This is a genomic window from Gloeocapsopsis sp. IPPAS B-1203, from assembly GCF_002749975.1.
Taxonomy (GTDB): domain Bacteria; phylum Cyanobacteriota; class Cyanobacteriia; order Cyanobacteriales; family Chroococcidiopsidaceae; genus Gloeocapsopsis.
In genome coordinates this window covers 57672-173014 of sequence record NZ_PEIG01000008.1, presented here as the reverse complement: position 1 = coordinate 173014, position 115343 = coordinate 57672, and the positions used below count along the sequence as shown (strand labels likewise).

At 41.2% G+C, this 115343-nt stretch carries 93 protein-coding genes, 1 tRNA gene and 3 pseudogenes (2 of these 97 cut by a window edge); 49 read left to right on the top strand and 48 right to left on the bottom strand.

The annotated features are described in order from the left end of the window. The 6 genes from CSQ79_RS15795 to CSQ79_RS15770 all read right to left on the bottom strand — a co-directional run. Positions 1–174, bottom strand: the 5' portion of a protein-coding gene (locus CSQ79_RS15795) for an ABC transporter permease (RefSeq protein WP_099702128.1). The gene continues 726 nt to the left of window position 1, outside the view; the window shows 174 of its 900 coding nt (coding positions 1–174); it begins with the start codon at positions 172–174; the stop codon falls past the left edge of the window. A 92-nt stretch (positions 175–266) separates the two neighbouring features. Further along, entirely contained in the window at positions 267–1319 is a 1053-nt protein-coding gene (locus tag CSQ79_RS15790; RefSeq protein ID WP_099702127.1) for an ABC transporter substrate-binding protein, read from the bottom strand. Between the two features lie 68 nt (positions 1320–1387). Beyond that, positions 1388–2932: an amidohydrolase family protein gene (locus tag CSQ79_RS15785; protein WP_099702126.1), complete on the bottom strand. Its 1545-nt coding sequence runs from the start codon at positions 2930–2932 to the stop codon at positions 1388–1390. A 454-nt stretch (positions 2933–3386) separates the two neighbouring features. After that, entirely contained in the window at positions 3387–4796 is a 1410-nt protein-coding gene (locus CSQ79_RS15780; protein ID WP_099702125.1) for an amidase, read from the bottom strand. A 135-nt stretch (positions 4797–4931) separates the two neighbouring features. Next, complete coding sequence (hydA, locus tag CSQ79_RS15775) at positions 4932–6353, bottom strand: dihydropyrimidinase (RefSeq protein WP_099702124.1); 1422 nt, start codon at positions 6351–6353, stop codon at positions 4932–4934. 5 nt (positions 6354–6358) lie between these two features. Then, on the bottom strand, positions 6359–7093 hold the full coding sequence (locus CSQ79_RS15770) for a maleate cis-trans isomerase family protein (protein ID WP_099702123.1): 735 nt from the start codon (positions 7091–7093) through the stop codon (positions 6359–6361). A gap of 350 nt (positions 7094–7443) precedes the next feature. On the opposite strand from CSQ79_RS15770, the gene CSQ79_RS15765 reads away from it, so the two are divergent. Continuing rightward, positions 7444–8418, top strand: a complete 975-nt coding sequence (locus CSQ79_RS15765; protein WP_289501184.1) for an FCD domain-containing protein — start codon at positions 7444–7446, stop codon at positions 8416–8418. Positions 8419–8438: 20 nt separating this feature from the next. Here the strand turns inward: CSQ79_RS15765 and CSQ79_RS15760 are convergent, their stop codons facing one another. The 11 genes from CSQ79_RS15760 to CSQ79_RS15710 form a co-directional block, all read right to left on the bottom strand. After that, the gene (locus tag CSQ79_RS15760) at positions 8439–9731 is read right to left on the bottom strand and encodes an amidase (protein WP_099702121.1); all 1293 of its coding nucleotides are present in this window, start codon (positions 9729–9731) and stop codon (positions 8439–8441) included. Between the two features lie 177 nt (positions 9732–9908). After that, positions 9909–10526, bottom strand: a complete 618-nt coding sequence (locus CSQ79_RS15755) for a flavin reductase family protein (RefSeq protein ID WP_099702120.1) — start codon at positions 10524–10526, stop codon at positions 9909–9911. Next, positions 10526–11629 (bottom strand): ABC transporter substrate-binding protein, encoded by a 1104-nt coding sequence (locus tag CSQ79_RS15750; RefSeq protein WP_099702119.1) that lies wholly within the window; start codon positions 11627–11629, stop codon positions 10526–10528. Before CSQ79_RS15750 ends, CSQ79_RS15755 begins: the two co-directional genes overlap by 1 nt. A gap of 36 nt (positions 11630–11665) precedes the next feature. Next, on the bottom strand, positions 11666–12013 hold the full coding sequence (locus CSQ79_RS15745) for a hydroxyisourate hydrolase (RefSeq protein ID WP_099702118.1): 348 nt from the start codon (positions 12011–12013) through the stop codon (positions 11666–11668). Between the two features lie 112 nt (positions 12014–12125). Beyond that, positions 12126–12971, bottom strand: a complete 846-nt coding sequence (locus CSQ79_RS15740; RefSeq protein ID WP_099702117.1) for an ABC transporter permease — start codon at positions 12969–12971, stop codon at positions 12126–12128. A 10-nt stretch (positions 12972–12981) separates the two neighbouring features. Then, complete coding sequence (locus CSQ79_RS15735; protein ID WP_099702116.1) at positions 12982–13830, bottom strand: ABC transporter permease; 849 nt, start codon at positions 13828–13830, stop codon at positions 12982–12984. A 1-nt stretch (position 13831) separates the two neighbouring features. Beyond that, complete coding sequence (locus tag CSQ79_RS15730) at positions 13832–14911, bottom strand: extracellular solute-binding protein (RefSeq protein WP_099702115.1); 1080 nt, start codon at positions 14909–14911, stop codon at positions 13832–13834. A gap of 193 nt (positions 14912–15104) precedes the next feature. Next, positions 15105–16223: an ABC transporter substrate-binding protein gene (locus CSQ79_RS15725; protein ID WP_099702114.1), complete on the bottom strand. Its 1119-nt coding sequence runs from the start codon at positions 16221–16223 to the stop codon at positions 15105–15107. A 16-nt stretch (positions 16224–16239) separates the two neighbouring features. Then, the gene (locus CSQ79_RS15720) at positions 16240–17331 is read right to left on the bottom strand and encodes an extracellular solute-binding protein (protein ID WP_099702113.1); all 1092 of its coding nucleotides are present in this window, start codon (positions 17329–17331) and stop codon (positions 16240–16242) included. A 6-nt stretch (positions 17332–17337) separates the two neighbouring features. Further along, positions 17338–18423: an extracellular solute-binding protein gene (locus CSQ79_RS15715; RefSeq protein WP_099702112.1), complete on the bottom strand. Its 1086-nt coding sequence runs from the start codon at positions 18421–18423 to the stop codon at positions 17338–17340. 46 nt (positions 18424–18469) lie between these two features. After that, positions 18470–19615 (bottom strand): ABC transporter ATP-binding protein, encoded by a 1146-nt coding sequence (locus CSQ79_RS15710; protein ID WP_099702111.1) that lies wholly within the window; start codon positions 19613–19615, stop codon positions 18470–18472. Between the two features lie 1507 nt (positions 19616–21122). Here CSQ79_RS15710 and CSQ79_RS15705 point away from each other — a divergent pair. The 24 genes from CSQ79_RS15705 (at position 21123) to CSQ79_RS15590 (ending at position 50846) form a co-directional block, all read left to right on the top strand. Further along, positions 21123–21950, top strand: a complete 828-nt coding sequence (locus tag CSQ79_RS15705; protein ID WP_099702110.1) for an ABC transporter permease — start codon at positions 21123–21125, stop codon at positions 21948–21950. Positions 21951–21965: 15 nt separating this feature from the next. Then, positions 21966–23240, top strand: a complete 1275-nt coding sequence (locus CSQ79_RS15700) for an ABC transporter ATP-binding protein (protein WP_099702109.1) — start codon at positions 21966–21968, stop codon at positions 23238–23240. Positions 23241–23286: 46 nt separating this feature from the next. Next, positions 23287–23811: an acyltransferase gene (locus tag CSQ79_RS15695; protein ID WP_099702108.1), complete on the top strand. Its 525-nt coding sequence runs from the start codon at positions 23287–23289 to the stop codon at positions 23809–23811. Between the two features lie 78 nt (positions 23812–23889). Beyond that, on the top strand, positions 23890–26685 hold the full coding sequence (locus tag CSQ79_RS15690; RefSeq protein WP_099702107.1) for a N,N-dimethylformamidase beta subunit family domain-containing protein: 2796 nt from the start codon (positions 23890–23892) through the stop codon (positions 26683–26685). An 11-nt stretch (positions 26686–26696) separates the two neighbouring features. After that, positions 26697–27680, top strand: a complete 984-nt coding sequence (locus CSQ79_RS15685; RefSeq protein ID WP_099702106.1) for an SMP-30/gluconolactonase/LRE family protein — start codon at positions 26697–26699, stop codon at positions 27678–27680. Positions 27681–27754: 74 nt separating this feature from the next. Next, positions 27755–28873: a Gfo/Idh/MocA family protein gene (locus CSQ79_RS15680; protein ID WP_099702105.1), complete on the top strand. Its 1119-nt coding sequence runs from the start codon at positions 27755–27757 to the stop codon at positions 28871–28873. Beyond that, positions 28870–29967, top strand: coding sequence for a DegT/DnrJ/EryC1/StrS family aminotransferase (locus CSQ79_RS15675; RefSeq protein WP_099702104.1), 1098 nt, complete (start codon positions 28870–28872; stop codon positions 29965–29967). Before CSQ79_RS15680 ends, CSQ79_RS15675 begins: the two co-directional genes overlap by 4 nt. After that, positions 29961–30677: an acyltransferase gene (locus CSQ79_RS15670; RefSeq protein WP_099702103.1), complete on the top strand. Its 717-nt coding sequence runs from the start codon at positions 29961–29963 to the stop codon at positions 30675–30677. Before CSQ79_RS15675 ends, CSQ79_RS15670 begins: the two co-directional genes overlap by 7 nt. Further along, positions 30667–31641 (top strand): SDR family NAD(P)-dependent oxidoreductase, encoded by a 975-nt coding sequence (locus tag CSQ79_RS15665; RefSeq protein ID WP_099702102.1) that lies wholly within the window; start codon positions 30667–30669, stop codon positions 31639–31641. Before CSQ79_RS15670 ends, CSQ79_RS15665 begins: the two co-directional genes overlap by 11 nt. Then, positions 31634–32821 carry a DegT/DnrJ/EryC1/StrS family aminotransferase gene (locus tag CSQ79_RS15660; protein ID WP_099702101.1) on the top strand — a complete coding sequence of 396 codons (1188 nt, stop codon included), beginning with the start codon at positions 31634–31636 and terminating at the stop codon, positions 32819–32821. Before CSQ79_RS15665 ends, CSQ79_RS15660 begins: the two co-directional genes overlap by 8 nt. Before the next feature lie 29 nt (positions 32822–32850). Continuing rightward, entirely contained in the window at positions 32851–34494 is a 1644-nt protein-coding gene (locus CSQ79_RS15655; RefSeq protein WP_099702215.1) for a glycosyltransferase family 4 protein, read from the top strand. A 21-nt stretch (positions 34495–34515) separates the two neighbouring features. Further along, positions 34516–35568, top strand: coding sequence for a hypothetical protein (locus tag CSQ79_RS15650; protein WP_099702100.1), 1053 nt, complete (start codon positions 34516–34518; stop codon positions 35566–35568). 91 nt (positions 35569–35659) lie between these two features. Then, a complete protein-coding gene (locus CSQ79_RS15645) occupies positions 35660–36811 on the top strand; it encodes a glycosyltransferase family 4 protein (RefSeq protein WP_099702099.1) in 1152 nt (383 codons plus the stop codon). Between the two features lie 232 nt (positions 36812–37043). Continuing rightward, positions 37044–37937: a glycosyltransferase family 2 protein gene (locus CSQ79_RS15640; RefSeq protein WP_289501181.1), complete on the top strand. Its 894-nt coding sequence runs from the start codon at positions 37044–37046 to the stop codon at positions 37935–37937. A gap of 31 nt (positions 37938–37968) precedes the next feature. Further along, on the top strand, positions 37969–39024 hold the full coding sequence (locus CSQ79_RS15635) for a glycosyltransferase family 2 protein (RefSeq protein WP_099702097.1): 1056 nt from the start codon (positions 37969–37971) through the stop codon (positions 39022–39024). A gap of 33 nt (positions 39025–39057) precedes the next feature. Further along, the gene (locus tag CSQ79_RS15630; RefSeq protein ID WP_289501180.1) at positions 39058–40107 is read left to right on the top strand and encodes an acyltransferase; all 1050 of its coding nucleotides are present in this window, start codon (positions 39058–39060) and stop codon (positions 40105–40107) included. Between the two features lie 184 nt (positions 40108–40291). After that, entirely contained in the window at positions 40292–41398 is a 1107-nt protein-coding gene (locus CSQ79_RS15625; RefSeq protein WP_099702095.1) for a glycosyltransferase family 4 protein, read from the top strand. 92 nt (positions 41399–41490) lie between these two features. Then, complete coding sequence (locus CSQ79_RS15620) at positions 41491–42537, top strand: glycosyltransferase family 4 protein (protein WP_099702094.1); 1047 nt, start codon at positions 41491–41493, stop codon at positions 42535–42537. 120 nt (positions 42538–42657) lie between these two features. Further along, complete coding sequence (locus tag CSQ79_RS15615) at positions 42658–43914, top strand: glycosyltransferase family 4 protein (protein ID WP_099702093.1); 1257 nt, start codon at positions 42658–42660, stop codon at positions 43912–43914. A 15-nt stretch (positions 43915–43929) separates the two neighbouring features. Continuing rightward, positions 43930–45192 (top strand): glycosyltransferase family 4 protein, encoded by a 1263-nt coding sequence (locus CSQ79_RS15610; RefSeq protein ID WP_099702092.1) that lies wholly within the window; start codon positions 43930–43932, stop codon positions 45190–45192. A 161-nt stretch (positions 45193–45353) separates the two neighbouring features. Then, positions 45354–46739 (top strand): hypothetical protein, encoded by a 1386-nt coding sequence (locus CSQ79_RS15605; RefSeq protein WP_099702091.1) that lies wholly within the window; start codon positions 45354–45356, stop codon positions 46737–46739. 98 nt (positions 46740–46837) lie between these two features. Continuing rightward, positions 46838–48007 (top strand): glycosyltransferase family 4 protein, encoded by a 1170-nt coding sequence (locus CSQ79_RS15600; protein ID WP_099702090.1) that lies wholly within the window; start codon positions 46838–46840, stop codon positions 48005–48007. Between the two features lie 235 nt (positions 48008–48242). Continuing rightward, a complete protein-coding gene (locus CSQ79_RS15595; protein WP_099702089.1) occupies positions 48243–49325 on the top strand; it encodes an ABC transporter substrate-binding protein in 1083 nt (360 codons plus the stop codon). A 3-nt stretch (positions 49326–49328) separates the two neighbouring features. After that, a complete protein-coding gene (locus tag CSQ79_RS15590) occupies positions 49329–50846 on the top strand; it encodes an amidohydrolase family protein (RefSeq protein ID WP_099702088.1) in 1518 nt (505 codons plus the stop codon). Here the strand turns inward: CSQ79_RS15590 and CSQ79_RS15585 are convergent. Then, a complete protein-coding gene (locus CSQ79_RS15585; RefSeq protein WP_099702087.1) occupies positions 50843–51199 on the bottom strand; it encodes a hypothetical protein in 357 nt (118 codons plus the stop codon). The genes CSQ79_RS15590 and CSQ79_RS15585 overlap by 4 nt on opposite strands. 84 nt (positions 51200–51283) lie before the next feature. Further along, on the bottom strand, positions 51284–52180 hold the full coding sequence (locus tag CSQ79_RS15580) for a Rieske 2Fe-2S domain-containing protein (RefSeq protein WP_289501178.1): 897 nt from the start codon (positions 52178–52180) through the stop codon (positions 51284–51286). Between the two features lie 92 nt (positions 52181–52272). On the opposite strand from CSQ79_RS15580, the pseudogene CSQ79_RS15575 reads away from it, so the two are divergent. Further along, positions 52273–52512 (top strand): annotated as a pseudogene (locus CSQ79_RS15575) (hypothetical protein); the annotation flags it as partial. Positions 52513–52643: 131 nt separating this feature from the next. Here CSQ79_RS15575 and CSQ79_RS15570 read toward each other — a convergent pair. After that, positions 52644–53600 carry a phosphoribulokinase gene (locus CSQ79_RS15570; RefSeq protein WP_099702084.1) on the bottom strand — a complete coding sequence of 319 codons (957 nt, stop codon included), beginning with the start codon at positions 53598–53600 and terminating at the stop codon, positions 52644–52646. A 218-nt stretch (positions 53601–53818) separates the two neighbouring features. Further along, a complete protein-coding gene (locus CSQ79_RS15565) occupies positions 53819–54694 on the bottom strand; it encodes a WecB/TagA/CpsF family glycosyltransferase (protein ID WP_099702083.1) in 876 nt (291 codons plus the stop codon). Positions 54695–56606: 1912 nt separating this feature from the next. On the opposite strand from CSQ79_RS15565, the gene CSQ79_RS15560 reads away from it, so the two are divergent. Next, a complete protein-coding gene (locus CSQ79_RS15560; protein ID WP_099702082.1) occupies positions 56607–58778 on the top strand; it encodes a GumC family protein in 2172 nt (723 codons plus the stop codon). Between the two features lie 26 nt (positions 58779–58804). Here the strand turns inward: CSQ79_RS15560 and CSQ79_RS15555 are convergent. Beyond that, a tRNA-Val gene (locus tag CSQ79_RS15555) sits at positions 58805–58876 on the bottom strand. 91 nt (positions 58877–58967) lie between these two features. Here CSQ79_RS15555 and CSQ79_RS15550 point away from each other — a divergent pair. Genes CSQ79_RS15550 through CSQ79_RS15540 form a run of 3 tightly spaced genes read left to right on the top strand, consistent with a single transcriptional unit; the run spans position 58968 to position 60864 of the window. After that, complete coding sequence (locus tag CSQ79_RS15550; RefSeq protein ID WP_099702081.1) at positions 58968–59528, top strand: metal-binding protein; 561 nt, start codon at positions 58968–58970, stop codon at positions 59526–59528. A gap of 9 nt (positions 59529–59537) precedes the next feature. Continuing rightward, the gene (mazG, locus tag CSQ79_RS15545) at positions 59538–60398 is read left to right on the top strand and encodes a nucleoside triphosphate pyrophosphohydrolase (RefSeq protein WP_099702080.1); all 861 of its coding nucleotides are present in this window, start codon (positions 59538–59540) and stop codon (positions 60396–60398) included. Between the two features lie 19 nt (positions 60399–60417). Beyond that, positions 60418–60864: a DUF2141 domain-containing protein gene (locus tag CSQ79_RS15540; protein ID WP_099702079.1), complete on the top strand. Its 447-nt coding sequence runs from the start codon at positions 60418–60420 to the stop codon at positions 60862–60864. Between the two features lie 187 nt (positions 60865–61051). Here CSQ79_RS15540 and CSQ79_RS15535 read toward each other — a convergent pair whose 3' ends face one another. Continuing rightward, the gene (locus tag CSQ79_RS15535; protein ID WP_099702078.1) at positions 61052–61756 is read right to left on the bottom strand and encodes a DJ-1/PfpI family protein; all 705 of its coding nucleotides are present in this window, start codon (positions 61754–61756) and stop codon (positions 61052–61054) included. Positions 61757–61845: 89 nt separating this feature from the next. Between CSQ79_RS15535 and CSQ79_RS15530 the strand changes: the two genes are divergently transcribed. Then, a complete protein-coding gene (locus tag CSQ79_RS15530; protein WP_099702077.1) occupies positions 61846–62553 on the top strand; it encodes a helix-turn-helix transcriptional regulator in 708 nt (235 codons plus the stop codon). Positions 62554–62774: 221 nt separating this feature from the next. Here the strand turns inward: CSQ79_RS15530 and CSQ79_RS15525 are convergent, their stop codons facing one another. Beyond that, the gene (locus CSQ79_RS15525) at positions 62775–64775 is read right to left on the bottom strand and encodes a M48 family metalloprotease (RefSeq protein WP_099702076.1); all 2001 of its coding nucleotides are present in this window, start codon (positions 64773–64775) and stop codon (positions 62775–62777) included. A 251-nt stretch (positions 64776–65026) separates the two neighbouring features. On the opposite strand from CSQ79_RS15525, the gene CSQ79_RS15520 reads away from it, so the two are divergent. Then, a complete protein-coding gene (locus CSQ79_RS15520; RefSeq protein ID WP_099702075.1) occupies positions 65027–66325 on the top strand; it encodes a glutamate-5-semialdehyde dehydrogenase in 1299 nt (432 codons plus the stop codon). 4 nt (positions 66326–66329) lie between these two features. Here the strand turns inward: CSQ79_RS15520 and CSQ79_RS15515 are convergent, their stop codons facing one another. Continuing rightward, a complete protein-coding gene (locus CSQ79_RS15515) occupies positions 66330–67742 on the bottom strand; it encodes an isochorismate synthase (RefSeq protein ID WP_099702074.1) in 1413 nt (470 codons plus the stop codon). A 347-nt stretch (positions 67743–68089) separates the two neighbouring features. On the opposite strand from CSQ79_RS15515, the gene menA reads away from it, so the two are divergent. The 3 genes from menA to CSQ79_RS15500 all read left to right on the top strand — a co-directional run bounded on the left by menA (position 68090) and on the right by CSQ79_RS15500 (position 71420). Beyond that, a complete protein-coding gene (gene menA / locus CSQ79_RS15510; protein ID WP_099702073.1) occupies positions 68090–68995 on the top strand; it encodes a 2-carboxy-1,4-naphthoquinone phytyltransferase in 906 nt (301 codons plus the stop codon). A gap of 104 nt (positions 68996–69099) precedes the next feature. Then, a complete protein-coding gene (locus tag CSQ79_RS15505) occupies positions 69100–70068 on the top strand; it encodes an o-succinylbenzoate synthase (RefSeq protein ID WP_099702072.1) in 969 nt (322 codons plus the stop codon). Beyond that, positions 70053–71420 (top strand): 2-succinylbenzoate--CoA ligase, encoded by a 1368-nt coding sequence (locus CSQ79_RS15500; protein WP_099702071.1) that lies wholly within the window; start codon positions 70053–70055, stop codon positions 71418–71420. The genes CSQ79_RS15505 and CSQ79_RS15500 overlap by 16 nt, the downstream gene beginning before the upstream one ends. A gap of 17 nt (positions 71421–71437) precedes the next feature. On the opposite strand, the gene CSQ79_RS15495 is transcribed toward CSQ79_RS15500, so the two are convergent. The 4 genes from CSQ79_RS15495 to glpX form a co-directional block, all read right to left on the bottom strand. Then, positions 71438–71842, bottom strand: a complete 405-nt coding sequence (locus tag CSQ79_RS15495; protein WP_099702214.1) for an acyl-CoA thioesterase — start codon at positions 71840–71842, stop codon at positions 71438–71440. A 64-nt stretch (positions 71843–71906) separates the two neighbouring features. Next, positions 71907–74858, bottom strand: coding sequence for a UPF0182 family protein (locus CSQ79_RS15490; RefSeq protein ID WP_099702070.1), 2952 nt, complete (start codon positions 74856–74858; stop codon positions 71907–71909). Positions 74859–74943: 85 nt separating this feature from the next. After that, positions 74944–76230 (bottom strand): glutamyl-tRNA reductase, encoded by a 1287-nt coding sequence (locus tag CSQ79_RS15485; protein WP_099702069.1) that lies wholly within the window; start codon positions 76228–76230, stop codon positions 74944–74946. A gap of 280 nt (positions 76231–76510) precedes the next feature. Next, complete coding sequence (gene glpX, locus CSQ79_RS15480; protein ID WP_099702068.1) at positions 76511–77548, bottom strand: class II fructose-bisphosphatase; 1038 nt, start codon at positions 77546–77548, stop codon at positions 76511–76513. A gap of 399 nt (positions 77549–77947) precedes the next feature. On the opposite strand from glpX, the gene grxC reads away from it, so the two are divergent. The 6 genes from grxC to grxD all read left to right on the top strand — a co-directional run bounded on the left by grxC (position 77948) and on the right by grxD (position 81599). Continuing rightward, complete coding sequence (gene grxC / locus CSQ79_RS15475) at positions 77948–78259, top strand: glutaredoxin 3 (protein ID WP_099702067.1); 312 nt, start codon at positions 77948–77950, stop codon at positions 78257–78259. A gap of 5 nt (positions 78260–78264) precedes the next feature. Beyond that, positions 78265–78765, top strand: coding sequence for a tRNA adenosine(34) deaminase TadA (tadA, locus tag CSQ79_RS15470; RefSeq protein ID WP_289501172.1), 501 nt, complete (start codon positions 78265–78267; stop codon positions 78763–78765). A 398-nt stretch (positions 78766–79163) separates the two neighbouring features. After that, positions 79164–79913 carry a lysophospholipid acyltransferase family protein gene (locus CSQ79_RS15465; RefSeq protein ID WP_289501171.1) on the top strand — a complete coding sequence of 250 codons (750 nt, stop codon included), beginning with the start codon at positions 79164–79166 and terminating at the stop codon, positions 79911–79913. Positions 79914–80257: 344 nt separating this feature from the next. Next, positions 80258–80893 (top strand): hypothetical protein, encoded by a 636-nt coding sequence (locus CSQ79_RS15460; protein ID WP_099702064.1) that lies wholly within the window; start codon positions 80258–80260, stop codon positions 80891–80893. A gap of 63 nt (positions 80894–80956) precedes the next feature. Then, on the top strand, positions 80957–81208 hold the full coding sequence (locus tag CSQ79_RS15455) for a BolA family protein (RefSeq protein WP_099702063.1): 252 nt from the start codon (positions 80957–80959) through the stop codon (positions 81206–81208). A 67-nt stretch (positions 81209–81275) separates the two neighbouring features. After that, positions 81276–81599, top strand: a complete 324-nt coding sequence (gene grxD / locus CSQ79_RS15450; RefSeq protein ID WP_099702062.1) for a Grx4 family monothiol glutaredoxin — start codon at positions 81276–81278, stop codon at positions 81597–81599. Positions 81600–81720: 121 nt separating this feature from the next. Here the strand turns inward: grxD and CSQ79_RS15445 are convergent, their stop codons facing one another. After that, a complete protein-coding gene (locus tag CSQ79_RS15445; protein ID WP_099702061.1) occupies positions 81721–81969 on the bottom strand; it encodes a DUF6761 family protein in 249 nt (82 codons plus the stop codon). Positions 81970–82556: 587 nt separating this feature from the next. On the opposite strand from CSQ79_RS15445, the gene CSQ79_RS15435 reads away from it, so the two are divergent. Beyond that, positions 82557–83339, top strand: coding sequence for a response regulator transcription factor (locus tag CSQ79_RS15435; protein WP_099702059.1), 783 nt, complete (start codon positions 82557–82559; stop codon positions 83337–83339). A gap of 168 nt (positions 83340–83507) precedes the next feature. Next, a complete protein-coding gene (locus CSQ79_RS15430) occupies positions 83508–84611 on the top strand; it encodes a Gfo/Idh/MocA family protein (protein WP_099702058.1) in 1104 nt (367 codons plus the stop codon). 561 nt (positions 84612–85172) lie between these two features. Here the strand turns inward: CSQ79_RS15430 and CSQ79_RS27860 are convergent. Further along, positions 85173–85331: a hypothetical protein gene (locus tag CSQ79_RS27860; RefSeq protein WP_289501170.1), complete on the bottom strand. Its 159-nt coding sequence runs from the start codon at positions 85329–85331 to the stop codon at positions 85173–85175. A 93-nt stretch (positions 85332–85424) separates the two neighbouring features. Next, positions 85425–86390 carry a beta propeller repeat protein gene (locus CSQ79_RS15425; RefSeq protein ID WP_099702057.1) on the bottom strand — a complete coding sequence of 322 codons (966 nt, stop codon included), beginning with the start codon at positions 86388–86390 and terminating at the stop codon, positions 85425–85427. 566 nt (positions 86391–86956) lie between these two features. Here CSQ79_RS15425 and CSQ79_RS15420 point away from each other — a divergent pair. Continuing rightward, positions 86957–87295: a hypothetical protein gene (locus CSQ79_RS15420; RefSeq protein WP_099702056.1), complete on the top strand. Its 339-nt coding sequence runs from the start codon at positions 86957–86959 to the stop codon at positions 87293–87295. A gap of 42 nt (positions 87296–87337) precedes the next feature. After that, a pseudogene (locus CSQ79_RS28645) lies at positions 87338–87781 on the top strand (IS1 family transposase); the annotation flags it as partial. 225 nt (positions 87782–88006) lie between these two features. On the opposite strand, the gene CSQ79_RS15410 reads toward CSQ79_RS28645, so the two are convergent. The 3 genes and pseudogenes from CSQ79_RS15410 to CSQ79_RS15400 all read right to left on the bottom strand — a co-directional run bounded on the left by CSQ79_RS15410 (position 88007) and on the right by CSQ79_RS15400 (position 92415). Then, positions 88007–90487: a phosphoketolase family protein gene (locus CSQ79_RS15410; protein WP_099702054.1), complete on the bottom strand. Its 2481-nt coding sequence runs from the start codon at positions 90485–90487 to the stop codon at positions 88007–88009. A gap of 1274 nt (positions 90488–91761) precedes the next feature. Beyond that, positions 91762–91876 (bottom strand): annotated as a pseudogene (locus CSQ79_RS28915) (cytochrome c oxidase subunit 3); the annotation flags it as partial. A gap of 293 nt (positions 91877–92169) precedes the next feature. Continuing rightward, the gene (locus CSQ79_RS15400; RefSeq protein ID WP_099702053.1) at positions 92170–92415 is read right to left on the bottom strand and encodes a hypothetical protein; all 246 of its coding nucleotides are present in this window, start codon (positions 92413–92415) and stop codon (positions 92170–92172) included. Between the two features lie 213 nt (positions 92416–92628). Between CSQ79_RS15400 and CSQ79_RS15395 the strand changes: the two genes are divergently transcribed. Further along, entirely contained in the window at positions 92629–94098 is a 1470-nt protein-coding gene (locus CSQ79_RS15395; RefSeq protein ID WP_099702052.1) for an aminotransferase-like domain-containing protein, read from the top strand. A 182-nt stretch (positions 94099–94280) separates the two neighbouring features. On the opposite strand, the gene CSQ79_RS15390 is transcribed toward CSQ79_RS15395, so the two are convergent. Further along, positions 94281–95444, bottom strand: a complete 1164-nt coding sequence (locus tag CSQ79_RS15390) for a pyridoxal phosphate-dependent aminotransferase (RefSeq protein WP_289501169.1) — start codon at positions 95442–95444, stop codon at positions 94281–94283. 31 nt (positions 95445–95475) lie between these two features. Continuing rightward, positions 95476–95598 carry a hypothetical protein gene (locus CSQ79_RS27855; protein WP_289501168.1) on the bottom strand — a complete coding sequence of 41 codons (123 nt, stop codon included), beginning with the start codon at positions 95596–95598 and terminating at the stop codon, positions 95476–95478. Between the two features lie 515 nt (positions 95599–96113). Between CSQ79_RS27855 and CSQ79_RS15385 the strand changes: the two genes are divergently transcribed. Beyond that, positions 96114–98846, top strand: a complete 2733-nt coding sequence (locus CSQ79_RS15385; RefSeq protein WP_099702051.1) for an MGH1-like glycoside hydrolase domain-containing protein — start codon at positions 96114–96116, stop codon at positions 98844–98846. A 135-nt stretch (positions 98847–98981) separates the two neighbouring features. Then, positions 98982–102692, top strand: coding sequence for a CAAX protease (locus CSQ79_RS15380; protein ID WP_289501167.1), 3711 nt, complete (start codon positions 98982–98984; stop codon positions 102690–102692). Between the two features lie 14 nt (positions 102693–102706). On the opposite strand, the gene glmS is transcribed toward CSQ79_RS15380, so the two are convergent. From glmS to CSQ79_RS15350, 6 genes are all read right to left on the bottom strand, one after another. Beyond that, positions 102707–104593, bottom strand: coding sequence for a glutamine--fructose-6-phosphate transaminase (isomerizing) (glmS, locus tag CSQ79_RS15375; protein ID WP_099702049.1), 1887 nt, complete (start codon positions 104591–104593; stop codon positions 102707–102709). A 251-nt stretch (positions 104594–104844) separates the two neighbouring features. Beyond that, positions 104845–105093 (bottom strand): photosystem I iron-sulfur center protein PsaC, encoded by a 249-nt coding sequence (gene psaC, locus CSQ79_RS15370; RefSeq protein ID WP_015189585.1) that lies wholly within the window; start codon positions 105091–105093, stop codon positions 104845–104847. 272 nt (positions 105094–105365) lie between these two features. After that, the gene (rodA, locus tag CSQ79_RS15365; protein ID WP_099702048.1) at positions 105366–106619 is read right to left on the bottom strand and encodes a rod shape-determining protein RodA; all 1254 of its coding nucleotides are present in this window, start codon (positions 106617–106619) and stop codon (positions 105366–105368) included. 70 nt (positions 106620–106689) lie between these two features. After that, entirely contained in the window at positions 106690–107760 is a 1071-nt protein-coding gene (locus CSQ79_RS15360; RefSeq protein WP_099702047.1) for an Mrp/NBP35 family ATP-binding protein, read from the bottom strand. Between the two features lie 216 nt (positions 107761–107976). After that, entirely contained in the window at positions 107977–108414 is a 438-nt protein-coding gene (locus CSQ79_RS15355; protein WP_289501166.1) for a DUF29 domain-containing protein, read from the bottom strand. A gap of 113 nt (positions 108415–108527) precedes the next feature. After that, positions 108528–109052 (bottom strand): polyketide cyclase / dehydrase and lipid transport, encoded by a 525-nt coding sequence (locus tag CSQ79_RS15350; protein ID WP_099702046.1) that lies wholly within the window; start codon positions 109050–109052, stop codon positions 108528–108530. Positions 109053–109508: 456 nt separating this feature from the next. Between CSQ79_RS15350 and hemF the strand changes: the two genes are divergently transcribed. Continuing rightward, positions 109509–110543 (top strand): oxygen-dependent coproporphyrinogen oxidase, encoded by a 1035-nt coding sequence (hemF, locus tag CSQ79_RS15345; RefSeq protein ID WP_099702045.1) that lies wholly within the window; start codon positions 109509–109511, stop codon positions 110541–110543. 107 nt (positions 110544–110650) lie between these two features. Here the strand turns inward: hemF and CSQ79_RS15340 are convergent, their stop codons facing one another. The 5 genes from CSQ79_RS15340 to CSQ79_RS15320 form a co-directional block, all read right to left on the bottom strand. Then, a complete protein-coding gene (locus CSQ79_RS15340; protein WP_099702044.1) occupies positions 110651–111241 on the bottom strand; it encodes a chromophore lyase CpcT/CpeT in 591 nt (196 codons plus the stop codon). A 50-nt stretch (positions 111242–111291) separates the two neighbouring features. After that, on the bottom strand, positions 111292–112335 hold the full coding sequence (gene cobW / locus CSQ79_RS15335; RefSeq protein WP_099702043.1) for a cobalamin biosynthesis protein CobW: 1044 nt from the start codon (positions 112333–112335) through the stop codon (positions 111292–111294). Positions 112336–112445: 110 nt separating this feature from the next. Continuing rightward, positions 112446–113162 carry a biliverdin-producing heme oxygenase gene (locus tag CSQ79_RS15330; RefSeq protein ID WP_099702042.1) on the bottom strand — a complete coding sequence of 239 codons (717 nt, stop codon included), beginning with the start codon at positions 113160–113162 and terminating at the stop codon, positions 112446–112448. 313 nt (positions 113163–113475) lie between these two features. Continuing rightward, entirely contained in the window at positions 113476–114747 is a 1272-nt protein-coding gene (locus CSQ79_RS15325) for a lipopolysaccharide biosynthesis protein (protein WP_099702041.1), read from the bottom strand. Between the two features lie 244 nt (positions 114748–114991). Beyond that, on the bottom strand, positions 114992–115343 hold the final stretch of the coding sequence (locus tag CSQ79_RS15320; protein WP_099702040.1) for a glycosyltransferase family 39 protein. 521 nt of this gene lie beyond the right edge of the window; the window shows 352 of its 873 coding nt (coding positions 522–873); its start codon lies off the right edge, out of view — the gene reads right to left on this strand; the stop codon is at positions 114992–114994.

Below are 115343 nucleotides of genomic sequence, written 5' to 3'. Positions count from 1 at the left end.
CCATGTTAACAGTTCCCAAATTCCAATAAATAATCCAATAGAAAGAATCCACCATCCGGCATTAATAGTAAATTCTTTTAAATTATTTCGCAGTTTGGAACGTGGTTTATTTTGGTTAGTTTGTATTGTAAATTGACTATCAGAATCCGCCGCAGTCTGTTTTGATTTCAACATAATTTACTATTGATGAATTTAATCTTTGTAGCAAAAATCTGATAATTAATCGAAAGTCTCTTCCTCAAAAATTACCCATTACTAATTACCAATTACGCTGCTTCTGTTTTCACTCGCACGCGCTGCCACAATTCTGGACTTTCTTGAATAACTTGATCGAGCAAGGAAAAATTTACAAAGTTGTCATCAGGCTTTTGATTGATATAGTTCAATGCCACCATACTTTCTGCCCGCGAATACATAAAGTCGCGTTTGTTACGAATATCGACACCAGGTGGTTGCGCTTGTGCGGCTTGCAGCAAACTTGCCATATCAGTTTTGTAGTATTTATCGATTGTTGTTTTTGCTGCTTCTTCAAAGTTGTTTTCGATTAAATATTGTGCTTCAAAAAAAGTGCGAATAACGTTTTTTACAACTTCCGGTTCGTTTTGAATGAGTTCATTTCGTGCTGCTACTACGCAATCGGGATATCCAGCACCATAAATATCGGTTCCGTCTCCGAGTACGTTACCGTTTGTTGATGTTTTGGCTTTTGTAGCGTAAGGTTCAATGCTACTAATTGCATCAACTTGTCCGGCTAAATAAGCATTGAGAACTTCAGTTGAATCACCAAAATAAACCATTTCTACATCGCTATAGCTCATGCCTTCGCGTTGCAGATAGTCGTATACAATAATGTCTAAAGTATCTGCTTGAAATGTGCCAATTTTTCTACCTTTGAGGTCTTGGAAACTTTTAAACTCAGGCTTAGCAACGACAATTAATCCTTCAATTCCACTTCCCGCAACAACTTGAAAAGATGCGCCTTGAGTGTAAGCAGCGATCGCATTTGTAAACGGAATTACTGCCATTTCGACTTGCCCTGTGGCTAGCTGTGCGGCAATATCTGCATTAAATGGAGTTAAGGCGGTTGTGCCACTAAAACCGTATTGCTCAAATAGTTGCTTTTCAGAAGCGTAGAATAGAGGTAAATTGCAAAGTCCGCTGCCGTGTGAAAACTTGATGGTGCGACTGCCTGAGTTGCTTTGGTTGTTACTACAAGAATTGAGTAATATTGGTGCGATCGCTGCTGCTATTCCCATTCCTAAGAAACGACGGCGATTGTGGCGAATACTCAACGGCAGATTGCTAATGATACCTAGCATAATGTTTTTCTCTGCTCTATCAACTAAATGTTTGATGATTTATCAGTTTTGGATGGCGATCGCTTGTTTTAATGTCGGGCGTTTTGACAGTAGAATGGATCGCAATGGCTGTGGTCTAGCCAACCATCGTAGAATTGTTTGACATAAGGAAAGACTGCTTGCGCTAGTACGCAACGACGTTCTTCGGCTGGAGTTAATGGGACTTTTAGTGAATTTGCTAATTCTTCTAGTGCTTCGGCTTTATCTACTTTGGTGAATTTGCCTTCTTTGTAAATGACTTCACCCGCAACTATGACTGTTTCCACTCCAGAAGTACGACTGCGGTGGAGTACAGCATCTAATATGGGAATTGCTCGATCTAAATATGGGTAGGCAATATGCTGCCAATTCATCATGACAATATCTGCAGCTTTACCGACTTCTAAAGTGCCGATTTCATGGGCGAATCCAGTTGTTTTTGCACCGTGTTCAGTCGCCATTTGGAAGACTTGGGGTGATGTTGGTACTAACTCATCCATTCCAGGGACGCGATGCAACTTTAAGACGAGGCGCATTTCTTGCAACATATCGCGATCGTCGTTGATTCCTGCTTCGTCTAACCCCATCCCTACAGTGACACCGCGTTTGACGTAATGATTTAAAGGTGCGATTCCACTTTGCAAGCGCAGATTAGAACTGGCATTGTGACAAATCATTGTGCCTGATTCTGCTACCAAATCGATGTCGTCTTCTGTGAGCCAAACACCGTGTCCTAGTGTAAGATGCGATCCGAGAATTCCTAAATCGTGAAGGTGACGAACAGCAGTTTTACCAGTACGATTTTGAGCATAAACTTTCTGGTAAGCTGTCTCTAGTAGGTGCATATGCATACCGACGTCATACTTCAAAGAGTAGACTTGCAGTTTTTCTAAAGCTTCGTCTGAACACCAATGCAAATTAGCTGGCGCAAGTTGAATGCGAATGCGTCCATCTGCGTTGCGATCCCATTTCTGCCAAAGATGCTCAAAAAAATCGAGGTAATCTTGTAGTGGCACTTCTTGCGCTTTGAGAATTGCGGCAATTTCTGGGGCAATATCTGCAGGTAGCTTTTTGACAAATTCCTCGTTTGCTTCGTAGACAAAATGATTTTGATCGCGTACTGCAAAGCAATAAGACGATCGCATCCCAATATCGTGATATGCTTGCAACACTTGTTCGGCAATTCCCAACCACGTTGATGCAGGACCAGGACGCCAGCCATGAATATGCTGTACAGTAGTGACTCCTGACTCGATCATCTCAAATGCAGAATAGAGAGTATCAAGGTAGAGATTGACATTTCGCGCTGCAAGGCGACTCGCAAACCACAATTCTAAAGGGTAGTCGGGTGAACCAAGTTGAAACGGCGTAAGCCCTACATGATGATGGCAGTTAACTAATCCAGGTAAAACGACATCTTCAGATGAACCTAGAATCTGATCTGGTTGGTATTTCTCAATGAGATCTGCGTATTTACCAATCTCAACAATTTTGCCATTCTGTTGAAAAATTGCACCATCTTCAATCATTTCAACATCAGTTCTACTCAGTGCTTTGCAAATTACGTACTTGCCACGAATCAATGAGGAATGCATATGACTTTCACTGAAAAGGGAGTAGGAGCGAGAGCAATAGAAAGATTAATCCTTCACAAGGATGAAGATGTAAATAGCCTATTTCATACGAAAATAGAAATAAATTACTGAATTATTTTTATGCAATTAATATTGAGAATTTGCTTTACAAACATTATTACAATAGCTCATAGCAGTGGCATAAAAGAATTTCAGGATTGTTGCGCTAGCGTCATGAAACGCCTTACCTAAAAGCTTTAGCCACGCCAAGCTAAGCTATTTTTAGCTTAAAATTCTTTTAGTTAGAAAACTGTATCAGATTAAACAAGTTATTACTTTGCAACATTATCTATTAATTGGGTAATGGGTAATGGGTAATGGGTAATATATATGCTTACCAATTACCTATGACCATTTACCAGCCTTTAAGTTACGTTTATCACCCAGTTTCCTATTAACTGCATAAGGATCTTTGCTAAAGCCAACGGTGACGAAAATCCAATCTCTCTTGTAATAAATAAGCAAATTGAAGTAACTCAGCTTCACCTCGTGGTTTACCAATTAATTGCATACCAATAGGTAATCCTGATGTTGTCCAACCACAAGGAATTGAAATTGCCGGTAAACCTGTTAAAGAGATGGTGTAGGTAATTGTTAAGTAGTCAATAATATTACGCAACGGAGTACCATTAATTTCTAAAATCTCTGGTTGTGTATGCAGGAATGGAGGAACACTGGCGCTGACGGTTGCAAGAATATCGTAATGTTTGAAGAAGTTTAAGAAGTTAAGATATAGGCGATCGCGATCGGCTTCTGCTTGTAAAAGATTGGCTGCTAAAATTCCCTTACCGCGTTCAATATTCCACCGCACACTTTCTGAAAGGAGATCGGCATACTTCTCGTAATGATGCTTTTGTTTGTGTCGTAATGTCGCCGCCCGTAGTGTCTCAAAGGCATATTGTGCCATCGAACAATCAGGATGTGCAGCATCTACCTGAGGACATAAATCAGCAATTTGCGCAATAGCACCATCAAAAACTGCCTCAACTTCAGCATCAATCTTAGCAATTCCTAAATTTGCACTGAAGCCAACACGTATGCTGTTTGGTAAGCGATCGCACATCTGCAGTGAAAAATCTGGTCTATTCCATTGACTCCCTACCGAAAGTGGATCGCCCCAGTCCTCACCAGCCATTGCCGCCAGCATCAATGCGGCATCTTCTACTGTACGCGCTAAAATTCCATCGGTATCTAAATAATCCCATAACAACATCTTGCGACGACGCGGAATCCGCCCAGCAGAAGGACGTAGCCCGACAATATTACAAAAGCTTGCCGGAGTGCGCACCGATCCACCCATATCAGTGCCTTGGGCTAGGTAACACATTCCCGTTGCGACTGCGACAGCTGCGCCACCACTCGATCCACCACAAGTGTAATTCGGATTGTAAGGATTGGCAGTTGGTCCATAAAGTGAGTTTGTACAGTGTGCACCTAAACCAAATTCAGGTGTATTCGTTTTACCGATTAAAATACCGCCATGAGATCGCGATCGCGCTACGCAAAGTTCATCGTGTTGAGGGACATAATCTTGATAAATGACTGAACCAAAAGTTGTCCGCACCCCTGCAGTTGGTGTTAAATCTTTTGCCGTAAAGGGAACACCATGCAGAATTCCGAGGGATTGCCCTTGTTCAATCGCTGCATCAGCTTGTTTCGCCTCTATCTCAGCGCGATCGCAGCAGGTTGTCATGATTGCTTTAAGGCGATCGTTGTGTTGTTCAATTTGTTCAAAACACGCAGCCACTGCTTCAACAACTCGTATCTGCTTACTTTGAATTGCTTGGGCGAGTTCTGTCGCCGTTAACTGATGAATTGCGTTCATGAATCAATTAAATCTACTTTGTGTTAGCCTACAGACTAAAGTCTGAGGCTAAATAAACTAAAGTGTGCCTGCGTACACTTTATAGGTTTCACTATTGGACTAGACATAGTGGTGTGAGTTTGATTAACTGCAAACTTACGTATAAACTTTAGGACGAGCGAAGCTGGATAAACCACACGCTAAAAACTTACCGCGCCCTTTTGATGCAAAAACCTCGCCTTGCTGATACACTATTTCACCCCGCGATATTGTCACTTCGGGATAACCTTGTAGTGCAATACCTTCATAAGGCGTATAGTCTACATTGTGGTGCAACATCTCGTTTGCGATTGTGACTTGTCGCTGCGTATCCCAAATGACTAAATCTGCATCAGAACCAATTGCGATCGTACCTTTTTGGGGATACAACCCGTAAAGTTTTGCGGGATTAGTTGCAGTTAAGGCAACAAAAGTATTTAAATCAATACGTCCTTGATTCACACCTTCAGAAAATAGCAATGGTAATCGAGTTTCAATGCCAGGAATACCATTAGGAACGTATTGAAACGAACCGTGAGTGCCACAAATTTGTTTACCTTGCGGATCGGCATAACGAAATGGTGCGTGATCTGAAGAAATGACTTGAAACACACCGTTACACAAACCATCCCAAATCACCTGCTGATTTGCTTTGTCGCGTGGTGGTGGGCTACAAATACACTTTGCGCCTTCAAATTCAGGTTGATCTAAATCAGCTGCAGTCAGAAATAAGTATTGCGGGCAAGTTTCTGCATAGATACGTAATCCACGATTTTGCGCCCATTGAATTTGCTCAACGGCTTCTGCGCCAGAAACATGAACAATGAGAATTGGTACATCTACAAGTTCGGCTAAGGCGATCGCCCGATGTGTTGCCTCGCGTTCGACAACCTGGGGACGGGCTGTGGCATGGTAGCGTGGAGAGATTTTACCAAGTTGTGCTAGGCGCTGTACCATCCAGGCGATGCAATCGCTGTTTTCTGCGTGAATCATTACAAACGCACCTTCTTGTCGCGCTACAGCTAAGACATCAAGTAAAGCGCGATCGCTCAATTTCAGATCGTCATAAGTCATGTAGACTTTGAATGAGGTATAACCCTTCCCAATAAGTTCGGGTAGTTCTTCATCTAAAACGTGCGGCGTGGGATCGGTGACAATTAAGTGAAAGGCGTAGTCAATCACTGCTTTGTCGGTTGCTCTTTGATGATAATCCTCGACTGCTGCTTTCAGTGAGTTTCCTTTCATTTGACAAGCGAAGGGAATTACCGTTGTTGTGCCACCACACGCTGCTGAAAGTGTGCCAGTGTAAAAATCATCTGCCATTACCGAACCATCATTCATCGGTTGATCCATGTGGCAATGCGCATCAACACCACCAGGTAAAACTAATTTGTTGGTAGCATCAATTTCTTGCTTTCCCTTGGGAAGTTCCGCTGCAAGTGCGACAATTTGCCCTTGACGGATGCCAATATCGCAATTCATCACATCCGCTGCTGTCGCTACCTTACCATTACGAATGACTAAATCAAATTCTGTCATATGCCCTACTGACTAACTGAGTGCGAGAATAAACTACCCCATCCCTCAACGCGGCTAGCATCAACACCAGCAATGCAAAGTGATTTCCAAACTGCTGCTGCAACGGTGTCGTAGATCGGAATACCAAGTTCTTTTTCTAATTCAGCTACTAATGGTGCAGCCCGCAAATTAGTGCAAAAAGTCAAAATGGCTTGTGGTTGTTCCGCTGCCACAGCACGAATCATCGACGTGAGTTTATCTGCGGTAACTTCCGAAAACTCAAAGTTAACTGATAAATTGAGATGTTCTTCTGCAACACAATGAAACCCTGCTTCAGCAAAGTTGATGATAATGCGTTCTTGGACATCGGTAAGGTAAGGCGTAACTAATCCAAACTTGGTGATTTGGCGATCGCGCAAAATATCTATTAATGCCAGTACCGAAGTTGTTGCTGGAATTCCTGTCACTGCTGTAATTTGCTGACACAGTTGCACGTCAGCCTCAAACCCTAGCCAACCTGCGGATGTGCCATTCCAGGCGATCGCATCCACTTTGGCATCGGCTAAAAGTTGCGCAGCATCGATAAGTGGCTTGTTATCAAATTGCTGTAATGCTTGCTCTTGCAACGATATTTCTGTAACGCGAAACCGTCCAAAATGTGCTGAAACTTCAGGCAAGCTACTCACCATCGCACTCGTTACAGGTTCGAGAACAGTGTTTGAAGAAGGAGTAAGCATTCCTAAAAGAACACGCTTAGCCATGCATGACTCGCAATAAATCTAAAACAGTACAGTAATGCAATGCTCAGTCAGTAAAAAACTAAAGTATCAATTAACTTCGTTATGCTACGAAAATATTTAATCTGAATTTTTGCACAATATTGCATGAAATTATAAAATTAGTGTATACAAGAATAATGATAATAACTGTATCGCAAAGTACATTTAATTAATTCGTAATTATCTACTCTCCCCGCCAAACAGCTTAAAATGTAAAGTCCTCCGCCTGTGGGGGATTTAGGGGGCGAGAAGCTTCAAATAGAAATTACAAATTATATTGACGTTAAATTAGGAAAAGTACTAAAGACCGTCCGCTGCAAAGGAGAATAATATTGACTTCTCAGTTGCCACAACGTAGTAAGCCGCTATACGAACAAACGTATCTAGCCTTACGTTCAGCAATTTTAACGGGAGAAATCGCTGTAAATGAACGACTTATTGAAAGTCAACTTGCACAACGCTTTCAGGTAAGTAGAACTCCAGTTCGCGAAGCGATTCGCCGCTTACAGCAAGAAAACTTACTCGCATCGGATGGTGATGGGGCATTACACATTACTAAGCTTTCGTTACACGATGCCATTAAACTCTACGATTGCCGCATTGCACTAGAACAACTCAGTGTTGTAGGAGCCTGCGAGAACGCAACAGCAGAACAGTTAAAGGCAATTGAGCAAACACTCATTCAAGCCGAAAGCTTAGCCCAGCGAGGACACAAGCAGTTACATGATAAACTATTAGATTTCAATTTTGACTTTCATCGTTTAATTGCCGAAAGTTCAGATAATCCTTGGTTAGTGCCACTGTTGGATCATCTGTCGAGTCATACGCGACTTTTGAGAACCCAAACCTTACAAACCGAACCTGACATTACTAACATTCACAGAGAACATCGGCAAGTGTATGAAGCGATCGCCCATCATGATGCACCAACCGCCGTAAAATATATTACGCATCATCTCGCAGCAAGTCAGCAGCGCATTATTGAAATATTCGAGCGATCGCTGCCAATATCATCAGCAGAAAAACCGCAACAAGAAGCACTGCAATGCCCTCGGTGTTTATCTTTTGAGGTGAGTCGCAACGGAAGGCGTATGGGTAAGCAAGGTTACATTTGTAAACAGTGTGGACGACAGTTTCTCGCTACTTATGAGTCATCACGCTACTCAGCAGAGATTCAACAAAAGTGCATCACTTTACACAATAAGGGCATAGGATTTCGCGAAATTGAGAAACTTACGGGTGTTAACCACAATACAATTATTCGCTGGGTAAAATCTACGTCAGCTAAAGTTTATAAAAGCAATTAGCGAATAACCAAAATAGGTCATTAATCTATTGACGAAACTACCCAGTTCGCTATTTCGAGTAGTCCTCGATCGCGTAACCGTTTTCCGACAAGCTGAATGCCCAAGGGTAAACCGTTACTGACACCTACAGGTATACTAATCGCAGGTAATCCACACAATGTCCATAAAGCACAAAAAACAGGAGAACCAGTATTTTCTAAACCGTAGGGTGCAATACCCGTTGTCACGGGTGTCAAAATAGCATCAAATTCTGATAGGATTTTTGCCAGTGTGATATTGTAATCAACAACCGCGTGACGAGCTTGAGCATATGCGATCGCATCTATAGTTCGTCCTCTAATAATAAGTTGCTGTAATTTTAAAGACATATCCTGGGCATAAAGAGCGTAATCTGCACCATGATTTGCAGCAACATCTACCGCACAGAGGATTTCAATATAATCGAGATACGCATCAAAATCTGACGGTGCGACTTGTGAAACCGTAGCACCTGCTGCAACGAGTGTTGTTACGCTATCGAGAAGTACTTGCTTCGCCTCAGGTTCAACTTGAAACCATTGCGATCCTAGAATAAGTGCTAATTTGGGATGATGTTTCTGTGGTGGTGGTGCAATTAGCGTACCGTAACAATCAGGATCGCGATCGTCAGTTCCAGCTAAAACACTTAATACTAAATCAATGTCTGCAATCGTGCGAGCAAAGATACCGACATGATCGAGTTCTCGACTGCTTGGCATCAAACCATAACGTGAAATTACACCAAAACTAGGTTTAAAGCCAAAAACTCCACAATAAGCCGCAGGGCGTAAAATTGAGCCAACCATTTGCGTACCAATTGCGATTGGTACCATTCCATCAGCTACCGCTGCTGCTGAACCACTTGAACTTGCACCAGGAGTATGCTCAGGGTTATGAGGATTGCGAGTTTTATTTGGGCGAGCGATCGCATACTCAGTCGTTACAGTTTTCCCCACAATCACTGCACCCGCAGCTTTAAGTCGCTCAACAACTGCCGCATCATACCCAAACTGGCGTCCTTGATGAATTGGCGTTCCCCATCCCGTCGGCATATCAACGGTAGCAAATGTATCTTTAATCCCAACCGGAACACCATGAAGCGCCCCTAATACTTTGCCTTGCGATCGAACTATATCACAGTGTCGAGCTTGCACAAAAGCATTTGGATTAAGGTATTCCCAAGCACCAATTACAGGTTCTCGCTCGCGAATACGCGCCAAACACGCCTCAAGAACTTTTACAGCATTACCGTGCTGCAATTTAACAATAGTTTGAGCCGTTGGATAGTCTATCATATTGATTCATGATAAAAATCATTTTGATACCAAAATTAACTCGCTTTTACATGAATTCACTCAGCCTACAGACTAAAGTCTGAGGCTATACAAACAAAGTGTGCGGAGGCACACTTCATAGTTATTTCAATAATTAGACCACGAAGATGGTCTTTGTTTGATTAGCTGCGAATTTATTCACCCATGATTCCCCAAGAAAAACAACTCACCAATCTTGGTATATTCCACCGCACCCCCCAACCGCGTAATTGGCTTCATGCGGACAGTATCAACTAATCCCATTTCGGGACGATACAAGTCTTCGCGGACATGAAAGCGCAAAACACGACCTAACACCATCACATTCGTAGCGCCTTCTACAGGTACAATCTGCGTGACTTGACACTCCATCGCCACAGCCGCATCAGCAATCCGTAACGGCTGCACATCAGTTGCTGGAATAGTAGTGAGTTGGGCGATTTCAAATTCATTTATGCCATAGGGTAAATCAACAGCGGTTTCAATCATGGCGTTTGCCATTGTCTCATCGACAATATGACAGACAAACTCTTTAACCTCGCGCACATTGCGTAACGTGTCTTTTTCCTTGGGTTCTTTTGTTTGCCGATATGATACCGAGAACATGATTGTGGGTGGAAAACCCGCAACAGCATTGAAAAACGAGTAAGGTGCAAGATTTGGTTTACCATCTTGACTGATTGTGGACACCCAAGCGATCGGACGAGGTGCAACAATACTAGTTAGTAAGTGATAAGGAGCGCGAGGCTCCATTTCTTCAGGCACAAAAGAAAGCATTATGCCTGTACCTCTCGGTTAAAGCGCTCAATCCAAGCCGAACGTTGAGTATTAATTGTTTTCCAATCTAAGATACTGACTCTTTGCATAAACTCACTCAACGTATTTGCTTGTAGCTGTTCAGCAATCTCAGGTGCTAACTGTACATTTCTATTTGCCGGAATATAGAAATAGGGACTACTCGAAAGATACGACTGCACTTCGTCAGAGAGTGCTGTATCAATATACGAAACTGCTACATCTAAACCCGATCGCGGATTGCTAACAACGTTCATGCTGTAACGCGCCCCAACAAGTCCTGATTCGGGTACTACCCACTCTACTGGTATTCCTCGCGTTTTCAAGTACGCAGCATCGTTATGCCACATTGGTGCAATGTCAACTTCTCCTTGTTGAAACAACGTCAACAATGCGCCAGGATTTGCAGCAACACCATTCACATTCGGTAAAATTTCTTGCAGCATACTAAATGCAGGTTCAATATTTGATTCACCTCCTCCCCGCGTGCGTGCTAACTCGACCATAAAGCTGGTTCCGAGTACGCTATTCATACTCACCAAGCCAGCACTACCAGAAAGATTGCTGTTTGATAAAGCTTCCCAAGAAGTCGGTGGAGTTTGAATTCTTTCTGTGTTGTAAGCTAAGACAACTCCTTGCGCGTAAAAAATGGGAGCGAAACCTTCAGTACTCAGAAACGCAGACTCAACATTTTTGACATTTTCACTTGAATCTGCGGGAAATTTTTGAATCAAACCTTCGCTGATGGCAATATTTGTCTGTCCATCATCCAGCAGCACCACATCAAATGGTGGATTAGTTGCAGATGCTTTGAGACGTGCAACTTGCTCAAATGCTAATAATGGCACAATACTTGTTTGTGTTCCAGTCGCTTCAGCAAACTCAGGGACTATTTTTTCGCGAGTCAGCGTTTCGGTTGTGCCAGGAAACGCTGCTGTTACAAACTGCCCGCTACCTTGAGGTGATGACGATGTATCTGTAGTTGTATCAGTAGCACAACTTTTGAGCAGCCAACTCGCGCCCGCAAACATAGCAGCACCCAGAACTGTGCGACGCGAAAACTGATGAGCAAACAACTTTGACATAATCTAATTTAAGTAACCTTTAAAAAACGACGTTAACTATCCGCCGCGAAACAGCGAAAAACCCCAAGGTGAAACTTTAAGTGGAAGATGATAATGTTGCTCGACCTCACTAATACCAAATCGAAACGGAACAATATCTAGAAAGGGAAATTCATCAGGTAAAGCGTAACCAAGTTGACGGTAAAACTCACCAATATGAAAGACAACTTCGTAGTTACCAGGCTCAACATTTTCACCCCGAACCACAGAATGATCTAACACGCCTTGGTGCGATAACACACCTGCTGCAATCTGATCGCCGCCTTTGAAAATCTCCACTTCCATTCCAGCGGCGGGTAGTCCCCGCGTGACATCAACAACATGAATTGAAATTCCACCTGCCATAAAAGCGCTTCAAGAAGAATGGTTAAAGAGAAAAAACTGATTTACTGCGAAGTTCTGAGTGAATGATAAATATCTTTTACTACCAATTACCCATTACCTATTCCCTCTTCTTTTAAGACTTAACCAAGAACTTAGATAAACCTGAGACACGCTCCATCAGGATCATCAACAACGCCGTGATCACAATTAGAATTCCTGAAATGGCTGCGGCGCGGACATCTAAATCGTTTTCAATCATTGACCACATCCGAATTGGTAAAACTTCCGTACGAGCATCGGATAAAAACAAGGAAACCGTGATATTGTCAAACGAAGTCAAAAATGCCATGAATGCGCCTGTAATGACACCCTGTTTAACTAGCGGTAGCGTGACGTGAAAGAAGGTATAAACAGGACTTGCACCTAGTACAGTTGAAGCTTCCCGCAGCGATGTTCCCAGTTGAATTAAACTCGCAAGCGTCGTGCGGATCAGGTAAGGAATACAAATAACAACGTGACTAATCACAAGTGTAATTAAGGAAAGTCTAATTCCCAATAAACTGAAATAAGTCAGAATTCCTAAACCTACGGCAATACCTGGTAAAGCCAACGGTGACATCACTAGTGCATCCATCGCAGCTACCCAGCGGGCGCGACTTCCTGCCATTGCCAAAGAAGCACAAACACCGAGTACGATACAAATTAACGTTGTCCACAACGCAGCTTGAAAACTGGTTATCGCTGCTGACCATAATTCGGGATAGTTGAACAGCGCTACATACCACTGCAACGAAAAACCTGTGGGCGGAAATCGCAAAGTTTGTGCTGAACTGAACGAGGCAATTAAGACAATTAAAGTTGGTAATGTTAGGACAAATAGGCTAAAAATAGCAATACCCCACATGACCCAATTAAAAGATAGGCGATCTAATTTATCAAACTGACCTGTTGAAGTGCGAACGGTTGTAGTAGTTGACACAGGTTAACTCCTAGCGAACGTAATCACGACTTTTTTGACCCAAACTACTGAGTCCAAAGACAACGATTAAAACCATTACGAGTAAAATTGCTGAGATCGTCGCGGCAAATGAACGATTTAAAAGCACGACGCCTTGTTGATAAATCAGTGTGGGCATATACATAATTTGACCGCCACCGATAATCGAGGGAGTCACGAAAGAACTGACTGTAATTGCAAAAACAAGCAAGCAACCGGAAATAATTCCAGGTAGTGTTAGCGGAAAAGTAATTTTCCAAAATGTTCGCCAAGCACCACCACCCAAACTTGCAGATGCTGCGGCGAGTCGCGAATCGATCTGTGCTAAAGATGCAACGATGGGCAAAATCATCAAAGGTAGCTGAATTTGCGTCATGGCGATCGCCACCCCTTGATGGGTAAACAGTAATCTAATCGGTTCTTCTGTCAGCCCCACGCCTTGTAAAAGCGAATTGATCAGTCCTTGTCTTCCTAAAATGACAACCCAGCCAAAAGTCCGCACCACCGAACTTGTGAGCAGTGGTAACAAAATCAAAAATGTCAGAAGTCCCTTCCACTTTGCGGGTGCATTCGCATAGATATACGCAACAGGATATCCAAATAATAAACAAGCAAGCGTTACTTGCACTCCTAACCAAAAAGTATCGAGTAAAACCTTACGATTTACGGCATCCTGGAAAAATTGCCAGTATTGCGCCAAAGTAAAGCTAGGGACATCAGGTGCAGTTTGAAAACTTGATGCCAGCAAAACAGCTAAGGGTGCAACATAGAATAAATGCAAGAAAATGGCGAGTGGTAGTGCTAACTGCCATTCTCGTGGGGCAAATAACTTAGCGGTCATGTTAAATTTTTACCTCTCGATCAAAACGCTCAATCCAAGCTGAACGATTAGGGTTAATCGCCTGCCAATCTGGAATAAAGACCACCTCATCTAGGCGATCGCTCGGACTTTTCCCCAGCTTTTGCGCGAGTTCTTCCGGAATCGGCGCATCTTGGTGCGTGGGAACAAAGTTATACGGTGGCTGTGCCATCGCACTTTGCACTTCTAACGAAAGTGCCGTGTCAATGTAAGCTGCTGCAAGTTCAGTCGCTCCTGAGTTTCTGACAATTTGCAATGAGGAACTCGATGAAGCTAGTTCTTCGGTAGGAGCAACCCATTCCACACTGGCTCCTTTGCCGCGAATGCCGCTAATATAGTCAAACCAATGCGGTGCAATATCGATTTCACCCTGCTGTAAAAGTGTTGCTAAACTTCCAGGATTCGGAGCAACCGCAGCAAGATTCGGGCGAAGCTGCGCTAATTTGGCAAATGCACCTTCCACATCATTTTCACTACCTCCTTCTAACCGTGCTAGTTCGACAAAAAACGTCGTTCCCAACCCACTTTCTAATGAAGGAATCCCGATGCGATCGCGATACTCTGAACTCCAAAGATCTAAGAGCGATCGCGGTGGATTTGTAATGCGTTCGGGATTGTAGGCAATTCCCAAAACTTGCGATCCCACCATTGGGGCTAATGATTGATTGTGATACTGCGGCAGAATCTTGGCATGATTTTGACTCGCATCTTGCGGGAATTCTTGAAGAACGCCTTCGGCATTTGCCATAAACATCGGTCCTTCCGGAATCAAAATGACATCATATGGAGGTTGCTGACGCGCTGCTAGCACTTTGGCAACAGCTTCTAAACCTGGTTCAGAAACAACACGCACATTGGCGTTATGCACTTTTATAAATGAACTTGCAAGTTCGCGACGATGCCCTTCTTCCCAAGAACCACCATAAGTTGTCACAATTAATTCTTGGGTACTTGATACCGATGATGCGTTTTGACATCCTTTTAACAACAAACTAGAGCCAATAAAAAGTCCTGCACCAAGTACAGCGCGGCGGGTCATTTTAGTGGTTAGTACGTGAGACATAGTGTTTTCACTAGATAGAAGCAGCTACACAGAGAAAGAAGCAGGGGAGATTAGAGCATTGAATTTCTAATTGTTTTTGTTGATATGCATAGACGAAGTTTACTTGTGTCGTTTTGTACAACCTTGTTTCATGAGTCCACGCAGGTGGACTTTGTTTTTCAGCCGCGACTTTAGTCGCTAGGCTATCTTCACGTCAAACTTGTACTTCGCGATCAAATCGCTCAATCCAAGCCGTACGCTGTTTATTAATAGCGTTCCAATCAAGAAGTACCAATTTATCTAAAACCTCTTCTGAGTTATTACCCAGCTTTTCTGCCAACACACCCGATAAGACAACATTGCGATTAGAAGGTAAAAAGTAATAAGGCTCCGATGCCATTGCACTTTGCACATCAGCACTCAGCGCAGTATCAATAAAAGCAGCTGCCAATTCTGGATTAACAGTTGTATTTCTAACAATCTGTTGCGCCGGACGCAAGGCAATTCCGCCTTCTTGAGGCATTACCCAATCAATATTCACGCCGCGCGATCGCAAAGCAACAACATTATTCAGATCGTGTGGTGCTAAATCAATTTCCTCTTGTTGAAAGAGTGTCGCTAAAGCTCCTGCATTCGATGCAATGCCTGTTAAATTTGGTTTTAAATCTTGAAGTGCGCTAAACGCTGGCTCAATATTAGTCTCATCGCCCCCACGCATTTTTGCAATTTGTACCATCAAAGAAGTGCCTTGAGTCGTCTGCATTCCTTGCATCGATACTCGATTGCGATACTTGGAATCCCACAAATCTTCCCAAGAAGTCGGCGGAGTTGATACTGTTTTGGGATTATAAGCAATACCCATAACTTGAACGCCTGTTGTTGGTCCCCAGCCATCAGGATTTTGCAACTCTGGTAAGACATCGGCGTAATTTTGAATTAGCTCTACATCGGGCTTGACAAATAACTGTTCTTGTGATGCTGCGTTGAATGGTCCTTCATCAAGTAAAACAATATCAAATGGAGGATTATTCGGTGATGCCGTAAGTTGAGCGACTTGCTCTAGTGAAACCATCGGCACTAAGCTCACTTCGCCTCCAGTAGCTTTAGTAAAAGCTGGAATCAGAACGTTGCGATAAAACTGTTCCCAACTACCAGCAAAGCAAGTAGCAATAATTCTTCCACCCGTAGTACTGCCACTTGTTGCAGTTGTTCCACCACAAGCTTTGACGAGACTTGTCGCTGCAAATAAACTTGCTCCCAAAAAAGCACGTCGAGAAAGATCATTTAATCTCCGGTGGTACATAATCATAAGTGGATGAACATAAACATTCATTAAAAGTAGGGTTTGCTCAAGCTTGGACAGTTTGATCAAATTGCTCGATCCATGCTGTACGGTGTTTGTTAATCGTTCCCCAGTCCAAAAACTCTAACTTGCTCAAAATTTCTTCGAGATTGTTACCGAGTTTTTGAGCGATCGCCCCTGGAATCGGAACATTACGATTAGTCGGCAAAACATAATTTGTCTCAGTCATTTGTGTTTGAACATCGGTACTGATCGCAGCATCAATATAAGCAGTTGCTAGTTCCACACTTGCTGTGGGATTTTGCACAATTGTCATAATTGGTGTCAGTGCAAATCCGCCTTCTTGTGGCATCACCCAATCTATATCGACTCCCTTTGATTGCAGCAATTTGACACTATTTAAGTCATGTGGTGCGAGATCTACCTCGCCTTGCTGAAATAGAGTAATGAGTGCACCTGCATTTGCAACAACACCTGTCAAATTCGGTGTGAGTTCTTCTAGCGCATCAAATGCGGGTTCTAGATTTTCTGCACTTCCACCGTGAATTTTGGCAATTTTCTGCATGAAGCCAATCGTATGATTGTTTCGCATTGCCATAAGTGCCACACGACCTTTGTATTGCGAACTCCATAAATCTTGCCAAGAAGATGGTGGTGTTTTGACAGTTCGGGGATTGTAAGCAATACCCACTGCTTGTACTCCAATTAATGCCCCCCAAGCATCTTGAGTTTGAAATTGTGCAGCCAACTCGCTGTAGTTTTGCAGTTGCTGAGTTGGTAGTTTCTGAAAAAGTTTTTCTTTCGGAACACCTTCAAATACGCCAGAGTCTAGCGACAGTACATCAAAGGGTGGATTATTAGGAGATGCTTGTAATTTGGCAACTTGATCTGCTGAAACTAACGGAACTAACGCGGCTTCGGCATTGGTATCCGCAGTAAATTGTGGCACAAGAACCGTACGATTAAATTGCTCCCATGAACCTGGTAAAGTTGTTGCAATTAATTTTCCACCAGTAGTAGGCGTGTTGGATGTTGTTGCACTGTTAGCACATGCTTTAAGAAGTAAACTTGCACCGGCAAATACACTTGTTCCTAGCATGGCTCGACGACTCATGACGAGCATTCGGCGGTTTAACATATGTTTTTATACCGTGACTTCTCGGTTAAAGCGCTCAATCCATTGCGATCGCTGTTGAGAGATCATTTCCCAATCTTGATAAATAAACTTTTCGTACTCGTCAAAGTTAGTAGCAATCTTTTCGGCGAGAACACCCTGAAGAGGTGCATTTCTGTTTACTGGTGCAACATAGTATGGAGCCTCTGCCATTGCAGTTTGCACTTCGGTACTTAAAGCAGTATCAATATAAGCTGTTGCTAATTCCACACTCGATGTGGGATTTTTCACGACATGCATCGACGCACCAAAAGCGTAACTACCTTCGCGAGGAATCACCCATTCCACATCAATGCCCTTATCTTGCAACACGGCAATACTGCTGAGATTGTGCGGAGCAATATCTACTTCCCCTTGTTGAAATAGTGTCGATAAAGCACCTGGATTTGCAGCAACGGCTGCTAAGTTGGGTAGTAACTCTTCTACGGCTTGAAAGGCTGGCTCAATATTTGTCTCACTTCCGCCATTCATCTTGGCAATTTCAACCATCCACCCTGTACCAAGGCTACTATTCATGTTAGGAATACCAACCCGACCGCGATACTGTGACAACCACAAGTCTTTCCATGAAGATGGTGGAGTTGTAATTTTTTTCGGGTTGTAGGCAATACCAACAAACTGTAATCCGACAATGGGTCCCCAATTGCCTGTATCTGCACCTTGATAGCGTGGTAAGATGTCTGCAAAGTGTTGACTTAGATTAGCTGGGAACGTTTGTAGAATGTCTTGTTTTGGGGCAGTAATTAACGGACCTGGATCGAGAATTGCTGTGTCAAACGGTGGATTTGTCGCAGATGCTTGCAAACGTGCAACTTGATCGACAGCTAAAAGAGGAACTAATGTGACATCGGCTCCTCTTGCTTGCTTAAAAGCTGGTACTAAGATACTACGGTGCGCATCTTCCCAATTACCAGGATAAGTTGCAGCGACTAAACGTCCTCCTTGCGATGAATTACCGCTTCCTTGCGATTGGTTACAGGAACCTAACCCTGTCATCGCCATACCTGCCATAAAACTTGCGCCCAGAAATGTGCGGCGCTTCATGCGATAGTTCATATATGCATTTTTAACAGACAGGATGAAATGAATGTGTAAACGATGCTCAACTCACTGCTGGAAATAACGCGCAAGCTTGCGGCGATGCGAGTTCTAGATAAATTTGCTGTCCTTGTTGCAGAGGACGAGTTCCAGGAAGGCGAGGTTGTGTTACCTTAACTTTCGTATTAGGTGCAATTTGCATTTCGTATGCCATTACAGCCCCTAAAGGTAAACACATTTCTACGATAGTTGGTAAAGAGTGCGTACTAGGTTGGGTTTGAATCCGTAAATTTTCAGGTCGGACTGCTAGTAGAACATCATTGTGTGACTTTACTGTATCTTGATTTGCAACGCGCAGTTGACCTCCTCCAGGAACTTCTACAACGCAGTCTGCGGTATCCTGTTCGATCAGCTTGCCAGGTAAGAGGTTACACGTACCAACAAATGTACTGACAAACAGTGTTGCAGGTTGATCATAGATTTGAGTGGGAGTATCAAATTGATGGATTGTTCCCTGCGACATGACTGCGATGCGATCTGACATACTCATTGCTTCTTCTTGGTCATGAGTCACCAGAATTGCTGTAATCCCTTGCTCTTTTAACAGGCGGCGAATTTCAATTTGCATATCAAGGCGCAAATTTTTATCTAGAGCACTAAAAGGCTCATCTAAGAGCATGAGTTTTGGTTCTACTGCTAAAGCACGGGCGATCGCAACTCGCTGCTGTTGTCCACCGGACAATTCACTCGGATAACGCTTGGCTAAATGACCGAGTTGTACAAGTTCGAGCATCTCTCCCACTTTGTTGGCAACTCTACCACGCGGAAATCGGTTGGCACGTAATCCATATGCCACATTGTCCCAAACGTTCATATGTGGAAAGAGTGCATAATTTTGAAAGACAATTCCCACACCCCGCTGCTTTGGAGAAAGTGCGCCGACTGATTGACCATCAATCAAAATTTTGCCAGAGCTTGGTTTGAGAAAGCCAGAAATAATTCGTAGCAGTGTTGTTTTACCACAACCACTCGGACCGAGGAGTGAGACAAATTCACCAGGTTGAATATTTAAGTGAATATCTTGCAGCGCTACCATGTCACCAAAACGATGCACGATATCCTCAAGTGCCAAGCTATGACCAGAGTACTCTTCACTGGCTCGAACTGGAACAGGGCTGCTCACTAACTCAATATGCTTCACCGATTCCATATCTAGATACTAAGTAGGGTTTACATCAGCCTCACAATTTAATTTGCAATAATCTGGCATCTTACTTTGTGCTGATTTTGTACTCGTTCAAAGGAGATATTAAACTAATGATTGACTAGGATACTGTATACAAAAAAGAATGATGTATCACAGACAACAAATTTTCCCGTATTGAGCATGGACAGACAAGATGCCTACACTACATATCGATATTTAATTGATTAATTACTTTGCTGATGTTTGCTATGTGTTATCAATTGACCACGGTACAAGCCATACTTTAAGATAAAATCATCAGCTTGAGGATACTGCTCACAGATGCCAAACAATGCTGACCATTAAAAAAAATTCTGAAACAAACTATGTTGGATGAGTTCTAATGTACTGAATTTTACAGAACTCATTGATGATTTCACAGCTAATAAGTGATCTTGTAGCGCTATGAGATAATGCGGGAGCTTTTTTCTGAAGCAATGTCTTGCTCCATATACATTATTAAATATTTATTTTGTGATAGCTCACAAGCTCAAATTAAACAATTACAGAATGAGCAGCCTTGATATATTATCTACATTCATCATTTAGAGAAACTCATTCCCATGTTACTCTCAAAGCTCTCAGCAAGAAATGCTTAGCCATTCTTGAACAGAATTAGTTATGTAAACAGCAAAATAACGATGCAGCAACCGTGTTTCCACTGACCTTCAAACTTAATACAAATTTTAATAACAAAGCATTAAGAAACAGTTGCTAACCTTAGATGTGGTTAGTACATTATCCATCTATAAACTTGTTCAAGAGACTGAACCTCTCTACTGCACATCGTTTCTTCTAAGTGGCAAAACTAATATTAAGTATTAAAAACAATAACAGTACACGTAGATAAATTGTTGCTAGTTTACAGTGCTGTCATTTGAATGGCGAAGAGGTACTCATTAATGTGCAATGGTTAAACTTCCCTCACTGAGTTGTTTCATTTTACCATGCTTGAAAAACAACCAACTTGAGAGCTTTAGAAATTGTGTTGATGTACATTTAAACATTGACATAATGTGTTTGTGTATAGCTTTATATCAATTTTGTAAGCATTGGTTTAAATACAAATTTTGAGTAAAGCTCTGATTAAGATTCTGACGTTTAATTTACTTGAGCATAAGATGGATGCAGTTCAGAATTTATCAACCTTACAACTAATAAAAAGCACAAGATATGAGCTAAATGAGATATTCAGAACATTCTATATTCTCTATTTTCTTCAGCTATACTACTTGATTATTTTTGGCTACCGTATATCTACTGAAGTTGGGTGTTTCACAACCTAATAAGCTATGTTTTTGTAAATAGCTTAGGTGTAATACTGTTATATTCTCTTTTTTCAAATAAAACATTTTTATTGTTTTTTATATTCATATCGAAGTTTTCAAATTCATTTTTTTTGTAAAATGCTAAGTTTTATAAGCCAACAATACATCAGCAGAAGTACAGGACGTAATTTAGAAGAAACTATATGCATACAAGAAAACTAATTATTAAGGCGGGACATACCGAAAGTCAGTATTGGAAAGATATTTGGAAATATCGAGAGCTATTTTACTTTCTTGCTTGGCGTGATGTTTTGGTGCGTTATAAGCAAACAGTTATTGGGATGACATGGGCATTGCTTCGCCCATTTTTAACAATGGTTGTATTTAGCATTGTATTTGGTCGATTGGCAAATCTACCTACTGAAGGTAATACACCCTACCCAATTCTCGTTTATGCTGCTATGTTACCTTGGCAGTTTTTCTCTGGTGCATTGACAGAATGCAGTAATAGTTTAATTAGCAACGCTAACTTACTTTCTAAAGTTTACTTTCCCCGCTTAATTATTCCCACCAGTGCAGTCATTGTCAGCTTTGTTGATTTCATGATTTCTGGCATAATTTTATTAGGATTAATGGCATGGTACAACTTTGTCCCTGATTGGCGAGTTTTGACTTTACCATTATTTATTCTGGTTGCTTTTGCAGCGTCAATGGGTGCGGGATTGTGGCTAGCAGCATTAACTGTAGAATATCGAGATTTCCGCTATGTTGTACCGTTTATTGTGCAGTTTGGTTTATACATTTCGCCAGTAGGTTTTAGTAGCACAATTGTTCCCGAAAAGTGGCGCTTAATATATTCACTCAATCCAATGGTAGGAGTAATTGACGGTTTTCGTTGGGCAATTTTGGGTAGTGAATCGCAGATATATATGCCTGGATTTGTACTTTCTCTAGCTTTAGTTGCGGTACTGCTATGGACTGGTATTTCATACTTCCGCAAAGTTGAGCGTACTTTTGCTGACGTGATTTAGGTAGGAGTTAGATAAATGTCATCAATAATTCAGGTTGAGAACTTAAGTAAAAAGTACGTTCTTGGACATCAAAAGGAAGGTAATGTCCGTTACAAGACATTTCGTGAGGCAATGAACAGTACTGCACAATCCTTAGTTGGTACTTTAAAACCTCTTTCTAAAAAAGAAACAAAGCAAATTCGAGAAGAGTTTTGGGCTTTGAAAGAGGTTTCTTTTGAGATTAAACAAGGTGAAGCTGTTGGTATTATTGGACGTAATGGCGCAGGAAAGTCAACATTATTAAAACTATTGAGTCGGATTACAGAACCTACTGCAGGTAGCATAGCTGTCAGAGGACGAGTCGCAAGTTTATTAGAAGTAGGAACAGGATTTCACCCAGAATTAACTGGTAGAGAAAACATCTACCTTAATGGTTCTATTTTAGGAATGAGTAGAACCGAAATTAAGCAAAAATTTGATGAAATTGTCGCCTTTGCTGAAGTTGAGAAGTTTTTAGATACCCCAGTCAAGCGTTACTCTTCTGGAATGTATGTCCGCCTTGCATTTTCAGTTGCAGCCCACTTAGAACCAGAAATTTTAATTGTAGATGAAGTACTAGCGGTAGGTGATTCAACATTTCAAAAGAAGTGTTTAGGAAAAATGGGAGATGTGGCAACAAAAGAAGGACGAACAGTCTTATTTGTTAGTCATAGTATGCAAGCGATCGCCCAATTAACTAAACGTTGTGTACTTCTTTTCAAAGGTGGCGTTCAATTTGATGGTTGTACAGATAAAGCTATGCAGTTGTACATGGCTGGGCAAAAATCTGCAGATGAACAACCAGCTTATTATCAAGCACCTACCAACAAAACAGGCAACTATGTAGCTTGGGTACGAGCATATACCTCTGAAGAACAAGGAGTTCATTGCTGGGGGAAACCTATTACTTTTGAGTTTGCACTCAACGTAGATAAACCACACCACAGTTTATGTTTTTCTTTTCAAGTGGTAGATGAACTCCAACAACCAATTTGTATTTTTTGGTTATTTGATTCTCAAGCTCCTTTCCGTAAAGAAGCAGGAACTTTTATTCTGCGTTGCGAAATACCAAAGTCAAGGCTTTATATGGGTTCTTATACCTTAACTACATGGTTTTCTGAGCGTTCTAGCAATACTTTATTGGAAAATTTAACTAATATCTGCCCGTTTGAAGTCACTATGCATGGTACTCAACGAGAAGAATATGAATGGCAAGCTAATGAATGCAAATACATAGAAGATGCTATTTGGACATCTTACAGAAATATCTAGAAATACTTAAATCTTCTATTCGTAATATTAAGAAAGGTAATAAAAAATGCCAATCAACAATGATGTAAAACTAGGTAGCAACGTCAAGATTTTTCATCCTCATTTAGTTAATCTCTATGGTTGCACAATTGGCGACGAAACTAAAATTGGCACATTTGTCGAGATTCAAAAAAATGTTGCGATCGGCTCTCGGTGTAAAGTGTCATCTCATACCTTTATTTGCGAGGGTGTGGTTATAGAAGACGAAGTATTCGTTGGTCATGGAGTTATGTTTACTAATGACCTTTATCCTCACGCTACCAATCAAGATGGTAGTCTGCAAACAGAAGCAGATTGGTCTGTAATTGAAACTCGCGTGAAGCGCCGTGCCTCTATTGGCAGCAATGCAACTATCCTACCAGGAGTCACAATTGGGGAAAATGCCATAGTTGGGGCTGGAGCTGTCGTCACTTGTGATGTTCCTGATAATACAACTGTGGTAGGAGTACCAGCTCGCATTGTAGGCAATATCCGTGACGCCCACGAACCTAGAGTTAGCTTATCAGAGTTGCCAAAACAGTATGTCAGTTAAGTAGGAAAAGAAATTAGACCTAATGTATCTGTATTAAGTTAAACAGGCTTTTTTATAAGAATAAGTATATTCAACAAAATGAGTAGTCAAATTGATACTAACGAAGTTTTTATAGCTCAAGCTCAAACAATTGAGCAAACATTATTTACAACTCAATCACCACAAGCTTCAGGTAAGACTGACGGTATTCCCTACGAACTAGGGATGAAGTTCCAAAGTACCAAGGCAGGTCAAATTACGGCAATTCGTTATTGGAAATCATCGAGTGAGACTGGCACTCATGTTGGTAAAATTTGGTCATCAACAGGTTCTCTTTTAGCTAGTGTAACTTTCTCCAATGAAACGGGTTCTGGTTGGCAACAGCAAGCTCTCAGTACACCACTAGATATTCAAGCCAACACAACCTACGTCGTCAGTGTCAATGTCAATCTTTACTACCCCATAACTCTAAGTGGGTTGGCAAGTTCAGTTGTCAATGGAGATCTCAACTCGGTTGCTGACGGCAGCAATGGAGTTTACAACACTAGTCCAGGATCTTTCCCAACTAGTGCTTGGAACAATAGTAACTACTACCGCGATATAGTCTTCGTTGCTAGCAATAATTCTTCTCCCCCACCTCCCCCTCCAACCTCAAATAACCAATTCATTTTTACAACTCAGACGCCACAAGTTCCAAACGAAACTGACGGTGTTTCTTACGAACTAGGAATGAAATTCCGCAGTGCCAAAGCAGGACAGATTACTGCAATTCGTTATTGGAAAGCACCGAGTGATAGTGGTAGCCATGTTGGTAAAATTTGGTCGTCAAACGGTACTCTTTTAGCCAGTGTAGCTTTCGCAAACGAAACAGCATCTGGTTGGCAGCAGCAGACTCTCAGTACACCCCTGAATATTCAAGCTAATACAACCTACGTAGTCAGTGTCAATATTCATAGCCACTATGTTGCTACTACTAACGGATTAGCAAGCTCAGTTGTCAATGGAGATATCAGCTCTGTTGCTGATGGCAACAATGGAGTATTTGGTAATTCGGGAACTTTTCCTACCAATTCTTGGCGAAACAGTAACTATTTCCGTGACATAGCCTTCAGTGCTGGCAATTTTCCCACGATTACTAAAGTAAGTGGAGACAATCAAAGCGGTACAGTAGGAACTACCTTGTCTAACCCATTAGTTGTTCAAGTCAAAGACAGTGCTGGTAATCCTCTATCAGGAGTCACAGTCAACTTTGCAGTTGTGAGTGGAGGTGGTACAGTTTCACCTACTACTGCCGTAACTAACACCAACGGTCAAACAAGCACGACACTGACTTTGGGAACAACTGCTGGTGCAGTCAATACTGTAAGTGTGACAGCCCCCAACACAGATAGCGTTACTTTCACTGCTAGAGCTAATCCCACAAATCCTAACCCCATTTATTTAGAGAACCTCAATCCTGGTACGACTAACTGGAAGCTAGTCAACCGAGCTAGTGGTGAGATTGCTGGCTACGCCTCAGCCACTAGTGTCAATAAAGGAGGATCGCTAGACATTAAAGTTTCTCTGGGAAAAGCCGGACAGTTTACTATCGACGTGTACCGCTTGGGTTATTATGGCGGCACAGGAGGGAGACTAATGGCGAGCAGCGGTTCGCTAAATGGTAACACCCAACCCGCCTGTACTCTAGAACCCAATACCCGCTTGGTTGAGTGTAACTGGGCAACTTCCTACGTTTTGCAAGTAGGTAACAACTGGACTAGTGGTTTGTATGTAGCTAAGTTAACTGACCTCGCAACAAGCAAAGTAGCCCACGTGTGGTTTGTTGTGCGCGATGATAGCAGCAATGCAGACGTTCTATTCCAAAGTGCGGTTTCTACTGTTTTGGCTTATAGCACGACAGGAGGTTACAGCTTATACAGCTTTAACAGCATTGGTGGTCAAAGAGCTTTCAAAGTTTCCTACGATCGCCCCTTCTCTCAAGCAAGCATTCAAGAGTCTTATGAAGCTGACACGCCCTTGCGATGGGAGTACAACATGATTCGTTGGCTGGAATCTCAAGCTTACAATGTCACCTACACAGACAATATGCAAGTACACACCGATGGACGAAAATTACTCAATCACAAAGTATTTTTGTCAGTAGGTCACGACGAGTACTGGTCTAAAGAAATGCGCGATGCTGTTGAAGCTGCTCGCAATACCAAAATTAATCTCGGATTTTTCTCGGCGAATACTTGTTACTGGCGAGTCAGGTTTGAAAATTCTACTCCTGCCGCTGGTCAAGTGAAGCCCAACCGAATCATGGCGTGCTACAAACAAGATTGGACATTAGATCCAGTTGCTCAGCAACAAGGAGCCTCAGCAGCTACCAATAAGTTCCGCAGTGCCCAGAACCAGAGACCAGAAAACGCCTTGCTAGGAGTCATGTATGGTAGCGACACCCCAAATATTTACGGTGGTTTTAATTATATCGTAACTAACAGTACTGATCCTTACTATGCAAACACAGGACTCAAAAATGGAGATCAACTCGGTCTCTTAGTTGGCTATGAATGGGACTTCATTGTTAACAACGGGTTTAGTCCTTCTGGTCTTGTCACTTTGTCCCAATCAACAGTTCAGCCTGCTCCTTTATTACCAAACTTCGACGAACCGCCAGGAGAACAAGCCCTTCCCTCGAACCAAGATTTCACTAAAGCCCATTCAGTTCGCTATACGGCTAGTAGTGGAGCTAAAGTTTTCGCCTCTGGAACCATTCAGTGGGCATGGGGGCTAGACAGTGATGGTGTCAGCCCAGCGCGGGAAGATGTTCGCGTTAAGCAAATAACTGTCAATATCTTGGCAGATATGGGAGCCAAACCTCAATTTCCAGATAACAACATCATTATTTCTTAAAGATTGCATATATGAATTTAAGACTAAAACGGAGACGATTTGGTAAGTTAGCGCTAGCTAGTGCTGCCACAACTGTACTCTCTAACATTGCAACTACGTCCTTTGCTCAACAGCCGCCACTCACTATTTATGGCGTGCGTCTTACTTCAGCTAGCAGCAGGATCACAGAAGATCTAGCCGATGCCTCAACTGCTAATAAAACTCCAGGAATCGTCTTACAAGCTGTAAACTTAGTAACAAGTCAAGAAGTTTTAACTACGGAAATTGCTGCACAAACTGTTCAAAATCAACAGGAAACTATCGAGATCATCAACAAAGCTTTTGTGATTAAAAAGCCTTCGGAACGGGTAACTGGTTTTACTGCGCTGTCAAATGGAACATTTGTTGTTTCCGTCTCAGCAGCTACTAGAAGAGGTGATTTTAGTCGATTTATACTTTTCAACGAAGATGGTAGAACTGCACCAAGAGGCTTAAAAGCGAGAAGAATTAAAAAGAAAAATACAGTTGAAAGTTTATTAGCAATCCAAAACGACCAGATTCTGAGTGTTGTTAGTTTAAATCAAGGTCAACCGCCTTTTGAACTAGCAGTTATTAATTTCAGATCAGGTCAAGTAGATTCCGGTGCTGCGTTAGGTCTACCAGATTTACCATTAAATCATCGGTTCAGCAATCTCGCTCAATCTCCAGACGGCAGAATCTACGCTACTGCTATGGATTCAGAAGGAGTTCCAACTCTCGTGCAGTTAGATCTGCAAAACAAATCTGCAATCACTGGTAGAGGTAAGCTTGTTCAATTGGTGCAATTGAGCCTTAATGGCAAACTTTTGAAAAATGATTTAGCAAGTCTAGCTTTCTCGCCATCAGGTCAATTATTTGCACTAGCTGATCCTGCTACTGAAGGAACTAATTCTCTATTCGTTGTTGATCTCAAATCTGGAGAGATGAAGTTACTTAGGAAATTTGCAGTTGACAAGATTGCTTTTAAAAAAGATTAGAAGTTAGTTCGCGTAACCATCGTTGTTCTATATCAATTTACTTTTAGAAATTTATTTGCATAGGTTGTACTTCAATGACAAATATTAGCGATCGCTCAAAATCAAGTTTTGGTTCAAACGTTTATCCATATTCAGTAATTTCCTCAAATCAGCAAAGCCCCGCCAACACAATCAATATTGGTGTCATCGGCTATGGTTACTGGGGACCTAATTTAGTCCGTAGTTTTGCTGAGTTACCAGGAGCAGAAGTTGTAGCAGTTAGTGATTTTAACGTAGCAAGACTCTCAAAGGTGCAGTCGCGGTATCCAGCGATCAAAGTGACTACAAATAGCCAAGATCTATTTGCCGACCCAACAATTGATGCGATCGCCATTGCGACACCAGTTTCTACTCACTTTGATTTAGCTCTAGCAGCATTGCAAGCTGGCAAGCACGTACTAGTAGAAAAACCGATGACTGTTAACTCTCAGCAGGCTATAACACTGATTGAGGAAGCAAAACGGCGTAATTTGGTGCTGATGGTCGATCATACCTTTGTTTATACAGGTGCCGTACGTAAAATGCGAGAACTCGTCGCCAACAAAGTAGTTGGTGACATTTACTACTATGATTCTGTCCGTGTCAATTTAGGCTTGTTTCAGCATGACGTGAATGTGCTTTGGGATTTAGCAGTACACGACCTTTCCATTATGGACTACGTTTTGCAATCCGAGCCTTATGCAGTCTCTGCTACAGGTATCAGTCACGTTCCAGGCAAACCAGAAAACATTGCTTACCTGACATTGTTTTTTGAAAATAACTTAATTGCACACATTCATGCGAATTGGTTAGCACCAGTCAAAGTCCGTCGGACACTACTTGGTGGTAGTCAAAAAATGATTTGCTATGACGACTTAGAACCAAGTGAAAAGGTCAAAGTATACGACAAGGGAATTACGGTCAATGGTAGTGAAAAGATGTATCAGATGCTAGTTGGTTATCGCACAGGTGATATGTGGGCACCCAAATTGGATATGACAGAAGCATTGCAAACTGAAGCATCACAGTTCATTCATTGTATTCAACAAGGCGATCGCCCAATCACTGATGGTGAAGCGGGACTGCGAGTAGTCAAAATTTTAGAAGCTGCTACTCAGTCTATGAAAAAACAAGGTGGGTTAGTTGAATTAAATACAGCGAGGTTAGCAGCATGATTCCATTTGTAGATCTAAAAGCGCAGTACAACAGCATTAAAGACGAAATCAATACTGCTGTTTTGAATGTTCTAGATAGTACTCAATTCGTTTTAGGCAGTGAAGTTACGGCTTTTGAGGAAGAGTTTGCAGCTTATTGCGATGCTGATTATGGCATTGCGGTCAATACAGGTACTAGCGCACTACACCTAGCACTACTCGCAGCTGGTATTGGTGCTGGCGATGAAGTCGTTACTACACCTTTTACCTTTGTTGCTACCGTTGCAGCAATTTGTTACACCGGTGCAACGCCTGTTTTTGTTGATATCGATCCTGTTTCCTACACAATAGATGTAACGCAGATTGAAGCAGCAATCACTGAACGAACAAAAGCTATTTTACCTGTACATCTGTACGGTCAACCAGCAGATATGGAGCCGATCTTAGAGATTGCGCGTCGCTATGGTTTGACAGTCATTGAAGATGCTGCACAAGCACACAGAGCTGAGTATCAAGGACAGCGAGTTGGTAGTATCGGCGATTTAGGGTGTTTTAGTTTCTACCCTGGTAAGAACTTAGGAGCTTATGGTGAAGGAGGCATGGTTGTTACCAATAATCCTGAGCATGCTCGTGCTGTGCGAATGTTACGTGACTGGGGACAAGAGCAAAGATATCACCATGTTATCAAAGGTTTCAACTATCGGATGGAGGGTTTACAAGGAGCAATTTTGCGGGTGAAGTTGCGCTATTTAGATCAGTGGACTGACGCACGTAGAGCACATGCAGCACGATATGACGAATTGTTGAAATCGAGTGTGAAAACTCCAGTTGCAATGCCTTATAGCCATCATGTTTACCATGTCTATGCACTGCGATCGCAACAACGTGACATTCTACAACAAAGACTGCACGAGCGCGGCATTCAAACAGGTATTCATTATCCAATTCCTGTCCATTTGCAGCAGGCTTATGCTGATTTAGGATATCACTCTGGTGACTTTCCTGTTGCTGAAGCAGCAGCCAAGGAAGTGCTTTCGCTACCGATGTACCCAGAACTTCCCCAAGAGCATTTAGAAACTATTGTTGCCGCAGTGCGTGAGAGTGTCTCATGTTAGAGCTAATTGCAAATAGAACGATCAAAGCTGTACACGGCGCACAAGAGCTAAAACTAGATCCAGAATTTGAAACGGGAACAGCAGAGTATTTACGCCAACATTACAGCAACAACGGATTAAGTGAACTGTACAGTCGCTTTGCGACAGGTGAAGGTATATTTGATACACTGATGCGACGCATCATTTGGCGGGCAATGGCACGTCAATTTGGTAATAGCGTTCACATCGGTAGCGGTGTCGGCTTTAAACACTTAGAAACATTTGAGATTGGTAATCAAGTGTTTATTGGTTCGCAAAGCTACGTTCAAGGACGGTTTGATGGTCGCTGTATCATCGGTAACTATGTGTGGATTGGTCCTCAAAGTTATTTTGATGCTCGTGATTTAATTATTGAAGATTATGTAGGTTGGGGACCAGGAGCAAAATTGTTGGGTTCAACTCATACAGGATTGCCAATAGATGTTCCCATCATCCAAACCGACTTGGAAATTAAGCCAGTCAGAATCGAAACAGGAGCCGACATTGGTATGAATGCGGTAATCTTGCCAGGAGTCACAGTTGGCAAAGGCAGCATTGTAGGCGCTGGAGCCGTTGTTACTAAGGATGTGCCACCGTTTGCTGTTGTCGCTGGCGTTCCTGCTCGGTTTTTACGTTGGCGAGAAGGATATCAACCATTAGAACATACGGAAAATACGGAAAATGCAGAATAGTCGAGTATTAATTACAGGTGGTGCAGGGTTAGTTGGCTCTCATATTGCCGATCTATTAGTCAAGGAGGGAGTTTCTGAAATTATTGTTCTAGATAATTTCACGCGCGGACGGTTGGAAAACCTGGCTTGGGCACAAGAAAATGGACATTTGGTAACTGTTGAAGGTGATATTCGCGATCGCCAACTTCTCGCTGACGTCATGCAAGGTGTAGATATCGTTTTTCACCAAGCTGCAATCCGCATCACTCAATGCGCTCAAGAACCACGTTTAGCATTAGAAGTTCTAGCCGATGGCACTTTCAATGTCTTAGAAGCGGCTGTAAACGCTAATGTCAAAAAAGTAGTTGCTGCATCCTCTGCTTCAATCTATGGTATGGCAGAAGAATTTCCTACTACTGAATCGCACCACCCTTACAATAACCGCACTATCTACGGTGCAGCGAAAACTTTCAACGAAGGTTTATTGCGTAGTTTCTACGACATGTACGGATTGGACTATGTAGCATTGCGTTACTTCAACGTCTACGGTCCCCGTATGGATATTCACGGCGTTTACACAGAAGTTTTAATTCGTTGGATGGAACGCATCATCGCAGGTCAGCCACCACTGATTTTTGGTGATGGTAAGCAGACAATGGATTTTATTTATATCGAAGATATTGCAAGATCAAACATCTTAGCTGCTAAAGCCAACGTAACAGACGAAGTGTTTAACATTGCTAGCGGTGTAGAAAGCAGTCTAAACGATCTTGCTTACAGTTTGGCTAAAGTTATGGAATCAAATTTGCCACCAGAATATGGACCAGAGCGCAAAGTTAATCCTGTGCAACGCCGACTAGCAGATGTTCGTAAAGCGAAAGATTTGTTGGGTTTTGAAGCACAAGTATCTTTAGAAGAAGGGTTGCATAAATTAGTCAATTGGTGGCGCGAACAAAAGCTAGCGAAGGAAACGAGTCATGTCTAAAATAACACAAATCCCAGTTGCTAAACCTTGGATGGGTGAATCAGAGGCAGAAGCAGCAGGACGGGCGATTATGTCTGGTTGGGTAACGCAAGGACCTGAAGTTGCCGCTTTTGAGCAAGAGTTTGCAACTTATGTAGAAGCCAAATATGCTTGTGCTGTCTCTAACTGTACCACAGCTTTGCATCTAGCGCTGTTAGCCGTAGGTGTGCAGCCAGGGGATGAGGTGATTACTGTTAGTCACTCTTATATTGCCACTGCTAATAGCATCCGCTACTGTGGCGCTAAGCCTGTGTTTGTGGATATTGAACCGCAGACATACAACATGAATCCGGTGTTGATTGCAGATGCAATTAGCGATTCCCTTCGGGATAGCTCCGCTTCACGCACTCGTGCGATTCTCGTCGTTCACCAAATGGGAATGCCTTGTGACCTCAAAGCAATTTTGGACGTTGCCCGTCACTATAATTTACCAGTAATTGAAGATGCAGCTTGTGCGATCGGTAGTGAGATCCTTTGGAATGATAAGTGGGAGAAAATCGGCAAGCCGCATGGGGATATTGCTTGCTTTTCCTTCCATCCCCGCAAGGTAATTACAACTGGTGATGGAGGGATGATTACTACAAATAATCCTGAATGGGACAAACAGTTTCGTCTCTGGCGACAACACGGAATGAGCGTGGCTGATACAGTGCGCCACGGTGCAAAACAGGTTATCTTTGAGTCTTATCCAATGCTAGGCTACAACTACCGGATGACGGATATTCAAGCAGCAGTGGGACGAGAGCAACTCAAACGCTTACCAGAGATTGTGGCACGTCGCCGTTTTCTTGCTAAACGTTATCAAGAAAAACTATCAGATGTAGCTGGATTGAAATTACCAACTCAACCAAGTTGGGCAAAAAGCAACTGGCAGAGTTACTGCGTGCGTCTACCACAGCAGTGCGATCAAGTTCAAGTTATGCAAGCGATGCTGGATGCGGGAATTTCTACACGACGTGGAATTATGTGCGCTCACCGTGAAGAGGCATATAAAACTGAAGCTTGGTCTTGTGGTCGCGATCGCCTCACTGAAAGCGAACAAGCAAGCGATCGCACCATGATTTTGCCCCTTTTTCACCAAATGACTGAGGCAGAACAAGATCGGGCAATTGAAGTTTTAAAAACTGCCTGTCAGGTTTGAGTGTATTGATGGTGCAAAAAGGGGATGTTATGGAAACACTAACCAATAATACACTGAGAATTTGGCAAGAAGAAGGTCGCCAGCTAATTCCCCAAAATTATGCGGAGTTTCGCAACCTAGTTGCACAAGCAAAAGACTTTCTGGAGCTTGGCAACTACGAAGCAGCGGCAGTATACGGACAGATCGCAGCCAACTACGCTCAATTGAACCATTGTGGTTTTTTCGTCAGTTCGGAGCTAGAGCAACTCCTACTCACCATTGGACGCAAGGCAATACCTACTACTGTTGATCTTCAAAAGAATACTTCATTGTCTGGAACGGTGACAAACGTACTTCATGTATCCACCCATCTTTGCAATATCGGCGGTATATCCCGATTAATGCGGCGCTGGATTCAACAGGATACCAAGCGAGTACACTCAGTTGCTTTGACAAGGCAAGCACCGAACGAGGTTCCCAAAAGCCTAACGGATGCCGTATTCAGCACTCAAGGCAAGATCTACGTGTTGAACGACTCATTTGGTGGTCTTATCTCTCGCGCCAAAAGGCTGCGCGAATGTGCTGCAGCAGCAGATATTGTCGTGCTACACACCTGGGAATACGATGTCGTGCCTACAATTGCATTTGCTAATAAAGCACAATGTCCCCCAATTATCTACACAAATCACGGCGATCATTGGTTTTGGGTAGGAGTTGCTGTTAGCGATGCTGTTGCTAATCTACGCGAGTCTGGTATGTTTTTATCTCAAGCACGCAGAGGTATTGCAGCAAACCGTAACTTACTTCTACCAACGATTTTGGAACCCGTTTGTAGAGAACTTTCTCAAAAAGAAGCAAAGCAAAGGTTGGGAATTAACGAAAATAGTGTCATGCTGCTCTCCATTGCTAGAGCAGTTAAATATAAATCAATTGACAGTGTTAGCTTTGCTGATGCTCATGTCGATCTACTGAAAAGATACGAACAAGCAATTTTAATTGTTATTGGTGCAGGTGATTGTAACGAAGATTGGTCTGCTGCCATTGAGCAAACCCAAGGAAGAATTCGCGTTTTAGGAGAAACTAAAGACACCGCTTTGTTTTATCAGGCTGCTGACATCTATGTTGACTCATTTCCTTTTGTCTCGATTACATCCATATTAGAAGCTGGCAGCTACGGCATTCCTTCCGTTAGCCGCTATCCCTACTCTTCTGATCTGTGTGGAGTTCTTGGTGCAGATATGCCTGGTTTGGCTGGTAATTTAATTCGAGTGCGAGATCTGGAGGAGTACACGGCTGTTTTGTCACGTTTGGTTACAGATGAACAGTTGCGGCTATCGCTAGGGGAAGCAACTAGAAGTAAAATTGCTCAAACTCATTGGGGGGACAACTGGCAGTGTACTTTGAACGATGTTTACTCTTATGTTGCAGCTACACCTAAAACGACGGCAACCCTAGATTTGAGCGATGAAGTGTTTCTAGGCGAACCAGATATCTTTTTACCAAGCGTCAATCAAACCGATATTCATATGGTGATGCATTGGCATATGCCATTACTGCCACTTGTACAACGACTACGCCTATGGCTCAACCTAGTTAAAAAGAGCGGTCTTCGCAATCATCCGCTGAATATCCTGCTTTCAGAAAGATGGCGATCGCGCTACTATTCTCATTTGCGTTCTTTACTAAAGCGCTAAAGTTTCCATTTCACAAATTTTATGTTAAAAAACTTACCACCAATTTATTTTTATATTCCTCATAACAAACTACCTGCGGGTAACTTACCACAGAATGCTGATTCCTACTGGCAATGGCAATGCGCTCAACATTCAATATCCCCCATGCAGAGCGGTGGCTGCTTTTGGACGTTGCAAACCTATCTTTATCTCAAAGATTATGGATTTCCTTGTCAATTGGTACAAACAATGCCTGATGAAGGAATTGTTTTATCTCACCGCGATTTTCTTGAGGATTCTATACAGCCAAGTCCAAAATTATTCATTGTTTGCCTGCGGGCAGATGTAGATCGGCATCCTTACGCACAGCTTCATGTTGTGCAAAACCCGTACCAAGCTGTACCTAAAAGTTTCATGGAACTTTGGGAAAGTTACTTTATTCCTCATTGGCCACAATCTTCTCTAATTCCTCGCGATCGCGATCGCAAAGATACTTTTGAGAATGTAACTTTTATTGGCAATGCAGTCAATTTAGTTCCTGAATTTCAAGAGCAGTTTTGGTACGAACAATTAGCATCTTTAGGCTTGCAGTTTCAACAAAAACTCAGTCATGATAGCTGGAACGACTACAGTGATATTGATGTTATTTTAGCGATCCGAGAATTTGGTCGTAAAAATCACTTTCGAGGAAAACCCGCCTCCAAATTATACAACGCTTGGCACGCTGGTGTACCAGCAATCTTGAGTTATGAATCTGCATTTCTGGCTGAGCGAAAAAGCAATTTAGATTATTTAGAAGCAACGTCAATGGAGGAGGTGATTTACTCTCTAAAACAGTTGCGAGACAATCAAGAACTCCGCAGTGCAATAGTTGAAAATGGTTGGATTCGTGCCAAGGAAACACAACCAGACAAAATGGTTCAAAGATGGCATTTTTTTTTAATTAACACTGCATTGCCAGCCTACAAAAATTGGTGTTTAATGCCACGTTGGCAACAACAGCTTTTCTTTGATGCACGTCAGTCATTTTTAAAGGTTCGTCCAGTTTATTATCATTTGAAGTCTCAAGTTTTCAACTTGGCTAAGGCTAGTTAATACTAATAAGCTTGTCTGATAAATTGACTAAAATTTTTGAATTAATAACAAAAAACATTAATCTTTACGACAAAATCGTAGCAAAGTAATTATGAAATTAGCTTATGTAACTCCCTACGATTCACGTAGTTTAAAAGGCTCTAATGAGTGGTCTGGAACAGGATATTATATTGCCCAGTCACTTAAAAATCAATTTTTTCCTTTAGAATATGTTGGTCCTCTAAAGAATGAATTTGGATGTCGTCTTGTGCAAAAATATAAGCGACATTATCATGAATTATTTCATAAAAAATACTTAAAAAACCCGACACCATGTGTCCTAAAAAGTTATGCTAAGCAAATCACCTCTAAACTATATCAGACAAATGTAGATCTAATATTTAGTGGATCAGCGAATCCTATAGCTTATCTCGAGTGCAAACAACCGATTGTGTTTTGGGCTGATGCTAGCTTTGCAAGCCTTTTAGACTTTTATCCTGACTATAGTTATCTTTGTCAGGAAACAATTAGAGATTGGCATCGCGTGGAACAGCTAGCTCACCAAAAATGCCAATTAGCTATTTATTCATCTGATTGGGCAGCCCAAACTGCTATTAATTACTATGGAGTGAATGAGGCTAAAGTTAAAGTTGTTCCTTTTGGTGCAAACATTGAAACTGAATACAGCCTCTATGAAGTAAAAGACTTGATTGAAGTGCGATCGCCCAAGTTATGCAAACTTCTATTTTTAGGAGTTGAATGGTATCGCAAAGGCGGTGACGTTGCACTTAAGGTTGCTACAGAATTAAACAAAGCAGGCTTGAATACAGAATTAACTGTTGTTGGTTGTCAACCTATTACAGAAGAACCATTGCCTAACTTTGTTAAGCCGCTAGGGTTCATCAGTAAATCAACAGCACAAGGTAAAGCCAAAATTTCTCAACTGATTGCAGAGTCTCACTTTCTGTTTCTCCCTTCACTAGCTGATTGTACGCCGATTGTACTTTGTGAAGCTAACGCGCTGGGAGTACCTTGCCTGACAACTAATGTCGGTGGTATTCCAACAATTATTAAAGATAATTTGAATGGCAAGACATTTGATATAACTGCTAATCCTCTTGAATATGCTAACTATATTTCAAATCTATTTACTAACTACTCAAACTATATAGAATTAGCTCTATCCTCCTTTAATGAATATCAATCTCGTTTAAATTGGAATGCATCTGGCAAAGCCGTAAAAAACTTACTTTTAAAACTGTAATTAAACATAATAAAAATTAAATAAAACTTTTATAATCATTGTCAAATCCGCTTATAAGTTCACCTTTTTCTATCCCAAATCTCTTGCACAAAAAAAATTAGTCTATCAAAATAAATTTGCTTTATCAATCAGAAACTTAAATTTCTGATAAGACATAAGATTAAATAAATTTACTGCAAGCTCTCAAGATAATAGACATTATTTCAAAGCACAAATATTAGCAAAGACTTATATGAATAACCTTAAGAAAAAAACTAATATGCACTTCAATGTTTCGGTCTGCATCTGCACTAGAAATCGTCCTGAAGATTTGCACAAAGCTTTAAACTCTGTTGAACGTTCGACTTATCCTGTGTTTGAAGTGATTGTATCAGATGATAGCACAAATGATGATACCAAAGCACTTGTTACATCCCTTTTTCCCTTTGTAAAATATTTGGAAGGACCGCGTAAAGGACTAGGGGCAAATCGTAATAATATTTTGAAAAATATCACTGGTTCTCATGTCTTGTTTATTGACGATGATGTCATCTTAAATGAAAACTTTTTAGAAGTTGTACATCAAAAATTGACACAATATGCTCAACAAGAACCTGTTGAAAAACTAATTATTAGTGGAATTGAGAATAAAAATGGTCAACTTGTCTTTCCTGGAGAACAAAGTTTTTTAGGGTATCAGAATGTTAGCTATAAAGAAGGTGACAGAATCAGAACAGTTGTTATTAATAGCGCTGTGTTTCCAATTACTTTGTTCAAAGATACTTTATTTGATGAAAAATTAGTATATGGAAATGATGAAGTTGATCTGACAACCAGAGCAACTCAAAAAGGGTTTAAGATTATTCTCTGCCCAGACGCAGTGAATTTTCATTATCCATCGGAAATCAATCGAGATTATTATGAACCTTTCCACGATGCTACTCGCATTTATGTCACTTTTAAACGCTATTTTGCTACTGAAAATAATAAACTAAAAGCTTTTATTTATTTACCCTATGCTTTAATGTATGCATCTGCTCGCAATCTAAAATATCAAGGATTACGCAGTTTTTCTAATACTCTTAATACATTTAATAAATCTTTGCTATTTATAAAAGATTTTCTAACTGTTAATCTTAGCCTTTAAAAACTATGTGCAAAATAATGGAAATGAATGTATGGATGACAATTTGTTAGTCAGTATTATTATTAACAACTACAATTACGATCGCTTCTTAGCAGAGGCGATTGACAGTGCATTGAACCAAACATATCCTCATACTGAAGTTATTGTTGTGGATGATGGTTCTACCGATAATTCTCGTGAGATTATTGCAGAGTACGGCGATCGCATTACGCCAATTCTGCAAGAGAATGGTAAGCAAGCAGTAGCACTTAACAGCGGCTTTGCAGCAAGTCAAGGCGATATTATCCTTTTCCTTGATTCTGACGACTATCTCTTACCGACGGCGGTTGAACAAGTTGTAGCAGCATTTAAGCCAGGAGTTAGCAAAGTTCATTATCGCTTGCAAGTGGCGAACTCCCAAGGACAACCATTGGGATCTTTTATTCCTACAACGACAATGAAGTTAGCTTGTGGAGAAGTGTGGCGACAGTTACTGCGAGATGGTGGTTATGTCAGTACTCCCATGAGTGGTAATGCATACAGTCAGACAGCTTTGACTCAAGTATTCCCAATTCCCGACGACTACAAAACCACGGCGGATGACTACCTAATGATCTCAACACCCTTTTATGGAGAGATGGTTGGCATTGAAGAGCCTCTGGGAGTCTATCGCATTCATGACAGTAACCAATGGGCATTGACTTATGTATCAGGTAGTCGCTTTCGCCGATTTGTTCAGCACGACTTGCAAAACTTTGCTCTGTTGCAGCAACGAGCTAAAGAATTTGGTTTTGAAGTTCCTCCCGAAGTTGAAATGCGTTCTTTTGGGCGTTTGTGGTCGCGTTTAGCCTCTCTACGCTTGGAACCTCAAGCACATCCAGTTTCTTCAGATCATTCCCTCCAACTCATTTACTGGGGGTTTCGATCCCTTTGGAAATTCTCTAGCTTCAACTGGCAGAAACGGATCATTTATAGCATTTGGTTTCTCTGGGTAGGATTAATGCCTAAATCTTTGGCGAAATTTGCGATCGCTTGGTTATATGCTCCGCATCTTCGTCCAAAAGTAATTGATTGGACATTAACTAGAGTTCGTGCATTAGTTAGCTAAGAAAAATTTGCAGACGAATTTGAAAAAATGTTTATGAATCAAAAGAAGAGATTATTAGGAATTGATTTATGCCGAGGAATTGCCGCTTATGCGGTTATTTTAGTACATTCAGGAGATGAGACTTGGGGAGTTCCTGTTGATCCTTGGGCAGATTATTTTAGACTTTCATTTTACTTTGCTGTTCCCTTTTTCCTAATTACATCTTTCTATTTTATAGCGTGCAAGCCTAATACTGGCTTTTCTCCTAATTTCTGGAAATCAAGGTTGGAAAGATTAGTAATACCCTATTTAATTTGGAGCTTGATCTATCTAGTTTTAAGATTAGTCTTTTTCTGGAAAGCAAATCAATCTGAGAGATTAAATCAATTGACGCAAGATCCACTTTCTCTTGTTTTCTTTGGTGGTACTTCATTCCATTTGTATTTTTTACCACTCCTATTCGTAGGAAGTTTTTTGATTTTTTTCATAAAGTATTTTTTAAATCAACCGTTTAAGACTAAACAACTAATTATATTTTCAATATTAAGTATTATTGTTTATGAATTGGTTATTGTTCCTGGCGATACAATTCAAGCAAGTACTGATATAAATCCACTTATTAGGCTTGTTTTAGTTTATGCTGTTTGGGTATTGAAGTGTTTGCCATATTTTTTAACTGCAATTATCTTACGCTGCATCTTTCTAATTAAGGGAGATTCATGGCTTTTTTCAAGAAAAAGTAGCATAGTTTTAGTAGCTATATTTTTTATAACTACTATTATGGGAAGACTTGTTTTACCCGTAACTTTACGAGATCTGATTGTTGCTCACTCTTTATTTCTATTTGGAATTTCCGTATCGCAGTACATAAAAGGGAATAAACAGATAGTTGCAAATTTAGGTTTATGTGCTTTCGGCATCTATTTAATCCATCCGATTTTGATGAATTTTGCTAAACTGTTCTTCTCTCTATTTGGAGTTATTGAACAGGTTACGATTAGCTCCCTGCTTATCATTTCTGTGACAACTTTTTTACTAAGTTGGATAGTTGTAGCTTTAATGTTGCAACATAAATGGTCAGCAAAGTATTTGTTTGGTGTTTAGGGATTACCCAATTTTGTAATCAAAATACTTATATACCTTTAGTTTTATAGCAGTCGAAGAGTTGGTTAGGACGTTTTTAAAATCTCAACATTAGCGATAGCAAGGTTTTCACCTCCAGCATAGCTGCCTTCTACCTCCTGCCTCTCGCTATAGCAGTTGTATTGATCTATTTTTAGAAATTTCTATGAAAATTGCTTTTGTCCGGACAATGCCCCATTTTAGTATGGATGTTTATGCTAATGGGCTGATTGCAGGGCTGAAAACAGTATGCCCTAACTGGGAAATAACTGAACTAGCACCTCAGTCTTTTGATCGACATAGTAAATCTTTAGTCGTTAGAGCACAAAAGACTTATGAACGGTTTTGGCGGTTTCCTAAGAAAGTTCAGCAAGAATCTGCAGATATTTTTCACATTATCGATCATAGTGATGCTCACATTGTACGTTGGCTAAGAAAAACAGGTAAACCAGTCGTAGTGACTTGTCACGATCTCATTAATATTCTCTACCCCGAAAACCTTCAGGGTTCAGTCAGATTTCCTATGATTAGTGATCGCTTAGGACATTACTCTATACGAAGTATGGAATATGCTGATGCGATCATTGCTGTTTCTTTGGAGACAGCAAACAACATGAATCGAGTTCTCAACATCAAACCAGAGCGAATCAATATTATTCCTAATGCAGTAGAATCCATATTTCAGCCATTACCCAAAAAACAGTCTCAAACTTTTCGTCAGCAGCTTAATATTCCCTCGGATACATTTTGTTTATTGAATGTTGGCGGTAATCATCCACGTAAAAATCTAAGTGCAATTCTTAAAGCACTCAATATTATTAAACAGCGAGGTTTATCAGTCCAGTTTTGGAAAGTTAGTGATGATTTTACAGATGAAGATAAGCACTTCATTCAAACCCACAAACTTGAAGATTCTATCAATTATTTAGGATATCTCGATAAACCTACTTTAGTTCAAGCTTACAATGAAGCTGATGTTCTTGTTGCCCCTTCTTTTCACGAAGGATTTGGCATAACTCTTCTAGAAGCTATGGCTTGCGGAACGCCAGTTATTACCTCAAATGTCTCGGCAATGCCTGAAGTAGTGGACGATGCTGGTGTTCTAGTCGATCCAAAGAATAGTCAAACCATTGCAGATGCAGTTTGTCACCTTCATAACAATCCGATTTACTATCAACAGTTGCAGGAAAAAGGATTTACAAGAGTTCAGTCATTTACATGGGAAAAAGTTGCCGAACAAATGACTGGCGTTTATAAAAATCTGCTGAGGTAAAGGTCATTCTAATGCGTAATTACAATTTAATTATATAAATATCTAATGTATAACAGTTTATTTAGTCTTTATGTTTAAAGTATTGATAAAAAATGAAAAAAAAGCTTTTATTAGTTACATTTCCTGTAGATCTTGGTAATCGAACTTTTGAAAAGCGGTTTGTTAAACTGTTTGAAAGTTTTCTGGATCTAAAAATATATCGTTTTGTTCCAAACCAAAAATCCACAGATTCTTTTTGGAAATATTCTACAACTATTGGCAGGCGGTTTCTGAGTTCTTTGGAACTACAGCAAAAAGTTCGTGAAGCAAATAAAGAAGGAAGAAGTGTTCTTTTCCATGGAGTGAGTCCGGCTCTTTTTGCTTACCCAGCAATTAATAGTGCGAGTAGTTGTATTGTTACAGACTGGACTAGAAAACTATACGAACCCATTTATGGAATGAAAATGTCTCCATCGTGGCTTACTTTTATCCATAAACAAGTGCTTAATTCACAAAAATATGTTATTGGTTTGACTGACGCTGTATTAGAAGAAATTTCTCAAGATTATGGAGTTCCACACAACAAACTCAGAAAAGGGAAGTTACCATTTTCAGTTGATTTAGATTTGTTTATTCCTAGTCCTAAGCGTAATGATGCTGTTGTCAAGATTTTGTTTGTAGGTGGTGACTTCCAACGAAAGGGGGGTGATATCTTACTCGATTGGTTTGCGAAACATCATAATCCAAACTTACAGATGACAATGGTAACTAGTCACGATCCAGGCAACTTTAAGAATGTCACGATACTAAATAATATTCAATACGGTGAAGATAAGCATATTGAGCTATTTAAAGAACACGATATATTGGTTTTGCCAACGAAATGCGATAGTTACCCCAGTGTTGTAGGAGAAGCCGCCTGTGCTGGACTCGCAGTGCTAACTACTAAACACGCTTTAGGTGCACCTGAAATTATTCAAAATAAAGTCAATGGCTATATCTGTAATTCTCAAGAGGAATTACTTTCTCAACTCAATATATTAATTCAAAATAAACCATTAATTGAATCCATGAAACAAAAAAGCCGGCAGATTATGGAAGAGAGATTTGCGATGGATTTAGTGCTTGATGATTTTATGAATTGTCTTTTTAAGGATTAGCTATTTATAATTGAGATTTTTCTAGAAATTATATTGCTAGTTTTTATTTTAACACATTTTTAAACTAAGTTAAAGACTTACATTATTTACTACTAATTATCCAAGAATTTGGAGCAAATTATGAATGATAAATTTCGTTTGGGAGTCGTTTTTACACATCCTACCCAGCATCATGGACCACTCTGGAAGAAGCTGAGCGAACAACCTGGACTTTCTATAAAGGTTCTTTATCTTTCCGATGAAAATCAGGGTAATGGCGATCGCGATCTAGGCAGTAGTTCCCAGCCTTGGGACGTTGATTTATTGAGCGGTTATGAGTATGAGTATCTAAAAGATCTCTCTGGAAGAGTTCCATCGCAGCAAAAAAAGAGCGTGATTAGTCCAGGATTATTGAGTCGCCTGACAAAAGAAAACTTTGATGCCATTTTCATGCAGAGCTTTGTCAACTATTCCTATCGATTAACGGCTCTATTATGTAAACTCCGTGGTATTCCTCTGATCATGCAAAATGATGCCACTATCATGTCAGACGGTCGCTACAGTCGATCGCGTCGCATAGCTATGGCTATTCTTTATCCGTGGATGCTTAACTTAGCAGATTACTGGCTCTCTTGTGGCGATCACAATGAAATTCATTTGCGTCATTACGGTATTCCAGATGAGAAAATTATGCGCGGTTGTCACCCAGTAGATGGCGAAAGATTTGAGCGGTCTATTGCTCAAAATCAAGATGAAATTCGCCAAATTCGTAAGGAACTAGCAACAGACGAGGATGCGATTATCTATGGTTTTGCAGGTAAATATATTGATCGCAAAAATCCTTTTGAATTCATTGAGGCGATCGCCAAAGCTCATCAACGCGATGCGCGAATTAAAGGAGTCATGATTGGTGGAGGCGACTTAGAACCTGAAATTAACAAACGTCTTGCCAAACTAAATGGAGTTCGCAATCTTGGCTTCGTCAATCAAGCAAAAATTCCACTTTACTATGCAGCAATAGATGCTTTTGTCGTAACCTCCTGGATCGATCCCCATCCTCTTGTTGTTTCAGAAGCAATGGTATCCGGTTGTCCACCCATTTTGAGCGATCGTTGTGGTAATTGGGGATACAGCGATACTGTTCGGCATCGCTACAACGGACTCGTTTATCCCTGTGGCAATGTTGATGCTTTAGCAAACGCCATGCTGGAGATGGCTGATCCTGAAAATCGCCAGCGTTACAGCGAACGGTCTAAAGAAGTCTTTTATGGGCAAGATCTCGATTGTGAAATCCATGCTTTTTTAGAAGTGATAGAGCGAATCAAACGCAATATGCATGAAGCAGTTTATCAAGTTAAACCTTTAGCATCACAAGAATCTTTTTCAGAAGGGTTGTAAAGACGAGGCAAAGTCATGAAGGTACTCATATCCGCTTATTCATGTGAACCAGGTAGAGGATCAGAAAGAGGTGTTGGTTGGAATGTGGCGCGGGAAGTCGCTAAACATCATGAAGTTTGGGTATTGACTAGAACCGACGAAAGTAAGGATGCAATTGAAGCTGAATTAGCAGCTAATCCAGTACCTAATCTGCATTTTGTCTATTTCACACTTCCCTTTTGGCAAGATAGTTTGCGTTGGGGACAATCTGGTGCTATGCAACTTCACTACTACCTCTGGCAAATCCAAGCATATTTTGTCGGACGGAAACTTCACAAAGAGATTGGCTTCGATATCGTCCACCATGTCACTTTTGTGCGCTACTCCTCTCCTAGTTTCCTATCTCTTCTACCAATTCCATTTATCTGGGGTCCGGTAGGAGGTGGTGAGTCGGCTCCGTTGTCATTTTGGACTGATTTTAATAGGAAAAATAAGCTCTATGAGTCGTTACGTTGGGCATGGCGAGCAATTGGAGAACTAGATCCGTTTACTCATCTGACGGCTCAACGAAGTGCGATCGCATATGCGACTACTGAAGATACCGCGAAACAACTACGCAAGTTGGGAGCATCCCATGTCGAGCGATTGTCTGAATCAGGAATGTCACAACTAGAGATCGAACAACTTAGTCAGTGCCCACCCCCAACAGGTTCTTCAGTTCGATTTATCAACATCGCTCGTCTACTCCACTGGAAAGGAATTCATTTAGGACTGCGGGCATTTGCTCAGGCAAATCTCCCCGATGCTGAGTACTGGATTTTAGGTGAAGGACCTGAGTTAGGACGATTGCAAGCACTCTCCAAAAATTTGGGGATTGCCGAGCAAGTGAAGTTTTTCGGACTGTTGCCACGTGAGGAAGTTTTGCTCAAGTTAGGGCAATGTTCTATTTTAGTACATCCTAGCCTGCATGATTCAGGAGGATGGGTTCCTCTGGAGGCAATGGCGTCTGGTAGACCTATTCTTTGTCTGGATTTGGGTGGACCGTCACAATTGGTCACATCGGAAATTGGCATTAAAGTTCCGGCACATAGTCCAGAACAGGCTGTTAACGATCTCGCACAAGCTATGGTTAGGCTTGCTAAAGACAAGAACTTGCGTTTACAAATGGGACAAGCAGGACAACAGAAAGTCAAAAATTATTATAGTTGGGAAGCAAAGGGCAAGTTTCTAGCCCATGTCTACAAAGATATAGATAGTGTGATGCCAACTTGTTTAACTGACAAATCACTGTCTTCTTAAGTATTCGTTAAGAGATTTTAATAAAACATCTTTAGCTTTAAAGAATCAAATTCGGTGGCGATCCCAGAACATGAAATTTTAAACTTCAACGGTTCACTTACTTTCAATAATTTAAATTTTTCTTGATCAACTAGACTTTTGATTAAATTTTAAGCATTTTTATGATTTCGCATGTAGCCATCCAAAAAAAGAAAGGAACGATTAGAAGCTCCACGCTAATTCTCATAGGATTTGCTACTGCTTTTTTTCCTCGTCTCTTAACTTACTTTGGTGCTCCCTCACCCCTCAACTTTGTTCATTTTGTCGTTCTTCCGGTTGTTGTAGGTATTGCTCTATTGACGACGCGAGTTAAAGATCGAAAGCAAGTTGCGATCACTTGGGAACTAATTTTTGGTTTAGGAGTTCTACTGGCGTGCACAATTGCAAGTGCTCTTATTAATCAGGCAGGAGTTCTAAATGTCTTTCTGCAATATATGTTACAAGCAGAACCATTCCTGCTTTTAATAGCTATAATGGCAACTCCATTATCAGGTGAAAAGCTCAAGAGATTTAGAAATTGGATAGCAGGATTCTGTCTATTTAACTTGCTCCTGGCAATTGCTCAGTCTATTCTCCTACCTATAGGACTTTATCCTGGAGCAGAAGGAGGTCAATTGATTGAAGACAATACCGCAGGTGTTTTTGCTTCAAAAGGAGGGAGTGCAGGGAATTATATATCCGCTACGGTTTCTCTATACTTCGCTTTATACTTCTTGAATGAGTTTAAAACAGTTCCTCTGCAGATCCGGATCGCTGTATTTATCGGTGCTTTTTACCAAACATTTATTTCTGACTCAAAGCAAGTATTTGTAGCTCTATTTGTCGGCTGGCTACTAGTCGTTTTTACAAACGTCAAAAAACCTCTAAAAATCCTGTATTATCTTGTTCCTATCGTTTTGATAATTGCTATTTTTTACTGGGCGCTCGTTTACACAGATGTAGAATTTTTAGATCCCTATCGAAACTTCACGACTTACCGAGCCGAAGACAATCTCTATGGTTCAGACGGAGAAGCAACTTTACTAAAGAGTACAGCATTGCGAATTATTCCTTCTTACTACACAACACCGTTGCAATGGTTTTTTGGGCTAGGTCCTGGTCACACCGTTACCCGCTTAGGAGGATGGTTTATGAATGATTATGCATCGCTACTATTGCCACTTGGTGCGACAGTTCATCCTGTATCTGCTGCGGTTTGGCAAGTTATACTCAGTCCATCTGGGTGGCTAGCACGAGAATCTACCTTGTACTTCCCAATGTTTACATGGGTGGGAATTTGGGGAGATTTAGGGTTGATTGGTTTAGGTGCTTATTTATATCTTGGTTCCATTGTGTGGCGGAGGATTTGTGTAGACAATTTTTGCAAGTTTTTGCTACTTTCGACTGCGGTTCTTGGTTTTATCTTAACTCAAATGGAGGAGCCAGGACAAATGCTCACAATCGCTTGTTTTTTGGGTTTACGCTGGCAAGAAAGCAAGGAAAGCCGATTAAAAGCCGCTTTTGAGTAACAACCTAATTGTGGCGATCGCCTGATATCTAAAAAAGTAGTTTCTGACAATTGCTGACTACAGTTCTATTTAAATAATTAAAAAACTTATTAATCAAGATGCATATTTTAATTGCTGCACTACATCGACCAGAAAAGCCAACTGGAGTTTGTCGATATGCGATTAATCTTGCTCAGTGTTTGGCAAGTACTGAAACAGTAAGCCAAGTCACTTTAGTCATTGGAAAATGGCAAAAGCATTATTTTGAGTCTTCTTTTAATCTTAATTCAGATAAAATCAAGCTAGTTGATATCAATATTCAAAATAACTCAATTGCTAGAAATCTGTGGTTTTGGTTCGGTTTACCCAGACTAGTACAGCAGCTTCGCCCTACGTATGTGCATTTATCCTTTCCATTACCATTTTTACGATCGCTCTTTCGTTGTCCTGTTGTTGCTACTATTCACGACCTTTATCCTTATGAATACCCAGAAAATTTTGGCTACCAAGCTTTGTTCAATCGCCTTTTTCTACAACAATGTATTCACCAAAGTGACGGATTGACGTGTGTTTCTCAAACAACATTAGCAAGCCTAAATCACTTTTTCCCAAATATAGACCCTAAGAAAATAACTTGTGTAATTTATAATTATGTCGATTTTAGTGAAATTACTCCTCAACCATTATTAGAACTAAAACACAAGTTATATAACCCATTTTTATTAACTATTGGTCAACATAGAAAAAACAAAAATTTAGATTTACTCATTCAATCTTTTGCCCTATTGCTACAACAAAATAAACTACCATCTTCTACTAAGCTTGTGATTGTAGGTAGTTCAGGACCCGAAACAGATAATCTTTCGCAATTAATCTCTCAATTGTCCTTAGAAGAACAAGTATTGATGGTATCGGCAATTAGTGATAGCGAGTTGTGCTGGTTATATCAAAATTGCCAATTGTTTATCATTCCTTCTTCAACAGAAGGTTTTTGTATTCCTTTAGCAGAAGCTTTGTATCTTTCTTGTCGAGTCGTTTGTTCAGCTATTCCCATCTTTGAAGAAGTGGGTTCTGAAGCTTGCATTTATTTTAATTTACAGGATAACCCAGTCAAAAATCTGTCTCAAGCTATTACCCAAGCACTAAATCAACCTCATACCAATAAAAACAGAGATGACCGATTTTCAAAAGCAAATGCAGCTAATCAATATTTAAAGCTATATTCTAAAATGCATCAATTTACACATAAATTAACTAGCAATGCTCAAACTAATACCGTTCCATTTTAAGGTTGATACATATGTGTAGCTTCTTTTGCAGTGACAAGAAGAAAGCATGATTCATTAAAAGTTCTAGGTTCTCTATATTAATGCTAATTAAGTAATGATCGCATCTGAGGCTATAGCAAATCGGTTTTGGACAGCACATGAAATAACATCGATACTGTCGTAAATTTTACTAACTTAGAAACCGCTAAGCTGTATCTTCAATCTTACTTTTATTACAGTTAATAGCTGCGAACTTATGTCTGATTCTTTAATGAGGATGTCTCGTCGTGCCTTATTAGGTGCTGGACTATTTGCGGGAACAAGCTTATTACTTAAAGGTTGTGGTGGAAACCAAGCAACACAGACAGGTGGTAATAGACTCGTTGCGGCAACATTTACAGGAAGTTGGGAGGAAGCACATCGAACAATTTTAGTGCCTTACTTTGCCCAGAAAACCGGAACAACAATTAATTTAGTACCACAATTGGCAATTGACCAAGTAGCACAACTCACAGCATCAGCTAATAATCCTCCATACGATGTAACACTCTTAGATGAAGGACCATTTCGTAATGCTCCAGTTGAGCAAATATTACAACCCTTCCCTGCCGATGAGAGCGAAAACTTTCAAGATTTGTTACCGCAGTATCAAACAAAAGCTGATGAATGGGGACCTACTGTAGCCGTGCAAGCGATCGGTATCGGTTACAATACTGACCGGATTTCTACACCGCCTACTTCATGGGAAGACTTGTGGAGACCAGAATATGCAGGTCGGCTTGGACTTGTTAGTATGCAAAGTACGGTGGGAACTGCTTTTATGGTGCAACTTGCAAGAATGCGCGGTGGTGGGGAAAATAATATTGAACCAGCTTTTGAGGCAATTCGAGAAATCTTACCAAACGTCGCTGCGGTTGCGTCTAATCCTGGTGCGCTCTCGGTTTTGTTTCAGCAAGGAGAAATTGATATCGCCCCGCATTATTTGAATAATATGGCTCCACTTACAGCCGCAGGAACCCCAGTTGATTGGGTTGTACCTGAAGAAGGCGCATTACTAATTAGCCCGTCAATGCATATTGTCAGGAATCCGAGGGAACGCGAACTTGCTGCTGCATACATTGATGCGGCAATTAGCCCTGAGGTGCAAACGCAAATGGCTTCAGCACCTTATTATTTTGTGCCGACAAACAGCAGGGCGGAAATTTCAGGTTTCATTGCCGAAAGACTAGGTAGCACAACAGAAGCTGTAGTTGAGAAGCTTGTACCACTCGATTGGCAAACAATTAGTAAAAACTTACCAACGTGGATTGAACGTTTCAATCGTGAAGTTGTCGTTTAACTAATGAGTATTTCCCCAAGAACTGATAAATTGCTCGTCAAAAATGCTTTGGTTCTAGCAGCAAGTGATACATTACCACAACCTCATACAGATATTTTGACCGAGAAAGGTAGAATTGTCGCAGTTGCTGCAAGTTTATCTGTTCCTCAAAACTGTACGGTAATTGATGCAACAGGGCTATTGGTCACTCCTGGCTTAATCAATGGACATTTTCATTCGCATGAACATTTTCATAAAGGACGGTTTGATAACCTACCGCTTGAGCTATGGATGCACTTTGTCCGTCCACCAGTTGCACCGCCACCCTTAACGCCAGAGCAAGTTTATCTACGCACGATGATTGGTGCTATAGAAGCTATTCGCACGGGGACAACGTTTGTTGTAGATGATGTTAATCATGCTCCTCAGTTTTCGTTGGAGTGTATTGATGCTGTTTTCCAAGCTTATGAAGATATTGGATTGCGGGCATTAGTTAGCGTTAGTCTTTATGATTTACCGTTTTATCGTGCAGTGCCTTTCTTTGATGAAGAAATGCCAGTTCATCTGCGTGAACAACTAGAGCGTCAAGGTATACCCGATCGCGATCGCTTATTAACTCTTGCACAGCACTTGGCACAAACACATCATCCAAATCGACATCGAGTCGGTTACATTGTTGCACCTTCTGCACCACAGCGTTGTAGTCGCACTTTTCTAGTTCAGCTTGGAGAATTGGCAAATACCTACAATCTTCCCATGATGCTACATTTACTCGAAACACGCTTACAAGCAGTTACAGGGCAATTGTTTTACCAATGTTCGATGACTGAGTATTTAGCTGAGTTGGGTATTTTGAGCGATCGCCTTGCTTTGCAACATTGTGTTTGGCTAACACCACATGACATTGAATTGCTGGCTAAATCAGGAGCAAGTGTTGTTTATAACCCGCTTTCTAATCTCAAACTGGGTAGTGGTAAAATGCCTGTTCGTGCTTTTCAACAAGCAGGAGTGAACATTGCTCTAGCAAGTGATGGCTGTGGGTCGAGAGATAGCCTCAATATGCTTTGTGTTATGCAAGCTGCTGTTTTACTGAACAAGTCACCTGCAACGCCTCCGGAACAGTGGATATCTGCCGAGGAAGCTTTTGACTTTGCTACAATTGGGGGTGCTAAGGCATTTGGCTGTGAGCAATTAGGAAAAATTGCCCCTGGCTATCAGGCTGACTTTGTTGGATACCGACTTAACGAGTTATCATTTGTACCACTGAATCATCCTCTACGGCAACTCGTTTATGCTCAAACGGGTGCTGCTGTCGATTTAGTTGTTGTTGATGGTATGGAAGTGATGCGCGGTGGTAAACTCACTCAAGTTGACGAGCAAGCCCTGATTGAAGCAATTTGCAAAGTGCATGATCAAATATTGCCTGCAATGCAAGAATCGGAAGCAACTGTGCAAACTTTCTTACCTTACTATCGACAAATTTACGATCGCTGTTTGACACAACCTGTCGATCCTAAAATTCTGACTGAGGACTTGTTCTAAAGCAACATCTGTCGATAATGTGCTTCGATTGAATTGAGCGTACGAAATTGGGGTAGATCAGTATGACGAGTGCGATCGCGTAATTCTTGATAAAGCGCGGCTACATCTACATCTGCTAGCCACACTTCTAAAGGTCGTTGCAGAATTAAACCGCATTGCCACACCTGAGAAGAATGCGTGTGAGCATTGACAAATCCTGGTAGAAGTAGTTTATCACGTCCATCAATGAAAGTATCAACCGTTGCATCAATTGGAGAATAGACTTGGTAAATGCGATCGCCTTTCAACTCCACAGAAGCCGAGGCTGTCGAGTCTCCATCAGAAATCAAGACATTGTGAATGAAAACAGACATGATTTTGTCATTCGTAATACCAATGACCAATTACCAGCCTTGATGCACTAACCGGATATTTGTAACTCAAATAGAAAAGCTTTATCACACCAGCATTTCTAAGCGTTGTTCTACTTCGCCATGGGCTTTGAGTAACGCTGCTAGCTCGCGTCGCATGATGATCCCTGGTCGATCTGAAGGCATACGCTGCTCGGCATTGATATATAATGGTGTGTCATAATCTGTAGTTTCTAGTACTGCTTTGTCTTCCTGTGTCACTTGTCGATCAAACGCGACAAGAGCAACTGCTTGAGCATCTGCTTCGATATCATTACGAATACAAAATTGGATAATTTGAGAAGTGCGATCGCTCACTGGAGTCGCAGCAGTAAAAATCAGATGTATCAAGCCGTTGGGGTAAGTAACTTTCAATGTGCGACTGAAAGGCATATACCAAGTTGAAACTACATAACGCACTGTGACTTCATCTTCGATACTGAGATTTTTGCGCTGCATAGGTGGATTAACTACAGGAATTGTTGCCCGAACTTGTAAACCATACTCTAGGGAACTTATTTCCGAGGAAACTGGTTCTGGTTGTTGTTGATCGCCAAATGAATTTGCATGAACAAAGCTAAAGTGAGCATTGTCAAAGGAGTTTTCCATCAAACGCAGTCCGCTGCACTGCCAAGGTTCATAGAACTGGGGAATGAGCTGCATCGTAGCATCATCTGCTTCAGGAATACAGGGAATAGGTAGCAGTGGTTCATTACGCAAGCATGCCCATACATAGCCATAACGTTCAGCACACTTGTATAATCGCACTTGATAGCTAGGAGGAATGCTTTGTTCGGGTTTAAGTTGAGGAACTGCAACACAAGTTCCTTGGCGATCAAATGACCAACCGTGGTAAGGACAGCGTACGCAACCATTGACAATTTCTCCTTGGGGCAGAAGGATTGTTAGATTTTGTACCGCGACGCGGCTTTTCTTGTCGAACACTTGATACCAAAATGATTTTTGATTTATATGAGGTGCGCTGTGGCTTAGAGATGATGAGTGCGAAGTTAGCTACAGAATGAGCTACTAATGCTGAAGTAGACAAGCTAGTGACGTTTTGGCAGACAGCAGCACGAAAATTTAACAAGTTATCACCACTAGAGTGCGCTCAATGTGATGAACGCTTTCACGAGCAGATTGCCATGTTGTCGCAAAATGCAGAACTGTTACACTCCTTAGAAGCTATCAATGCCCGCGCATATTATTTGCGTCTTATTTCTATGGAAAAAGCACATTACCGTCACAATTGTAAACTGTATGTCTGCCCATATTAGTCTCCGACAAGAGCAACTTGTTGAAGTCATCAAAGAAGGAATTGCACGATTGTATATGACTTAAACTTGCTACATGCAGAATTTGCTGTTAGACAGACTAAGTTTACGCTGGTGGATTTACTGTTGCAAGTTTAAACAAGAACTTGTTGATAAATTTGTGTGGCTTTGAGCATATGGTATGTAATCAAAAGTTGGGTTATAGCAAGAGGATAGCTTTGAAGTGTTTCTCCAGTAGTACCAGCAACCTTACCTAACTCAGGATTGCTTTCGCGACTGCAAAAATGTGAGAGATGAGGTGGCATATCATTACAGATAATCTTTTCTAAATCATCTACTTGCTCCGACGTTGCATGACCATCAACTTCCAAAACATCTACAGGCTTGTTCATATCTCGATCCAAATCTAAGCGCACTGCTGGATGAGGATGAGTGCTGATAATGTTCAAAATTTGCGTAAAATCTGGATGTGGGATCGTTGGACGCAATACTAAGCGTACATTTAAGTGACCGTTACCTTGATTCGGTTCATCGCCAGGAGGATAAAAACTGACAACAACATCTGCCCATTGGCGCTGAGGACGGATAAACTGTTCAGAATCAGGTTCGCGCTTTTCTAGTTCTGCTTTGACTTGATCTGCTGTATAGCCTCGTTTTTGCGTATCGCGCTTAATTTTCCACTGTGCGCGCAGTGACTCTGGTGGTGCAAGATAAACTTTGACGTCAAATGAGTCTCTCGCACCGCGAGTTGAATAGCCAAGTAAGCCTTCGACGATGACAAATTTACTAGGGTTGATATAGTGTGGTGGCTCAAAAGTACCGGTTTTGTGACTATAGATTGGTTTGAGAATAGGTTGTCCTGTGCGTAACAAGGACAGGTGTTGCTGCATAATATCGAGATAGTTACAGTCGGGGTGTAAGGCTGTAATACCTATCTCAGCCCGCTGACGGCGATCATAGCGATGGTAGTCATCTGTGCAGATAACTGTAACATTCTCTGGTCCAAGTACCTGAGCAATTCCCTTAGTTAATGTAGTTTTACCAGCAGCACTGTCTCCGACAATACCAAGAATGATAGGGCGATGGCTCATGATTCCTCCAGGACAAGAGAGCGTCTACTGCTTATATGTGAAATGCTTATCATTTTAAGCAGTAATCGAACTCAACTCAAGAACCATCTCAATATATGTTCTACTTATAACCAAGAAGTAAACCTTGCTCAGTACGCTTGACTGCGTAGACTTGCGCTCGCAAAGTCCTACTCAAACAGATATTGCATGAAGTTTATATTTTTACACTGAGCGATCGCCTACACTTTATTTGTGGCAGTTTTATTTACAAATTGACTCCATAAATTTGCTGTTCTTTGCCAAATACTCAGCCTTGACATTATTAACTGTACTAAAGCTAAAAATAGAAAAGGTGGAATAGTTGTCAAGTAGCGATACCACAGTCTACGAGGTTCCTGAATCAGGCGATACAACCATTCTAACCCCAGATTTCTCATCCAAAAAGGTGCTCTTTTATGAATTCCAGCAAATACGGGAAATGCTCCTCCTAACCCAATCATGACAGCATGAATTTTTCCTTTATGTTGGTCTATCCAGTACTCTTGCTTTGGACATCCTAAGGATACTAGAACCACTCCAGCACCACTACTATTAATCTTTTGAATAATTGCCCTATCCTCTTCTTCTGTAAGTGGTCTAAAAGGTAATGACTCCTTGCCAGCAATTTGCAAGTCAGGAAACTTATCACTTATTTCTTCTTTCATCTTTTCTAATGTTTCCGTTGTGGAACCTAGAAAGAAAAGACTAGTATTTCTTTGTGGAGCTAACTGACACAAAGATAAAAGAATATCCATCCCAGCTACTCGATCTTGCCAGTATGCCCCCATTAATTTCATTATCCAAACCAAGGGCATACCATCAGGTGTCACCATATCTGCATTTCTCAAAACGGTAGCAAAAGCAGGTTGATTGTGAGCTTCCATTAGCATATGTACATTTGCTACACAAACAGTTTTACTTTCAAAGTGATTAGCCCAATCAAGAATTATCTCTATCTGTTCTCTTAAAGGAAGAGCAGTAATGGGCACATTAATTACATTCACCAATGACTTAATTGACTTAATAGTTTGTGAATAATACTTATTTGTTTTTATTGTTTCTAAAGCTAAAGTCATGTTTTAGTCCTAATAAAGTATTTTTTGAAATTTTCTACTTACAAAAGCTAAGCATATTTAATTTGTAGAAGTACTTTTAAAAAGTAAAACAAGCAACAAATAATATGAATTTGAAAAAGTAAGTAATTGTGAATTAATACTGAAATCTAAGAGTCTTGCAAGGCAGACAACTCTTAAAGATTGGTAAAATGAATCTATTTTTGTAAATCGAAGTTTAGAACATTGCACAAATCAGTACGATTAATGCATTGTTTATGTTCAAAATTTTAAATGTTATTTCCTAGTTAAGGCAATTAAAAAACGAATCATTTACAAAAAAAATATATCTATAGAGTGATGTTTATTCTATTGGTACTTTGGTTTTCTCTTCAGTTTGTTTATTCCTAAGGATCAGAGGTCAAATATTATAGTTTTATTCTTTAAAAATTGAGTGAAGAAGATTTAATGGCTTACCTTGAATATAAATAACAAAAAATTAATAAGTTGCTTATTATGACAAGTATCTATTATCATTGATAAATACATATGTTTGTGACTTGTTAAGCGACGTTGTTTAAAGAATTAAATTTTGAAATATCAGTATTAGTTTTTATTTAAAGATAGACAAGTAAGCACATAGCTTTTAACACAGTAAAAATAGGTGTTCCCAAAATAAAAATCTATCTTTTCGACTTGCGATCGTTCATGCCCTATGCTCTTTTTACCAAAAGAGTGCAAGTACTTTGTTATGAACAACAAAGATAGTTTTTTTATGCAAAATATCTTTTACAAAAACAACATCTGCATGTATCTTTAAAATAAAACAGTCTTTCTATATATGTATATGAAAGTATTTTTCCTGGCAGTAAATGTTCTATCTTTCTATGCATCTCTGCATTTATAGAGTTACAATCTTATTAAAATTTAGTTATAAAGGGAAACTATTTAAGGTTATTTTTTTGTGGTAGTTTTTTTCAACAAGAAGTAGATTAACTACATTAGACTATTCATCAGTAAAAAAACTTTAATAGCTAAATGCAATTTTCTTTCTGTTGTATTGCGATACGTGGCAAATCAACTTGAGTAATAATTTGAAAATAGTTGGATTAAATTATTATAGTAAATTATAGTTTTTCTTTATAGCTTTATGCTTTTACTAACATAAACAATATTGCTCATTTCATTTTTCAACACATAAGTTAAAGTTACACTAATTGAGTATTCATTAGCTCTTGCTGTGTATAACTATGTCTAAAAATAAGTTTTCTAAACAAATACTCTTGGTCAGAATGGTGAGTAATAGTAGATATAAAATTGATAAATTGAACCTTAAACATAAGTCTAGATAAATACTTAAACTTATTTTTTAGAGTACTTATTGCTCTTTGCAAATTTGTAATACAGTTTTTTTGAAGTTGGATTTATTGAAAACACTACTAGTACCTTAATAAGTAATTGGATTAATATTCAAATTTAAAATTGAAGTGTTTAATAGTTGAACTTAGCAATTAAATACTATACGCACATACTTGTGACACTAGATAGTTTATTGCAAATAGCTATTTAAACAATATAGAGAATTAGAGTTCATTTATTCTGTAGCTATCATAAGCAAAAGAAAATTATATGCTACTCTCCTTGATGATTTTCATTTAAGCTTTACACATTAGAAGCAGTCTATAAAGTTTACATGAAAGTCAATTTTATAATTTATGCTTGAGGAAATGCTATCGTTATTTTTACATATTTTAAGTTTGGTCATAGAGATGAACAGTTCTATCAATAGATAATTAATAGTTTTTTTGAAGTAGCGAACTTTTATTTTAAAATACAATCCGAATTTATTATTTCATACACTTTACTTCAAAATACTTAAGTTAGCTCGTTGTTTTTACGGCAATACGAATAAATCTATAAGAACATAGGAATATAAATGAAGGCTAGAAGCTACTTTCCCAAGTTATTACCAGAGAAAAATGGCAAGTCAATTCACTCTTTACCTGTAGTGTATACAACTCAGTTAGAGGAGGGAGATGAAGGTGGCTTAGATCTTGGTCAGTTGTTTGGAGCTTTACGTAGAAGAGGTATGATCGTTGCTGGTATAACAACGGCGATCGCATCTGCTGCTTTTGCTTTTGCTTTCTCAAGTACACCAACTTATCAAGCTAAGTTTGAGCTTTTGATTACACCAGAAACTGTAGAAAACAAGTTAACGCCATCGCTTTTAAATAAAGAAGTAGACAGGCATTCTGGAGGTGTGAATGAAACTCAGCTTAGAATTTTGCAAAGTCCTAAAATCATGCTTCCTATCGTTAAAGATATTGAAGCAAGATATCCAAATCATGGCGTACCAAAACTTAAGTTCAATTTGGTTACAGGAACGAATGTTTTAGAGGTTAGTTATCAAGCTCTAAACCCTAAAAAAGTTTCTCTAGTTTTGGACATTGTGTCACAAGCATACGTAGCATACAGCTTAGAAGAGCGTCAAGCAGATGTTCGCCAAGGTATTCAATTTGTAGAACAGCAGTTACCGCAACTACAACAGCAAGTCGAAAGTCTACAAGAACAAATACAAACATTTCGTCAACAGTACAATCTTATCGATCCTGCAAACCAAGGTAAGCAACTTGCCGATCAGCTACACGGAATTGTTCAGCAGCGATTGGAAACACAAACACAGTTAGCAAAATTTCAATCACTCCACAGTACTTTGCAAAATCAGTTGCAACTGCAACCTGAAGAAGCTAAAACTGCTTCAGCTTTAAGTGAGGCTCCCCGCTACCAAAAGCTATTAAACCAACTACAAGAATTAGAAAGTCAAATTGCAGTAGAGTCATCAAAATATCATGATGATAGTCCTCAAATTCAAGTACTACGCGATCAAAAACAAAATTTACTGCCTTTAATTGAGCAAGAAGGGCAACGAGTATTATTAAATACAGTTCCTAATAATGTCTTCGAGTCAAAAACTTTAGCATCTCCCAATTCATTACGTCAGCAGCAAACTCAGCAATTCTTTGATACTGCCAACCAAATACAAGCATTAAAGGCACAAAGTCTAGCATTGACACAAGCAGAACAATCTTTAAGACAACAGTTTCAACGATTTCCTGTACTTGTGCGTCAAAATGATGATTTAGAACGACAACTCAAAATTGCAGTTGATAACCTCAACCAATTTTTGACTAAGCGCGAAGCACTGCAAATTGATGCTGCACAAAAGCAGAGTCCTTGGCAATTACTGACTCCTCCAACTGAACCTAAATCTTCTACAGTGAGTGTGAAACAAGTTCTGATTTTAGGAACAGGTCTCGGTTTAATTTTAGGAATTGCGGCTGCGTTACTGGTAGATAAGTTAAAAAATGTCTTTTATACAAGTGATGAAGTTAAAGCGATCGCTAACCTTCCACTATTAGGTGAAATTCCTATACAACGATATAACGAGGCTTATCAAGAATCATTACACTCTTTGTACACGAACATCCGCTTCCTCAGCTTTGATACACCTGTGCGATCGCTTTCAATTATCTCACCAACTTCTGGAGATGGTCGTTCTACTATTGCTGTGCATCTAGCCCAAACAATCGCGGCAATGGGTCAACGCGTCTTATTAGTAGATGCAGACTTGCGTTGTCCTAAAATTCATATGCTTTTGGGCTTACCAAATACAAAGGGTTTAAGTAATATCATTGCTGAAGAATTAAATTTTCAAGATGTGATTCAGCGATCATCTAATATTTTAACAACATTTGAAGGTTACAACTCAGCAGATGCAGAATTAAGAACAGTCAAATCACCTTTAGAAGATGACTTTTTTGTTTTGACAGCTGGACAGGTTCCACCCAATCCTATCAGTCTACTGACTTCGCAGAAAATGCAGATTTTAGCCAAAGATTTATACTCTGCATTTGATTTTGTCATATATGACACACCACCATTATTGAAATTTGCAGACAGTAGCATTGTTGCTGCCCAAACTGACACCAGCATTTTGGTTGTAGGGTTAGCAAAGACAAAAAAATCAGCATTAAAGAAGGCACTAGAAAGACTGAAGTTGTCCAACTGCTCAGTTCTAGGCACAATTATCAACCTGACTAAAAAGTAAAATCAAAATGTCATGCAATAAAACAATGGGCGGTACTGGACTCGAACCAGTGACATCCTGCTTGTAAGGCAGCGCTCTACCAACTGAGCTAACCGCCCGTTTTGTACGCAAGTATTAATAGTAGCAAATCATTGCTAAAAAAGCTAGTATTTTTGCAAAATATTTTGCTGAACGTATTAACTAAACTCAATGCCCTCTGGTAGAACGCACGATCGCATTACTTTATGGGGCTTGCCCTTAATTACTGGTCTGACTTTTTTCCATACTCAGAGTGGTAACTTAACCTTAATTATGGCTGGAGCCTATCTTTTTAGTGGCTTAATGTTTGGTCCAGATTTGGATCTGTACTCTAGACAGTACCAGCGTTGGGGTTACTTACGGTGGATTTGGCTGCCTTACCAGAAAGTACTAAGACATCGCTCTATTTTTTCGCATGGGCTGTTTATTGGAACAACTCTGCGAGTATTGTATTTAAGTGTATGGCTTGCTCTCACAGGGATTTTCGTCTTGGGAGTGGCGCACTTAATTTGGGGAGTGGAATTAACTTGGCAACAGTTGGTTACAGCAAGTAGGCGATCGCTTCTACAAAACACAGCAGAATGGATTTGCTTGTTTGGCGGACTCGAATTAGGAGCAATGAGTCATTCTTTAAGCGATTGGAGTAGTTCTGCCTACAAGCGGATACAACAGAATCGTGCCAAAATGAAGAAACGTAAAGTCAGCTCAACACAACTCAAACGTCGGAAATAGCATTTTCGGATGACTCACCCTCAAAACTCAAATCAACCGCAAGCTACTCACGAAACTTTGGTAGCAATCCAAGAACTTATTGATGTTGTGGCAAAACTGCGATCGCCTGATGGTGGTTGTCCGTGGGATCTAGCACAAACGCCGGAAACTTTGATTCCTTATGTGATTGAGGAAGCCTACGAAGTCGTAGATGCGATTCGCACTCACGACCAAACCGCGATCGCTGAAGAACTAGGGGATTTATTATTACAAGTTGTTTTGCAAGCACAAATTGCCTCAGAAGTTGGTCATTTTAGCCTTAAAGAGATTGCCCAAGGAATTACTCAAAAACTGATTCGCCGCCATCCTCATGTGTTTGGAGATGTTAGTGTCCAAAATGTCGATGAAGTGCGACAAAATTGGGAACAAATCAAAGCAGCAGAAAAAGGCACATCCCTAACAGATGCGCAAAGATTAAGCAGTAAACTAAGTCGATATACGCGATCGCTACCACCACTGTTAGCCGGAATGAAAATTTCTCAAAAAGCGGCGGCGGCGGGATTTGAGTGGGAAAATATCGAGGGCGTGTGGGCAAAATATCACGAAGAACTTGCCGAATTTCAAGAAGCGATCGCTCACAAACCATTAGAAGAACAACAAGCAGAACTTGGTGACTTGCTATTTGTAATTATCAACCTAGCGCGATGGTATCAACTCGATCCCGACGCAGCATTGCAAGGAACGAATCAAAGATTTGTCCAACGCATCATCCAAATGGAAACTTTTGCACAGCGTCCTTTGTCTGAGTATACGCTGGAAGAATTAGAAAATTTATGGCAACAAGCTAAAGCCAGATTAGCTAAAATCCAGTCTTCTGAGGACGCAGTTTAGTTTTAAGTAAATATATTTTATGGTAAGAGTATTGCTTTTCGGCTTGGCGATCGCGACTGCTACAAGTTTGATTGCAAGTACAGCCTTAGCCCAACCGAGTAACAAATTAACCGTAGTTGTAGATAGAATTGCCCGTCCTAGAGGTCAAGTTTGTTTTAGACTTTACGATAAAGACAAAGGTTTCCCGCAGAGTGATGCTGGTGTGATTCAAAGTGGTTGCACGAATGCGCAAGGCTCTTCAGTTGTAGCAGAATTTCATGGATTACAGGCTGGAACGTATGCGGTAACTATATTTCATGATGAAAATAATGACCAAAAACTAAATACAAACTTCTTAGGTATTCCTAGAGAAGGTTTTGCAATTTCTAACAATCCCCCAGTAAAAATTGGTGCCCCCAAGTTTAACAATGCTAGTTTTAGTGTTGAGGGAGATACAACGATTAGAGTCAATATGCGGTATTTGTAGAGATAAAAATAATTGTGCAATGCTACTTCGAGATAGCATCAATAAGAGTGCGAATAAATTCCCTACTACATAAACAAAGTCCACCTCCGTGGACTCCTAATAAAGCCTTGTTTGAGTGTACGAAGGCACACTTCGTTTGAATAGCCCTGACTTCAGTCGTAGGAAGAGTGCGATTCATGCAGGAAATCTAGCAAAATCGGGTTTCCTCTTTCAATTGAGCCGCTATTTCTTGTGTTTGCGCTAAAAATGCATCGAGAAGCGGCTTACCAAACTGCAACAATGGTTGCACAATTTCCTTACCTGCTGTTGCAGGTGTACCGGCATTGAAGGGTGGTTTAGGTGTATATTCCATCATCAATTGAGCCATTTTTGCTACCTCCTCGCCACATAGCAATTTCAGTAGGGTTAAGCCAAAATCAATTCCAGATGTGACGCCAGCCCCTGTGACACGATTGCGATCAATCACAACTCGTTGGGGTATAACTTCAACTCCTAGCATTGCCAATTGATCTCGAAATGCCCAGTGACAAGTTGCTTTGTAGCCTTGCAGTAAACCAGCAGCAGCCAAGATCATTGAGCCTGTACATACACTAGTTAGGTATTGAACAGATGTAGATTGTTGTTGCAGGAAGCTTAAGATTTCAGCGTCTTTCGTAACTGCGACTTGCCCAATACCCCCACCAGGAACGCAAATCACGTCTAGAGGTGGGCAATCGGCAAATGTTACAGTTGGAGTAAGAGTTAAACCTTCGTTACTGACGATCGGAGTTAGGTTTTTCCAGATCAAATGCAGTTGTGTGTTCGATGGAAATGCTAGAACCTGATAAGCTCCCATTACGTCAAGTTGAATAACATCCGGATAAATTAGAAAGCCAATTTGTAGTTGAGTCATAGTTTACAGTTGCTCGAAATTTATGGCTGTGGAACGATTGTAGGCAGAGTTTTTACACTCGCATAGTCCTCAAGTGGGTACCTCAATACATGGTTTATTCTCTTCACCCTTTATTTCAGGCGATCGCCTCTGCACCTACCCAACAGGCATTACGATTCAGGTTCATGGATAGCATCAGCGGATACTTTGGGGTGCAACGTTGGGGAATTTATCTTTTAGACACGGAAAATAGCTTAGCCAGCGTTGATGTCAAGGGAGTTTCAGAGGCTTTTGTTGAGCAATATCAACAAATAGGTAAATCTGTTGATCCAGTTCTGCGATATGTTGTGCAGTATCATGCTCCAGCCCATGAAGAGTTAGTTTTGCCAAAAGGCGCTTGGAAACAGAGCGAATTGTACAAAAGGTGCTGTGCTACATACGACCATGAGCATATCATGACTGGACCAATCGTTGGGCAAGGTCAATTAATCGGTACAGTGAACTTTGCTCGTATTGGTAATGCACCTGCATTTAGCCAACTTGATTTAGCTAGTTTCGGCGCGGTTTGTATGCATTTGTCTGCACGCCTTGCCCAATTGCGACACCCTTCAGTTGTTCCAAATCCACTATTTAAACGCCTGAGTGCTAGAGAAGTTCAAATCGCTAATCTTGTTGCTAAAGGATTAACTAATGCAGAGATTGGCGCAGAGTTATGGATTACTCAGAATTCTGTCAAACAAGCCTTAAAGCGTATGTTTCGGAAATTGGAAGTTTCTGCGCGGACAGAAATGGTAGCAAAATTGCGTGATATGCTTTAACTTTTGAAAGAAAAGGTTATATTAAGTTCTTAAAAAACTCTAATGCACAAACTTTTACACAGTACTACTATACTTCTCCGTATCGAATTATTTGTTGGTTTATTCGGATTAATACTGTTTTTAGGATACCTAGGGTTTGCTAGCGATCGCGATAATAAGATGCATTTACCAATAACTTCACCGACAATACAGAAATAGCGCGATCGCAGCTTGTGGTTAAGTTAAGTAAGCATTGGTAATACCAACACACCTAAAATAATTGCACCAGTGCCTGTAAAATATAACCAAAAGCGGTGATAGCTGTTAACAACAGTACCTGCATCAGTACGTAGCTGCGCTAAATCTAGCCACGGCATCACACCACGACGAAACCAACCAACAGTACTAACCGAAGAACCAATTAAGTTTTTGACGCGGTTCATACCAAAAAAGAAGTTTCCCAAAGAACCAAAACGCGAAGCATAGCGTAGATAGATCATACCTGTACGAGCTTGTAGCTTCAAATCAGAACCAAACTGATAGCCAGCATCACCACGCCCGATTAATTCACCTTGGAGTCTGATCGGTTTACCGCGCAAGGGGCTGGCGTAAGGATCGGACATTAGGGTGAGAACATCAGAACTTGCAGTAAATTGAAAATTGGGGAACATCACCGCAGCTTTGATTAAAGTTCCTATGCCAAAACCAATTAAAACTGTTGCAAGGATAACTGTTCCACTCGCAACTTCGGCTGAAACTAAGAACAAACCAACAATTAGACCACCAAAAATTCCGATCGCTTGCGCAGCATAAAGCAATACATCTAACGCAAAGTTACCATACAGCTTTTTCTTATCAAGACTTTTGCCTTCAGCAATAACACGACTGAGATCAAACTCTGTTTCTAATCCTAATTGTTCAGCATAGTTACTCAAAGCGCGGATGCGTTTTCCGGTGAGGGGGTGAGTAGAACTCAACTCCATAAACCAACCCCAAGGGTTAAACATATCCCATAAGAAAACACGCCCTAGTTGTTGTGGTGGCGCGATGCGATACGCAGTTCCTGTTGCTGTCGCAGCTTTGGCGTCGTAAATTCCTAACGCACGAGTACCTTCAATTAAGCGACTTGGTTCAGCAGCGTGTTTGCTTTCTTCTAAAATACCATAGGCAATCTTGACTAAAGCGCGAGATAGTGCATTAGGATTACCTGTGGTTTCAGCTGCAAAATGATCGGCAAAATATTCGCGTGTTCGCGACAGATAAAGAAGTAGATAAGTGCCGACTATGTAAAAAACATACGCTACTGCTGCGGCTGTTCCTGCGGCATTTTTAACTTTTTCACCACCACTTCTTCCTACCCTACGCGCAAAGGTGTAAATTAAGTAAGTGATTTGTACTAAAGTTGAAGCTAGCGTCATGACAGCAAAGTCCCAGTGAACAATGTGACCAAGTTCATGAGCGTATACTGTGGCAATTTCTTCGTCTTCTAAGTAAGTAAAAAGCCCTTGGCTGACAACTAAACGCGCCGTATTGGGCAGCGAACCATACGTGAAAGCGGTGGGGTTTTGGTCATCAATAATGCCTAGCCGAGGCTGCTGTAGCTTTTGTTGGGCACAGATGCGTTGAATGATTTTTGCCGTTTCTGGACTATAGCGTTGCACTTCTGCTAAAGATACCCAACGAGTATGATACAGCCAATTCTGCATCAAGTCCATCAGCAGTGGTGATAAGAAAAAGGCTGCGATATTGAATAGAAGTGTACCTGCGATCGCAATATTCAATCCGTTAACCGGATCGTCGCTACTCAGAATGAAAGTTAGTGCTAAAAATAAGACGAACACCATTCCTAAGAGCAATGTTATTGTTACGCCGGATGCTAGCGCCAGATTACTTGCAACACTCGTCATAGCAAGTTTAATTCCTGCTTGTGCGGCTCGTTTGGGTTTACTGTGTGTTATGCGGGATTGTGATTGGCTGTTTAAAGATTCGAGGGCGAGTTTTGCCCACTTTTGAGCTTCTGAGTTGGGATGAGTTGCAAGCTGTTTTGCCAGGGCGATCGCTTGTTGCTTTTGATTTGATTTTTGATACGCTTTGATTAACCAAAATTGTGCTTGTAGATAGTATTTATTGTTATGGTCGATACTACTATTGCAATAGTTTTCTAGTATTTTTACAGCCTCGTGGTAACGTTGTTGTTGGTAAGCTTCTATAGCTGTTTGTAATAATTCAAATTGAGGAGACATACAATTGCCTCTATAAGTTCTTGTCTTTATATATACCCAGAACTTCAAGGAGACTAATGATCCATTCAGAAAGGTTTGATGAAGATTGTATAAATTAAGAGATTAACGAACCACCCCAGCGCAGCGCTAGCGTAGCGAAGCCGAAGGCGTTAGGCACAAAGAACGCGAAGGAAAGAATAGAGAGGTCTCTCTAAAATTCTCAATTAGAACAATGATTGATAGGATTGTAGAGCAGTCATTGTTGTATTGTTATGACTACTCAGATTAACCTTCCTTTAACTGCGATCGCCCGCAAAACTCGTGACTGCGCTCAAAAATTAGCAGTTCTTTCTAGTGAACAGAAGAATCAAGCAATTGAGGCGATTGCGCAAGCTTTAGAAGCAGCTACAGATGAAATTTTGGCGGCGAATGCTGCGGATTGTGCGGCAGCACGAGATACAATTCCTAAACCACTGTATCATCGGCTGAAGTTAGATCGGGCAAAGTTGCAAAGTGCGATCGCGGGAGTCCGTGATGTTGGGAAACTTACCGATCCAGTGGGTGCAGTGCAAATTCATCGTCAGCTTGATGATGGTTTGATTCTCAAGCGCGTGACTTGTCCTTTAGGTGTATTAGGTGTTATTTTTGAAGCTCGTCCTGATGCGGCAATTCAAATTTCGGCTTTGGCAATAAAATCAGGAAATGGTGTCATCCTTAAAGGTGGTAAAGAAGCAATACGCTCTTGTGAAGCAATTGTGAAAGCGATTCATCTAGGATTAGCTCAAACGGCGATTGGTCCTGATGTTATGCAGTTACTGACAACCCGCGAAGAAACTCTAGAGTTGTTGCAACTCGATCAATTCGTTGATTTAATTATTCCTAGAGGTTCTAATGCTTTTGTACGCTTTGTGCAAGAGAATACGCGCATTCCTGTGTTAGGTCATGCTGATGGCGTATGTCATCTTTATATTGACCGTGCAGCAGATTTAAGTAAAGCTGTCGCAGTTGCTGTAGATTCAAAAACACAGTATCCAGCAGCGTGTAATGCCATTGAAACTCTACTAATACACCAAGCGATCGCGCCTGCATTTTTGACGCTTCTCGCCCCAGCGATGCAAAAGCACAATGTTGAATTACGCGGTGATGCAGGAACTCGCGAAATCTTAGATATTGCACCTGCAACAGAAGCCGATTGGTCAACTGAATACAGCGATTTAATTTTATCAATTAAGGTTGTCGATTCTTTAACGGATGCGATCGCGCATATTAATGAGTATGGTTCGGGACATACAGATGCGATCGTGACTGAAAATGCAGAAGCAGCAGATACTTTCTTATCGCAAGTTAACGCAGCGGGAGTGTTTCATAATTGTTCCACGCGCTTTGCTGATGGCTTCCGTTACGGTTTTGGTGCTGAAGTCGGAATTAGTACGCAAAAATTACCACCTCGCGGTCCCGTAGGGTTGGAAGGTTTGGTAACTTATAAGTATCAACTGACTGGTGATGGTCATATTGTGGCAACTTATACTGGTGAAAATCCTAAACCGTTTACTCACAAAGATTTAGACTAATACCTCAAACTAAGGCTTTCAGCAAGGCTTGAAGTTTAAGTTGAATCTCCGCAATTTCGCGATCGGGATTAGAACCTGCAACAATACCTGCACCCGCGTAAAGTCTAGCGCGATCGCGATCAATCAAAGCAGAACGAATTCCGACAATAAACTCACAGTTTCCTCGATCGTCAAGCCACCCTAAAGGCGCAGCGTACAAACCACGCTCAAAGGTTTCATAGTCTTGAATTTTTGTACAAGCAACATCGCGCGAGACACCCGCTACCGCAGGAGTAGGATGAAGCGCAGCAACAATTTCTAAGGGATGAACGTTTGCTGGTAGTTTTGCTTGAATTGGTGTCCACAAATGCTGAATATTAGAGAGTTGCCGCAGTCGCGGTGATAGAGTTTGGGGCACTATGCCCAATTCATACAGGCATTGGGTAATAAAATCAATCACAACACGATGTTCGTGTCTTTCTTTTTCACTATTCAATAAACAATTTGCGAGTTTGGTGTCTTCTGCTAAGGTTTTTCCTCGTGGTGCTGAACCTGCTAGTGCGTCGGTATTTAACTGTTGATTGTCAATACTAATCAAACGTTCTGGACTTGCTCCAAGAAAGTTTTGTCCCTTACCATTACTGACAGCAAAAACGTAACAACCTGGATGAATGTTCCGCAGGTTTTCAAGAGATTGAAACAAGTTAAAAGGGGTCTCGCAACTCACATCAAGAGGATGCGCTAAAACGATTTTCTGGAAATAATTTGACTCAATTAACTTTAAACTAGATATAATTGATTGTTTAAAATTCTTAATATTTTTTATTTGTTGGTTGCGACTGATTGAATTATAATTGTTCTCTGGATTGCTTTGAAGTTTTAATAAGTTTATCGTTCTAATTTTTTGACACCAATCTTGGTATAATCTACTTAAATTTGTTTCTTGCTCTATTAAGAAGTTCGCAACTAATATACAGCGATCGCCATAGCGAGATATCTGCCAACGAGGTAAAAATATAGTAGCTGCTGGAAATGGATAATCTATTTGAGCGGTTTCATTAAAGAAACTGAAGCTACAAAAAAAGTGAGGTCCGGTAGAAGCTTCGTTACTGGTGTCTACTTTAATAATTTTATCGAGACAGGAATTAACAAACTTTTGCGCTTGAGAAAAACGATTTACACCAGAAGTTTGTAGTTGAGCAACAGCATCAATAGCAGCGATCGCTGATTTGTTACTTTTGTTCTCAAAGTAAAAACTTAATTGATTCGGCTGCTCTATTTCCTGAAGTACAACGAGTGGATCGACGTCCTCAACTTCGAGAGAAATATTAACTATGCGTGAAGAATCTGCTACGCAATTTTGTTGACAATGTGAAAGAAACTGATATAGCTCATTGTGGTAAAGATACGTATTAGGACGACATGGTAAAACTGGCATGGATGTCGAAAAAGTAAATTTTTTTAAAGTTTTCTTCCTGGTTTGTGATTAACCGTGGTGTATTTCTAGTAGCATACTTATGCTGCGATTAACCACTCTGCTCGTTAGCGGCAATTTACTAAGCAGGTTTGGGAGGGCTTTTACTGTATAAAACTTCTTTAGTAAAGTACATCATCATTGCAGGTTAATACTCATATTATGTTACAGAATTTGTGTTACAGAATCGACAATATTCAAATAATTCTTTATATTTTTTTCTTGAAAAGATGATGGTTTTATCTACTACAAAGAAGGTTTAATAATATAACAGCTTTTAAGCAAACTAGTAGTTGAATTAAGCTAACATAATGACTACAAAACTGATAGAATATCCAAATACCAAATTATGGATGGCAGCAATTAAGCCACCAATGTACAGTGTGGCAATTATGCCAATATGGATAGGAAGCACCGTTGCCTTTGCTGAGACTAAATATTTTCATCCAGCAATATTTTCTACTTTTATAGCAGCGGCTGTTTTCATTCTTGCTTGGGAGAATTTGAGTAATGATGTTTTTGATTCGGAAACTGGAATAGATAAAAATAAAGCTCATTCTCTTGTTAACTTAACAGGTAATAAATCCTTAATATTTTGGATAGGAAATCTATTTTTAGTTTTAGGGTTATTAGGGATACTATTAATTGCTTGGTGGCAACAAGATTTAACTGTCATTGGTCTAATTTTGTTGTGCTGTTTTTTGGGTTATATGTACCAGGGACCACCTTTTCGCTTGGGATATCAAGGTTTAGGAGAAGTTATTTGCTTCTTTTGTTTTGGTCCCCTAGCAGTTGCAGCAGCATACTATAGCCAAACTCAATCTTGGTCATGGACGAGTTTAGCTGCAAGCTTTATTGTAGGAATTGTGACAAGTTTGATTTTATTTTGTTCGCATTTTCACCAAGTCAAAGACGATATAGCTGCTGGAAAGCGATCGCCAATTGTCCGGCTTGGTACAAAAAAATCCGCACAACTTCTGCTTTGGATTGGTGGTAGTATTTATCTTTTCACACTATTGTTTGTAATTTTTGGGATATTTCCAATTTGGACGTTACTTAGTTTAATCAGCTTACCGTTTGCATTGAAGTTATTTCGCCATGTCTTGGAATACCACAATCAACCAGAAAAAGTCAGTAATTGCAAATTTTTAGCTGTAGAAATGCATTTTTGGAGTAGTTTATTACTAGGTTTAGGCTTTATTCTGACAGCAAGTTAATGACTTGGTAACTGGTGATTGGTCATTGGTAATTGGGTCAACTTATTAACAATTACCTGTTACCCATTACCTAACTCTAAAAAGTATGATTTCTAATATTCGATGTGGAGATACTAACTTATCAATTTGAGTTTCGTGACTACCAACGACAGTTTCAGTCACCGTTGAAAACAAATTATGGTAGCTGGAAAGTTCGCGAAGGAATTATTCTGCGTTTTACAAATAAAATAGGTAAAGTGAGCTATGGAGAAATTGCTCCGATAAGTTGGTTTGGTTCAGAAACAATAGAACAAGCTAAGGCTTTTTGCGATCAGTTACCACGAGAATTAACTCAAGAGGTCATCTTTTCAATTCCTGATACTTTACCTGCGTGTCAATTTGGGTTTGAATCAGCGTTAGAAGAGGTGAGTGATAGAGAACAACATTTAGAGTGTAGTGCGTTGTTGCCTGCTGGGGAAGCTGCTTTAGAGACTTGGCAGAAATTGTGGAGTGAAGGTTATCGTACTTTTAAGTGGAAGATTGGGGTTGAGGCGATCGCAGCAGAACTAGAAGTCTTTAAACAACTTGTGCGCATACCCGTCTCAGCAAAGCTGCGATTAGATGCTAATGGAGGATTGAGTTACAGCCAAGCAAATTTATGGTTACAGACGTGCGATCGCCTCAAAGAAGATCCAACAATATCTATAGAAATAGAATACCTAGAACAACCATTAGCAGTCACAGAATTTGCTGCCATGTTAGAGTTGAGTCACAGCTACAAGAGTACGATCGCTTTAGATGAGTCAGTAGCAACACTTCAGCAACTACAACAGTGCTATCAACAGGGTTGGCGAGGGATTTTTATCATTAAGCCAGCGATCGCCGGTTTTCCCTCACGTTTGCGCCAGTTTTGTCAGAGATATCAAATCGATACAGTTTTCTCCTCTGTTTTTGAAACTCAAATTGGTAAATCAGTAGCGTTGAAACTTGCAACTGAATTATCTTCTCCTCATCGGGCTATTGGATTTGGAGTCGATCATTTGCTTCAAGAACAGGATAGTCACTGGTTAGAAAACTTATGGAATACTCGCTAGAGGATTTTAAAAACTACATAGAACATTATTTGGTTTGTGAAAACAGCGATCGCTTACCGCAATTAACTGAGGAAATCTACTCACAAATTACTCAGTGTCAAATACAAACTCCTCACATTCTCATCGCTGAAAGAGAACCAGTAAGATTTATAGCAAGCTTTATGGCTGCTTGTAGCGCTGGCTATCCGGTGTTTCTTTGTAATCCTGACTGGAAAAAACAAGAATGGCAACAAGTATGTAGTTTAGTTCAACCCGACATCATTTTAGCAAGCAACCAATTACCCATTATCAATTACCAATTACCCATTATCAATTACCAATTACCCATTACCAATTACCAATTACCAATTACCAACCAAATCATGATCCCTACTGGTGGTTCATCAGGCAAAATAAAATTTGCCATCCACACCTGGGAAACACTAACAGCATCAGTTACAGGTTTTCAACAATATTTTCAACTTCAACAAGTTAATTCTTACTGCGTACTGCCACTGTATCACGTCAGTGGATTAATGCAGTTTATGCGTTCTTTTACAAGTAAAGGTAAGTTAGTCATTCAAAACTTCAAGCAACTAGAACGTCGAGAAAAATATCAAGTCAACCCTGTAGATTTTTTTATTTCTTTAGTACCAACGCAACTACAACGACTATTACAAAATTCATTACTCAAAGATCAGTTATCACAATTTCAAACTGTGTTATTGGGTGGTGCGCCAGCATGGAATGAACTATTAGCAGAAGCCCGATCAAACAAAATTCCTCTAGCACTTACCTATGGAATGACAGAAACTGCTTCGCAGGTAGCAACTCTTAAGCCAGAAGATTTTTTACAAGGAAAAGACAATTGCGGAAAGATTCTGCCTCATGCAAAAGTTGAAATTTGTAGTGCGCGAAATCAAATTGGTAATATTAAAATTCAATCTAAATCTTTAGCCTTAGGCTACTATCCTAATGTGTTTGAAACACCTGAGTTAATATTAGATGACTTAGGATATTTGGATTCTCAAGGATATTTAAATATTATCGGACGTAGCAGTGAAAAAATTATTAGTGGCGGAGAAAATCTTTATCCAATCGAAATTGAAATAGCCATTCGCGACACCCAAATGGTCAAAGATATTTGTATTATTGGAATTCCAGATCCTCACTGGGGACAAGCAGTAACAGCTATTTACGTTCCCAACTCAAGTACATGCGTAACAACTTTGCAAGCAACTCTCAAAAACAAACTTAGTAGATTCAAAATTCCCAAATATTGGATTTCCCTCACCGCATTACCCCGCAACACCCAGGGCAAAATTAACCGTCAACATCTACAACAACTTGCCTTAACCTCACTCCAAAAATAGACATATCTCCTTGCTAACTATTCTCCCCACTGCTGCAACCATAGCCCCATTTCCGCAGATAAGCTTTGCCTTTTTCGACTCTCCGCATCAATACAAACGTGCCGAGTTAAAGCTTTTGCCACTACTTTTTCTCCTATCATAATTTCATAAGCAATTGCAAAACTATCATTCTGTAATTTTTGCGGAATCAAACTAATAGATAAACTATCTCCACAAAACAGAGGACGAAAAAAATCTACACTAGCATGAACAATGGGAAATGCAGCAGCAGAATTGCTAAAAAATACCTTAAGATTGAAACCTGAAACTGCTAGTGAAGCTTCGTAAGCTTCATGGCACATTGTTAAAACATTAGCAAAATAAACGACACCAGCAGCATCAGTATCTTGAAAGCGAATAGTACGAGTATAAGTAAATGTCATTTGAGCAAGATGCCTACCCCACATCTAAGATTAATTTATTTGCATTACTGCTCTAACACTATTCTTAATTCTCTTCTACAGGACGAATAATAGGTGTTGCAGGCGTGATTTCGGGTTGGAAAATAGCATCAAGTGCTTGTTGGAGAGTTTCTGCCATGACAATCCGATTTTCGTAAGCAACAATAACGCGTACAAATGTTGGTAGACTATTTTGTTCTGCTTCTAAATAAAGTGGTTCGACATATAATAAAGATTCTTCAATCGGAATCACTAATAGATTTCCTTGAATAACTCGCGAACCTTGACGATTCCAAAGTGTAATTTGCTGTGAAATCACAGGATCTTGGTTAATTCTTGCTTCAACTTGTTCTGGTCCATAAACTAAAAGTTGTTTAGGAAATTCATACAACAACAATCTACCGTACTGTTCGCCATCGGCACGCGCTGCTAACCATCCAATTAAGTTAGGACGTTGTACAGGGTTAAATGGCAATAACAGAATAAATTCCTCAGTTTCTTCTGTAGGTATGCGCGTAATTAGAAAATAAGGTTGTACTTGTTGTGGTTCAGTTCCGTAAATCTCTGTGGGAAATCGCCATAAATCTTCGCGGTTATAAAATACCTGAGCATCTGTCATGTGATACGTTAATAAATGCTCAGATTGGGTGCTAAAAAGATCGATGGGATAGCGAATATGGCTGCGTAAAGCTGCTGGCATGGCATCAAGTGGTTTGAGTAATCCAGGAAAAATAGCAGCTATTGTGTTAATGACAGGATCTGTCGGATCGGCAATATAAAAATCTACTGAACCGTTGTAGGCATCAATAACAACTTTGACAGAGTTCCGGATATAGTTAAAGTCGTCTGTACCAGGATCGGAATAGGGATAGCGATCGCTTGTGGTATATGCATCCAAAATCCAGTACAAATATGTTGGTTCGCCTTGTAGAGTTGTATTTCCACCATCTGCTGCAACTAAATACGGATCTCGGTCATAACGTAAAAAAGGTGCGATCGCTTGGACGCGATTTCTAATATTGCGTCGAAATAATAATCTTGTCTGCGGCGTAAAATCTTGTGTGAGTAACATTTGCCAGTCTTTAAGATACTGGGCAAACAATAGCCGTCGCCAAAATGGACCAATATTAACTCCACCACGACCATCATAAGTGGTGTAGACGTTTTCATTACCGCTAGGATAATCTAATTCCTGAACTCGCGTGCCAGTCATAACGTAGGTATTAGCAATTTCCCCATAGTAGATTCGTGGCTGTCCAATAGGGACGCTAGCACGAATTTGTTCATTAGCGACTTCTAAAGCACCATCGTCGCCGGTTCCTGGATCTCCAATATTTTGAATAAAGTAGTCTGGTAAACCTCCAGGGGCGACAGTATTGACAGGACTTAAGGTAAAGCCGTAGCCATGAGTATAAACGAGGTGTTGGTTTACCCAGGTTTGTGCTTGTTGAGGAACAGCGTTGTAATCGAGTTCTCTTGCAGCAATAATTGTTTGTCGTCTCTCTGTTGTTTCGCCAGGAACCGCACTCAGGAGTGTATAGCGATCAATATCTGCATTAGGAAAACTATAATATGTCCGAATTTGCTGTAACTGACGGTTTGTTTCTAATAGCGGACGTGTATCCCACAATCGGATATTGCGAATTGTCAAATCATTTTCTTGTAAATCAGCAGCGGTTAGTGTGGGTTGAGGGTTAAATGTTTCTACATCAATTGTTGATAAATTAAACGCTTGACGAGTATAGTTTATACTTCGTTGAATATAAGGCGTTTCGCGTGCCAGTTCGTTTGGCTCAACAACTAACCGCTGTACAATCATCGGTACAGTATAGGTGGCTATAGCAATGACTGTGACGTATAAAATTGCGCCAGAAATGAATGAACCACCAAGACGCAAAGGACTCAAAGGCGATCTTCTTTGAGTAGAAAAAACAGCTTGCCACAGTAAGATTAGAGAAATTGCGGCTGAACCTAGACTAAGAGCAATGTAAACGGGAAAATCAACCGTGACATCGGTAAAGCTAGCGCCGTAGGTAGCACCACGAGAGGAGTAAAGTAACTGGTAGCGTCCTAACCAATAATGAAGCGCGATCGCACCACAAACAAAGCTACCCAAAACGTCTAAATGACGAATTTGGGCTAAGGAAAATCCTGGAAATTTCCCTTGACTGAGTGTATTGCCCGCAAGTAAGTAAATTAAAGTAACTGCAACTAGACCATAGAGAGACAATCCTAAAATCCAAAATCTCAGGAGTTCCCATACTGGTAGAGAAAACACATAAAAGCTAATATCGCGTTCAAACAGGGGATCGACGCCATTAAAGCTAGTGGGGTAAAAATATTTTAAGACTGTATCCCAACGCAGGGCGGCTACTAAAGCAATACTTAAACTAATTGCTAGGGCGATCGCTCTCAACCAAAAATAAGGACCTGCTAAAATTGCCGTACTTAATCCCCCCAAACCCAGAGCTATACTCAAACCAACAATGACAACAACTTGCCAATAGGGAATAGGAAATGGCGATAGTTGCCCAATTCGTTGGAAAAAGTGAATAACTGGCAACCATGACTGTAACTGAAAGACAGGTGGAAAGCGAAATTGAGGCTGCCAAATACTTAATGCTTCGTATAAGTAGTACCCCAAGATTAATCCTGCTAACACGCATAACAAAATTATGAGAGTTAATAGCCAGCGCAACCCAAAACTTTTTGGTATGGGATGTTTCTTCCTCGTAGTTGTTTGAGTAATTTCGTACTTGGAGGACTTGAGACGCTGGGCGATCGCTAAATTGCCAAACAAAAACACCGCCGAAGGGAAAAAGGCAAGTGCCCATAACCCCAACTGCGTTCTTAACCGGATGAGAAAAACTGGTAGATAACCGACATCCTGAAACCATAGCCACTCTCCAATAAAGCGCGTGATTAGTTCAACAACTATCCATACCCCTATCAACAGCGCTAGTGGCGAAAAAAATCGGTTTCCAAAAGTTTTAGACATAATCAGGGGTTGGGTAATGGGTCATCGGTAATGGGTAAGACAAGACTATAACCCCAATCACCGCGTTCCCAATTACCAGTTACCCTTAACTAAATTGTTCTTCTACATCTAGATTAAACAACATTTGCAGTGTTTGCATACAACGCTTGCGAGCTTCAATATCTTGTTGCGATCGCAGTTGTACCATCGGGTCGTGCAGGATTTTATTCACAATTCCCCGTGTCAAAGCTTCGATCACTTCTTGATGTTTTTCAGCAAATTCTGAACCCAAACGCGACAATGCCTTTTCTAGTTCTTGTTCGCGAATCGTTTCCACTTTATCGCGCAAACAGCTAATTGTTGTTACAGTGTCAAGCGATCGCCACCAAACATCAAACGCGAGAACTTCTTGTTCTAAAAGTTTTTCGGCTTCCATTGCCATCCGGCGGCGGCTTTCGTGGTTTTGAGCCACAACAGCTTTCAAGTCATCGACATTAAATGCTTGGACAAACTCCAATTCATTCACATCTGCATGAACATTACGCGGAACCGAAATATCAAATAACATCAAAGCCCGACTTGGTTCTAATGCTGCTTCTAGTTTTGCGCGATCGAGGAGAGGTTCTGTTGCTGCTGTACTAGTAAATACCAAATCTGACACTGCCATCACTGACATCATTTCGGAAATCGAGTGCAGCTGTAATTCTATCTGACGAAATTGATTGGCTAATTCTTCTGCCCGTTGTCGCGAACGGTTGATAATACAAATTTGCCCCGCGCCTTTAGCGATCAAATGCTGTACAAGCAAGCGTGACATCTTACCTGCACCAATAATCATCACTCGACAAGCTGCGAGATTTTGCACTTTCATCTGCGCCAATTCCACTGCAGCCGAACTAATCGAAACTGCACCAGTTCCAATACTTGTTTCTGTACGAACGCGCTTACCAGCAGTTAGGGCTTGTTTAAACAGTTTGTTAAGAATTAATTTTATTCCGTTGTATTGCTGTCCTAGTTTGTGCGTTTGTTTTACCTGCGCTAGTATTTGTCCTTCTCCCAACACCAAACTATCTAATCCAGCAGCAACGCGCATCAAATGCATAACAGCATCTTCATGAAGAAAGATAAATAAATGCTGTCTTAGACTTGACGCTGGCAACTTACTATGCTCTGCCAAAAACTGCGCGACTTCTTGAATACCCTGCTGCGTTTCGCGTGCAACAATATAAATTTCCAAGCGGTTGCAAGTACTGAGAATCGCAACTTCTTCAATGTGAGGGTATGTCAACAGGTGCGCGATCGCGCTTTCGACTTGGGGTTCTGGAATACTTAGCTTTTCTCTAACTTCGACTGGGGCTGTTTTATGACTTAGTCCCACTACCGCAATATTCATTCTTATTGCCCGCTGGATACCCTATCAAATTCAGACAGGGAGGAAAGCGGGGCGGGGTTTACCGCTTTCCTGTTTCCAAAAAAATTTATACTTAGGAGGATTGAATTTACTCTTTTTACCAATTGCTTTGCCATGGATAAATTCAGGGCGCAATCAATTGGCTATTTATTTTGCTGTGCCGCGTTTAGCACAATCATGACAGGCATTTGAGGTAGTCCCGCTTCCCCTAGGAAGAAGTTGAAGACGGGAAAATTTTTTCAACCTCATTAGCTGCTATCTTCTATCGTAGCTGTAGAGCCTTCGGCTCCTCAAACATATGAATTGTATCTACAAATCGAGCTGTTTGAGACTGGTTAGAAATGACTAAGCTTTGAGTTCTTGCGCCGCCACCGAAGAAGCGAACGCCTTCCATCAGGGTTCCTGGGGTGATACCACACGCTGCAAACAAAACGGTTTGACCCGAAGCTAGCTCTTCAGCGTTGTAAACTTTATCTGGGTTATTAATGCCCATTTCATTGAGCCGTGCAATGTTGCTTTCTTTGCTTTCTCCGATCAAACCTGTTTTGACTACTTCTGGATCGTAGATCAATTGTCCTTGGAAATGTCCGCCCAAGCAGCGTAAAGCAGCAGCAGAAATGACTCCCTCAGGAGCCGCACCAATACCCATCAAGGCATGAATATTCGTGCCAGCAAAAGCACAAGAAATAGCAGCAGAAACGTCACCATCACTAATTAAGCGGACTCTGGCACCTGCTTGACGAATTTCTTGAATCAACTCTTTGTGGCGAGGGCGATCCATCACAACCACAACTAATTCTTCTACAGCACGATTCAAACACTCAGAAAGAATCTTCAAGTTTTCGGTAGCAGATTTATTGATATCAACATGACCGCGTGCTAAAGGTGGAGCTGCTAACTTTTTCATATAAAAATCAGGTGCAGCAAACAAACCGCCTTTTTCAGAGATAGCAAGCACTGCCATTGAACCATTTTGCCCATAGGCAACAAGGTTAGTGCCCTCGCAAGGGTCAACAGCAATATCAATTTCGACTAACTCGTCTGGGTTACAGTAATCTTTGGCATCCTCGCGGGTGCAAATGCCAACTTCCTCACCAATGTAGAGCATCGGAGCATCATCGCGTTCTCCCTCACCAATGACAATACGCCCCCGCATATAAATTTTGTTCATCCGCTCCCGCATTGCTTCAACTGCTACTTGGTCAGCGGTGTTCTTTTCTCCTTTACCCATCCAGCGAGCACTTGCGATCGCAGCTTGCTCTACCACTTCAATAATCTCTAACCCTAGTGTGTTTTCCACAGATTTCCTCCCAACTGCTTGCTAACGGCGCTGTTTTGTCTAGTCATACCAGTTCTCAAGTCTACCAAAGGGAGGATACCTGTGCGAGACGTCTGACACAAGTTGGTGTTAAGTTTTGCTGCTTAGAACTAGGGAAGCCAAGCGAAAGGTGCGGGGGCAGCCCCTGTTGAGCAAAATGGCGTCGAGGAGCTAGGGGCACTCATACTAGGGAGCAATAAGCGTTTTTGCTATTGTTTTTTTGAACGCTAAATTTTCACTAAAAATTTTACTGAAATTTGTTATTTTGTGATGCTTTCTAAGTTGATCTAAGCTAGTAATTATCACAAATTTACTAAAAAAAGTTCCGGCTTCTTTTATTTTGTGGTAGTGCTGACTCTGACCCCCGATTCCTATCTCATTATGTTTGTCAACTCACTTCTCAATCGCCATCCTGAACGAGTGAAAGCCAATGTAGAAATCTATACTTGGCAAGTTTGTCCTTATTGCATTCGTGCCAAATTGCTGTTGTGGTGGAAAGGTGTAAATTTCACTGAGTATAAAATCGACGGCAACGAATCTGCCAGAAACCAGATGGCAGAACGCGCACAGGGGCGTCGGACAGTACCGCAAATCTTTATTAATAATCAGCACATTGGTGGATGTGACGACCTTTATCAGCTAGATGCACAAGAGCAGTTAGACACGTTATTAGCTAAAACAGTAACTGTTTAAAAACTGTGATCTCAAGACTAATACTGGACCATCCTGAATATCTCACACATTGTCACTGGATGAGTAAAGCGATCGCGCTTGCCCAAGCAGCCGGTGAAGCAGATGAGGTTCCTGTAGGTGCTGTTATTATTGATTCTAACCACAACGTCGTTGCGACTGCGGAAAATCGTCGGGAAAGAGATAAAGACCCCACGGCTCACGCAGAGATTTTAGCGTTGCGCCAAGCTGGTCAAGCAATACAAGATTGGCATCTCAATAACTGCACTCTTTACGTTACCTTAGAACCCTGCCCGATGTGTGCAGGAGCAATTATTCAAGCACGATTAAAATTATTAGTCTATGGTACAGACGATCCCAAAACTGGTGCCATCCGCACTGTCACTAATATTCCTGATAGTGCTTGCTCCTACCATCATGTGACTGTTCTCGGTGGCATTCTTGAATCAACCTGTCGCAAACAACTCCAAACATGGTTTGCCACTGTGCGCCAACATAAACAAGGGTAGGCGGGTAGTAGGGAGACTAAGAGAGTGGTGAAGTGGTGAAGTGTTGAGTTAACAATGCCATCAAGGTCTTCTCATAACTCATAATTCACGCATTCAAAACGTGCTAAGGCACCGCTACGCTAACAAAACTATTCACTAGCCACTAGTCACTCTATTCACTCACTCCTCACCCCTCAACGCCAGTTTGCTCAACGGAGGACACCTCCGCACGCAACTGGCTCCTCCTCGCCCCTCTTCCTCATGACGCTACTAAAAGTGTCCTGGAAATACAAGACATTTTGCGATAGAGAAATTACGGTAGAAGAAGAACTACCTGCCGTGATTGTTATTTGCATTGACTTGCCACCACTATGATTCAGCTCGACTCCCGTTTTGTTATAGGTTCACTGGAAACACGCATGAATACTAAGGTGGCCCCTTCTACTTCTTCTGATATATCTCGTGTTTCACCTTGGTTAGCTCAGCTTGTCTATCCTTTAGGAAGTCGCTTTGTTTTACCATTTTTCTTTCGCAAGCTTGAAGTTACTGGACAAGAAAACTTACCTATTACTGGACCAGTCATTCTTGCTCCTACTCACCGTTCGCGTTGGGATGCTCTACTTGTACCTTATGCTACTGGTAGACTTGTTACGGGAAGAGACTTGCGCTATATGGTATCAGCAGATGAAGTGAGAGGGCTACAAGGTTGGTTTATCCGCCATTTGGGAGGATTTCCTATTGATACTAAGCATCCTGCTATTTCTACCCTGCGTCATGGAGTCGAGCTGCTACAATCAGGAGAAATGATGGTAATTTTTCCGGAAGGTAATATTTTTCGTGATGGGACAGTTCACCCACTCAAACCAGGATTAGCACGTATCGCTTTGAGTGCAGAATCAAATCATCCTGGATTAGGAGTCAAGATTGTACCTATTCATCTGTGTTACAGTCAACCTTATCCTCGGTGGGGCTGTGAGGTAACTATTCGCATTGGTTCTCCAATACAAGTAGCAAAATATAACGCAGGTTCTATTAAACAGAATGCCAAAGAGTTAACAACAGATTTAGAAGTGGCGCTCAAAGCCCTTAACGCTCAAGAGTCAGAATTCGCAGCAGTGCAATCAGAATTTGAAAGCATTCAAGAGGAGCGAGGGATACCCCATGTTTAAAAGCTTCTTGATTGAATAAGGACACATGAAAGGAGAAGTGAGGGAGTAGGAGCGCTCTGCGAGTAAAAAGATTGTGATTGATTGCTTTTCTCCTCAATGTTTTTCTTCCCCTAACCCCTCGCCCCTCGACGCCAGTTGCTACAACGGGGGACACCCCCGCACCACACTGGCTCCTCCTCGCCCCCTCTTTGGTCACTGCTCAGCCAAAAGGAACCAATTTAGTGTAGGTTAAGTCTAAACCAAGAAACTTTGGGTGCCGCTGGTTTGGTGAAAGACTCAATCGGAGTTAAGATACCCGAAGTTTGAACTACTTTTGTGTTTTCTCAAACGTAATTAATAACTCCATGATTTCTGCTGTAACTGTTCGCTTCTTACGTCACACCTGCCTGACTTTTCTTCCGGTTATGGCAGCTTTAAGTGTTGTTTCACCTGTAAATGCTCAGACATCTACACCGAACCTACCAGACACTCCTAATCAAGCACAACCGATAGACCCAAGTAATCCTAATGTTCTGCGTCCTACGCCGCAAAATAATACCTTATTAAGTACGGCAGCAGGGCAGCGTCTCATGACTGAGGCTAGTAATGCAGTAGCATCTCAGAACTATACTTTAGCAACACAGAAATTGCAGGAGGCACGGGAAGTTTATAACCAAATGTCTAATTTCTACCAGGAGCTTGCTACTAGTTTCTCTGGAATTGATAACCGTGTTGCTGATAGTCAACGAAAAAAGGCTCTAGAAACTGCCCAGATGCGTGATGATGCAACTTATCAACTAGCGCTTGTTCATCGAGCACAAAACCGCTCTGAACTTGCAGTGCCTCTGTTAGTACAGATTATTCGCAGTCAAAATCCCACGCGTGACTTAGGAAAAAAAGCTTACCAACAGTTGTTTGAGCTGGGCTTTGTTGATACACCTTTTCCGAGAAGTGGTGCAACCCCAACGCCTCCAAATACTTCTCAAAGCAATCAGCGCTAATCTACTTGTCCGAAGAAACAGTTAAATTAAAACTAGAGTTGAACAGCTTTTATAGAGATTGCAATGATAAGCCCCCAACAGGTTGAGGAAATGATCAGGTCGCAAATTCCAGATGCCGAGGTTCAGGTGCAAGACTTGACGGGCGGTGGCGATCATTATCAAGTGACGGTGGTTTCGTCTCAATTTGAGAACAAGGGACTAGTACAACAACATCAACTGGTTTATGGTGCTCTACGGCAAGCTATGTCTTCTGAAGCTATTCACGCCTTAGCACTAAAAACTTACACTCCTCAAGCTTGGCAGGCAGTTAGTTGAGCAACAACTATGGGGAGGTCTATAAATCCTGGCAGCACAGTAAACCTTAGCATGAGTAAGAAAAATTATGACTCCAGAAGCACAACAGCGCATTGATCATCTGATCAAAGAAAACAAAATTATGGTTTTCATGAAGGGCACAAAACTAATGCCCCAATGTGGTTTCTCTAACAATGTAGTGCAAATCCTCAATGCATTAGGAGTTCCTTTTGAAACTGTAGACGTTTTAGAAAATTACGAGATTCGCCAAGGAATCAAAGAGTACTCCAATTGGCCAACAATTCCTCAAGTTTACATCAATGGTGAATTTGTGGGTGGCTCTGATATTTTAATTGAAATGTACCAGAAGGGCGAACTACAACAGTTAGTAGAAGTAGCGCTTGCTTCGTAAATAGCTTTAATTTGTTTAGTTAATTCCCCTGCGGTTGTTACGCCAGCGAGGGGATTTATTTTTGCATCATAAATTCTCCTTATGTGCTATGACAATCGTATTAAGCTTAATGGTATTTGTGCTAATAGTAGTCTGACTCGGGTTCAGGTTGAGCGAATTCAAAATTATATGGATCGTAGAGAAATCGAACAGTTTCTTCTTCTAATTGATGGATTAAGTAAGGTTCAATAGCGCTACTTTGATGCAAAGCTGCTAAATAACCATCTAAGTAAAGTCGTAAATCATCTGCGCGATAGCCGCGATTCCACATATCGACGAAGGCGTCGGTAATTCTTTGATAGAAGCGAATAGTTGAAGTATCTTGAAGCATGGTGAAGGCTCAAACAACAAATAAATGTAAAATTACCAGAATTAAAATATCTCTATATACAGTTTAATTCTATTTGCGTTCTAGGTTTTGTCGTAGCTTAAACAATAACGTTGTCAACTTACCTAAGTGTATAGCGGTTGTGGAGATACTCAATACTTCCTGACGTTATTGGTAGTAATAATTACGATTGCAATTTATTTTATTTTTATCGTAATCAGACAAGCTATCAGTGTCATATATCTACTGGGTTATTTTACTTAGGAAAATTAACTAAAAAACTGAGTATCTGACGCTATTGAGCTATGCACAAGTTGTAAAAAGAGCTATTCATCCTCAACACAGTAAAGTTATTTAAGCTAGTGACCTGCGATATATCTCAAGATAGCCAATGCAGTATAACGTTAGATTTATAATCTAGAAATAAAGCTGATTTAATACAGCCTTCGAGTGCGCCAATTTCCCAAATCAGTAGAGTAACTGACCCAACTACGAAAAGACAATTGCGCCCATCGTAGCAATAGTTACAAAACCATAACTCTGGCTTTGGTACTTTTGGAGTCACACGAACGCAGAGGAAACTTGCCATAGTGGGTTCGGTTTGTATTGAAATTGTTGAGGGAAATCCGCATTTGCGATCGCTACTTAGTTGGCACTTGCAACAAGTAGGCTATCGAGTACACCAAGCCGCGAGTCTTTATCAAGCACAAGAAGTCTTCCTGGTGCGCCAACCAACACTTGTGATTCTTGATGCAGAACTTAAAGATAGTGAAAGTATGGAATTTTGCCGCTGGTTGCAACGACAGCAACAGCCCTTAATTTTAATGCTATCGACTCGCAACTCAGAAGCAGATGTTGTTGCCGGATTAAAAGCAGGGGCAGATGATTATCTTGCCAAACCTTTCGGGATGCAGGAATTCTTAGCACGAGTAGAAGCCTTAATTCGTCGCAAGCGTACTCCAGTAGCACCAGCATACTTAGACTACGGAGCGCTACAAATTGATCTAGTACAAAGACGTGTCTGCTTTCACGGAGAGTTTATCGATTTAACTCCTCAAGAATTCAGTTTACTATATGTATTAGCACAAGCTGGAGGAATTCCCCTAAGTCGCTTAGAACTACTACGTCGTGCTTGGCCTGAAGCTATCGATAATCCTCGTACGATTGATACGCATGTCTTGTCCTTGCGCAAGAAAGTTGAGCGCGATCCGCGACAACCAAATTTGATTCAAACTGTGCGGAATGTAGGCTATCGCTTCAACATGGAATTACTGGATAATAATATTAGTCAAGCACCTGAGGTTGTACATCGCAGACAAATCGCTGCAGAACATGTAAATTCTCAACCTTCAGCCCTTAGTAGACAGTTTTAAAGTGCGAGTGAAGAGTGGAAGAGTAGGAGTGTAGGAGTGTAAGAGTGTGGCAGAGATCTAATTAATATGCTATTTTGCCCTCTTACCCTACTACCCTACTACCTCTGCTATGTGGCAACCTTAAAGTAAAGCGATATAATTCGTGCTGTTGTTATTTAAAGAGTATTCGTGGATCAGCAAAATATTGGCGTAGCGGTTGTTGGAACTGGTTTTGGTCAAAAAGTTCATATTCCTGGGTTCCAAGCACATCATCGTACGCAAGTGGTTGCTATTTACCACAGAGATCGCGATAAAGCTACAGCGATCGCACAATCCCATAACATTCCCTATGCTTGTCAATCAATTGCAGAAGTTGTTTCATTACCCGAAGTACAAGCTGTCAGCATCGCAACCCCACCATTTCTGCATTACGAAATGGCAAAATCTGTACTACAAGCTGGAAAACATCTATTACTCGAAAAACCAACAACGCTTGCGGTTACAGAAGCACAGGAGTTGCACCAACTCGCGCAAGCTAACCGCGCTGTGAATGCACTTGATTTTGAATTTCGGTTTGTTCCTGCGTGGCAACGTTTTGCCGAACTACTCAGCGAAGGATATGTTGGCAATAAACGTTTAGTAAAGATTGATTGGCTTGTTTCTAGCCGTGCAGATGCCTCGCGACCTTGGAATTGGTACTCTCAAAAAGAGAAAGGCGGCGGTGCTTTGGGTGCTTTGGCTTCCCATACTTTTGATTATGTCAGTTGGCTATTTGGTTCTGTACAAAGACTATTTGCCCATTTAAATACAGCAATCTCCCTGCGTCCAGATAATACTGGAAAGATGAAGCCTGTTGATGCAGATGACACTTGTCTACTGATATTAGAGTTAGCAGATGGTACGCCCTGCAATGTTTGTATTAGTGCAAGTACGTTTCAAGGACGGGGGCACTGGATTGAGGTTTACGGCGATCGCGGTACTTTAGTGTTAGGAAGCGAAAATCAAAAAGATTACGTACATGGTTTTCGTCTTTGGGCTGCACCTGTGGGTGAATCTCTCACCGAAATAGAAATTCCTCAACGTTTAGACTTTCCTCAAACTTATCCTGATGGTCGCATTGCGCCGTTTATTCGAGTCGTGGATCGTTGGGTACAAGGAATTGACGTAGGTGAATCTTTGACACCATCTTTAAAAGAAGGTGTTTACTCACAGTTACTGATGGATCTCAGTCATATTTCCCACAATAGTGGTAGTTGGGTAGATGTTCCTGATTTTACAAATATGCAGCTTTAACAGAGCGATCGCGTAACAGTACAAGTAAAGCTTAACCTAATGATTGTTCTTCCAGCTCCTTTATACACCACAAGCTATGGCACAGCGTATGTTGGTGATTCAGTTGCACTGCTAGATTAGATTTAAACTGATTCTATTGATTTAGAGATTGACTTCACCACCTTTTGCCCTACAATGTCAAAAAACTTCTTGTGTACTTCGATGCAGCAGCTAAAAATCATACTCAATCTGATTCCCACGGCTAATGACATCCACACAGGACTAGATGCACTCGCATTAGGCTCCTTATTCACCTGAGTGTGGCTAGAATTATTTCAAGGTGTTAAATAGTTCCGACGGACGCTAGGTTAAATCATTTTACTAAGTGCGATCGCTTCCGGAATATCTTAATCTTAGTATTTTTAATAACGAACTATTTCTATATTTCCTACGTACTTGATGCTTCATATCCAAAGAGGAATTTTGCTGATCCACCATTGTTTTTGCAGAGCAATGGCTCGTTTGTATCCTGCGTTAAATTCATTGAGAGTTTAGCGCAGGCTTTTAGGTCACTGAAGTTGATCAATCAGCAGGGGCATCACTAGATTTGGGAACCTCCGACTCTTCTGACATAGGATCTTCTGGATTTTCACTGTCTGAAGGAGTAGTATCGTCAACTTCTACCTCTTGTGCCAGTTTTTGTGTGTTATCAGAGGAAACTTCTTCTTGTTGGTTCGTCATAAATCCTCCCGTTTTTGTTGGGACTAGTACCCATTTTAAGAAGTCTTCTAAAAAATTGTAGTCACTATCTGAAACTTTATGGAGAAGCAATAGTTAATATAAAAAGGTCAAACAATGAATTGGAGGAAGCCCTGACGCCAGCTGCTTCCATGTTAAACCAGCATCCTCTGACACAAAGAGTTGACCATCGCTCGTGGCAAAAGCAGCCTTATCCTTTAATGCAGTAAGGCTAGCCGTATCGATGTTGTCTGAGAACCATTGTGGCAAACCTTGTTCGCACTTCTCAAATGTCCCTGGTAGGTCAAGTGAGCGTCGATAAATTGCTGCCTTAGTACCAGATGGACCGACCGATGTACTCATCAAAATCGTCTTGCCGCAAACTGCTACAGCACGAGAGTAGGTGGCGTGCAGGTTGGCTTGGTCAAAGCTCCACGAATCTCCTCCATCTATGCTAGTAGCTAGTCCTTTTGCCGTAGCTGCTAGTACAAAACTAGGATGATCTGGAACAGTGAGCACTTGATGAACATCCGAGTGCAGATCGATGGTTGGCTGCCACGAGCGTCCGCGATCCTTGGAACGTAAGATACCGCCGACGTGTACGTTTGCGTAAAGTTCGCCTGAGTGCCCTACTGCAAGAGAGCGAAGTGATGGCGGACCACCCCAAGGCGTATACCACTTGTCTCTCCCTGGGACTAAGTCAAAGCTATTGATGAATTCAATCCTCCCATGTGCAACCCATAGAAGATGAGCATCTGATGTACCCACAAGAACTTTTCCGTTGAGTGGCTCAATGCAATTCAGTTGCAAATCTTGGATAGTTGAGGTTACTAATTGCCACTCGCCCCAATCGTCGCGATGCCATACTGAGTTACGATCAACCACTACCCACACTCCATTGAGACTTGGGGCAATAGCAGTGATGTTGCGATCCTCTAGTTCAATCCTCTGCTCGGATTTCGAGAACAATAACAAACCATCGTTTGTTCCTACTATTAATAGCTCATCATGGCTAGCGTCAATTCTAGACAATTCTATTGTTTGCTGAACAAATCCAGTCATATCTAGACTTCCTTTCCCTATTGCTCAAGTTTTCTCAAACAAGAGAGAGTTAGATGGTTGCCTTTTTAAATGTGTTTCTTCAGTTTCTATTATAAGAGCTAAACTGTTAAGTTAACTTCTAAATAATTGTATTATAGAGTGTAGAGTTACTTTATAAAGTAATTGTTACTTTTGTACAAATATTTTTATTCTTTAGATTTGTCAGTTGACTTTAGTTATTCATGCTATTAAGGCAGATTTTCTCAAATAACGCTAATGGTAGCGATCATTAAAACTAAAAGTAATTTAATTTAGGTATAGTGTAAAGCTGTTTAAGCACTATTTTCTTTAATTACTGTTACCAGTAACGCTGTTGTGCAAAACTTGTAAATAACTGTTACAAACAATTGATAAGCTGCATAAAAGATAAACGTAATTTTGAATTAATACTGATGGAAGTAAAACTATAGCTTTGTGAGAGAATGAGGATAAGATTTAAGTACAGCGAACGCAAAAGATGCTTTTGCACTTAACAATTAAAAGGAAACATAATAGCAACTCAATATGGTACACTTGGGAACGTTTTTTTGATCAGAACAGCACTTGCTGATTCGTTATTCGGTTTGGGTGGCAACGATGTTTTGCAGGGGTTAGCAGGCAAAAGTGGCAATGATACGCTTATTAGTAGTACGGATGCTGATACTTTTGAGTTTGTGCCTCTATTAGAAGGTATTGATACGATTCAAGACTTCTCTGTTAAGCAGGGAGATAAAATAGAAGTCTCGGCTGCTAGGTTTGGTGTTGCTGTAAATGATACCAGCAAGTTCTCTTCCAGCAACAATACATTCTTCTTTAATACAACAGCTGTGGCAATTTTCCAACCTAATTCAGGGTTTAGCACCGGTACCAATATCAAAGTTGTCTAGTTATTACAGTTCAGCTTAGACAATCTTAATCAGAAGAACGGGATCAAACAGGGTAAGCAGAATCACATTTGTGTGAAGTGCCGTCGTCAGTTTTTCGATAGTTACGATGCGCCGTGAACTTACTCGCAACAGGTTAAACAACACTGCCTCAAACTTATACGTCAATGGACTAGGATTTTGTGCGATTGAACGAGTCACAGGCGTACATCACACTACCGTCACCTACTGGGTCAAACAGGTTGGACAACATCTCAAAGATGCTCCGGAGTGTTCTGAGATGCCTCAAGTCAGAGAACTGATGAACTCGAAATAATTCGTTGGCAAGAAAAAAACAAAATCTAGTTGTGGGTAGCAGTTGATTATTTCCAAACCGGAATTTTAGCATGGGTAGTCGGAAGACGAGACTCTAAAACGTTTGAACTACTTTGGCAACAGGTCAGAACTTGGCAATGTTATTTTTATGTGACGGATGGAGTGTTTATCCCTGCTTTATTGTCTATTTGAAGCGTTTCAGGACGACGAGAGTTGGCATGTAGCAAGTCCTATTGCTCAAGTTAGAGGTGTAGAGAAGTTTCCTCAATTTCTCTACCTTGAAACTTCAAAGTTGGTTCATAAGCCCCCAAAATTGGGGTTGGGGGCAGTTTATAACAGTAGCCTTTGCAAACAGCTGAGAAGTCCCCTAGACTTGGGACGTTGGGGGAGAAGACCTGTCTAAGAACCTGCTGCTGTCCCTTCAGCACCCTCTTGAGATGGATTAGTACCACTATCACTGCGTTGCGGAGGCGCTTGCTCGCCATCAGCACCGTAGTACCGCCATTTCCAGTTGCGAATTTCTGGCATATCTTCGCCGTATTTCTTGATGTAATGCTTGTGGTCAATTAATTTGTCGTAGAGCATTTGTTTAACATAAGCAGCGGTGTATCCTAGTTTGGACACGCGGTCAATCACATCGATTGCGAGGTGGAAGCGATCAAGATCGTTGAGGACGACCATATCAAACGGTGTGGTTGTTGTTCCTTCTTCTTTGTAACCTCGTACGTGCAAGTTTTTGTGATTTGTTCGGCGGTAGGTTAAGCGGTGGATTAACCAGGGGTAGCCATGAAAGGCAAAGATAATCGGTTTATCAGTGGTGAAGATACTATCGAAGTCTTTATCGCTTAAACCATGAGGATGTTCTGTCTCAGGCTGCAGTGTCATTAAATCGACTATGTTGACGACGCGCACTTTCAGATCGGGGAAGTTTTCCCGCAAAAGATCAACTGCGGCTAAAGTTTCTAGTGTGGGAATATCGCCAGAGCAAGCCATCACAACATCAGGTTCGCCGCCGCGATCATTACTCGCCCACTCCCAGATTCCAATACCTTTTGTGCAATGTGCGATCGCGGCATTCATATCCAGGTACTGTAACGCTGGTTGTTTGCCTGCCACAATTACATTGACATAGTGACGACTTCTCAAGCAGTGGTCGGTGACAGATAGTAGGGTATTGGCATCAGGTGGCAAATAAACACGAATCGCTTCTGCTTTTTTGTTCATGACATGATCGAGAAAACCAGGATCTTGGTGCGAAAAGCCATTGTGATCTTGTCGCCAAACATGCGAAGTTAGCAAGTAATTGAGCGAGGCGATCGGTCTGCGCCAGGGAATATGACGGGTTGTCTTCAACCATTTAGCGTGTTGGTTGAACATCGAATCAATAATGTGAATAAACGCCTCGTAGCATGAGAATAAACCGTGACGACCTGTGAGGAGATAGCCTTCTAACCAACCTTGGCAAGTGTGTTCACTCAAGATTTCCATCACGCGACCGTCTGGCGATAGCTGGTCATCTTCTGGCAGGATTTCGGCTAACCAAGTTCTGTCTGTTGCCTCAAATACATTGTTGAGTCTGTTTGATGCGGTTTCATCAGGACCAACAATCCGAAAATTGCGGCTTTCTAAATTGCGTTTCATCACGTCACGGAGGAAGGTTCCCATAACGCGCGTTGCTTCCGCTTCAACTGTTGCTGGTTTATCTACCTCCACTGCATAGTCGCGAAAATCTGGTATTTTTAAATCTTTAAGCAGAATTCCACCATTGGCGTGAGGGTTATCGCCCATGCGTCGTTGTCCTTGCGGGGCAAGTTCTGCCAATTCAGGTATAAATTTACCATTCTCATCGAAGAGTTCTTCTGGTTTGTAACTCTTCATCCAGTCTTGTAGGAGTTTGACGTGTTCTGGGTTACTAGCCATGTTTGCCAAAGGAACTTGGTGCGATCGCCAGTAATCTTCAGTTTTCTTGCCATCAACTTCCTTGGGTCCTGTCCAACCTTTGGGCGATCGCAGAATAATCATCGGCCACTGAGGACGTTTTGTGAATCCATTGCTGCGCGCCTCATTTTGAATTTCTTTAATCTCTGCGATCGCTGTATCCAAAGTTGCAGCCATTAACTGGTGCATTGTTTCTGGATCAGAGCCTTCCACAAAATAAGGCTTGTAGCCGTACCCAACAAATAAGCTTTGCAACTCCTCGTGCGAGAGACGCGCTAATACTGTCGGGTTAGCAATTTTGTAGCCATTCAAGTGTAATATCGGCAACACTGCACCGTCGTAGACCGGATTGAGGAATTTATTACTGTGCCAACTTGTTGCTAGAGGTCCTGTTTCTGCTTCGCCATCACCCACAACGCAAGCAACAAGCAAATCAGGGTTATCAAACGCTGCACCGTAGGCGTGCGATAATGCATACCCTAACTCACCACCTTCATGAATCGAACCAGGAGTTTCTGGCGCGACGTGGCTAGGAATACCACCAGGAAAGGAAAACTGTTTGAAGAGTTTTTTCATCCCCTCGGCATCTGGGGAGATATTTGGGTAATACTCGCTATAAGTACCTTCTAGGTAAGTATTGGCAACTAATCCAGGACCACCGTGACCAGGACCTGTGATATATATAGTATCTACGTCGTACTTTTTAATGACGCGATTGAGGTGGACATAGATAAAATTTAACCCTGGTGTTGTCCCCCAATGTCCTAGTAGTCTCGGCTTGACGTGTTCGATTTTTAGCGGTTCTCTTAGTAGTGGATTATCAAGTAGATAGATTTGTCCTACTGAAAGATAATTTGCTGCACGCCAGTACGCATTCATCTTGCGGAGTTCTTCGGCAGATAAAGGACCTGCTTGGAGTGTAGATGCGATCGCTTGAACCATATTGATATGCCTTCCTTGTAAGTTTTAGAAATCTACATCAATTCCTTTTTGCTTCATGCTTAATCAAGAAACTAAGCTTAGGAAACTTATTTATTTTAATGTCGATATAACTGGGAAATGGAGAACATAATATGTTTCTTTCTCATCTACTGAAATGCTATTCAATCAACAAATTTTTGTTGATTTTTCACTTTTGGAGTAACAAATCACCTGGCTTAAATTGAGGAAGCAATTTTAAATATGTTAATTACAATGCCTAACTATGAGAATGTTTCTAAAATTAGAACTTTTTCTTAAATACTCTATTCGGAACTTGACAAGTAATAACTTAATTATAGATTGCTACTCTTTCTATCTTCTACTGACTTAAGTGAGAGTTTTATCTAATACGTTAGTAACCTTTATATCAATAGAAAATTTACTCAGGGGAATGTTTAATTTTAAGTTTAAACAGATTTATGAATAAGCTATTGACCTAACTGTAGAATCCTAGCACTTGTAGAAAAATATTGCTAACTTATTTATGCGGCATCTACTTTATGCTTCGTTCCTAATGTTTCATTTGTTGATTAAGCTTTTAGCTCTTGATTCATTGTTTACTCTGTATCTATCATTCTGACATACAGTAAATTTCAAAAAAGTAGTTATGATTACTGAAGCTTATAAAATACGTGTTTTTTTAACTTGATTTGTATCATTAACTACTTTAAGTTAAGGCTTCGTTTTTTTGTCAACCTCTCTTCCAGGGAAGCTCATTTTCAATAAATAATGTTAGTTTTTAAGATTTTTTTAATATTTACTGCTTTTGAAGGAAGCAACTGTATAGCAATTTACTTTTTTTAACACTTGTAAATAAATTCATGCTTATAATAACGATAAGATTTATCTATAAGTCTTTTCCACTTTTTGAAGATATTGAAAAGGTAAAGTTTTATAAAAAGAGTACTTGGAGGGTAGATGTTCAATAAGCAATTAACGAAAGACTAAGTTATTGACAACTATCAATAGTAGTAATTGCCCTAGTCTAATTTCTTTATAAGTAAAAATGAGCCATAAATCATAATTCTCTACTCTCCTCTGTACCTCTGCTTCCTTGTATGTAACAAATCCAAAACAGTATTACTTGTTCTACGTAGCAATCCAGCATAACCATAACCAAAAGGCGCGATGCAGTTCGTTTCAGTCAGCTTTGACATCGCAATACCAAAACAGGTGGTTGTTTCCAAACGCGATCGCTTCTCGATTTTCCTAAAGATTGTTCACAAAACACTCCTTTACGATTGAGTCAGGACGTATAGCAGTGTAAACATAAACAATCTAGATAATATCTACAAAGTGCCAATAGATTTCTGCTGTTGCAATGCCGGTGTGTCTAGCGACAGAATAATAGATTGCTTGCAAAAGTACTTAAACTGTCATGTTGAGCCAAGCGAAACATCTCGCGAGATTCTGCACTACATGACATTCCACTGCAGCTATTTTTGGTGAATTAGTATCTTTAAACTTTAGATTACTCGTTCAAAACCAAAATTGCTGGCAACGAAGACGGATCTTTATTTTTTGAGAACGCTTACGCTCAAAACGTGATGGAGGAGGAAGCGGTTGATTTTTAGCGTTAGTTAATAACCAACAGTAACTTAACCAACATCCATAAGTCAGAAAATAAACTGTAGGTTCCATAATTATTTGTAATAGCGTTGTTCAATCCAGACTCGCATTTCTGCTTCTGAGGCAAGGCTAATTTTACTGTCTGAAACTGGATCATAAGCTTGCCAATAAGAGCGACCATAACGATCTTTTTTTTGCCAAACTTGTAGGCGATCGCGACTTGTTAAAGCTTGAAACAAACGTAATAAAATAATTCTGAATAGACTTTTAGTATTCTGCTTTTTTTGTAGATAAATATTTGTAAAACCAGAGGCTTTCATGGATTTATATAATTAATTCAGCTCTTATCTTTAGTTTTCTTATACTTTTTTCTTAAAAGGAAGGTACAAATTAAAATATTTTAAATAGTACAGTTTCATGCAAATTTAACTGTTCTAGATGAATAAAGTAGAAGTGTACCAGGACATTTATCAAAGAATCATTTATGATGACAAAACATCATCGGATTGTCATTCTTCAAGAAGGACGGAACCGTGAGAATTCCTTTAGAGCGGCATTCATCCAAAGCAGTTTATTTGCAGATCCGCGATCGCATTCGTCGATTAATTGAAACAGGAGCTTTGCAAACCGGCGATAAACTTCCCTCAATTCGCGCTTTAGCCGAAAATACAGGAGTTAATAAGTTAACAGTTATCGAAGCCTACAACGTTCTTGAAGCTGACGGGTTAATTGCAGCGCGTCAGGGTTCAGGGTATTTTGTCAATCCTACACATCGCAAATCAGTTTCCAATTTTGCGCCTCCTCAAGATGTCATTGTCTCTGAGCAACCACCACCATTTCTATTTGAAGAAGCTAAGAGTGGGGCATTTTTTAATCTCTACATGGCATCATTGCAAGCACGTTCTTCACCAGGAATGATCGACTTGAGTAGCGGCTTTCCTTCTGAATCAGGTTTAGAAGATTTACCACGCATCGCCAGAAGGGCTGTCAAGCAAGTTACGGGTAGCTTATTTAACTATGACAATCCACAAGGACAATTGATGCTGCGGCAGCAAATTAGCCGGATGCTAGTACAGCAGCACGGGATGAATGTCACACCAGATAACCTCATTATTACCAATGGTTCTAAACAAGGATTGTCGTTAGTTGTTCATTACTACGTTAAACCAGGTGATTGGGTCATTGTTGAAAGTCCAACCTGGCACGGAATGCTTTCACTGTTATACAACATGGGAGCAAGAGTCATTGGTATTCCCATGACAGCTGAAGGCATGAATCTTGAGTTGTTGGAAAAAAATCTTCACACCTATCGCCCAAAGCTGATATTTACTGTGAGTACTCTGCACAATCCTACAGGAATTACAACTTCTCAATCACATCGTCAACAATTGCTACAGCTTGCAGAGCGTTACGAATGCGTCATTTTAGAGGATAATGCCTATGAAGGGTTGAACTTTGAACCTGTTCCTGCGCCAATTAAAGCTTTGGATCGCAAAGATATCGCAACTTATGTAGGGACTTTTTCTAAAACCTTAATGCCAGGTATCCGTGTCGGTTACTTAGTTGTTACAGGAAAGCATTATCAACCGTTAGTCGAACGCAAGTTACTCGACGATCTTCATGTTTCTACAGTGTCTCAAGCAATTGTGAGTGAGTATCTTGCTTCAGGACACTATCGTCATCATTTAGCACACTTACAAACTCAACATCGTCAAAGTCAAAACGCCATGCTAAGTGCCTTGCAAAAGTACTTTCCACCCTCAGCATCGTGGACAGTTCCGAATGGTGGTGCATTTTTATGGGTACAAATGCCAGCAGGCTTACCAATGTCCAAAATTTGTCAACAAGCACTATCGCGTGGAGTTTTTGTTGCTGAAGGAACACCATTCTTCCCTGGACAACAGGGATATCCTGCATTACGTCTTAACTTTACCTTGTCTCCAGAGAAGATCGATCGAGGTATTTTAGTCTTGGGCGAATTAGTGCAAAAGTATTTGTCATAATTATACCTCCTGCACGAATGCTTAATAAATGAATTTGCAGCTAAAAAACTAAGTTTATCACCGTGCAATTACTACTACAATTCCTACTCTATTGTGCTTCCGCCCACTTAGTTTGAATAGCCCCGAAGGGAGTCGAAGGGCATTTTAGTATTCACTTATACACGCACACAACTACACAAATGTCAAACTAAAATTGTTTGCAAGCCCTTTACTAAACGTTCCACACCTTCTTTGGCAGTGGATTCTTGTAATGCGCCATAAGCAACGCGCAGATAACACCCGCGATCCATACCAAAAGCTGTCCCTGGAAGTACTGCAACTCGATGTTCGCGAATCAGGCGTTCGGTTAGTTCAAAGGCATCTAATTGCGTGTGCACCTTCAAGAAAAAGTAAAAAGCACCATCAGCAGGTGCAATTGTACATAATCCTTGCAGTGAGTTGAGCGATCGCAAAACAACTTGGCGTACCCTAGCGATCGCTTGAATATGACTGCCACAATAATCAAAACCTGTTTGTAGTGCCCCCAACGCAGCATACTGGGAAACAACTGGCGGACAAATTAAGTTTGTATCTTGGACTTTTTTGATAGGAACAAGTAAGTTTTCTGGAATCACCATGTAACCAATCCGCCAACTTGCAAATCCATAAGCTTTAGAAAGGCTGTACAGCGAAATTGTTTGAGAATTACTTTGAGGAAATGCACCAGGAGAAACGTGCTCGACGCCGTCGTAGGTAAAGTATTCATAGGCTTCGTCACTAATGTGATAAATTCCGCGATCGCGACAAAGTTGATTGACTTCGCGTAATGCTTCTTGAGAATAAACTGCACCTGTTGGATTATTGGGTGAAATTGTCACCACGGCTTTAGTTTTTTCTGTAATTGCTTGCGCGATCGCGTCGGGGCGGAGTTGATAGTTTTCATCAGTAGAAACAAAGACTGGACGACACCCCGCAATTTGGATCGCCATTTCATGATTGAAATAATAAGGTGTTTGGAGAATAACTTCATCACCTACCGAGGTAATTGCCAGCAGCGCATTCATAAATCCCATATTGCTACCAGCCGTTACCATGATGCATTGCCGATCAAGAGCAATCCCATTGAAAGCTTGCAGTTTTGCTTTAATTGCTGCAACCAAAGGGGGAATACCTTCAATAGCTTTATATTGATGATTTGTCGGATCGGCAAAGAATTGAGTCAGATCGGTTGCTTCCGGTGGCGGTGGATAGTATACAATACCTTGCCCTAGAGAAATTGTGCCAGGAACACTGCGAATCAGTTCTCCCACAATCGGAATGACTGGCGACTGTACCGCCTGCATCCGCGATGTTGTCATGGTTTTCATTTTCTACAACTTGCGCATCAATCCTCCAAATTTAGCGTGTTGGGGGTTTCTTTTTCCAGAAAAGTTTAGTTCCCATCTCTGTTTTTGCCGAAAAAACGAGGTAAGCGACGAGTAAGATCGCACTAACAAGAAAAGGAATTAAGTCACTATTCATGAACTAATTTTAAGAGAAGACACTATGCAAACCTGCACTTTAGGATTTAGAGGTTAGATTACTTGAAAAGTAGTTTATCAAAACCAAATAAAGTTTTCTACTATCAATAAAGCTCCTCGCTACCTTGCTAACGTCAGTTCGCATGTTTAAACAATTGTATAAACTGCGCATTGTCTGAAAAACAAATTCCTGATGAATATTAGTAAAATAACTAGGTGGTGTAATTGCTATTACTCCATTATTATTCTCTAGTTTCCAAGACAAACTGTTTTGAATAATCTCTTATGATATAAAAATAGTAAGAGTTTATATAGCATTTTCCTCTGCGAAACCTAAGCATAGAATAAAAGCTTACAAAAGTGTTTTTAAAAAGCTTTTTGATTTTTGATGATATTTTTTTGCTCAAAACATAAGAGGCAAATATAAAAATTCTAAGCAAGTTTTCCAATTTTTTAGACATAAGATGCAAACATAAAAATTCTATGCTCAGCAAACTTAGCTGTCTTGGAATTACTATGACGTCAGAAGCCCAACGCCTCGCAGCCACGCGACAAGGACAAACGAACTGGAAAAAGTGGGGACCCTATCTTAGCGAACGTCAATGGGGTACAGTGCGGGAAGATTATTCAAAAGATGGCAATGCTTGGAACTATTTTTCACACGATCAGGCGCAATCGCGTGCATATCGTTGGGGAGAAGATGGACTTGGCGGTATAACGGACGATCATAATTTACTCTGCTTTGCGTTGGCGCTTTGGAATGGCAACGATCCAATTCTCAAAGAGAGATTGTTTGGCTTGACCAACAGTGAAGGTAATCACGGTGAGGATGTTAAGGAATATTATTTCTACCTCGACAGCACGCCGACACACTCGTACATGAAATATCTGTATAAGTATCCGCAAGCTGCCTTTCCTTATGACGATCTGGTGCAAACTAACCGCAGTCGTAGTCGCGATGAGTTGGAGTATGAATTATTAGATACTGGGATCTTCAATGGCAATCGTTACTTTGATATTTTTGTTGAATATGCCAAAGCAGATGCCGAAGATATTTTAATTAAGATTAGCGCGTGCAATCGAGGAGACTCAGCAGCAGCACTTGATATTTTGCCAACACTTTGGTTTCGCAATACTTGGTCTTGGGCAAATGGTGGATCAAAACCTGTGATGCAGAAGCTTGAAGGTACAGGCGTGAGTGTCATTCATGCCTATCACACAGATGATTTGTTTAATGAAAAGCTGGGAGATTACTATTTCTATTGCGATCAAGCTGTACCGCTACTGTTTACAGAAAACGAAACCAACAACGAACGATTATTTGGTTCTGCCAATACCAATCCTTACGTCAAAGATGGCATCAATAACTATATTGTGCATGGACAGCAGCAAGCAGTCAACTCAATGCAAATCGGTACAAAGGTTGCACCACACTATTCATTAACTGTGGAAGCCAGTGAAACGCAAGTTCTGCGGTTGCGGTTAACGAAAGCAACTCCAGCTCAAATTGGCGATCCGATGGACGATTTTGATTTGATTTTTGCGACTCGTTTGCAAGAAGCAAATGAATTTTATGATTCGATTACTCCTAAATCTGTAAGAGCCGACACCGATCGCTACAACATTTATAGGCAGGCATTAGCTGGAATGCTGTGGTCAAAACAGTATTTCTACTACGACTTGGATCAATGGCTAAAAGAGCATGGTATCACTCCCTGGATGGCATCTGAACAGAAGCAACGAATTCGCAACAGCGAGTGGTTCCACATGTACAACGATGATGTAATCTCTATGCCAGACAAGTGGGAATATCCCTGGTTTGCAGCGTGGGATCTGGCGTTTCACATGGTTCCGCTGAGTTTAGTTGACCCCGATTTTGCCAAGCAGCAGCTTGAACTGATGCTGCGCGATGACTATTTGCATCCTAACGGGCAGATTCCTGCTTACGAGTGGAACTTTAGCGACGTCAATCCTCCGGTTCATGCCTGGGCAACTTGGGAAACCTACACCCGCGATCGCGAACTCAACAACGGCAAGGGTGATATCGAATTTCTCAAATATGCCTTCTCGAAACTGCTGATTAACTTCACCTGGTGGGTGAACCGTAAAGACGAAGGCGGTAACAATATCTTTGAGGGTGGTTTCCTCGGACTCGACAACATTGGCGTGTTTGATCGCAGTTCTCCACTACCTACAGGCGGATATTTAGAGCAAGCAGACGGTACTGCCTGGATGGTGTTCTTCAGTCAACGCATGCTGCAAATTGCGATCGAGTTAGCGATTCACGATTCCTTGTATGAAGATTTAGCAATCAAGTTCTTTGAGCATACGCTGTGGATTGCAGGTGCGATGGATCGGGCTGGTGACAACCAAGAAGAACTGTGGGATGAAGAAGACGGCTTTTTCTATGATGTACTGCGCTTGCCGGATGATCGAGCAGTGCGGCTAAAGGTTCGCTCGATGGTTGGCTTGCTACCCTTGATGGCAGTGTCAGTTTTTCCAAAAGATGTTTTCCGGCTTTTACCCCGATTTAAAGAACGGGCAAAGCTATTTATGCTACGCCATCCCGAATTAGTCGATAGCTTGCATTTACCCAGCCAGCCTGGACATGACGGACGATTGATGCTGTCCATTCTCAACGAGCAGAAACTGCGCCGTGTCTTGTCTAGAATGCTTGACGAAAGTGAGTTTCTCAGCGATTACGGTATTCGAGCACTATCGCGCTATCACAAAGACCATCCCTACATTTTCTATCACGCTGGGCAGGAATACAAGGTGGAATATCTGCCAGGTGACTCAAATACGGGCATGTTTGGTGGTAACTCCAATTGGCGCGGTCCGATTTGGATGCCTGTCAACTTTCTATTGATCCGAGCGTTAGTACATCTCTACGGTTATTATGCTGACTCATTCACAATTGAATACCCAACGGGTTCAGGGCAGCAGAAAACATTATTTGAAATTGCCCAGGCGATCGGGGAACGGTTGATTCGCATTTTCTCCAAAGATGAATCGAGTTGTCGTCCGGTGTATGGTGGCACAGAAAAGTTTCAAACTGACCCCCATTGGCGCGATCTGATTTTGTTCTACGAATATTTTCATGGCGATAACGGTGCGGGAATCGGCGCTAGTCACCAAACAGGATGGACAGGTTGCATTGCCCGCATAATTCAGGTATCTGGATTTATGACTAAAGAGATTATTCTTCAAACTGCTACGCCAAGCGATGCTCCACAGTATAAACAATGAGTTTTGGACAACTATTTCACAGAAGCTATACCGATGTGACAAAACACAAGGTATCTATTATTTCATCCTCATCTTTTGTGTGGAAATTTCCCTAAGCCCTGATCCCTGATCTCTGACCCCTCTTTTAGGAGCAGCATGATGTCTGATCTAGCAGTGAACTATTGGCGTGAACTGATTAGTGGTGCATTGACTTTCAGCTTTGATGCCTTCCAGCAGGTCATAACACTTCCCTACGGACTATGGTTAGCACTATTAGTCGTGCTGCTATCAGGTCTATCGCTTGCTGTTGGACAAAGTATTATTTTATTTATTAATCGTGTCAAGCCAAGGCGATTTGCGTTTAGTTTATTGCTAAACGCTGTTCTATTTACGTTTGGATTTATCTTTCTCGCCTTGAGCACTTGGCTAATTTGTCGCCTGCCGTGGTCAACACGCGTATCATTCCTCACCTTGGTTAAAGTTTTGGGATTAGGATACACACCTTTGCTGTTTAGCTTTCTAGGAGCCTTGCCTTACTTTGGCTATCCTATCAACAATATTCTTGCCGTCTGGAACTTACTAGCAATGGTGGTGGGATTTGCTGTTGTTGCTCAGGTTGACACTGGATCTGCTTTGATATACATTGCGCTTGGCTGGGTTGTGAAGCAAGTTTTAACAGGAACTATTGGACAGCCCATTGCTCGCCTAGGTTACAGCCTCGCCGATCGCGTTGCTGGAGTTGATTTAGCAAACACGCGCCAAGAGTTAAGAGAACGAGTGTTAACAGGGGTAAGACCTGCGACACCAATAATGACAGCGTCTCAAACTCCGCTACCAGAACGTCAATTGATTCAGATCCCAAGGCGTTCTGCTCCAGAGGCAGCCCGAACCGTTGCTCAAAGCCTTATAACTCAACCGATCGCTTCTACCACCCTAAATATTACTCAAAGGATCGAGACATCCGATCCATTAGTGCAGCTTAAACATCAAACACGCGGTATTTCTCAACCTCTAAAGCTGGCGATGAGCTTATTAGTCATGGCGATCGCGTTTGCAATTGTCTTAGTGCTACTGCGTCCAATTCGCAATGGTCTATTTGGTTGGTACAAGGAATTATCGGGTCTATTGCGGCTGGTTTTTGATTTGGTCTGGATTGGCGTGGTTGCGATCGTCTTTGCCGGAATTCTAGCACCACTGGAGTCGTTAGGTTGGTGGGCAGGTTGGTATGGCGATGATCTCGATACTGCAACTGCAAATACTGAATCAGCAGCGGCACAACCGGCTAACCGCACAATCAATCGCTATGTCGTTTATTTGGATGGAATTGCCCAGTCGGGAGATAAGTATACGCCTGATATTGAAGATTTTTTGGCTGCACTACAGCCTGCTCTGCCCAAGGATGTGGAATTGATACAGGGTTTAATGATGTATTCAGTGCTGAACAAGCCTCTCGATCAAGACCGCCCATTGGCATTTTTGTGGAAAATGGCAGATAAAGTGCGATGGACAAATCCGGCAGCTTTGTTAGGACTTTTAGTGAACCTGCGAAACACGATCATTGTGGCGGTGTCTTCCGATAAGCGCTATGGACCTATTTACAATCAGGGCATCGCGCAAGTTATTTTTGATGGCTTAGTTGAACGAGGCTATCAGCCTGGAAGCGGTGTACCAATTACGCTGATTGGTTATAGCGGTGGGGGAGAAATGTCAGTTGCTGCTGCTCCCTATTTGAAGCGCTCAACTGGTGCATCTATTGATGTCATCTCTCTGGGTGGCGTGATGAGCGCTAACAATAACTTTTTGAAGCTGGAGCAGCTTTATCATATTGTAGGCGACAAAGATACTGTCGAGCGGATGGGACCGATTATGTTTCCAGGTCGCTGGAAAATTTTTGTGTTGTCGTATTGGAATCGAGGCAAGCGCAAAGGCAAAATTACAATCCTCTCTGCCGGACCTGTGGGTCATCAGGTTCCAGGAGGATACATGGACCCACAAGCAACGCTATTAGATGGACGAACTTATCTACAGCAGACAATCGAGATCATCCTTCAGATTTTGCGCGGAGAAGCACTGAGGGCGGATCAGTCAATTTCAAGACAAACCAGTCACTATGCCTTGTATCAGGCAGCAGCTTTCAACCGTCCTGACTATTACCCGATCGCTCAAACTGTTGATTTGAAATGGTATCGTCCAATTGGAGATTGGATGGGACGTTTGATCTTGCCTAAACTAGAGGTGCGATCGCTCGTCCAGGGAGTGCTATTTGAAGTTCATCATGCGCCAAAGGAGTATCGCCATCTGATTGGGCAGACAGTGAAGTTGCGTTGGGTAGACCATCCTGATGTCCAGAAGTTAGTTCAAGCAGTAACAAAAGATGTTCACTTCAGCGCAGATGCAGAATTTAGCAGCAGGTATGGCGGTTCAATTCATCCCGATCGCCTCAATCACTGGCAGCAGGTTGATCCGTTAGAATCTCTGGCAGGGGCGCATCCGGTTGATGACTTGATTGTCAAGCTCGATCGTGCAGTAGAAGTAACCGAGGATGCACTTTACATCAACAGTACGCCTATCCAAATTACAGGACGCTTTTATGCACTAGTACGGTTTGTGCAAGCAGTTGGCGGAACCGAGCAGTTTCAGGTTATTCATTTCGATCGAGTTGCGCGTCAGTTTAACGGCAAAGTAGAACTGATGCACTTGCCACAGGTCATCCTGGCAAAGGCTTATGGTAGCTATCCCTCGACAACTCGCGATCTAGAAAAATCACCCTTCAATGAAACAGGTTGGTATGTATATGGGGCAAAGGATGCTCAAGACATTTTTGTGGTGCAATCCCTCGCGCCGCGTGTGCTGTTCCGGCTGCAACCTGAAGCGGTTGTTTTTGGTCGTAAAGCTGCCTACACCTATATTCGCAAACGCGCTTGGGCAAATATAGTCGAGCAAAAGGGCAAAATCTCTTCAGTACTTTGTCCCAGCCGATTGAACGGTACTGATGCTGCAATTAAAGTGGCAATCGATGGTTGGCAAGTGGGCGATCGGGCATTAGTGGTACACACTTATGGTGGTATCGGTGGTAAGAAGAAAGAACCAGCTGCGGCAACGCCCATTTTCTTCGGACACTTTGCCTATGGCTTGGCGGAAGTTGTTCGCGATCCGCTGGCTGACGAACTGCGATTTGACATTTGCTATCACCAGGTTTACACCCAGAATACTGACGGATTAATAGCTGGTACGCTGCACTGGTCGCGCTACATGGGCGATCGCCAGTTTGGTTGGGTAGGCACTCGTCCCACCTGTGATATTCTCATTAAACTTGATGCTTTTACAAACACTTACACAATCAATAACGTGACCGTTTCTCCCTTAGATTTGATGATGCGTCAGCTTCAAGTGATGACGGCTCGCTATCGGATTGGAGATGGCACAGGCGGTACTTATGTTGGACCTGCTAATAACTGTTCGCAGGACTCTAACCAAGCACTCTTTGCCAGTATCCGTACAACAGCTCGTATCCTGCGAGAAAATCCTCAAGTATTACAAATGCTTTTACAAGAAGTAGACCAAGAACAGCGATTCAAAAAGCTACAGCTATTGGGAAAAGACCTAGAAGGAAAGCTGCAATCTTTGGGAGGATCAAGGACAGATTGGGAAAAGAATGAATACAACTTGGGCAGCACGCTAGAGGATAATCCATTACGGAACTTGTGGACTGGGCTGGGTAGTTGGCAAACTATGCTGCCACGTAAAGCTAGCGATACAATCGTGCAGACTTTTCTAAAGTATGGTGCATCTGTATGGATTCTACGAACGAATCAAATTGGTGGATACGATCCGGACACTGAACCGATCGCACCCATCACACTGTAGTCGCGAGCAGCAGTTTACTCAACAGTTACAGACTTTGCTAAATTTCGTGGTTGATCGACATCTAAGCCGCGACGTGCCGCAATGTGGTAAGCCAATAACTGTAAAGGAATTACACTAATAATGGGTGAAAGTAACTCTTCTACAGCAGGAACAGGAATCAAGTCATCAAAGGTCTCAACTGCTTCAGAATCATTCATTGAAGTCACCCCAACGAGCTGCGAATCACGTGCTTTGGCTTCTTGGGCGTTAGATATCACTTTTTCGTAAACACTACCAGGCATGGCGATCGCAACGACAGGCACTTTAGCATCTAACAATGCAATTGGTCCATGTTTGAGTTCTCCGGCGGGATATCCTTCGGCATGAATATAGCTAATTTCTTTCAATTTCAACGCGGCTTCTAAAGCAATGGGGAAATTAATACCGCGTCCAATAAAAATAAAGTCTTGCGTGTCGTTAAATTGATGCGTTAATTCTTGGATATAACGTTCTTGGCTTTCTAAAATTAACTCAATCTGCGCAGGTAACTGACGTATTCCTTGAAGAATTTCATACAAACGATGTGGTGACAATGTTTTACGGCGAAAGCCTAAATCTAACGCTAAGCAATAAAATGCTAACAACTGAGAAATAAAACTCTTGGTTGCTGCAACACCGATTTCAATACCCGCGTGAGTATCTATTAAGTGAGCAGCAATTGTTGCAATTGAACTATCGAGGCGGTTGGTAATTCCTAATAATCTCACTTGATACTCTGGTGAGACATCTCTACGGCGTTCTTTTTCCATCGCCAATGCTGCCAAAGTATCAGCAGTTTCTCCTGATTGAGTAACGCCAATCATGAGTGTATTTGTTGTTAAAGGTGGTGGTGCATAGCGAAATTCTGAGGAGTATTGCACCATAGTCGGAATTCCTGCCAACTGTTCGAGTAAGTACTTCCCGATTAGGCTAGCGTGCCAGCTTGTGCCACAAGCAACAATTTGCACTTGCTCTAAGTCAGCGTATAGATGTTCGGGTAGATTGAGTTTGATTGGTGTTTCTGTAGCGTTATCAGGCTTCCAGTTGTCTTTAAGATAAGCTTCAATAAATGTTCTGACGACTCCAGGTTGCTCGTAGATTTCTTTGAGCATGAAATGTCGGAATCCTTGTTTTTCTACCATAACCGGATTCCAGTTAAGTCTACGAGGCTGTTTTTTCAAGCGATCGCCTGAAAAGTTATACACTTCCACACCTAAGGGTGTTAATTTTGCCACTTCACCATTTTCTAATGCCAGCACTGCGCGGGTGTGTGGTACTAAAGCTGGAGTATCAGAGGCACAAAAAAATTCCCCTTGACCAAAACCAATTGCTAGTGGTGCTTGTTGTCGGGCAATAATCAGTTCATCAGGGTAGTCCGCAGAAATGACTGCGATCGCAAACGCCCCCTCAAGCTTATTGACGGCTTGTCTAACGGCTTCTAAAAAGGGCGAAGAATGCGAATTTTTGTTTTTGAGAAACTGTGCAATGAGGTGCGGAATGACTTCAGTATCAGTTTCTGAGCGAAACTCGTGTCCGAGTTGTTTGAGTTCCTCGCGTAACTCGCGATAGTTTTCAATAATGCCGTTTTGTACAACTGCTACCCGCATCGCCATGTCCATATGTGGATGAGCGTTGTACTCTTCGGGCTTGCCATGTGTTGCCCAACGCGTGTGTCCAATACCAATTTGGGCAGGATTCTCAGTTCGTTCTAATTTTTCTCGGAGATTGTGAAGTTTACCTTTTGCTCGTACACAATGAATTTCACCTTCAAAGATGGTGGCAATTCCTGCGGAATCATAGCCCCGATACTCTAGTTTTTCTAGACCAGAAAGTAAAATTTCTGTAGCTGCTTGAGTGCCAATATAGCCAACGATTCCGCACATTTACACCACCACTCTTGATTAATTGCTCTGTCTTGTCAAACCTACATAACCAATTTTAAATCGTCAAGAACTGAGTTTTTGCGATCGCCATGCTTTGTTTGAAGAAGCTTCTGTCTTAAGAAAGAAAAAGGGGAATAAAACTTCCCCAACTGTTGAATTGAATTTGGACAATTAAAATCAAGTAAAAGGTACTCTTGCTTAAGACGCTTGATATTAAACTTGATTTCGTTGCCAGAGAAGTTCAAAGATTCTCAATAGGCAAGTCCCATACTCCGCGTGGTTTCCGCATTACTGAGATAAACTCGAATGCTTAAAAAGTCTGTAGGACAAGCAGTTTCACACCGCTTGCAACCTACACAATCTTCTGTTCGCGGAGATGCAGCAATCTGACCAGCTTTGCAGCCGTCCCAGGGAACCATTTCCAACACATCTGTTGGGCAGGCACGAACACATTGAGTGCAGCCAATGCAGGTATCGTAAATTTTGACACTATGAGACATTGAATAAAGGCTCCAAACGAGTCGTTTTTTCTTACAAACTCATATTCAAGGCATAGTTTACCGCACTGATGAAGTCGGTTTCAGCAAAAGGCTACAGAACTTTAAATTCTGTAATAGAAAGGGGTCAGAAATCGGGGATTGGGGGTCAGGGAATTGCTCGCAGCGAAAGTTGACGTCGGTAGTATCAGAATTCCTTACAGACATAGAAAAACTAGTGAGTGGCGATTTAGACTGCCTATTACCCATTACCGAGTACTAGCTTTAATAGCTAACTAAAATTTGAATCGTTTTTGGCGGTAATTGGCGACAGATTCAACAATACCAATAGCAATAAAGTTTGTGAGTAATGCTGATCGTCCGTAACTCAGCCAGGGCAGAGGAATGCCAGTTACAGGCGCAAGTCCAATAGTCATCGCAATATTAACGATCGCCTGAAAAACAACCATTGATAAAACACCAATAGCCAACAAAGAACCGAAGTTATCTTTGGCAGTTTGAGCAATATGCACCAAGCGTAGACAAATTAACCAAAATACAAATAACACTGCTAAACCACCAACAAAGCCTAGTTCTTCTCCAATGACTGAGAAAATAAAATCCGTATGTTGTTCTGGAACAAAATTAAGTTGTGTTTGCGTTCCTTGATATAAACCTTGTCCCCACAATTGTCCTGCGCCAATAGTGATCCGCGATTGAATCAGATGATAGCCACCGCCAAGCGGATCTTTTTCGGGGTTGAGGAACAAAATTAAGCGATCTTTTTGGTAGTCTTGCAATAATCCCCAAAGAACATAACCTAATTGACCAGCCGCAAAATTAGTAGCGATCGCACCTAATGCTCCTAACCAACGCCAAGGCAAAGTTTGCCAAGCTATAACACTCATAGTTGTCGCCCAGACAAACCATGCAGGTAGATAGACACTAAATAAAATAACAGCGACAATCGGAGAAATTAGTAGTACTAGCCAACCAGGATTAGCATTACCCCAATAGAGCATTCCAAGTGTAATTGCCCCAAAAACAAGGGATGTACCCAAGTCAGGTTGAACAAACACTAATAACCAAGGAATTGCAGTTACAGCTAATGCTCTTATGACAGCCGGAATGGTTGCTGCAGTTCGCGAGTGTAGCACGGCTGCTAAAGTAATAATAACTCCTATTTTGGCAAACTCTGAAGGTTGGATATTAAAGCCACCAATACTGATCCAACGTTGCGCACCTTTAGCTGTAGTACCAATAAAAATCACAATCAATAGCGAAATATTGGTCAGCGCATAGATAACCCAATGCCACTGCAATAAGTTCTCGTAGCGACAACGTGCAATGATTAGCGCCAGTATCAAACCGATACCACCCACAAGCCAATGCTGCCACCAATCAGTTAACCCTTGATTTAGTTCTGCACTGCGGATCATAACTCCACCAAACACAGTTAAGCCAACCACGGCAATAAGCAATAACCAATCAACTTGTTGCCACGCTGCTAGCCAATATTTCCAGCGCAGAGGAGATAAGATTCGTAGCATATGGGAGGTCAGAGGTCAAGGAATTCAGTAAAACCAAGTGTACTTATTTTTCATCCAAACGTCCTGATTTCTAAGTTAAGGCGGCGACAGAGACTTTACCAGCAATACTAAGTGCGATCGCCTTTAGAGCTTTTGCAGAGGCAGAATCGGGGTAGGCAACAACAATAGGGACACCGCGATCGCCACCTTGACGCAGCGAGATTTCTAACGGTACGCATCCGAGTAACGGTATGCCAAGTTCTGCTGCGGTTTTTTCTCCACCACCAGAACCGAAGATGTCGTATTGCTTTTCTGGCATATCTGGCGGAATAAAGTAGCTCATATTTTCTACAATACCTAACACTGGCACTTGCATTTGTTGGAACATCCGCAAGCCTTTGCGCGAATCAAGTAATGCTACAGTTTGGGGTGTTGTGACAATCACTGCACCCGCCATTGGTACAGCTTGGGTTAGTGTCAACTGGGCATCTCCTGTTCCTGGTGGCATATCAACAATCAGATAGTCGAGTTCTCCCCACTCAACTTGATACAAGAACTGGCGAATAATACCATTGAGCATTGGTCCGCGCCAAATCACGGGTTGGTCGCGATCAATGAGAAATCCCATTGATACCAGTTTTACACCATGATTGAATGCAGGTTCTAGCACTTCACCTTGTTGACCTTGCCGTACCATGACTTGAGTTTCTCCAAGTCCTAACATTGTTGGTGCGTTTGGTCCATAAATATCAGCATCGAGTAATCCGACTTTTGCTCCTGTTTGGGCAAGCGCAACCGCAATATTAACTGCAACAGTACTTTTTCCTACTCCTCCTTTACCACTAGAAACTGCCAAAATATTTTTGACACCAGAAATTCCCGTTCGGTCAGGTAAACTTTTTTGTTGTGGAGTTTCAGCTGTCACATCAACAGCAACATCAGTTACACCAGGTAACTGCTTAACAGCCTTTTGACAGTCTTCAACAATGAATTCACGTAATGGACAAGCTGGAGTTGTTAAAACTAAGGTGAAGCTAACCTTGCCATTGTCAATCTTGACATTGCGAATCATATTCAGTTCCACCAAACTTTTGCGGAGTTCTGGATCTTGCACGGGGCGCAAAACTTCTAAGACGGAACTGGAGTTGAGTGTTTCTAACATAGGTGATTTACTCTCACGCAAGGCGCAACTGTGGCAATGAAATTGCCTCCTGCCTAGATCTTAACGGGCAAGTGCTGTACTTAGTGAGTATCTGAGAATGAGACATTAGAACATAAAGCCATTGTCGTTGAGCATCGCGGTAGAAAGCAGTATTTCCTCCCCGATCTGGCTCCGTTGCTCATGCTGTCATCAATGCCTGCAGCAAAAAATAGTCACCTAAGATCGCGGCAGCCAATCCTTAGCTAATAGTTGCTCAACTGTATAGGGACAAGCATCGGGAAAGTTTTCCAGAAAAATAGTTGTTTCTTCACTTGCTGTTTCCTTCGCCTCTTCATAGGCATCAGGAACTGATTCTAAAAGAAAATCTCCAGCCAAACTTGGATTATCTTTCAGTAATTTCATCAGTTGTCTTCTGGCATTATTGACAGATGTTCGCCAGCTCCGACTTTGGTACTCTGGTTGATACTGCCATTTAAGTAGGTGCAGCAATAAAATCACTAAATGGCTTCTAACTGCTCGTTTCTCACTCCTGCCCAATCCCTCTAGTTCCTCAATCAGATTCTCCCAATCAACTAAGTCAAACTTCTGTTGCCTTAATTGATTAACAGTTGTTTCGATCCATTGATAAAAGTCTCGGTCGTAAAGTGTATTCATGTTGTCCTCTAACTGCGTCAAAATATATTGACCCAACCTAATACGGCTATTAAATTTTATAGCTGTAGTAGTTGGATAGCAGCATATTGTGATGTAGGAGTTCTTACCGTTGCTTAGAAGTCAAAACAACTATCTTTTAAAGATTTTGGTTTTGGTGACAAGGCACTATTTGTTGCTTGTTCGGTAGCAGCTGCCAACGCCGCAGCAACTTTTGCTGCACGAGGTTTAATTAAAGACCAGATGAGAGGTGATAACCAACCATTCAATGTGACAGAGTAAGAAACACAAGTACCACACACTGTTGACTCTACGCGGTAAATGACTCGTTCTTCTACACCTGGAATAGACAACACTCTGACACTCATCATTTCTCCAGGATTTACGCGCTCCACAAAAATCTTAATGGGAATAGGACCAAGGCGCGTTACTGCTTGAAAAATCAAACCTGGTTTGGGTACTAAACCATTGGGAACATTAGTGCTAGTGAGCAACGGATGCCAAGAAACATCTGCTAAGTTTACGACTTTTTGCCAAAGTTCATCCACCGAGGCAGGACTAATTTCTCGGTATGTTCGCACTAAAGAACATTGAAACCGGCGACCTTTGCGGTGAATAATTTTGGACAACCAGCCTCGCATTTTTCTAATCCTCCTGTCTGTAGCGCTTTGCCAGCGTATTCTTTGGCGATCGCTACTAATTTGAGCGCTCAGTGTAGCTTATCAAATAAGCTACTTCGCTAAAATCTAGTATGTTTATCGAAAAATTTCAATTGCTGCCTATTTCATCTGTAACAGTCAATTGACTAGTCAGACTGTCTAAGATAATTTAGCTGTTGTCTTCTCTCGAATGGTAGAACTTGATAAAAAAATAATGCGTGCTTAACCTTAGTATTTTTGATAGCAACAGCAGACGCATCTGACCTCGGTGTGCGAGTGCTGTGGAAAGAATTGTTGCATTTTAAAATTGAAGGGGCAGAACAAGGCACAATTATTATTTGTGCCTCAGTTTATAAATGTTGATAGCAAGACAAAACACCTTTATTGACTCGACTCGGCACAAATTTTGGAAATATCGCTTTTAAGATAAGTTGACTTATGACGACTGCTTTAAATCCTCAGATATCTTCTTTCCAATCTCCACCACCAGAAGATGCAAAAGCCAGAGTTAAACAGCTCATGCAGAATCTGCAAGATAACATCTGTCAGGAGTTAGAGCAACTAGATGGAGTTGGTAAGTTTCGCCAAGACTCTTGGGATCGCGAAGAAGGTGGCGGTGGGCGATCGCGTGTCATGCGTGATGGTGCAATCTTTGAACAAGGCGGTGTTGGTTTTTCAGAAGTGTGGGGTTCGCATCTACCCCCTTCGATTTTGGCACAGCGTCCCGAAGCAGCAGGACATAAATGGTTTGCGACAGGTACTTCATTAGTGTTGCATCCGCGAAATCCCTATGTCCCCACTGTTCACCTGAATTATCGTTACTTTGAAGCAGGTCCAGTATGGTGGTTTGGCGGGGGTGCAGACTTAACCCCTTACTATCCATTTGCTGAAGATGCTAGGCATTTTCACACAACTCTTAAGCAAGCCTGTGATACTCACCACTCAGAATATTACCCAACCTTTAAGCGGTGGTGTGATGAGTATTTTTATCTCAAGCATCGCCAGGAAACAAGAGGGGTTGGCGGTATCTTTTTTGACTACCAAGATGGGCAAGGACAGTTGTATCGCGGTCCTACTCCCGATGGCATATCAGCTGCCTATAGTAACTCTCTCGGCGATTTACCGCGGCGCGGTTGGGAAGAACTTTTTGCTTTCGTGCAAGATTGTGGCAACGCTTTCATACCAGCATATGTACCAATTGTCAAGCGGCGCAAAGATATCGAGTATGGCGATCGCGAACGTGATTTCCAGCTTTATCGTCGAGGTCGGTATGTAGAGTTTAATTTAGTCTATGACCGAGGTACTATTTTTGGCTTACAGACTAATGGACGTACTGAGTCAATTCTGATGTCGTTACCACCATTAGTACGTTGGGAATATTGTTACGAACCTGAACCAAATACTCCAGAAGCTGAGTTGTACGAAACCTTTTTAAGACCCCAAGATTGGGCAAATTGGAAAGATCAAGGATGACTGGGTGACGAAAGGGTAGGCGGGTAGTTGAGTAGAAGGGTAAGAGGGTATGGTAATTTCTCTACTACTCGAACACTTGCCAACTCGCCAACACTCCCACTCTCCCACTAGCTTCTCACTCTCCGAAAACGATATGGGCCAAGAATGGCTCCCCAGGTGGCTTTACCAGTTGTGGAGTCAATTCCTTTGTCGTAGCTTAAAAACTCATCTGGAGTGGCTTCAAAGCCGATTGAGACTTGTACAGTATTACCAGCATAGGAAAAACAGCAGCGGCGATCTGATGGTAGTGTGGCTTTAAAGTGATAGCAATCGCGTTCTAATTGGTTTGCAGTGACATCGAGAAGACAACCTGGAAGTAATTCAAAATCATTTGTTGTAAGGGATTTGAGAACTGTAGGGTTAGCACCTGCACCGCGTAAAGCAGTAGGATTTTTCGGCATATAGTATTGCACTTGTAATGACGCCTGACTAGGCTGCTGTTGAATGCGAATCAAGCGTTGTCGATAAGGTTGATCGAGCTTGAGGACATTGGCTTGTTCGGCAAATAGCGTAAAGCTGTCTTCGGTAAACAAGGATACTGGTTGATGCCAAAGACGTAAGTGAACGTACCAAGCTGGTTCCGCGATCGCTTGTTCTTGATTTGTAAATTCGCCGGTGAGGTATTGGGCGATCGCTGTAAGTTCAGACGATAAATTCATAGTTCTGGACAAGTAGAAGCAAACAAACGTAGCTTAAAGGTTGGCAGCAATTACCTATTAGCACTCACCACATTCAACTGCGATTCAATAACTGATGGCTGAAGATGACGCCCAATAAAGACTAATTTGGTTTGTTGCTGTTCTTCTGGTTGCCACATACGGTCATAAAATTGTTCAAAGCGCCCTCCTACTCCTTGCAGTACTAAGCGCATTGGTTTATTAGGTACTGCAACAAAGCCTTTGATGCGATAAATTTCTTGTTCTTGTACCAGATTTTGCAATTGCTGTTGTAGCTTTTGTGGTTCAAATCTGCGGTTGAGGACAACGTGAGTTGAAGTTATTTCATCATCATGGTCGTGTTCCTCAGTATCATGATGGCTAGGGCGTGCTGCTAAATCATCTTCCACTGCAGCATTGAAGCCAATGAGAATATCAACGTCAAGTTGTCCGTGAGTTGCAGAAACAATTTTGACAACTCTGGGTAACTCTTGTTGCACTAAGCTGATGATTTCCGTTTGTGTTGCAGCATCAACCAAGTCAGTTTTATTCAGTACAACCAAATCAGCACACGCCAACTGGTCTTCAAATAATTCTTGTAGAGGAGTTTCGTGTTCTAAATTGGGATCTGCTTGGCGATCGCGTTCGACTGCTTCTGGATTGCTAGCGAAAGTTCCAGCAGCAACAGCAGCACAATCTACGACTGTAATGACTGCATCTACCGTTGCAGCATTACGAATTTCATGCCAACGAAAAGCTTTAACTAGGGGCTTGGGTAGGGCTAAACCCGAAGTTTCAATTAGGATACAGTCAATGCGATCGCGCCGCTGTAGTAGCTGCTGCATTGTTGGTAAAAACTCTTCTTGTACCGTACAGCACAAACAGCCATTTGTGAGTTCCACAATGTTATCGATGTTGTCTTCTGGGCAGATCTGACAAGATTTTAATAATTCACCATCAATTCCTAGTTCGCCAAATTCGTTGACCAAAACAGCAATGCGTCTACCTTGGTTATTTTGAAGTAGGTTGCGAATTAAAGTTGTTTTACCGCTGCCTAAGAAACCAGTGACGATCGTAACAGGGATTTTGGATGTCATGTGTACTTCTATTGAGATGATTGTGGGGCAATCTCCTTGCGATCGCCTGAATAAACATCCCAGGAACCTCAAGGCTACTGCCCCAAATAATTATGCTTGATTATTCTAGTTTACTCAGCAGTTGCTAATTCTGTGCTGCCACGAGTGCGACGGCGTGTTAGGGTGTTAAATAGCATTTGACCAATTGCTTTGATCAAATTGCCTTCTAGCTCGTTAAACAACTTCATATTCAACCCAAACGCCGCATTTGCCTCATCAACAATCTGATCTGCTGTTGCTTCATCAATTGGTAGTTCATTTAAAGCTTCACGATAGCGTGATTTGAAAGCTTTTTCGTCAGGAATATCTTCAAATTCGTAGAAAGCAACACCTTGTTCTTCAGAAAGGTTCATGGCACGTTGGGCAATCTTCTTGAGAATTTGTCCCCCAGATAGATCGCCGATGTAACGGGTGTAAGAGTGGGCAATCAGAAGTTCAGGTGCGGTGTCGGAAACTTCGCGGATTCTCTTGACGTAAGCCTTGCCTACTGGGGTAAGCTCAATTTGATCTTTCCAATTAGCACCGTAGTAGTAACTGAGATCTTGTTCTAAGCTCCGCTGTCTGTTAAGTTCTTTAAAGTAAATTTTGGAAACAATAGGATGCTGGCGATGTCGTTCCATTTCTTCTTCCATCGCCGAGTAAACATAGTAAAAATTGCCGACTAGCTTGCGATAAGAATTTTTCTCTACGACTCCTTTGAGAAAGCACTTCACAAAACCAACGTTTTCTGCCATTGTGTGTGCTTTTTTTGTACCCTCACGTAACTTGGTCGCTAAATTATTGCTCATGCTAAAAGTCCAGTCTTAAAATAATGCCACTAAATCGTTACATTAGACTGATTTGGCGAAGAAATTTGTTAAAATTTTTGAAGCTGCAATAAAAATTAGACTATACAAATAAACAAAAGTAAGTGTGCCTCAAAGACAGTAATGGCATACTTAAAATTTGAATATGCATTCAAACAAAATACTACAACCCTAATAGCCTTTGATAGAAAGGGAATTTTAAGATTGATAGATGCAGCAAAAGATTAGAAAGTATTAATAATACTCAACAGTGAGATAAGCTGAAGAAATTTTCATTGCATTGACAGGGCGACCTCTATGTATTCCTTAACTTACGGAATACGTAGCCTGTAGTCCAGTATATGAACAAAGGTATAGTAACGGCGTGGACTAAGAAAACGGTTGTAGCTACCCCAATAGCTTGCCCATGAATTCCAATGAATAAAGCAGCACTGAATATAGTAGTAAAGAGTACATTCCAATATAAGTCTAAGTTAGGTTTACCTATTGATACTAATAATAGCGATGCAGCATCTGCAAAAGCCCGTGGAATTGCAGATAAACAAATTAACATTAAAATTGGAATTGCTAATACCCATTTTTGTCCAAACACAATAGGGACATAGAAAGGAGCTAAGCTTGTTTGCAGTAAAACTAAAGGGATAATAATTAAGGCAATAGCTTTAAGACTATGTAAATAGTGCTTTTTAAGCTCAAATCGGTTTGAGCTTGCTGCACACAAATGAGGGAATAAAGCTGTGTTGAGAACAGAAATGAAACTTAAGCTAATTCCTAATCCTGCATTAAAACCAAAGAAATAGAGTCCTAATTCATTAATTCCTAAAAAGCGACCAATAATTAAATAATCTAAGTTGTTTCTTAATGTTTTTAAAAGATGAGTACCAAAAATGTTTTTACCAAAAAGAAAAAAACCTTTCCAATATTTTATACTAATTTCTTTATTCGGACGCCATGAGTGATAATTATAGTAGACAAATACATCAATAGGAGCAACTATAACCCAAGAGAGAACAAATGACCATACCCCCCAACCTAAAGCAGCAAATATTCCTAATAAAGTGTAGCTAGCGAGATTTTTTATCGTATTACTAATTGCTAAAATCTTAAGCTTATTTTCTTTCTGAATTAAAACGCATTGTATTGCAGCAATAGGCCAAATTAGATAAGGAATTGCTGCCACGCAAATTGGAAAAACTAACTGAGTGTCACGGTAAAACCAAGCAATAGGAAAAGCTGCTAAGCACTGAACTATAAAAATTCCTGTATAGATAATCCAGTTTAACCAATAAGCAGAATTACAAAACTGCTTCAAATCTTTAAAATCAGACTGAATAATTTTGGCACCAATACCCACCTCCATTAGAACTCTAGCAAATTCATTAATTGTCGTAATAATTGCTATTAAACCATAGTCATATGGCGTTAAAAATCGGGCAACAATAGCTGTGATTCCTACACGAAAAACTCGAGTAACTACTTCTGCACTACTAAGCCAGCCTAAATTAGAAATAAACTGATTAGATAACTTTTGTTTTAGCTTACTGACAGGTTGTTGAATAAAACTCACTATCTCTCTAACCTCCAGAAGTTCTGATTTTCTTTAATTGGCACTACCGTATACTTTGTCTCCAGTTGATTCCGCAATTTTTGGGAAGGTCTATATAAGAAAATATTTTAGGCATCAGTAGAAATTTCTGTTACGCTTGGCTCTGTAAATAATTGCAGCTTTACTTCCGGAGCCAGTAGATAACTAAGCGATAATACATAACCAAAACTCATGCCAGATCGCTGCTTAAAAGTGGACGATTAGCTCAATTATGTGTGCGGGCTACTTGTGGATTATCATAGCTGTTGTATTTGTTCCACCACACCACTGATTGAGGACTAATTGCACAAGATAGAATCCCACATGAGATCAGCATAGCTATAATTATTTGCCAGATCTTTCTTTGTGGAAAACTAGTAGAAGTTATTTGAGTAGCAATCAAGTAAGCAACAGATAGATGAATACCTAAATAGCAAGTTATGAAATATCGACTAACGGTCGATCTTCGCCCTCCCCAAAGTAAATCTGGTAGGACTAAAGCTATTGCTGTAACTTCTACTAATGTCAGAATAAATAGCCAAGCTTTTTGTAGAGATTTTTTACAAAAATATGTTGAA

Excerpts from the sequence above, each read along its gene's own strand:
- CSQ79_RS15680 (WP_099702105.1), top strand. The coding sequence starts at position 27,755 with ATGACAAATATTAGCGATCGCTCAAAATCAAGTTTTGGTTCAAACGTT.
- CSQ79_RS15790 (WP_099702127.1), bottom strand. The coding sequence starts at position 1,319 with ATGCTAGGTATCATTAGCAATCTGCCGTTGAGTATTCGCCACAATCGC.
- CSQ79_RS15745 (WP_099702118.1), bottom strand. The coding sequence starts at position 12,013 with ATGGCAGGTGGAATTTCAATTCATGTTGTTGATGTCACGCGGGGACTA.
- CSQ79_RS15610 (WP_099702092.1), top strand. The coding sequence starts at position 43,930 with ATGAAGGTACTCATATCCGCTTATTCATGTGAACCAGGTAGAGGATCA.
- CSQ79_RS15650 (WP_099702100.1), top strand. The coding sequence starts at position 34,516 with ATGTTAAAAAACTTACCACCAATTTATTTTTATATTCCTCATAACAAA.
- CSQ79_RS15645 (WP_099702099.1), top strand. The coding sequence starts at position 35,660 with ATGAAATTAGCTTATGTAACTCCCTACGATTCACGTAGTTTAAAAGGC.
- CSQ79_RS15710 (WP_099702111.1), bottom strand. The coding sequence starts at position 19,615 with ATGGAATCGGTGAAGCATATTGAGTTAGTGAGCAGCCCTGTTCCAGTT.
- CSQ79_RS15425 (WP_099702057.1), bottom strand. The coding sequence starts at position 86,390 with ATGACTGGATTTGTTCAGCAAACAATAGAATTGTCTAGAATTGACGCT.
- CSQ79_RS15640 (WP_289501181.1), top strand. The coding sequence starts at position 37,044 with ATGAATAACCTTAAGAAAAAAACTAATATGCACTTCAATGTTTCGGTC.
- CSQ79_RS15535 (WP_099702078.1), bottom strand. The coding sequence starts at position 61,756 with ATGACTCAACTACAAATTGGCTTTCTAATTTATCCGGATGTTATTCAA.
- CSQ79_RS15685 (WP_099702106.1), top strand. The coding sequence starts at position 26,697 with ATGAATTTAAGACTAAAACGGAGACGATTTGGTAAGTTAGCGCTAGCT.
- CSQ79_RS15525 (WP_099702076.1), bottom strand. The coding sequence starts at position 64,775 with ATGTCTCCTCAATTTGAATTATTACAAACAGCTATAGAAGCTTACCAA.
- CSQ79_RS15600 (WP_099702090.1), top strand. The coding sequence starts at position 46,838 with ATGCATATTTTAATTGCTGCACTACATCGACCAGAAAAGCCAACTGGA.
- CSQ79_RS15595 (WP_099702089.1), top strand. The coding sequence starts at position 48,243 with ATGTCTGATTCTTTAATGAGGATGTCTCGTCGTGCCTTATTAGGTGCT.
- grxC (WP_099702067.1), top strand. The coding sequence starts at position 77,948 with ATGTTTGTCAACTCACTTCTCAATCGCCATCCTGAACGAGTGAAAGCC.
- CSQ79_RS15655 (WP_099702215.1), top strand. The coding sequence starts at position 32,851 with ATGGAAACACTAACCAATAATACACTGAGAATTTGGCAAGAAGAAGGT.
- CSQ79_RS15660 (WP_099702101.1), top strand. The coding sequence starts at position 31,634 with ATGTCTAAAATAACACAAATCCCAGTTGCTAAACCTTGGATGGGTGAA.
- CSQ79_RS15455 (WP_099702063.1), top strand. The coding sequence starts at position 80,957 with ATGATAAGCCCCCAACAGGTTGAGGAAATGATCAGGTCGCAAATTCCA.
- CSQ79_RS27855 (WP_289501168.1), bottom strand. The coding sequence starts at position 95,598 with ATGAATAGTGACTTAATTCCTTTTCTTGTTAGTGCGATCTTACTCGTC.
- CSQ79_RS15565 (WP_099702083.1), bottom strand. The coding sequence starts at position 54,694 with ATGACTTTAGCTTTAGAAACAATAAAAACAAATAAGTATTATTCACAA.
- hydA (WP_099702124.1), bottom strand. The coding sequence starts at position 6,353 with ATGACAGAATTTGATTTAGTCATTCGTAATGGTAAGGTAGCGACAGCA.
- CSQ79_RS15625 (WP_099702095.1), top strand. The coding sequence starts at position 40,292 with ATGAAAATTGCTTTTGTCCGGACAATGCCCCATTTTAGTATGGATGTT.
- CSQ79_RS15760 (WP_099702121.1), bottom strand. The coding sequence starts at position 9,731 with ATGATAGACTATCCAACGGCTCAAACTATTGTTAAATTGCAGCACGGT.
- mazG (WP_099702080.1), top strand. The coding sequence starts at position 59,538 with ATGACTCACCCTCAAAACTCAAATCAACCGCAAGCTACTCACGAAACT.
- CSQ79_RS15330 (WP_099702042.1), bottom strand. The coding sequence starts at position 113,162 with ATGAGCAATAATTTAGCGACCAAGTTACGTGAGGGTACAAAAAAAGCA.
- CSQ79_RS15605 (WP_099702091.1), top strand. The coding sequence starts at position 45,354 with ATGATTTCGCATGTAGCCATCCAAAAAAAGAAAGGAACGATTAGAAGC.
- CSQ79_RS15630 (WP_289501180.1), top strand. The coding sequence starts at position 39,058 with ATGAATCAAAAGAAGAGATTATTAGGAATTGATTTATGCCGAGGAATT.
- CSQ79_RS15670 (WP_099702103.1), top strand. The coding sequence starts at position 29,961 with ATGTTAGAGCTAATTGCAAATAGAACGATCAAAGCTGTACACGGCGCA.
- CSQ79_RS15520 (WP_099702075.1), top strand. The coding sequence starts at position 65,027 with ATGACTACTCAGATTAACCTTCCTTTAACTGCGATCGCCCGCAAAACT.
- CSQ79_RS15465 (WP_289501171.1), top strand. The coding sequence starts at position 79,164 with ATGAATACTAAGGTGGCCCCTTCTACTTCTTCTGATATATCTCGTGTT.
- cobW (WP_099702043.1), bottom strand. The coding sequence starts at position 112,335 with ATGACATCCAAAATCCCTGTTACGATCGTCACTGGTTTCTTAGGCAGC.
- CSQ79_RS15485 (WP_099702069.1), bottom strand. The coding sequence starts at position 76,230 with ATGAATATTGCGGTAGTGGGACTAAGTCATAAAACAGCCCCAGTCGAA.
- CSQ79_RS15695 (WP_099702108.1), top strand. The coding sequence starts at position 23,287 with ATGCCAATCAACAATGATGTAAAACTAGGTAGCAACGTCAAGATTTTT.
- CSQ79_RS15490 (WP_099702070.1), bottom strand. The coding sequence starts at position 74,858 with ATGTCTAAAACTTTTGGAAACCGATTTTTTTCGCCACTAGCGCTGTTG.
- CSQ79_RS15445 (WP_099702061.1), bottom strand. The coding sequence starts at position 81,969 with ATGCTTCAAGATACTTCAACTATTCGCTTCTATCAAAGAATTACCGAC.
- menA (WP_099702073.1), top strand. The coding sequence starts at position 68,090 with ATGACTACAAAACTGATAGAATATCCAAATACCAAATTATGGATGGCA.
- CSQ79_RS15460 (WP_099702064.1), top strand. The coding sequence starts at position 80,258 with ATGATTTCTGCTGTAACTGTTCGCTTCTTACGTCACACCTGCCTGACT.
- CSQ79_RS15585 (WP_099702087.1), bottom strand. The coding sequence starts at position 51,199 with ATGTCTGTTTTCATTCACAATGTCTTGATTTCTGATGGAGACTCGACA.
- CSQ79_RS15690 (WP_099702107.1), top strand. The coding sequence starts at position 23,890 with ATGAGTAGTCAAATTGATACTAACGAAGTTTTTATAGCTCAAGCTCAA.
- CSQ79_RS15665 (WP_099702102.1), top strand. The coding sequence starts at position 30,667 with ATGCAGAATAGTCGAGTATTAATTACAGGTGGTGCAGGGTTAGTTGGC.
- CSQ79_RS15785 (WP_099702126.1), bottom strand. The coding sequence starts at position 2,932 with ATGCATTCCTCATTGATTCGTGGCAAGTACGTAATTTGCAAAGCACTG.
- CSQ79_RS15635 (WP_099702097.1), top strand. The coding sequence starts at position 37,969 with ATGGATGACAATTTGTTAGTCAGTATTATTATTAACAACTACAATTAC.
- CSQ79_RS15675 (WP_099702104.1), top strand. The coding sequence starts at position 28,870 with ATGATTCCATTTGTAGATCTAAAAGCGCAGTACAACAGCATTAAAGAC.
- CSQ79_RS15495 (WP_099702214.1), bottom strand. The coding sequence starts at position 71,842 with ATGACATTTACTTATACTCGTACTATTCGCTTTCAAGATACTGATGCT.
- CSQ79_RS15730 (WP_099702115.1), bottom strand. The coding sequence starts at position 14,911 with ATGTCTCACGTACTAACCACTAAAATGACCCGCCGCGCTGTACTTGGT.
- CSQ79_RS15620 (WP_099702094.1), top strand. The coding sequence starts at position 41,491 with ATGAAAAAAAAGCTTTTATTAGTTACATTTCCTGTAGATCTTGGTAAT.
- CSQ79_RS15560 (WP_099702082.1), top strand. The coding sequence starts at position 56,607 with ATGAAGGCTAGAAGCTACTTTCCCAAGTTATTACCAGAGAAAAATGGC.
- CSQ79_RS15550 (WP_099702081.1), top strand. The coding sequence starts at position 58,968 with ATGCCCTCTGGTAGAACGCACGATCGCATTACTTTATGGGGCTTGCCC.
- CSQ79_RS15780 (WP_099702125.1), bottom strand. The coding sequence starts at position 4,796 with ATGAACGCAATTCATCAGTTAACGGCGACAGAACTCGCCCAAGCAATT.
- psaC (WP_015189585.1), bottom strand. The coding sequence starts at position 105,093 with ATGTCTCATAGTGTCAAAATTTACGATACCTGCATTGGCTGCACTCAA.
- CSQ79_RS15390 (WP_289501169.1), bottom strand. The coding sequence starts at position 95,444 with ATGAAAACCATGACAACATCGCGGATGCAGGCGGTACAGTCGCCAGTC.
- CSQ79_RS27860 (WP_289501170.1), bottom strand. The coding sequence starts at position 85,331 with ATGACGAACCAACAAGAAGAAGTTTCCTCTGATAACACACAAAAACTG.
- CSQ79_RS15700 (WP_099702109.1), top strand. The coding sequence starts at position 21,966 with ATGTCATCAATAATTCAGGTTGAGAACTTAAGTAAAAAGTACGTTCTT.
- hemF (WP_099702045.1), top strand. The coding sequence starts at position 109,509 with ATGACGACTGCTTTAAATCCTCAGATATCTTCTTTCCAATCTCCACCA.
- CSQ79_RS15755 (WP_099702120.1), bottom strand. The coding sequence starts at position 10,526 with ATGCTTTCTTTTGTGCCTGAAGAAATGGAGCCTCGCGCTCCTTATCAC.
- CSQ79_RS15570 (WP_099702084.1), bottom strand. The coding sequence starts at position 53,600 with ATGAGCCATCGCCCTATCATTCTTGGTATTGTCGGAGACAGTGCTGCT.
- CSQ79_RS15590 (WP_099702088.1), top strand. The coding sequence starts at position 49,329 with ATGAGTATTTCCCCAAGAACTGATAAATTGCTCGTCAAAAATGCTTTG.
- CSQ79_RS15615 (WP_099702093.1), top strand. The coding sequence starts at position 42,658 with ATGAATGATAAATTTCGTTTGGGAGTCGTTTTTACACATCCTACCCAG.
- CSQ79_RS15380 (WP_289501167.1), top strand. The coding sequence starts at position 98,982 with ATGATGTCTGATCTAGCAGTGAACTATTGGCGTGAACTGATTAGTGGT.
- CSQ79_RS15500 (WP_099702071.1), top strand. The coding sequence starts at position 70,053 with ATGGAATACTCGCTAGAGGATTTTAAAAACTACATAGAACATTATTTG.
- CSQ79_RS15750 (WP_099702119.1), bottom strand. The coding sequence starts at position 11,629 with ATGTCAAAGTTGTTTGCTCATCAGTTTTCGCGTCGCACAGTTCTGGGT.
- CSQ79_RS15350 (WP_099702046.1), bottom strand. The coding sequence starts at position 109,052 with ATGCGAGGCTGGTTGTCCAAAATTATTCACCGCAAAGGTCGCCGGTTT.
- CSQ79_RS15735 (WP_099702116.1), bottom strand. The coding sequence starts at position 13,830 with ATGACCGCTAAGTTATTTGCCCCACGAGAATGGCAGTTAGCACTACCA.
- glmS (WP_099702049.1), bottom strand. The coding sequence starts at position 104,593 with ATGTGCGGAATCGTTGGCTATATTGGCACTCAAGCAGCTACAGAAATT.
- CSQ79_RS15360 (WP_099702047.1), bottom strand. The coding sequence starts at position 107,760 with ATGTTAGAAACACTCAACTCCAGTTCCGTCTTAGAAGTTTTGCGCCCC.
- CSQ79_RS15720 (WP_099702113.1), bottom strand. The coding sequence starts at position 17,331 with ATGTTAAACCGCCGAATGCTCGTCATGAGTCGTCGAGCCATGCTAGGA.
- CSQ79_RS15410 (WP_099702054.1), bottom strand. The coding sequence starts at position 90,487 with ATGGTTCAAGCGATCGCATCTACACTCCAAGCAGGTCCTTTATCTGCC.
- CSQ79_RS15705 (WP_099702110.1), top strand. The coding sequence starts at position 21,123 with ATGCATACAAGAAAACTAATTATTAAGGCGGGACATACCGAAAGTCAG.
- CSQ79_RS15770 (WP_099702123.1), bottom strand. The coding sequence starts at position 7,093 with ATGGCTAAGCGTGTTCTTTTAGGAATGCTTACTCCTTCTTCAAACACT.
- CSQ79_RS15340 (WP_099702044.1), bottom strand. The coding sequence starts at position 111,241 with ATGAATTTATCGTCTGAACTTACAGCGATCGCCCAATACCTCACCGGC.
- CSQ79_RS15355 (WP_289501166.1), bottom strand. The coding sequence starts at position 108,414 with ATGAATACACTTTACGACCGAGACTTTTATCAATGGATCGAAACAACT.
- CSQ79_RS15400 (WP_099702053.1), bottom strand. The coding sequence starts at position 92,415 with ATGAAAGCCTCTGGTTTTACAAATATTTATCTACAAAAAAAGCAGAAT.
- CSQ79_RS15515 (WP_099702074.1), bottom strand. The coding sequence starts at position 67,742 with ATGCCAGTTTTACCATGTCGTCCTAATACGTATCTTTACCACAATGAG.
- rodA (WP_099702048.1), bottom strand. The coding sequence starts at position 106,619 with ATGCTACGAATCTTATCTCCTCTGCGCTGGAAATATTGGCTAGCAGCG.
- CSQ79_RS15385 (WP_099702051.1), top strand. The coding sequence starts at position 96,114 with ATGACGTCAGAAGCCCAACGCCTCGCAGCCACGCGACAAGGACAAACG.
- CSQ79_RS15725 (WP_099702114.1), bottom strand. The coding sequence starts at position 16,223 with ATGAATGTTTATGTTCATCCACTTATGATTATGTACCACCGGAGATTA.
- grxD (WP_099702062.1), top strand. The coding sequence starts at position 81,276 with ATGACTCCAGAAGCACAACAGCGCATTGATCATCTGATCAAAGAAAAC.
- CSQ79_RS15530 (WP_099702077.1), top strand. The coding sequence starts at position 61,846 with ATGGTTTATTCTCTTCACCCTTTATTTCAGGCGATCGCCTCTGCACCT.
- CSQ79_RS15540 (WP_099702079.1), top strand. The coding sequence starts at position 60,418 with ATGGTAAGAGTATTGCTTTTCGGCTTGGCGATCGCGACTGCTACAAGT.
- CSQ79_RS15715 (WP_099702112.1), bottom strand. The coding sequence starts at position 18,423 with ATGAACTATCGCATGAAGCGCCGCACATTTCTGGGCGCAAGTTTTATG.